The sequence below is a fragment of the Rubrobacter marinus genome (genome assembly GCF_011492965.1).
GTDB classification, from domain to species: domain Bacteria; phylum Actinomycetota; class Rubrobacteria; order Rubrobacterales; family Rubrobacteraceae; genus Rubrobacter_F; species Rubrobacter_F marinus.
Genome location: NZ_CP045121.1, coordinates 3212779 through 3326344 on the forward strand (window position 1 = coordinate 3212779; position 113566 = coordinate 3326344).

Sequence of the window (113566 nt, forward strand, 5' to 3'; positions counted from 1 at the left end):
CCCCGGGCTGCGACGTCCGGCTCCTCGACCCCGAGGGCCAGCCCTGCCCGCCCGGCGAGCCCGGCGACATCGCGCTCGTCCCGGACGTCCCCGTCCTCTTTAAGGAGTACTGGGAGCAGCCCGACGAGACCGAGGGCGTCTACAGGAACGGCTACTACCTCACCGGCGACCGGGCAACGAGGGACGAGGACGGGTACCTGTGGTTTATGGGCCGCTCCGACGACGTCATCCTCTCGGCCGGCTACCGCATCGGTCCCTTCGAGGTCGAGAGCGCCCTCATAGAGCACCCGGCGGTCGTGGAGAGCGCCGTCGTCCCCGCCCCCGACGAGGACCGCGGCTCCGTCGTCAAGGCCTTCGTGGTCCTGGGCTCGGGCTACGAGGCCTCCGACGAGCTTGCAAAGGAGATCCAGGACTTCTGCAAGGGGCAGACCGCCCCGTACAAGTACCCGCGCAAGATCGAGTTTATCGGCGAGCTCCCCAAGACGACGAGCGGCAAGATCCGCCGCGTCGAGCTCCGCCAGCGGGAGATCGCCCGGGCGACGGGGTGACCGACCCCGCCCGCCTCGCCGCCGAGGAGTACTGCTACCTCACCACGACGGGCAGGGTAACGGCCAGCCCGCACGAGATAGAGATCTGGTTCGCCCTCGTCCCCGAGCGCGACACCCTCTACATGCTCTCCGGCGGCGGGGACCGCGCCGACTGGGTCAAGAACCTCCGCCGCGACCCGCGCGTCACGGTCCGCATAGACGGCGTGACCTTCTCGGGCCGCGCCCGCGACCCCGCGGACGACGGGGAGGACGACCTCGCCCGCCGCCTCCTCGTCGAGAAGTACGAGAGGGTCCCGGGCCGCCTCGCGAACTGGCGCCGAAACGCCCTGCCGATCGCCGTGGACCTGGAGAGGGGATAAGCGCGCCGGCTCGCGTGTCAGGGCGTACGTCGAGACCCGCCGCCCCGACCTAGACTGGGTCACGTGCGAGGTACGAAGAAGCGAGACCTGCCGGAGAAGACCTGTCCCGTCTGCGGGCGGCCCTTCAGGTGGCGCAAAAAGTGGGAGAAGGACTGGGAAGCGGTCACCTACTGCAGCGAGCGCTGCCGCTCGCGGGCGAAGGCGGCGAGGCGAACAGGGGCCTCCTAGGATAGCCCCAGCAGCGCAGAGAGCTGGCGCAGGCTCCCCGCCATCCTCGGGCCGTACCAGGTGAGAAGCTTCCCGTCGACGAGGTGGATGCGGTCCTCGCGCGCGGCTGGGACGTCCAGCGCGTAGAACTCCGCGAGGTCCTCGGCCGAGAACGGGTAGGGCTCGTCCGGCAACAAGATGACCTCGGGCTGGGAGGCCTCGATCTCCTCGGGCGAGACGACGGGGTAGCGCGTGCGCCCCCCGCAAACGTTCTCGCCCCCCGAGACCTCGACGACGTCGTGAACGTAGGTGTCCGAACCGACGCCCATGTAAGGCCCTTTCCAGATGGGCACGAAGAGACGGGGCCTCCTCGGCGGTCTCGTCCCGCGCAACCCCTCGTACACCCGCTCTATCGGGGAGATCACCGCGTCGGCCCGGGGCGCCTCGACGAGCACGGCCAGCTCCCGCAGCATCTCCAGGGCCTCCTCGACGGTCTCCGGAGCCCCCACGAAGGTCGGGACCCCCGCCGTTTGTAGCGCCTCGACGCTCTCGCGCGCGTTCTCCTCCCTGACCGCGACCACGAGGTCCGGCTCCAGCTCCAACACGCGCTCGACGTCGACCTTCTTCGTCCCCCCGACTCTCTCCACCCCGCCGACGCGGCGCGGAGGCTGCGTGCAGTACCGCGTCCTCCCCACCACCTTCTCGCCCACCCGAAGGCGAAGAGCGCCTCCGTGAGGCTGGGCACCAGGCTGATTATGCGTCGCGGAACCACGCGCAGAGCATACCCCGGCACAACCCGAAGCGTCACCGAACAGGCCCCGTCCCGTAATCTCGTTGTTACGCAAGCCCACCACCCTTCGTCCCACGCTCGGGGCCGGCCCGAGCGGACCGGCCCCCTCTCGCCTGCGCATGCATCGGTCGAGCCGCCCCTTCGGCGTTACCGTAACGTCTGCTCCGTGTAACCTTTTTGTTATTCTGATCCTCTAACATGCCTCGGCGTCGGACCACCGAAGTCGAAGGAGCTTGCTTCCATGCGAAGCGGGCACTCCTGGCCCGGGGCGGCGTCGCGATCGGTGTGAAGGAGACGGTGATGGCGAAGAGGTTGGCGGTCTTGGCGGGGACGCTGGCGTTGCTGATCCTTGGGATGGGTCTCCCACCGGCGCTGGCGCAGGGGAACCAGTACGGCGGAGGGGAGGTCTCGGCGACGGGGTACCTCTCGCCGGTCTCCCCGCCGGGCTCCTACAGCCATCTTCTGAGCGACGAGGCGACCGGCCAGCAGTACCTCGTCAGGAGCGGTGCGGTAGACCTCGGGGCCTACGACGACGGCCAGAAGGTTACCGTACGCGGCACGCTCGTCTCCGGCGGGGGCGCGGAGAGCGTCCTGGAGGTGACGGGCATCGGGGAGCCCGTCGAGACCCCGCAGCCGGGCGAGGCCGCCACGCTCTCGTTCGAGCTCCTGGTCGAGGGGACGCCCCCCGCCGGCGCCACCTTCTTCGGCAACATCCAGACCGGCGAGGGCGGGCCGGGCATCTTCGTGCCGCTCACCGACCCGGACGGAGACGGCGTCTACGCCGGCTCCACGACCATACCCGACAGGTTCCCGCCGGGGCTCAGGCCGCTGCCTCCGGACGCCGAGCCGCTGGCGTTCCCGATCCGGATCGTGCAAGGCACGGGGACGAACCCGAACGCCGAGGGCGAGCTTCCCGGCGAACCGACGACCGTCTTGCAGGACTTCGGCGTGACGCCGCTGCAGGAGAGCAACTCGTTCCCGGCCAGCGTCTCCTTCGGCCCGGCGACGGGCGATGAGCACGAGGACGGCGGCGACCCCGAGGGCGGCGTCGACCTGAACGAGGACGGCGCCGTGGACGAGGCCGACGCCGAGCTCGCCGCCGAGACCAGCGACGCGGCGGCCGAGGAAGCCCCGGAGGAGGCCACCCTCCCCAACACCGGCGGCGCGGTCCTGCCGCTCCTGGCCGGTGCGCTGCTCGTGGGCGGAGGCTGCCTCATCCGCCGCGCGTACCGCTGAACACCCCCTTCGGTAGTCTGGTCGGCCCAGCATGAGCCGACCTTTTCGTCCGCGGCGGGGCACGATTTAGGGTGAATGCCATAAAATATGCTGACCGTGGCCGGCTCGCGCACGACGTTTGCAGCGCGTGGCGGGAGCCTTAGGGTTCGGAAGGAGGTGCTGCTATGAAGAGGTTGTTTCTGCTCGTCGCTGCGATGACGCTTGCCCTTGCGGTCCCGGGCTTCGCCCAATCCGAGACCACGCAGCAGGAGCCCGTCACGCTCGAGTTCGAGCTGACGATCGAGGGGCTCCCCCCCGCGGACGCGACGTTCTTCGGGCAGGTGGGGTCGGGCATGCGCGACGTGCGGGAACAGCTCACCGACGCCGACGGCGACGGCGTCTACACCGGCAGCGTGGAGTACACCCCGGACGAGCGGGACGTGGTCGTGATCCTGCAGGGCAAGGGCGTGCGTTACGGCGACGACGGGGCGCCCTCCCCCGGGGCGCCGGAGACCGTCATAAGGGACTTCGGCAGCACGGCCGTCGAGGGGGATCGGACGTTCTCGGCCACCGCCTCGTTCGGCGACGAGGGGGCGGCCTCGAGCGGCCCCGTCTCCGCCACGGGCGTCGTCGAGAAGCCCCAGATGACGACGTACATGTACGGCACCCACGCCATAACGGACGAGGAGACCGGCACGCCCTACGCCCTCACGAGCGAGGACGTCGACCTGGACGCCTACGTCGGCGAGGAGGTCACGGTCTACGGCGCGCCGGTGCCCGGCTACGAGGGCGGCGAGATCGAGGGCGGGCCCGCGCTCCTCGAGGTGGGCGAGGTAGAGCCCGTGGCGGGCGTCTCCGAAGAGGAGGCGACCGTCGTCTTCGAGCTCTCGATCGAGGGCGAGGTGCCCGAGGACTACTCCTTCTACGTGGAGAGCTCGGTGGGCGACGGCGGGGTGATCTGCACCACGGACGCGACCGTCGTGGAGGAGGCCGGCTACCCCGAGTGCCGCCCCGACGCCGTCAACACGGCCGAGGTCCCCTTCCCCGCCGGGGAGCCGTTCGACTACAGGGTCTTGAGGAGCCGCGGCACGGAGCTCTCCAGCTTCGTGCTGGACGAGGGCTCGGAGGTATCCGAGGACGGGCTGGTGATAGAAGCTTCCTACTCCGCCGCCAACGACCCCGCCAACGGCGAGGACATAAACGAGGACGGCGTCATAAACGAGGCCGACGGCGAGCTCGCCTCCCAGACCAGCGAGGCCGCCGACGCCGCGACGCGCCCCGACGAGGCCGTCCTCCCCGACACCGGCGGTCCGCCCCTCTCCTGGAGCATCGGCGGCGCTGCGTCCTGCGCCGCGCTGCTCGCCGCCCTGGTCCACCGCTCCCGTCGAAGCAAGGGACTGTAAGAGCCTTCATTTTGGCTTCCGCCCGTTCGGGTAAGATCCCGCGGAAACGCCCGATCTCGGGCGCAACCAGCGACGGTAGGAGGCGCGGTGGCCGACGATTTCAAGCCGGGCGACAAGGTCGAGTGGAACACGCCGCAGGGCAAGACGCAGGGCAAGGTGGTCGAGAAGCTGACCTCCCGCACGGAGGTGGAGGGCCAGACCGTGGCCGCCTCCGACGACGATCCCCGTTACGTCGTCGAGAGCGAGAAGAGCGGCAAGCGCGCCGCCCACAAGCCCGATTCACTGAAGAAGGCCTAGGAGGAGACCGCTAGCGTGGCCAAGAGCAACGAGCAGGTAGTAGAGGAGTTCAACGAGGCGGTCAACATGGGCGCCAAGGAGCTCGAAGAGTGGCTCCAAACCGACGAATCCAAGTCCGTCGGCCAGTCCGACGACGGGGGCGAGTCGAAGGGCCACGAGTCGGGGCGCAGGATCGTGGAGATCCTCGAGAAGAACAAGGGCGACTACACCGAGGACGACATCGACCACATGCGGCGCGTCGTGAGCTACGTTCACCGCCATCAGGCGCAGGGGCCGAGCAAGGACGTCGAGGACTCGAACTGGCGTTACAGCCTGCTCAACTGGGGACACGACCCCCTGAAGTAGCGACCGGGGCGGCCCTCGCCCCGCGTGCAGTGCCCGATCCGCGGCGTGTGTCCGTCCCGGACGGGGTACTATGAGGCCATGACACACGACACGTATCAGAAGTGAATATTCGTCAGGCCAACGGCATCGGCAGGGTGCACGTGGCCAAGCCCCAGCTGAGGGAGACGTACTGCGGCAGGCCGATCGACGACGAGGATTGGCTCACCACCCGCAAGGAGGCCAACTGCACCGCTTGCGCCCGGGCCGGGGCACCTATCGACCCGGAGCAAGCCAAGTAGGGAGCTCTAGCCTCCCCGGTACTTCCGCACCCGAGCTATGAGAGCGCTTCGGAGGGCCGGCTTCCGGTCCGTGCGGGCGCCGGGGCGATCGGGTGTTTTCAACCGCCGGGGGGATGGTCCGCCGTAGAGGGGCGTTCGTTTCCGCGGCTCTCCAGCGGGCGCACGACGTACTGTGCGTAGCCGCGCGGGTTTCTCTCCGCGTGTTCGTTCATCTCGGATGCTCGTTGCTCGGCCGTTTCGAGGGTCGAGAAGCGGGCGACCTCCTTCTGCCCGAAGAACGTCACAGCCACGAGCTTAAAACGCGCCTCCTCCACGCCGCCCATTCTACGGGCGTCCGGGGGAGCGCGGACGCGGGGTGTCTCGCGCTCTCGCTATCTTGACCCTCTCGCGATCGTGCTGCTACCATCAACCCTCACGATGCCTTCGGGGGAAGGGACTGCGTGCTCCGATACAACAAGATGCCGCTGGCTCTCCGGACCGCGCTGCGGCGCGGGTACGCCGCGTGATCGAGCCATCCGGCGTCGCCTCGGGGCCGCTCTCGGGGTTGCGGATCGTCACGCTGGCCGTGAACGTCCCCGGTCCCGCGGCGGCGGCCCGGCTCAGGGGCTTCGGCGCCTCGGTGGTCAAGGTGGAGCCGCCGTCGGGGGATCCCCTGATGCACCAGAACACGGCCTGGTACCGGGCGCTCTCGACGGGCCAGGAGGTCGTGCGGCTGAACCTCAAGGAGGCCGGGGACTTCGCGCTGCTCGAGGGCTACCTCGCGGGGGCGGACCTCTTCCTCACCTCCAGCCGGACCGGGGCCCTCGAGAGGCTCGGGCTCGACCCCGACGGTCTGCGCCGGAAGCACCCGCGCCTGTGCGGCGTCGCGATCACCGGCTACCCCTCGCCCCGCGGAGACGAGCCCGGCCACGACCTGACGTACCTCGCGGACCACGGGCTGCTCACGCCGCCGGAGATGCCGCGCTCGCTGCTCGCGGACCTCGCGGGGGCGGAGCGGGCCGTCTCGGAGGCGCTCGCGCTCTTGATCGGGCGCGAGCGCGGCATCGGAGAGGCGGGCGCGCACGTGGAGGTGCCGCTCTCGGAGGCCGCGGCGTACCTCGCCGAGCCGTTGCGCTACGGGATCACGGCGCCCGGGGCGCACCTCGGGGGCGGGTTCGCGGGCTACGGCCTCTACGAGGCCTCGGACGGCTGGATCGCCGTCGCGGCCCTCGAGCCGCACTTCTGGGAGAAGCTCCGCGCGGAGCTCGGGCTGGGCGACGCCGGGAGGGAGGACCTGGAGGGGATCTTCAGGCGGGAGACGGCGGCGCACTGGGAGGACTGGGCGTCCGCGCGAGACCTGCCCGTGGCCGCGCTGAAGGGGACGCCCCCCGACGGCAGGCCGGGCACGGAACATCGAACCACGACGATGACGGAGGAGAGATGACGCTTCAAGGGCTCACGATGGACTACAAGCTCAACCTGCCCGCGATCCTGCGCCGCGCGGACCAGTTGTACTCCAGAAAGGAGATCGTGACGCGCAGGCCGGACAAGTCGTTCCACCGCTACACCTACGCCGACTTCGTCTCGCGCGCCAAGAAGCTCTCGGTGGCCCTGAAGGGCCTCGGGGTCGGGGAGGGCGACAGGGTGGGGACGCTCGCCTGGAACACCTACGGGCACCTCGAGGCGTACTTCGGCATCCCCTGCGCCGGCGCCGTCCTGCACACCCTCAACCCCCGCCTGCACGAGGACGACCTCGCCTTTATCGCGAACCACGCCGAGGACAAGGTAATGATGGTGGACGAGCCGCTCGTCCCGGTCTTCGAGAAGTTCAGGGAGAAGGCCGAATCCATCCAGCACGTCGTCGTTTTCAACTACGGCGACGGCGCCGACCTGCCCGACTGGGCCATCCCGTACGAGGAGCTTCTGGCGGGGGCGGACGAGGGCGAGTTCGAGTACCCGGACCCCGACGAGACCGACGCCGCGGCGCTCTGCTACACCTCCGGCACGACGGGGCGTCCCAAGGGGGCGCTCTACTCGCACCGGAGCATCGTGCTCCACTCGATGATGAGCGCGATGGGGAACGCCTTCTCGCTCGGCCCGGACGACTGCGTGCTGCCGGTCGTCCCGATGTTCCACGTCAACGCCTGGGGGCTCCCGTTCACCTCGGCGCTCGTGGGGGCGAAGCAGGTGATGCCTGGGCCGCACCTCGATCCCGCCAGCCTCATCGAGGACTACGAGCAGGAGGGGGTGACGTTCACCGCCGGGGTGCCGACGGTGTACCTCGCCATGCTGCGGGCGCTCGACGCCGAGCAGGGAGAGCACGACCTCTCGGCGCTCAGGCAGCTCGTCATCGGTGGGGCGGCCGTGCCCAAGAGCGTCATAAAGGCGTACGACGAGCGGCACGGCATAGAGGTGATCCACGCCTGGGGGATGACGGAGATGGACCCGATAGGCTCCGTCGCCAAGCTCACGCTGGAGATGAAGGAGCTCCCGGAAGACGAGCAGCTCGAGTACAGGGCCAAGCAGGGCTACCCGACGTCGTTCGTCGAGGTCAGGGCGCGCGGCGACGAGGGGATCATCCCGTGGGACGGCCAGGCGATGGGCGAGCTCGAGGTCCGGGGCCACTCGGTCATAAAGAAGTACTTCAACACCGACGAGGGCGACGACAAGTTCACCGAGGACGGCTGGTTCAAGACCGGGGACGTCGTCACCATCGACGAGTACGGGTTCATCAAGATCACGGACCGCTCCAAGGACCTCATAAAGAGCGGCGGAGAGTGGATCTCCTCGGTCGAGCTGGAGAACGCCTTGATGGCCCACCCCGCCGTCGCCGAGGCCGCCGTGATCGCCATGCCCCACGAGAGGTGGGACGAGCGCCCGCTGGCCGCCATCGTCCTCAATGAGGGCGAGACGGTCACCGACGAGGACCTGAGAAAACACCTCGAGAGCGACTTCGCGAAGTTCTGGCTCCCCGACGCCTACGAGTTCGTCGAGGAGATCCCGAAGACCGCGACCGGCAAGTTCTTGAAGATGGCCCTGCGCGAGCAGTTCAAGGACTACACCCCGAGCACCGGCAGCCCCGCCGCGAAGAGCTAGGGGGAGGAGCAAAGTAGATTCTCGGGGGCCTCCCCGGGGAGGAGGTCGGCGATGCAGGAGGAGATGAGCCGGACGGTGGCCCGTGCGCGCCGGGACACGATCGGGGACGCCCTCGGGCGCTCCGTCGTCCGCAACCCCGAGAAGGACGCCGTCGTCTTCGGGGAGCGCCGCTGGAGCTACGCCGAGCTCGACGCCGGGGCAAACCGCGTTGCGAACGCCCTGCTGGAACGGGGGCTCGGGAAGGGGGATCGGGTCGCGGCGTACGGCATGAACTCCGACGCCTACGTCCTGTTGTGGCTGGGCTGCGCGAGGGCCGGCCTGATCCACGTCCCCGTCAACTTCGCCCTCGCCGGCGACGAGCTCCTGTACATCCTCGACCAGTCCGGAGCCAGAGCGCTCTTTCACGACCCGGCGCTCGGGGGGAACGTGGACGCCGTGCGTGGCAGGACCGAAGCCTCGATCCACGGCACCCTGCTGGACGGGGACGGCTTCGACGTCCTGGGCGTGGCGCGGGGCGGGGGCGACGCGACGGAGCCCGGCGTCGAGCTCGCGGGGGAGGATGCGGCGCAGATCCTGTACACCTCCGGGACCACCGCCGCCCCGAAGGGGGCCGTGCTCTCGCACCGGGCGTGCCTCGCCCACTACACGAGCTGCATCGAGGCCCTGGAGTTCCGCCACGAAGACCGCGCGCTCCACTCGCTCCCCCTCTACCACTCCGCGCAGATGCACGTCTTCCTCATGCCCGCCCTCCTGCTGGGCTCCACGAACTTCGTGGTCGGGAAGCCCGACCCGGAGCTCTGTTGCGGGCTCGTGGAGGACGAGGGGATCGGCTCGATGTTCGCGCCGCCGACCGTCTGGATCTCCCTGCTTCGGCACCCGGCGTTCGACGCGCGCGACCTTTCCAGCCTCAGGAGCATCTACTACGGCGCCTCGATCATGCCCGTCCCCGTGCTCCGGGAGCTCAGAGAGAGGCTCCCCTCCCCCCGGTTCTACAACTGCTACGGGCAGAGCGAGATCGGCCCGCTCGCCACGGCCTTGCGTCCCGACGAGATCACCGAGGAGCGGCTCGCCTCCGTCGGGCGCCCCGTCCTGAACGTCGAGACGCGCGTCGTGGACCCGGAGATGAACGACGTTCCCGTGGGCGAGCACGGGGAGATCGTGCACCGCTCCCCGCAGCTTCTTTCGGGCTACTGGGAGAAGCCCGAGGAGACGGAGGAGGCCTTTCGCGGCGGCTGGTTCCACTCCGGCGACCTCGGCTACCTCGACGAGGAGGGCTATCTGTACGTCGTCGACCGCGTGAAGGACGTGATCAACACCGGAGGCATCACGGTCTCGGGGAGGGAGGTCGAGGACGTCCTCTACGGGCACGAGGCGGTCTCCGAGGTCGCCGTCGTTGCGCTCCCGGACGAGAAGTGGATCGAGGCCGTCACCGCCGTCGTCGCCCCGAAGGCGGGGGTGGAGCCCGACGACGCCCTCGCCGAGGGCCTGAAGGCGCACGCCGGCCGGAGCCTCGCCCCGTTCAAGGTCCCCAAGCACGTCTTCTTCGTCGAGGACCTGCCGCGCAACACGGCCGGCAAGATCCTGAAACGCGAGCTCCGCTCCCGCTTCGCGGGCGAGGTCTCGAGGATATCCGCCGGCCCCAGCGAGCCCTAGGAGCGCGGGCCGCGCGCGAGCCCCATCCAACCGAAAGGAAGTGCATGACCCGGATCCAAGAGGTCGTGGTCCAGAAGAACGTGCCGGCCGAGATGCGCGACGGCGTGACCCTCATGGCGGACGTCTACCGGCCCGCGGGGAGCGACGCTGCCCACTCGTACCCGGTTCTCCTGACCCGCCAGCCGTACGGCAAGGACCTGCCGGTCGCGACCACCTACCTGAACCCCATAAAGGCCGCTCAAGCCGGGTATATCGTGGTGGTGCAGGACGTCCGGGGCCGTTATGCCTCCGGGGGCGAGTGGGAGCCTTCGGTGAACGAGTTCGAGGACGGCTACGACTCGGTCGAGTGGGCCGCGCGCCTCCCGGGCTCGGACGGGAGCGTCGGGATGTACGGGGCGTCGTACTTCGGGATGACGCAGTGGCAGGCCGCCGTGACGCAGCCGCCCTCCCTCAAGAGCATGGCCCCGGGCATCACCTACGGCAACTACCTGAACGGCGCCCACATGCGCGGCGGCGCCCGCGAGCTCGGGCTGCGGCTGTACTGGTCCGAGGGCATCCTGGCCCCCGAGACGCTCTTCCGGCTCTACGGCGGGGACCCCGAGGAGCTCGTCAGGCGTCTTCCGGCCCTCGTCGACGTGGTGGACAACTTTCCGAGGGAGTTCGACACGCTGCCGCTCAAAGACTTTCCGGACCCCGCCGGCGTCGTCCCGTACATGTTCGACGCCCTGGAGCAGGGGGTCACCTCGAAGCTCTGGCGCTACCTGAACGTCGACGACCGGTACGAGAACGTCGCGGCCCCGACCTTCCATATCGGGGGCTGGTACGACATCTTTCTCGGGGAGACGCTCGCGCAGTACCGGGCGATGAAGGAGAAGGCGGAACGCTGGGGGACGCGGCCCCCACGCATGCTCATCGGGCCCTGGCACCACGCCGTCGCCTTCCCGAGCCTCGTCGGCGACCTCGACTTCGGCTTCGCCGCCTCCGGGCTCTTCCTGAACTACCGCGGAGACGTCACGGAGTACCACACGAGGTGGTTCGACGCGACGCTCAAGGGGCGGGAGGAGGGGCTGGAGGGAACATCCCCCGTAGAGGTCTTCGTGATGGGCGAGAACCGCTGGCGCGGCTATGAGGAGTGGCCCGTCCCCGGATCCAGGGAGGAGAAGTGGTTTCTCCATCCCGGCGGGGTCCTCTCGCGCGAGAAACCCCGCGAGGCCGGCGGCCCCCCCGACGAGTACGACTACGACCCGCGGGATCCGGTCCCCACGATAGGCGGCGCCCTCCTGATGCCGGCGGTCTACCGGCCCGGCGCCCGCGACCAGCGCCCGAACGAGGAGAGAGGGGACGTGCTCGTGTACACGAGCGAGGAGCTCTCCGGGGGCTACACGGCGATCGGGGACGTCTACGCGACCCTCTTCGCGGCCTCCTCGGCGCCGGACACCGACTTCGTGGCGCGGCTCGTGGACGTGCACCCGGACGGGCGCGCGATGGCCGTGACGGACGGGATCATTCGGGCGAGCGCCCGCGAGAGCTACGCGAAGCCGGGGGAGATCACCCCTGTCGAGCCCACGCCGATAGAGCCCGGTCGCGTCTACGAATACGCGATCGACCTGTGGGCGACCGGGATCACCTTCGGCCCGGGCCACCGCATTCGCGTCGAGATCACCTCCAGCTCCTTCCCCCGCTGGGACCGCAACCTGAACACCGGGGAGGACGGCCTGAACAGCTCGCGCACGGAGGTTGCCCACCAGAAGGTCTTCCACGACCCCGAACGCCCGAGCAGCATCACCCTGACCGTCGTGGACGGATAGAGCCGAGCCGCCGGGAGGACCTTCTGCGAGGACCCGAACAGCGGCCTCAGAACAGCGGCCGTTCCCCGAGCGAGGTCCTCGTGGGCCCCCTCATGCGCCCGAGCAGCCAGGCGGGGACCTCTGCGAGCGGCGACCGCTCCGTCCACCGGTACGGCCCTCCCGTGCGGCTCGGCGGGACCACGACGTAGCCGCCCTCCCCCCGCACGTCCAGCCCCGGCCCCACCCAGGAGGCGCTGTTGCGTGCCCCGCCCTCGGGTAGCGGAAGAAGACGTGCTCTCCCCCGCCCCCCGTCCCCGCCCTCGTCGTCGCGGGCAACGGTCCGAAGGTCCCTTCGAGGTCTCCGAGGCTCCCGAGCCCCCCGTCCCTCGGGTCGACGTCGAGGACCAGCAGGGCGCTCCGCTCGCCGGTCGGCACGCCGATGTTGGCGCGGGGCCACCGGGACCACCAGCGCCCCACGACGAGGGCGTCGGCGCTCGCGTCCCGGAAGCCGTCGCGGGTGAGGGGCCTCTTGCCGAGGGGCTCGCAGGGGAAGACGGGCAGCCCCCGGCGGGCGTACGCGAGCGCCGCCCTCGCCAGCGGCGAAGCGTTCCGGATGCTCCCCTCGCCCTCCACGCCGCCCATTCTACGCACGCGCGGCCGATCGTTGGCGCACGCCGGGCACGGTCCGGGCCGCCCCCATCACCTGCCCCTCGGGCCGGGGGTGCGCCGCCGACCGGGGGTGAGAACCGCGAAACGGGCGGGGCGTACTCGGATACCATGGCCGGGGACACATCGGCGCCCGGCGAGGGGTGGCCGTCGTCCGGCACGGCGTCGAGCTTAAGAGGATGAGCGGTATGGCGGGAGGACGGGGGACGGTCCGCGCGGAACGGGCCAGCTAGGGGTGGAGGAGGTCGGCTACGCGGAGCTGAAGGGCCGGCTGCGGCTCTTGCGTGCGGCGGCGTTCCTGAGCACCTTCGACAGGTTCGCGGCGGCGCCGATGCTGGTCACGATCGCGGCGAGCCTCGGGGCTTCGCTGGAGGAAGTCGCCTGGGCGGCGAGCCTCTACTACCTGCTCTACGGGGCGATGCAGCCGGTCTGGGGGACGCTCTCGGACAAGCTCGGGCGGGTGCGGGTGATACGGCTGTCGCTCGTGGCGGTCCTCGTGCCGGGCCTCGTCTCGGCGTTCGCCCCGAACCTCACGGCGCTCGTGGTCGGCCGGGCGCTCTCGGGCGGGCTGTTCGCCGCGATCATCCCGGCCTCCCTCGTGTACATAGGGGATACGGTCCCCATAAACGCTCGCCAGAGGGCCCTGGCCGACCAGCTCGCGACGAGCGCGGTCGCCACGGCGCTCGCGACGGCGGCGGCGGGGCTGGCAGCGTACCTGGGGTACTGGAGGGTGGCGTTCGCGGCCCCCGTCCTCGTCTCGGCGGCGCTCGGCCTCTTCCTGCTCTCGCGCCTGCCGGAGCCGGAGAGGGAGGTCGGGGCGGGGCCGTTGGCCCGGCTGGGCCTCGCGGTACGCAAGCCCTGGGCCGGGCTCGTCGTGGGGCTGGCGCTGGTCGAGGGCGGGGTCATCCTGGGCTTTCTGACCTACCTCGCCCCCGCGCTGGAGTACGCGGGCTACAGCGCCGCCGTCTCGGGGCTCGTCGTCGGGCTCTTCGGGGTCGCGACGCTCGGGTGGACGCGGCTCGTCAGGGGGGTCTCGGAGAGGTTCGGCAAGCACATCCTGCTGCTCGCGGGCGGCGGCCTGCTCGCGCTCGGGTACGCGGCGGGGGCCGCGGGGCAGAACCTCGTCGGCATCTCGCTCGCGGCCTGCCTCGTGGGCGGCGGCTTCGCGTTCATGCACTCGACGCTCCAGACGTGGGCCACCGAGGTCGTGCCGGAGGCGAGGGCGACGGTGATCTCGTTTTTCGCCGCGGCCCTGTTCGTGGGCAGCGCCATCGCGACGTTCGCCGCCGCCCCGCTCGCTGAGGCCGGCTCCTTCGGCACGCTCTTCGCCCTCGCCGCGCTCGTGGCCGTCCCCCTGACCTTGTCGGCGGGCTTCGCCCGCCTCCGCTATGACGCTCGCGAGAAGTCCTAACCTGCCGCCCGCCCGGTGTTAAGCTCCCCGGAATGACCGCCGACCCGCAGGCAGGGCGCAGCTCCCTGAGGACCGTCAACACGACGCGCTACGTGACGCCCCTGCGCGAGGGCGGCTCGCTGCCGGCGATCGTCGAGGCCGACGACCTCGGCACGTACGTCCTGAAGTTCCGGGGCGCGGGGCAGGGACGGAAGACGCTCGTGGCGGAGGTAGTCGCGGGCGAGATCGCGCGGCTCCTCGGGCTGAACGTGCCGGAGATCGTCTACGCGGAGCTCGACCCGGACCTCGCCCGCACGGAGCCCGACCCCGAGATACAGGACCTGCTCCGGGCGAGCGGCGGCCTGAACGTGGCCCTGGACTACCTGCCGGGCTCCCTGGGCTTCGACCCGCTCGTCTCGCCGCCGGGTCCGGAGCTCGCGTCGAGCATCGTTTGGTTCGACGCCCTCGTCCAGAACGTCGACCGCTCCCCGCGCAACACCAACCTCCTCGTCTGGCACGGGAACCTCTGGCTTATAGACCACGGGGCCGCGCTCTACTTCCACCACAACTGGCCGGGCCTCGGGGACCGGGTCTCGCCGCCGCGAGCCAGCGCCCCTACGTCGCCACGCGCGAGCACGTCCTGCTCCCCTTCGCGAGCAGCCTGCGGGAGGCGGACGGGGCCCTCGCCCCCTGCTCACGGGGGACGTCCTGCGCGAGGTGGTGGGCCTCGTCCCGACGAGTGGCTCGCCGGCGAGCCCGGCTTCGCGGGCGTGGGGCCCGTCCGGGAGGCCTACGTGGCGTACCTCTCGGCCCGGCTGAAGGGCCGCGGACGTGGGTGGGCGCGCTGGAAGAGGCGCGCGGAGGCGCGTGAGCGACCTGTTCGAGTACGCGGTGCTCCGGGTGGTCCCCAGGGTCGAGCGCGGCGAGTTCCTGAACGCGGGCGTCGTGCTCCACTGCGCCTTGAGGGGCTTTCTCGACGCCCGCGTCCACCTCGACCCCACCCGCCTCTCGGCCCTGGATCCGGGGGCGGACCACGAGGCCGTGCTCTCCCACCTGGAGGTCGCCCGGCTCGTCTGCGAGGGCGGGCCGGGGGCGGGCTACGTGGGCCTCATGCCCCGGAGCCAGCGCTTCGGGTGGCTCACGGCGCCGCGCAGCGCCGTGGTCCAGCCCTCCCCCGTCCACACGGGCTTCTCCGAGGACCCGGAGGCGTCCCTCGAGCACCTGTTGCGCGTCATGGTTCTGCCGCCGGGCTGAGGTTTAAACGACTCCGGCCCCTGTGGTAGCCTCTCGGCTTGGTGGAGACGCTGGCGAAACCGGGCAAGAAGGCCAGGGCGAGGGGCGCGGCCCGCCGCCTGGGCTCTCCGGCGTGGATCGTGGGCGTGGGCGTCGGGCTCGCCGCCCTCTTCCTGTACCTCCTGACCCTCGCCCCGACCGTCCTCTACTACACGGACGAGATGAAAGACTCGGCGGTCCTGCCGTCGATCGCCTACGTCCTCGGGATCAGCCACCCGACCGGCTACCCGACCTACACGATCCTCACGCACCTCTTCACCTACCTGCCCGTCGGGGAGGTCGCTTACAGGGTGAACCTCGCCTCGGCCGTCTTCGGGGCTTTGGCGGTCGCGGGGCTCTACGCCGTGGGGCTACGCCTCGGGGGGAGCGTCGTGGCGGCGGCCTTCGGCGCCCTGGCGTTCGGGACGAGCCCTTTGTTCTGGAGCCAGGCCGTGATCGCCGAGGTCTACACCCTGCACGTCCTGTTTCTGGCGCTCGCGTTCGTGGTCCTGCTCATGTGGCGGGAGAAGCGGGAGGATGGGTACCTCCTGCTCGCGGCCGTCGTCCTCGGCCTCTCCATGACGCACCACCTGACCAGCGGCCTGCTGCTGCCGACCGCCGCCGCCTTCGTGCTCCTCGTCGAGCCCAGGAAGATCCTGGACTGGAAGATCATCGTCAAGGGCGTGGCGCTCTTCCTCGTGGCCCTCGTCCCCTACGCCTACCTGCCGCTTAGGGCACGCATGAACCCTCCGATGAACGTGGAGGACCCGTCAAACTGGGAGCGGTTCAAGGACCTCCTCACGGGCGGCGAGTTCAAGGACAAGATGTGGGTCTTCGGCCCCGAGGAGCTGCCAGGAAGGCTCCAGATGTACCTGGACCACCTCTCCGGCCAGCTCCCCCTGGCCGTCGTGGCGGCGGCGCTGGTCGGCGTCGCGTACACCCTCCTTCGCGACCGGGCGGCGTTCGTCCTGCTCGCCCTCCCCTACGGCGGCTTCCTCTTCTACGCTCTGGAGTACGACATCGAGGACGTCCACTACTACTTTATCCCAACGTACGCGATCCTCGCCGTGTGGGCGAGCGTCGGCCTCGCCGCGGCCCTGCGCGGAGCCGGACGCCTCTCGGGGGGGTCTCGGAGGGTCCAGACGGCGACCGTCGTCGCGCTCTCCGCGCTCGCGCTCGTCCTGGCGCTCCGGGGCCTGCCGCAGACCTACAGCGCGGTGGATATGAGCGAGGACTACGAGGGGCGCAGGATCCTGGAGGCCGTCGCCACCCGCACGGCCCCGAACTCCATCGTCATCCAGCACAGGGGCCCGCTGAGCTACATGCAGCTCGTCGAGGGGCGCCGCACGGACATACAGGTGTGGAACTTCGTCCAGCCCAACGGAGAGGAGGAGGGCGCCGAGGCCGCCGCTGCAATCCGGGAGGGCCGCTTCTACATCCTCTACCCCAACGAGGGCAAGACGCGCCAGTTCGAGGACGGAGGCTACGAGCTCGAACCCGTCGAGGGGAAGATGCTGTACAGGGTGGTGCCGGGAGAGGGAGCCTGACGGACCGGAGCCCGTCGGGACGCGTCAGCCCCCGGAGGGTTCGAGGACGAAGTAGCGATCCACGGGGACGAAGCCGAGGAGCGCCGCGAGGTTCATCGAGGCCGCGTTCGTCTCCAGGGCCCCCCAGACCGGCTCCTTGCCCCTCGTCTCGCGCATGTGCCGCACCATGAACGCGGCGCACGACGCGGCGTACCCGCGCCTCCGGTGCCCCTCCAGCGTGTCTATGGAGACGTCCCACAGCCCTTCCGTCTCCGAGGCCACGTAGCAGAACGAGACGGGGACGCCCCCGACGAACGTCGCCGCCAGCGGCGTGCCCCTGCCGAGGACGCCCTCCAGCTCGGCCCCGAGCCCCGCCCTGAGACCGGACGGCAGGGCGCGCAGCCCCTCCGGACCGGAGAGCATCCGGACGTCGCCCCGAGGAGTCCATAAGAGCCCGCCCTCCCCGAGGCGGTGAAGCACGGCGGTCTGCATCTCCCAGCCGGGAAGGGTCCGCGCGACGGACGCTGCGTTCTCCGGCATCGCTATGACCGCGCCCGAGCCCTCGTTGCGGGCCACGGCCTCTGCCACCCACTCGTCCGGCGGGCGCCCGACGACGGAGACGAGCTTCTCCTCCGGGTAGAGGCCGCGCGCGACGAAGCTCGGCCCACCTTCGCCTCCCTCGTCCGAGCCCAGGATCTCGCAGCACCCCTCGAGCAACATCCCGCGCGTCTCCAGAAAGCGCGGGGTATCCGGGAGGAGCGCGGCCAGGCGGCGCATCTCGGGCGTCGGTGCTACGGCGCGCTCCCCGAGAGGCGGGCGACGAACTCTTCGGGGACGCGGCTCGGGCGGCCGGTCCCTATCTCGATGCAGCCGTGGCGGGTGCGTCCGGTGGCGACGGTCTCCCCGTCGCGCAGGACCTCGTACTCGAACCAGAACGAGGCCCTGCCGAAGTCCGCGAGGCTGGTCTTCAGGACGAGGGCGTCGTCGAAGCGGGCGGCGCGCTTGTAGAAGGCGTGGGCCTCCACGACGACGAAGCCGTAGCCCGCCCGCTCCAGGTCCCGGTACGAGAGGCCCGCCGCGCGGAGCCACTCCACGCGGCCGACCTCGAAGTACGAGAGGTAGTTCGAGTTGTTGACGATGCCCTGCGCGTCGGTCTCGCCGTAGCGGACGCGGAACTTCGTCTCGTGCGTCGCGGGGGCGCTCAACTCCCCTTGAACTCGGCCTTGCGCTTCTCGACGAAGGCGCCCATGCCCTCCCTCGCGTCCTCGGTGGAGAAGAGCAGGCCGAACTGGTCGGCCTCGTACTCCAGGCCGCTGATCAGGTCGACGTCCAGCGAGCGGTTCGCCGACGCCTTGGCCATCCGGACGGCGAGGGGGCCGTTCGCGGCGATCTGGCCGGCGAGCTCCTTCGCGGCGTTCAGCGCCTCGCCCTCGGGGACGACGCGGTTGACGAGGTTGATCATGCGCGCCTCCTCGGCCTTGATGCGCCTCCCCGAGAAGATCAACTCCTTCGCGATGCCGGGGCCTACGAGCCGGGGAAGACGCTGCGTACCGCCCATGCCCGGGAGTATTCCGAGGGAGACCTCCGGGAAGCCAAGGGTCGCGTTCTCGGCCGCGATCCGGATGTCGCAGGCCAGGGCGACCTCGCAGCCGCCGCCGAGGGCGAACCCGTTGATCGCCGCGATCGTCGGCACCGGGCTCCGGTCGAGGAGCGCCGTGGCCGCGTGGCCGAGCTCGGCGAACCTCTTCGCCTCCATCGGGCTCATCCGGCTCATCACCGCGATGTCCGCCCCCGCGATAAACGCCCGGGTCCCGGCGCCGGTCACGACGATCGCGCGCGGCGGGTCCGCCTCCAGGTCGAGGAGCGCCTGCCCGATCTCCTCCACCACCTGCGGGTTCAGGGCGTTCAGCTTGTCCTGGCGATCGATGGTGAGCACGGCGATGGCGCCCTCACGCTCCACCTTCACGAAATCCAATGCGGTCTCCCTTTCACGACGGCCGAGATCCCGGCCACCCCTAGCGTCTCTACGCACCCCCGATAGTCTAGTGAACGAGGGCCGGCACCGCTCGGCGGAGATCTCCACACGCTCTCCCGGCGCGATGGACGTGTTCCGCGGTGGCGTCGAGCGCGTTGTGGCTCCACGCGAGCCCGCGCGTTCGGCGAACCGGGTTAGCCCACGAGTTGGCCCTGGAGGTACTCCACGGCCTTTCTCGTCGGCGTTCCGGGGGTGAAGACCTCGCCGACGCCCGCTTCTTTGAGCTTCGGGATGTCCTCCTTCGGGATGGTGCCGCCGCAGAAGACCAGCACGTCCTCGGCGTCGTTCTCCTTGAGGAGGTCGATGATGCGGGGCAAGAGCGTCATGTGGGCGCCGGAGAGTATGGAGACGCCTATCGCGTCGGCGTCCTCCTGGATGGTCGCCTCGACCACCTGCTCGGGGGTCTGGTGGAGGCCGGTGTAGATCACCTCCATCCCCGCGTCCCTCAGGGCGCGCGCGATGATCTTGGCCCCCCGGTCGTGCCCGTCGAGCCCGACCTTTGCCACCACAACCCGTATCGTATCGGCCACGAACGCCTCCCTCCGTCGGCAGAAACCAGCAACCAGCCCTCAGCCCCCGACCGGGCGCCCGGCGATCTCCCCTCCGGCCGCTTCCTCGGCGGTTAGGACCGCCTGTCGGCCGTCGGTCGATGGGCGGCTGGCTGACCGGCTGACCAGCCCTATATTACCGGCGTCTCGCGGTAGGTGCCGTAGACCTCCTGCATGGCCGAGGAGATCTCCCCGACCGTCGCGTAGGCCCGGACCGCCTCTATCGTCGGGTACATGACGTTCTCGCCCTCGCGGCAGGCCTTCTTCACGGCCTCCAGGCACTCCTCGACGCGTCCGTTGTCGCGCCTCTCCTTCAGCTCCTTGAGGCGCTTCACCTGGCCCTCGGAGACCGTCGGGTCCACGCGGTGGGTCTCGACGTCGGACTCGTCCTTTGGCTCGTAGATGTTGACGTTGACGATGTGGCGCTGGCCCGACTCTACCTCCCGCTGGTAGCGCGCGCTCGCCTCGGCGATCTCCTCCATCTGGAAGCCGTTCTCGATGGCGCGCACCACCCCGCCCATGTCCTCGATCTGCTTGAAGTAGTCGTAGGCCTGCCGCTCCAGCTCGTCGGTGAGCGCCTCGACGAAGTACGAGCCGCCGAGCGGGTCTATCGTGTTCGTGACGCCGGTCTCCAGGGCCGCTATCTGCTGCGTGCGGACGGCGACGCGGACCGCCTCCTCCGTGGGGAGCGCCAGCGCCTCGTCGAAGGAGTTGGTGTGCAGGCTCTGCGTCCCGCCGAGGATGGCGGCGAGGGCCTCGAAGGCGGTGCGCGCGACGTTGTTGTACGGCTCCTGGGCGGTGAGGGAGACGCCGGCGGTCTGGGTGTGGAAGCGCATGAGGAGGCTCCGCTCGTCCTTGGCGCCGTACTTCTCCTTCATCACCGTCGCCCAGATGCGCCGCGCCGCGCGGAACTTGGCGATCTCCTCGAAGAAGTCTATGTGCGAGTTGAAGAAGAACGAGAGGCGCGGGGCGAAGTCGTCGACGTCGAGGCCGGCCTCCATCCCGGCTTCCACGTAGGCGAAGCCGTCCGAGAGGGTGAAGGCGAGCTCCTGCGCCGCGGTCGAGCCGGCCTCGCGGATGTGGTAGCCGGAGATAGAGACCGTGTTCCAGCGGGGCATGTGCTCGGTGGCGTAGACGAGCATGTCCTTGAAGACCTGCATGGATGGTTCGGGCGGGAAGAGCCACTCCTTCTGGGCGATGTACTCCTTGAGGATGTCGTTCTGGTTCGTGCCGGCTAGCTTCTCCGGCGGGACGCCCTGCTTCTCGGCGGCGACGACGTACATGGCGAGAAGGACGTGGGCGGGGGCGTTTATCGTCATGGAGGTGGAGATCTCGCCCATGTCGATCCCCTCGAAGAGCTTCTCCATGTCCTCCAGGGAGTCGACGGCGACCCCCTCGGTGCCCACCTCTCCGAGGGAGAGCGGGGAGTCCGAGTCGAGGCCCATGAGGGTCGGCATGTCGAAGGCGACGGAGAGGCCGTTCTGGCCGTGGTCTATAAGGTAGCGGAACCGCTCGTTCGTCTCGGCGGCCGAGCCGTAGCCGGCAAACTGACGGACGGTCCACAGGCGGCCCCGGTACATGTTCGGGTAGACGCCGCGGGTGTAGGGGTACTGGCCCGGATACCCGAGCTTGTCGTCGTAGTCGCCCTCGACGTCGTCCGGGGTGTACAGGGGCTTGATGGGCACCCCGCTCATCGTCGAGAACTCGGCGTCGCGCTCGCCCCTGCCCTCGTACGCCTCCCGCCAGCGGTCCTTGGCCTTCTTCTCGGTATCCAAAGTGCCTCCCCTTAGGCCTCGAAGATCCCCTTATGCTTCAAGCACGAACTGTAGCACAGGGGGCCGGGACGCCAGCCACGACTTGTGCTATCGTCGCCCACCGTGACCGACGACGCGCACAAAATGGACCCCGCGATCGGGCGTCGCCGCATACCCTGGAACGAGATCGACTTCTTCCGCTGGCCGGGGCTCAAGCTTCTGGAGGCCGAGAACGGCGTCTCAAGGGTGGAGCTCGGGGTCGAGAACCACCACCGGGGCGGGGGTGGCTCGCCCCGGCACGTGAACGGCGGGATCGTCAGCTACATGTTCGACGCGCTCCTGGGAGCCGCCGTCGAGTCGACTTGGGACGAGGGCGTGATCGGCCAAGTCACCATCACGCTGAACGTGCAGTTCGTGGACGCCGTCGAGGCGGAGAGCAGGATCGAGGGTACCGCCCGCGTCCTGCGCCGCGGCGGGGGCCTGGTCTTCGGGGAGGGCCAGATCTTCGACGAGCGGGGCAGGCTCGGCGCGACGTGCACCGGCGTCTACAAGCTCTTCCGCAGCAAGCAGGAAGCCCGCCCGAGCTAGGCCCTAGTAAGACTCTCCGGAGAGCTCGCGCGCCCCTTCGGCGCTCGCGAAGATCTTGCCGGGGTTCATGATCCCGTTCGGGTCCGCGAGCCCCTTTATCCCGAGCATGAACGCCAGCGAGTCGCCGTGCTCCCTCTGGAGGTGGCGCATCTTCCCGGAGCCGATGCCGTGCTCGCCGGTCGAGGTGCCGCCGCGCGCCAGCGCGTAGTCCACGATCTCGGCGTTGACCTCCTCGGCCCTCCTCAGGTCCTCCTCGTCGTCGCGGTCCACGGGGAAGACGGCGTGGTAGTTGCCGTCGCCGACGTGGCCGAGGATCGCCCCGTCGAGGCCGCGGGAGGCTATCGCGTCGCGGGCGTGCCCGAGCGCCCCGGGGAGTTCGGAGATCGGGACGCACACGTCGGTGGACATCGGGCTCTTCTCGGGGTTCAGGTTCTGGATCGCGAGCCCGGCCTCGTGGCGGGCCTCCCAGAGCTTCTCCCGGGCCGCCTCGTCCTCCTCGAACTCGAAGGTGAGGGAGCCGTTGGACCGCGCGATCTCCCGCGCCTTCGCCACGTCCTCCTCGACGCCCCCCTCGCCCCCGCTGAACTCCAGAAACAGGGTCGGCTCGACGGCGTAGTCCGTGCCCTTGTACGCGTTGACGGCCTCGACCGTGCGGGCGTCGACGAGCTCGACGCGCCCGATCTTCATGCCGCTGCGGATGATGGCCACCGCCGCGCCAGCCGCTTCTTCTATGCCGCCGAAGACCGCACGCGCAGCGAGGATGCGCGTCGGGATCGGGTAGAGGCGGAGGATCAACTCCGTGAACACCCCGAGCGTCCCCTCGGAGCCGACGAAGAGGCCGGTGAGCCCGTAGCCAGCCGAGGACTTCATCGCCAGGCCCCCGGTCCTCATCACCGTCCCGCCCGGGAGTGCGACCTCCAGCCCGAGGACCTGATCCCGCATCACCCCGTACCTCACCGCGTTCGTCCCGCTGGCGTTCGTCCCGGCCATCCCGCCGATGGCCGCGTCCCAGCCGGGGTCGACCGGGAAGAGGAGCCCGTGCTCCGCGAGCGCCGCGTTCAACTTCCCGTGCGTCACCCCCGGCTGGACCCTCGCTAGGAAGTCGTCGGGGCGGATCTCGAGGATCTCGTCCATCCCGTTCATGTCCAGGCTGATGCCGCCCCGGACGGGGACGGTGTGCCCCTCCAGGCTGCTCCCCTGCCCGAACGGGACGACCGGGACGCCCCGCTCGTCCGCGAAGCGCAGCACCTCCAGGACCTCCTCCCGGTTGCGAGGGAAGACGACGGCGTCGGGCAGGTGCGGGGCGTGGTAGGTGAAGAAGCCCCCGCCGTGACGCTTCAGCTCGTCCTCCCCGGCCGAGACGCGGCCCTTGGGGAGGATCTTCCCGAGCTCCGAGACGAGGTTCACGGCGCTACCCGGCTTCGACCGGGTTCGTCAGGCTCCCGAGGCCCTCGACCTCGACCGTCACCTCGTCGCCGGGCTTCAGGAAGACCTGCGGGTCGCGAGCCGCCCCGACGCCGGGAGGGGTGCCGGTCGTGATGACGTCGCCCGGCAGGAGCGTCATGCCCTGGCTGAGGAACGAGATAAGCTGGGCGACGGAGAAGATCATCTTCGCGGTCGTCCCGTCCTGCATGACCTCGCCGTTGAGGGTGCAACGCAGGTTGAGGGCCTGCGGGTCGGGGACCTCGTCGCGCGTGGCGATGTACGGCCCCAAAGGGCAGAAGGTGTCGATGGACTTGCTCCGCGTCCACTGCCCGCCCTCGGAGAACTGGAGGTCGCGGCTGGAGATGTCGTTGCAGTTCGTGTACCCGAAGACGTAGTCGAGGGCTTCGGCCTCGGAGACGTTCTTCGCCGCGCGCCCCATGACCACCGCGAGCTCGACCTCGTAGTCCGCCTTCTGGGTGATGGGCGGGATGCGTATGGCGTCGCCCTGCCCCACCAGCGTGTTCGCGTACTTGGCGAAGACTATCGGCTTCTCGGGGATCTCGGCGCCCGTCTCTGCCGCGTGATCGGAGTAGTTGAGGCCGATCCCGATGATCTTCTGCGGGTTGAGGACCGGCGCGTGGATGCGTGCCGACTCCATCGACACCGGCCCGCCGCCAGGCACCCTCTCCGCGTCGCGCCCGTGCTCGATGATCTCCATCATCGTCGTCCCGGGGCCGCCGACCGGGTGGATCTGCCCGCCCTCGATCTCCCCCACCTGCGGCGCGCCGCCGTTCGTCGAGTACGTAACCAGCTTCATCGCATCTCCTCTCCCGCGAATAACACGACCCGAGCGCGGCCATCTTAGCAGGGGGAGAGGGCCCCCCGCCGCCCCTACGGCTGGAGCCGGACGACCTCCCAGCCGCCGGACGCGCGCCGGTATGCGAGCCGGTCGTGCAGCCGGTTCTCCCTTCCCTGCCAGAACTCCACGACCTCGGGCTCGACCCGGTAGCCGCCCCAGAACGGCGGCCGGGTAACCTCCCGCCCCTCGTACTCCCCTTCGAGCTCGCGCAGCCGCTCCTCCAGCGTGGCCCTCTCCCCCACCTCGCGGCTCTGGGCGCTCGCCCACGCCCCGAGCCGGCTCCCCAGCGGTCGGCTCTCGTAGTAGGCGTCGGACTCCTCGCCGGGGACGCGGCTCGCCCGACCCTCCACGCGTACCTGACGCTCGAGCTCGCCCCAGTAGAAGACCAGCGCGCAGCTCGGGTTTGCTTCGAGCTCGCGGCCCTTGCGGCCCTCGTAGTTCGTGTAGAAGACGAAGCCGCGCTCGTCGAAGCCCTTGAGGAGGACGACGCGCGCGGAGGGCCTGCCGTCCGGGGTCGCCGTGGCGACGGTCATGGCGTTCGGCTCGTGGAGGCTTGCTGCGAGGGCGTCGTCGAACCAGCGGCGGAACTGTTCCATCGGGTCGGGGGCGAGGTCTCCTTCCCGGAGGCCGGCCCTGGTGTACTCCTTGCGGAGGCTCCGGAGGTCGGTCAAACGCTCACCAGCCCCAGGTGCCCGCGGCACCCTTGAAGGGGCCGACGATCTCCGGGGTGATCCAACCGCCGTAGAAGTCCCCCTCCTGCGCCTCGACCTTCTCCCCGCCGACCCAGCAGGCGTCCATCCTCGACGGGTAGAACGCGACGTAATCCTTGAGGCTCCGGTAGGCCGGCACGGGGTTCGGGTAGAACCACGCGGCCCGCGCCTCCGTCTTTCCGTCCACCGAGACGTCGTAGTAGCGGGCGGCCCCCTTCCACTCGCAGAAGGAGGTCCCGTCCGCGAGCGTGAGGTGCTCCATGCGGATGTCCTCCGGCGGGATGTAGTAGACGGGCGGGTGGCTCGTCTCCAGCACCCTTTTGGCGCGCGTCGTGTACGCGAGCGTCACCTCGTTGAACACGACCTTGACCTTCTTCCCTACGTCCTCCAGCCTCGGGGGGCGCGGGTAGTCCCAGACGGACTCCTGCCCCGGGCCGGGCTCCACGCGCTGACGAGCCACGATACGGCCTCCTAGAAATCGTTCGGTGCGAGGGTGATTATACGAGGGAGTACCGGGGGCGACGGCGGCCGGCCGCGACGGGGGTCCGTTCGCCCGGCGAAGCACCGCCGGGCAGGGCCACGAGGGGGCACCGGGCGGTCCGGCGGGGACCGGAGGTACCCCGCGCTAAAGTCCTCCCCCGGCCCGTCCGATAATTCCTACATGGAACGCGCGGATGGGGTGCTCGGGGACGAGCACGAGGGAGACGATCGGAGGCTCTTCAAGATGGCCCTGGAGGCGAGCTCCAACGGCATCGTGCTGACCGACGCGACGCGCGACGACAACCCCATCATCTACGTCAACCCGGCGTTTGAGGCGATCACCGGCTACGGGGAGGACGAGGTGTTGGGGCGCAACTGCCGCTTCCTGCAGGGCGACGATTCGGATCAGCCCGCCCTCGGCGAGCTGCGGGACGCCATGAGGGAGGGGCGCGAGTGCCGGGTTGTCGTTCGAAACTACAGAAAGGACGGCACCCCCTTCTACAACGAGCTCCACCTCGCCCCGGTGCGCGACCGGGAGGGGAGGCTCACCAACTACGTCGGGGTGCAGAACGACGTCACCGAGTGCAGGGACGCGCAGGAGGCGAGGGTCAGGGTTTCGGCGGAGTACGAGGAGATCATCCGCATCCTGCCGAACGTCGTCTTCCGCTGGAAGATGGGCGAGGACGGGGAGATGTACCCCTCCTACGTGGAGGGCGCCCTGGCCGAGCAGTTCGGGGTGACGACGGAGCGCATCGCGGGGAAGAGGCTCGAAGAGGTCTTTCCGCCGGAGTTTCTCGGCACGGTACGGCCGGCCTACGAGCGAGCCTTCGCGGGGGAGACCGTCGAGTTCTCCTCCCGGATCGGCGACCGCTCGTTCGCGAACGTCGCCATGCCCTTCGAGCCCGAGGGGCGGACCCCCACGAAGGAGATCGTCGGCTACGTCACCGAGGTGACCGGGCGCGAGAAGGCCGAGGAGGCCCTCAGGAAGAGTAAGGAGCGCTACGAGGTCGCCATCCGCGGCTCGAACGACGGGATCTGGGACTGGGACCTCACGACCGGCGAGGTCTACCTCTCTCCCCGCTGGAAAGAGATGCTCGGCTACGGAGACCACGAGCTCGAGAGCGGCGTCGAGGCGTGGCGGGGGAGGATACACCCCGAGGACCTGGAGCGGGTGATGAGCGCCCTGCAAGAGTACCTGGACGGCCGCACGGAGCACTACGAGCTGGAGCATCGGCTCCTGCACAGGGACGGCTCTTACCGCTGGATCCTGACCAGGGGCGCCTCGTTGCGCGACGGGAGCGGCGCGCCGAACAGGATGTCCGGCTCTCACACCGACGTGACGGGCCGCAAGGAGCTCGAGGAGCAGCTCAAGCACCGGGCGTTCCACGACGGGCTCACGGGCCTGCCGAACCGGGCCCTGTTCATGGAGCGCCTCGAGCACGCCCTGGAGCGCGCCGGGGGCAAGGACAGCCACATCGCGGTCCTGTTCCTCGACCTGGACGGCTTCAAGGAGGTGAACGACTCCCTGGGCCACGAGGCAGGCGACGAGCTGCTCGTCGAGGTAGCGAGACGCCTCAAGCAGAGATCGAGGCCCGGCGACACGGTGGCGCGCCTCGGCGGCGACGAGTTTATCGTCCTGCTGGAGGAGGTCTCCGGGGCGGAGGACGCGGCGAGCCTAGCCGAACGCGTCTCGGAGGGGCTCCGGGCCCCGATCGAGCTGGCCGGACGCGAGGTCTCCGTCACCGCCAGCATCGGCGTCGCCCTCGGCGACCCGAAGGGCGTCAGGCCCCAGGACCTCGTGCGCGAGGCGGACAACGCGATGTACCGCTCCAAGCGACACGGCGAGGGCCTCTACGAGGTCCGCGGCGCCGGCGGCGCGGCCCCGAGACGCCCGGCGGGCGGGGTCGGGAGCACCGGCGGTAAGGGTGACCCGGGCGGCGAACGACCAAGATCCAGGCGGCGCGGGGAGCAGGTACAGAAGCCCGCCGGGGGCTGCGCTTCGGAGGGCCCCTCGAACGGGCGGTGCACGAAGTGCGAGACGCTGCCGGAGAAGCTCGCGGGCCCCGGCAGGCTCTACCTGTGGCTGCCGCTCGACCACACCCTGAGCAAGACCTACCGGCACCTGCGCGCCGGGGGCTGGACCGTCGAGACCGCCAGGGACTACTCCATGGTCGTCAGGCTCGACGACGGGCGCCTGACGGAGCTTCTCTCCGCGCTCTCGGCGGTCCTCACCGGCCAGGAGTCCGAGGACACCCGCGCCCTGTTCAAGCCGGGCGGGGACGAGCTCACGGTGAGCGACATACCCCGCGCGCAGTCCCTCACCCAGATCTCCTCCCTCGGCGGCTCGGGCTGGCTCCTGGACATGCTCTCCGAGGGGAGGCTGACGAGCTACTTCCAGCCCATCGTGCGCGTCGAGGACCCGTCCGAGGTCTTCGCGCAGGAGTGCCTGCTCAGAGGCGTGAGCCCCGAAGGGGATCTCGTACCGCCGACTACGATCTTCGAGGCCGCCAAGAGCTCCAGGATGCTCTTCCAGACCGACCTCGCCGCGAGGCGCACCGCCATCCGCGAAGCCGTGCGCAACGGGGTGGAGACGAACCTCTTCGTCAACTTCACACCGACCGCCGTATACGACCCCGCGTTCTGCCTGCGCTCGACGGTCGAGGCCGTGAAGAAGTCGGGGATCTCGCCCGAGAGGATCGTCTTCGAGGTGACCGAGACGGAGGAGACGAGGGACGTCGACCACCTGAAGAACATCGCCTCCTTCTACCGCGAGAAGGGCTTCAGGGTCGCCCTCGACGACGTCGGGAGCGGCTACTCGTCCCTCAACATGATCCACCGCCTCAGGCCCGACTTCATCAAGCTGGACATGCACCTCGTGCGCGGGGTGGACTCCGACCCGTACAAGGCCCTGGTCGCCGGGAAGGTCCTCGAGATGGCCCGGGGCCTCGGGGTGGACACCATCGTGGAGGGCGTCGAGACGGAGGGGGAGTTCGCCTGGGCGCGGGAGAACGGCGCGACGTTCGCCCAGGGCTACCTTATCGCGAGGCCAGCGAGCTCCCCGGCCGGCGGCCTGGCCCGCGCCTGACCCCGAGCTCCTCCTACCCCCGCGACGAGCCGTCGCGGCCGTTCTCGGCGACGAAGGCGTCGATCATGGCGCGCGCGATGCTGACCCTGGGCGGGAGGTCCGGCAGGGCGTCGATGTTGTACCAGCCGGCGTCCTCTATCTCACCGGCTTGCGGCTCGATCTCCCCCCCGGCGTAGTCCGCGGTGAAGCCGATCATGAGCGAGTGCGGGAAGGGCCAGGGCTGGCTCCCGAAGTACCGGACGTTCCGGACCTCGACCCCGACCTCCTCCAGGACCTCGCGGCTTATGGTCTCCTCGATGGACTCCCCGGGCTCGACGAAGCCCGCGAGCACGCTGTACATCCCCTTCGGGAAGCCGGGTGAGCGGGCGAGCAAGAGCTCGTCGTCCCCGCGCCTCACGAGCACGATCGACGCCGGGCTCAGCCGCGGATGGTAGACCGTCCCGCACCGCGTGCACCTCTTCGACAGCTCGTCCGGCCCCTGGACCGTTCTGGCTGAGCACCGGCCGCAGAACTGATGCGTCCGGTCGAACTCCAGAATCTGCACGGCGCGTCCGGCCAACCGGAACAGGCCCTCGTCGATCGTGGCGAACAGCCCGCGAAGGTCCCGGAAGACGGTCCCCTCGGGCGGCTCGGCGTCCGAGTCCAGGTCGACGGCGTAGCAGGGCCGCCCGTCCAGGCTGCCGACGGGCTTGTAGGGGTAGGGGTCGAGATCCAGCTCCTCAGGAGACGCCGCCTCCGGGACGCGGACCGGCCCCTCCTCGCGTACCAGCAGCGCGCTGCCCCGGAAGGCGAACCAGTAGGCCGCCCCGATGTTGTTCTGGGACATGCTCAGCCCCGCCCGTTGCTCTGGAGGCAGTTCGCCAGGTACTCGGCGGGGTGGATGGCGTGGCCGCCGGTGCCGCCCAGGATCTGCTCGCGGCAGGAGGTCCCCGGGGCGACGAGCACCTGCCCCCTGGCCTCCCGGACCGCCGGGAAGAGGCGCCTCTCCCCCATCTTCATCGAGACCTCGTAGTGGCCCTTCTCGTAGCCGAAGAGCCCCGCCATCCCGCAGCACCCGGAGTCGACGACCGTGACCTCGGTGCCCGGGACCATCCCCAGAACCTCCTCCGTGGGCTTCGTGCCCACCATCGCCTTCTGGTGGCAGTGGCCGTGCAGGAGGACCGGGTTGCCGCCCTCCAGGGGCAGCTCCGCGTCGAGCTCCAGAACGGCCTCCTCGAAGAGGCGCGTCGCCTTCGCCAACCCCTCCACCCGCTCGTCGCCGGGGAGGAGCTTCCGGTAGTCGTCGCGCATCGTGAGGATGCAGCTCGGCTCCAGCCCGATGAGCGGGACGCCGCGCTCGATGAGCGGCGTGAGGATGTCGAGGTTCTTCTTCGCGTTCTCGCGGGCCTCGTCCACGAGCCCCTCGGAGAGCATCGGACGGCCGCAGCAGACGACGTCCGGTAGGTGGACGCGGGCGCCCGCGGCGGCGAAGACGCGGACCATGCCCTCCCCGATCCCGGGCCGCTGGTACTCGTTCCAGGTGTCGTTGAAGAGCGCCACCTCGACCGGTCCTTCCCCCTGCGGCAGCTCCCCGAACCGCTGGGAGAACGTTCGCGTCGTCACCTTCGGCAGCGAGCGGCGCGGGTCGATGCCCGCGAGCCCGGCCGCGCGACGGGCGAGAACGGTCCCGGCGACGGCGTTGTACAGCCGGGGCACGCGGGAGGCGAGGGCGAGTTGTTCGCGGATGTGGCCGGCGGCCTTCTGGCGCAGGCTGAAGCCGTGCTTCTGGCCCATCTGGTTGAGGACCTCGGTCTTCATGCTGGCGACGTCGACCTGGGAGGGGCACTCGCTCTTGCACGCCTTGCAGGCGACGCAGAGGTCGAAGACCTCCTTCATCCCCTCGCCGGTCAGCTCCTCCGGGGAGAGGGTCCCGTCGAGGACGGATCTCAGGGCGTTCGCCCGCGCCCGCGTCGTGTCCTTCTCGTCCAGCGTGACCATGTACGACGGGCACATCGTCCCGGAGTTCTTTTTGCGGCAGAAGCCCGAGCCGTTGCAGAGCTCGACCGCCGGGGCGAAGCCGCCCTGGTCGGAGAAGTCGAAGTTGGTGGCGAGCGGCAGACGCCTGCGGCCGGGGGAGATGCGTAGCCCCTCGTCCATCTTCGGGGGGTCCACGATCACGCCGGGGTTCAGCATCCCCTTCGGGTCCCAGGCCCTCTTGACCTCGCCGAAGGCGCGCACGAGCTCTGGCCCGTACATCTTCGAAAGAAACTCCGAACGGGAGAGCCCGTCGCCGTGCTCGCCGGAGACGGAGCCGCCGCACTCCGCCACCAGGTCCGCGACCTCCTCGGCGATGCGACGCATGCGCGCGACGCCCTCGGGGTCGCCCGTGTCCAGGGCGGGGCGGACGTGGAGGGTGCCGACGCTCGCGTGGCCGTAGAAGCAAGCCCACGTCCCGGCCCTCTCCACGATCTCCTCGAACCGGACGACGAACTCCTCCAGGTTCTCCGGGGGCACCGCCGCGTCCTCGACGAACGCGACCGGCTTCTCCTTCTCGGCGGTCCCGAGGAGCAGCGGCAGCGTCGATTTCCTCAGCTTGACCGTCTGGGCCTGCGCCTCCTTGGAGCGCAAGGGCACCGCGACGGAGGCACCTACCTCGCGGGCGATCTCGTCGAGGCTCTCGAAGCGCTCGTCGATCTCCTCCTGCGTACCGCTCCACTCCACGAGCAACAGCGCCTTCGGGTCGCCCTCGACGAAGCCCGTCGAGCCCCTGTAGGCGTTCGAGGCGCGGGCGCGGTTGATCGCCACGTCGTCCAGAAGCTCGACGGCCGAGGGATCCATCGCTAGAAACGCGACTGTCGCCCGGGCCGAGGCCGCGAGAGAATCGAACTGGAAGGAGGCGAGGGCGCGCGCCGGGGGGAGTTGTTGCAGCCTGAAGTCCGCGCGGGTCATCACCGCCAGCGTGCCTTCGGAGCCGCAGACCAGGCGGGTGAGGTCCACGGTGTCGGGGTCGAGGAGGGAGTCGAGGCCGTAGCCGGAGACGCGCCGGATCAGCTTCGGGTAGCGGCGCCGGATCTCGTCGCCGTACCTCTCCCCGACCTCCAGCGCGTTGCGGAGGAGGCGGGCCGTGGCGTCCCCGCCGCGGGCGCGCCTCTCGGCCTCGGCCCTCGGCATCGGCCGGAGGTCTACGACCTCGCCGCTCGCGAGGACGCAGCGCAAGGAGAGGATCTGGTCGGCCGTCGTGCCGAAGACGAGGGAGCGCATCCCGGCCGAGTTGTTCCCGACCATGCCGCCGAGGGTAGCGACGTCGGAGGTCGACGTATCGGCCCCGAAGACGAGGCCGTGAGGCTCGACGCGGGCGTTGAGCTCGCCCTGTATGACGCCGGGCTCGACCGAGCACCACCGCCCGTCGAGGTCTATCTCCAGGATGTCTTGCATCTCGGAGGTATCCAGCATGAGCCCCGGCGCCGTCGCCTGGCCGGCGAGGCTCGTCCCCGTCCCGCGCGGCGTGACGGAGAGGCCCGTCTCGCGCGCCGCGTCGACGACCGCCTTCACGTCGCCCTCGCTCCTCGCGACCGCGACCGCGACGGGGTCGCGCTTGTAGATCGAGGCGTCCGTGGACCACAGGGCCCGGGAGACCGGGTCCGTCCTCAAGAAACCGTCGAGCTTGCCGCTCAGCGCCTCGCGCAACCCGTCGACGCCCGAGCCGGCGTCTTCCCTGATCTCTCTCTTTAGCATCCCCCGAGTATATTACCGGCGAAGGTCCGCCGGGTGTAAGGGACGACGTCGAGTGACCACGATCCTGCGGCGCGCTGAGCCCTACGCCTCCGCGGCGACGTCCGCGAGCCTCCGGGACAGGGAGTAGTCCGTGGCCGTGGCGGCGATCATGAAGCCAAACATGCCGGTCGCCCGTCGGCTACGACGGGACGGGTCGTAGAGGATCAGGACGTAGATCAGGGCGATCGCGGCGCTCAACAGGGCCCGGGCCTGCATCCACCGCGTCCTCCGGGCACGATCGAGGAGAAGCCCGGGACCGACGATCAGGTCGACCGCGCCGACGCCGCGCGCGAGCTTCGCCCGATCACCCCATCCCAGGAGCTCGGCACCAGGCGCCAGCGCGAGCAGGAGCCCCATCCCCAGGCTGACCCACCCGACGCCCACGGACAGCTCCTGCACTCGCCTGTCGGACACCCGCAGGTCCATCCCGTCCACCTCCCCGGACGAGGGTACCCGAGGCGAGCACCCCGCTCTGCCCTCTCGTCGTGCCGGGGCTCTCGGAGGTGCGCCACCTCCCCGAGATTACGCGACGGGTTCGAGGAGCGAGCCGCGCCTCTCCCCGGCAGCGTGTCCCCGAAGAGCCGCCGCCACCTCCCGGGGAGATCCCCGTCCACCAGGGCGACGCTCCTGTCGCCGAAGGCCTCCGAGACGCGCAACCCGTCGGGGCCGTACACGCCGCCGGGGGAGCCGAAGATCGCCCCGGGGTACCGGCCCATCTGGTTGGCGCTCGCGACGTAGATGCCGTTGTCGAGGACGCGGGCGGCGCAGGCGAGGTCGTACTGCGGCCCGAACGGGTCGCGCCATCCGGCGGGCGCCAGGACGAGATCCGCGCCCCGCGCCGCCGCCTCCCGGACGAACTCGGGGAAGCCGAGATCCCAGCACACCGCGAGCGCGACGCCGAGGCCACCCGCCTCCACGACGACCGGCCCGTCGCCCGGCACGAAGACGCGGTGCTCCCCCGTCTCCCGGACGAGGTGCTTCTTCGCGTAGGTGGCGAGCACGCCCTCCGGCCCGACGAAGTTCACGCTGTCGGCGGTGCCGTCGAGCCGTCTCTCCGGGAAGCCGTAGGCCACGTGGAGGTCAAGCTCGCGAGCGAGCCGGGCGAAGAAGCGGGCCGAGGGCCCGCCCCTGGCGTCCTCGGCGTGGCGGTGGACGGAGGCGAGGTCGGCGTAGGCGCAGGTGAAGAGCTCGGGGAGCACGGCGCAGCGGAGGTCCGGGTGGGCGTGCTTCGCGGCGCGCAACTCGCGCTCTGCCAGCCGGAGGTTGCCGCGCACGTCCCCGGGGACCGGCCCGAGGTTCAGGGCGGCGACGAGCGTCGTCGAAGAATTTCTCGCGGTCCCGACCGGCGTGATCCTGCTCAGCTCCCCCATCGTGCCCCCCTCTCCTTCCGCGGCCGTTCTCGACCGTCCCGAGGAAGCGTAACGGGGCGCCGTCGCCGTCCACAACGGCCGTGCGTATGAGGATCGGAGCACCGGAGACCACCAGAATTGTCCAGGCGTCCGATTGACGCGACCGTCCCCGGCGTCGAAGATGGTGCGTTAGATCCGAGCGGCGAGACGGAGGACGGTATCCGATGTGCGGCATCGTGGCCCAGCACGGCAGGCTCGACCCCGTGGAGGCGCAGCGCATGCTCTCCCGGCTTACCCACCGCGGCCCGGACGATGAGGGGACGGCCCGCGTCGGCGACGCCTGGCTCGGCCACCGGCGCCTCTCCATAGTGGACGTCTCTGGCGGCAAGCAGCCGCTTGAGACCTCCGGTGGCCTCTCCCTCGTCGGCAACGGCGAGGTCTACAACCACGCGGAGGTCCGGGGCACCCTCGCCGGGAACGACTTCCGCACGAGCTCGGACAACGAGGTAGCCCTGCACCTCGTCGCCGAGCGCGGCCCCGACGCCTTGAAGGACCTCCTCGGCATGTACGCCTTCGTCGTCGCAGGCAGGGACGGCTCCTTCGTCGCCGCCCGCGACCCGGTGGGCATCAAGCCGCTGTACTGGGCGCGCCGGGACGGCCGGACCGTCTTCGCCTCGGAGCTCGGGGCCTACGACGAGGACTGGCTCGGGGAGGTCGAGGCCTTCCCGCCGGGCTTCTACTGGACCCCCGAGGGCGGCCTGACGCGCTTCCGCGCCGCCGTGCCGGAGAAGGACGAGGCCCTGAACCGCTTCGACGGTCCTACCGAGCCCGGCGCCCCGATCCCGGAGGAGATGCTGGCGCTCGTGCGCGAGCGGCTCATAGAGACCGTCGAGCGGCAGATGATGGGGGACGTGCCGGTGGGCGTCTTCCTCTCGGGCGGCCTGGACTCCAGCCTCGTGGCCGCGATCGCCGCGCGCTGGTACGAGGGGCGGGGCGAGAAGCTCAAGACCTTCGCCGTCGGGCTGGAGGGCTCGTCGGACCTGCTGGCGGCGCGCGCGGTCGCCGAGCACCTCGGCACGGAGCACCACGAGAGCGTCTACACGGCCGGGGAGGCCCTGGACGTCCTCCCCGAGGTCGTGCGATGCATCGAGTCCTTCGACCCCTCGCTCGTCAGGAGCGCGGTGCCGAACTACATGCTCGCCCAGTTCACCGCCGAGAGCGTCAAGGTCGTCCTCACCGGGGAGGGGCCGACGAGATCTTCGCGGGCTACGAGTACCTCACCGGGTTCGCGACCGAAGAGGAGCTGCACGACGAGCTCGTCCGCACCATAGAAGGGCTCCACAACCTGAACCTCCAGCGCTGCGACCGCGTCACGATGGCCCACGGGCTGGAGGCCCGGGTGCCGTTCCTGGAGCTGGACATGATCGAGCTGGGGCTCTCCCTCCCCGCCGGCTGGAAGCTCGCGGGCCCCGACCAGCCCGAGAAGCGCCTCCTGCGCCGGGCCTTCGACGGCTGGCTCCCCGAGGAGTTCCTGTGGCGCAAAAAGGAGCAGTTCGGCGACGGCTCCGGCGCCTCCTCGGTCCTGAAGGAGAGGATGGAAGAGACCGTCACGCAGGAGGAGTTCGAGAGGGAGCACGAGGAGATCGAACCCGCCCTGCGCACCCGCGAGGAGGTCGCCTACTACCGCATCTTCCGCGAGCACCTCGGCCCGGTCCGTCCCCAACGGGTGATAGGCCGCTTCGCGACGGCGTAGGAGAGCGCCCTCCTACAAGACCGGGGCCAGAAGCTCCTCGACGGGCTTCCCGGCCTGCTCCGCGGGGCGGGAGAGGTAGAAGTCGGCGTGGTACCAGCCCTCGTCCTCCTTGCCGGCGGGGTCCACGCCCATGCCGGCGAGCTCGCCGAGGACGTAGTCGCGCTCCTCGTCGCCCGTGAAGCGCCGCTGGGTGAACGTGTGTCCCGGAAGCTTCTGGGTAACGAGACCGTGCTCCGCGAGTACGTCGGAGATCTCCCCGTAGGAGACCCAGCGGAGCGCGAAGGCGGCGACCCACGGCGCGCCGCCCTCGGCCCCGTCGGTCGCCCGGTCGAGCAGCTTGTCGAAGGTCCGCTGCGAGACGTAGCCGATGCCGCCCGTCACGGTGAGCAGGTCCGTGCCCGCCACGGCCCGGCCGAGGTCTTCGGTGGGCTCGCCCTCCTCCAGGTTCTCGGCGAAGCCCGCGTCGAGAAGCCCGGAGCGCACGCCGTAGGAGACGGCGTTGGGGGCGATGTCGACGCCGACGGTCTCCGGCGCCCCCTCCATCCGGCGCTCCCGGTAGAACGCGGCGTCGGCCTCGATCAGCTCCTCGCAGGAGAGACCCGCGACCTCGGCGGAGCCGTAGCGCGCGTAGAGGTCGTCGAGGGTGAGGTCGTGCTTGAGCAGGGCGGCGTTTATGCCGTAGGAGCAGCAGACGTCCACGACCGCGAGCTTCTTCGCGCGGGACCCGGTGCCGGCGCGCTCCTCCTGCAGGGCTCGCGCGAGCTGGCGGAAGACGCGCTGGCCGTGCCTCGGCACGCAGTAGTCGAACTCCCCGAGGGTGTTGTAGTACTCCCTCGGGTCCTCCAGGTCGTAGATCTGATCGAAGTTCGCCTTGCCGGATTTCTGGTGTACGGTGTCGCGGTCTTGCATGCTTACCGATCCCCCCTCCCCGGCACAAACGGGCTTCGCGTGGCTGCGACGGGACGCGAGACGCGTCCCGTGCGCCACGAAGCCCCACCTACCTCTTGTGTCTCACGATCGTGCGGGGCCGCTGGATGTCTACAACCGCGGTGCCCACAAGCAATGTACATTTTCCGCGCATGGAATGCAATCCCGATTACACTCTCTGATCAGGGACCGGTCAGCCGGGTCACCGTCAGCGAGCCGGACTCGGCGATCTCGCCGACGCCCCTGGCCTTCGCCCAGTCGACCCGCAGCCCGGGCTCGTCCGCCGGGCCGACGCTGATCCCCTCGTCCTCCTCGCCGGCGTCGTGGGCCGCGGTCTCTTCCCGCAGGGCCTCGCTCAGGGCGACGGCCAGCCCCTGGGAGGCGGCGATCTCCAGGGTCCCGCTCTCGCCCGGCGCGGGGAGCATTAACCCCTCGTACTCGCCGTGAGGGTCGAAGCCGTGCCGCCGCGCGAGGGCCAGCACACCGGCCCAGTCTTCGTCGGCGAGCACGCTGATGCGCGGGTCTTCACCCGTCCCCGCGGGGCTCGTCGGTCTGATCTCGAAGGGCAATGCCGGACCTCCTCGTGCGGACTCAAGGGTCGCGCAAGATTACCCATTCGCGCCCCGCCGGTTTTGTACCCGACGGCCGCCCGAGCGCCACCGCTCGCTCCCACGCCCGCACGGCCCCCCGTGCATCCCGGAGACCTCGGGCGGGTTTGCCGCAAGAATGTCGGCGGCTATAGAATTCGCCGCGTTCAGGGGAGAACGAGGAAAGGAGTTGCCCAAGCATGAAGCTGTACGTGTTGGATAACGGGGCGCTGGAGCTGGACCTTGCGTGGCTGGTCTTGAACCCCCACCCCGCCACCGTCGACGACAAGAACCCGACGAACGAGTGGGTCACCGTCCCGACCTACACCGTCCTCGTCGAGCACCCCCAGCTCGGCTACGTCCTCTTCGACGGCACCTGCCACCCCGAATGGGACGAACGCTGGCCGGAGGCCCTCAGGGGCGTCTTCCCGTACCGCGCCGACGAGAAGCAGTACCTCCCCCAGCAGCTCGAGGCGCTGAACCTCAAGATGAGCGACATAGACATCGTGGTCATCTCGCACCTCCACGTCGACCACTGCGGCTGCCTGGACTTCTTCCGCGGCACCAAGGCGGGCCAGCGCGGGATCATCGTCCACGACAAGGAGCTCGCCCACTCCCTCAAGATCACGCACACGGGCCCCGCGGACTTCGCCGGCGCCTGCGCCAAGGGCGAGTTCGACCTGCCGAACCTCAACTACGACCTGATGGTGGGCCCGCACCTCGAGCTCGCCCCCGACCTGCACCTCCACCACTGGCCCGGACACACCCCCGGCCTCATAGGCATGGTCGCCCACACCGAGCACTCGGGCACCTTCATCTTCACCTCCGACGCCGTCTACCTGGAGCGGAACATCAACGAGTGGGCGCTCTCGGGCATCGTCTACGACACCGTCGCCTACTTCGACTCGATGTACAAGATCAAGCAGCTCTCCCGCAAGCACGACGCCGTCATGGGCTACGGCCACGACGCCGAAGCCTTCAAGGCCCTCAAGAAAGCCCCCGAGTACTACGAGTAGGACGCGAGGGGGGCCGGGCTTCGAGCCCGGCCCCCCTCCCTCAACCTTCGCCTGCGCGGAGCCGGGCCGCGAACGCGACGAAGTCTCCTGACCGACTGTGGCCGGCCGAGCGCCCCCTTACCAGTTCTCCATCGACTCGCGCAGGATGTTCGCGAGGTCGTCTTCCGTCACGTCCTTCGGGGCGCCGACGAGGAGGCGCTGCTGCTTCATCGCGCCCTCTACCAGGTCGTCGATGTCGCCCTCGTCGTAGCCGAGCTCGCGCACGCCCCTGGGGGCGCCGACGTCCTTCATGAGCTGGATGATGATCTCCGGCAGCGTGTTCTCGTCGGCCCCCTCGATCTTTTCTCCGGCGAGGAGCTCCGCGACCTGGCGGTGGCGCTCGGGCATGGCGTCGTAGGTGAACCGGAAGGCGGCCGGGGCCGTCACGATGACGGACCAGCCGTGCGGCACGAACGGGTGGTCCTTCGGGTAGCCCTGCGGCTCGTAGACGTGCTTGAGGCCGGCGATGGGGTAGGCGCAGGCGTGCGGGATGTGGACCCCCGCCGAGCCGAAGCCGACGCCCGCGAGCGTCGCCCCGAGCATCATGTGGCCCCTCGCCTCGACGTCCTCGCCGTTCTCCACGGCGCGCCGGAGGTACTTGCCGCCGTACTCCAGCGCCTTCGCGCTCCACATGTCCGCGATCGGGTTCGCCCCCTGGTATGGCGGGCGCTCGTCCGGGTTGGGGACCTTCGGGCGCTGGTCGTACGGCTTCGTGAGGAACGATTCGGCGGCGTGGCAGACGACGTCGAGGCCGCAGGAGGAGGTCACCTCCGACGGCATCGTCATCGTCAGCAGCGGGTCGACGACCCCGCGGTCCGGGCGCATGTACTGGTGCGAGATCCCGGTCTTCACCCTCTGCTCCGGGATGTCCAGGATCGCGACGGTCGTCGCCTCGGCCCCCGTCCCCGCCGTCGTCGGCACGGCCAGCAAGGGCTTCAGCGGGCTCGGTGGCTTCTTGCCGCCGCCGACGGGGCGTTGACGTAGTCGATGATCTCGCCGCCGTGCGTGCTTATGAGGTCGGAGACTTTGGCGGTGTCGATGCTGGAGCCGCCCCGACGGCGACGAACCCGTCGAAGTTCCCCTCCCTCGCGAAGTCGGCCGCCGCCTGAAACGAGTCCGCGGTCGGCTCGACGCGGGAGCCGTCCCAGAGCTCGACCTCTATCCCTTCGGCCTCTATAAGCTCCCGTATGCGAGGCGTGATCCCCGAGGCAACCACCCCCGGGTCCGAGACGAGCATGACGCGCCCGACCCTCATCCGCTTGAGCTCCCAGCCGACCTCCTCGGAGGAGCCGGGCCCGTACTTCACGGGCGTCGCCTCCATGGTGAAGATGGTCTCGTGGCCGTTGCCGCGATTGGTGCCCATTCTCGCTCCTTCCCCAGGTTTCCCTCTCTCCCTACCCCGCGGGAGCGCCGCGCAATATATCGGCGGTCGGGACCAGCAGCAACCCCGAAGCCGCCCCTTCCGCCGTTGACACGGGGCACATCGAAAGAAAGAATACAAAGCTGGGAAAAGGGAAGACCGAGGAAGAGGAGCCGCATGTCGTTCTCCGCTTACGATCGCAAGCCGTGGTTGAAGGCGTACCCCGAGGGCGTGCCCGAGGAGCTGCCCCCGCCCGGGGGAAGCATGGTAGATCTCTTCGAGGCTTCGGCCCGCCGCGCCCCCGAGCGCGACGCGGTCCGCTACTTCGACGCGACCCTCTCCTACGGCGAGCTCGACGACCTCGCGAACCGCTTCGCCGCCCTGCTGGCCGCTCGCGGCGTCGGCGAGGGCGACCGGGTCGCGGTCTACATGCAGAACAACCCGCAGTTTCTCGTCGCCCAGTACGGCGCCTGGAAGCGCGGCTCGATCGTCGTCCCGATCAACCCCATGCTCAAGGCGCGGGAGCTGGAGTACCACCTGAACGACTCGGGGGCTCGTGCCCTCGTCGCCCTCGAGGGCCTCTACGAGGGCGTCGCCGCCTCCGTCGTGCGGGGGACCTCCGTCGAGCACGTTCTGACGACGAGCGAGCTGGACTTCCTCCCCGAGGGAGACCTCCCGGCCCCCTGCGGGCGCACAGAGGCAACGCCCCGGGGGACCGAGGACCTGATGGAGGCTCTGCGCGCCACGGAGCCCGACGGCGCCGCGCGCGTCCCCGTCTCCCCCGACGACACGGCCTACCTCGTCTACACCTCGGGGACGACGGGCAAGCCGAAGGGCGCCGTCGAGAAGCACCTCAACATCGCGTACAACGCCGAGGTCTACCGGACCTGGATGCAGATAGGCGACGAGGACTCCGTCTTCGGGGTCGCCCCGCTCTTCCACATAACCGGCCTCGTCGGGCACGCGGCGCTCGCCGGGGCGGCCGGCATCCCGCTCGTCCTCCTCCACCGCTTCGAAGCCTCCGAGGCCCTACGCCTCATCGAGAAGTGGCGCCCGACCTTCACCGTCGGCGCCATAACGGCGTTCATCGCCCTGATGAACTCTCCTGAGTCCGAGGGGCGCGACCTCTCCTCGCTGGAGAAGTGCTACAGCGGCGGCGCCCCGATAGCCCCGTCCATCACCGAGCAGTTCGAGGAGAAGTTCGGCGTCTACATCCACAACATCTACGGCCTCACCGAGTCCAACTCGCCGACCCACGCCACGCCTCTGGGCGCCCGCGCCCCGGTCGACGAGGGGACGGGCGCGCTCTCCATCGGCGTCCCCGTCCCGGGCTGCGAGGCCCGGCTCGTCAGCGTCGAGGATGCGTCGGAGGCCGTGCCCGTCGGCGAGTCCGGGGAGTTCGCCGCGCGCGGGCCCATGATCTTCTCGGGCTACTGGAACAAGCCCGAGGAGACGGAGAGGGCGTTCCACGACGGCTACTTTCTCACCGGGGACGTCGCCGTCATGGACGAGGACGGATGGTTCTACATCGTGGACCGCAAAAAGGACATGATCAACGTCTCCGGCTACAAGGTCTGGCCGCGCGAGGTCGAGGACGTCCTCTACACCCACCCCGACGTAAAGGAAGCCGCCGTCGTCGGCGTCCCGGACGAGTACCGCGGCGAGTCGGTGAGGGCCTTCGTCGCGCTCAAGGAGGGCGACGGCGTCACCGAGGACGACCTGATCTCCTACGCCAAGGAGCGCATGGCCGACTACAAGTACCCCCGCAGCATCAGGTTCCTCGACGAGGTCCCCAAGACCGCGACCGGAAAGTTCCTCCGCCGCGAGCTACGGGACGAGGCCAGGTAAAACGCGTAGAAAGGAGCGCACCATGCTGTTCTTCGTTGACTTCAGGGTCAACCCCAAGGGGTGGTCGTTCGACGAGATGTGGGACGAGTGGGAGAAGGAGACCGAGGCCGCCCTCGGGGCCGTGGAGGCCGGCAAGATCGTGGCGATCTACAAGGTCTCCGGCCAGCGGCGCGTCCTCGCCGTCGCCGACGTAGACTCCCCCGACGAGCTCGACCAGATCATCATGGGCGGGCTCCCCATAGCCCACAACCTGGAGATCGCCGAGGTCCTCCCGGTGCGCGAGTACGCCGCCTTCGCCGAAGACGTCCGCAACCGCTGGGGCGCGCAAGCGTAACCAGCGCAACAACAGACATATCCTCTTGCATGGGGCGCGGCTCCGCAATCGGAGCCGCGCCCGCAAACGTGCTGCCGCCCGGACCGGGAGGACCCCGCCGCGGGTACCTCACCCCGTCCAAGGTGTAGGACGGGCCCGTTCCGGGCAGGTATGTGCATATGAACTATATGTGTGTAGAAGATTAAAAATAGGTTTCCTAGTATAATTACCGCAGGATCTGATCGAGTGTTACGCGGTTTTGGGTTTGAAATGCTTTGCAGACGGCTTACGCTAGGGAGGTTTGAGTAGTATGGAGAGGAGCAACGGGGCGTTCGCGGACCCGGTAAAGCTCTGGGGGCAGTGGTACGAGAACACCTCCAGGGTCTGGACCGACGCGATGAAGAGCGCGCAAGATGGGGGCTTCGCGGACCCTTACGGGCTCTACCGGCAGTGGATCTCCGCGGTCTCCCCGAACGGGGCCGTCGCTATAAACGGGAGCGAGCCGGCCGGCGCCGTCTCCCCTGGCAGCATGCCGGGGATGGGCGGGATGCCGCAGATGGATCAGAAGAGCATCCAGGAGAACACGCAGCGGTGGCTCGCCATGACGGCGGAGACCTTCCGCAAGACGGCGGAGATAAGCACCGGCCTTCTGGAGCTCGGTCCCCGCTGGCTCACCATGCTCGAGGAGGTTCGGGATAACCTCCTCAACGGTGACGCCCTCCCGACCGACCCGCTCTCCTTCGGGGTGCGCTGGTACAACGCGACGTCCGAGCCCCTCAGCCGCTTCGTCGGCGAGATCCTCGAGAGCGACGAGTTCCTCGAGAGCTCCAGCCGCTTCTTCGAGAACTACGCGGTCCTCTACAAGGTCTTCTCCAAGAACTCCGAGGAGTTTCTCCGCACCGTGCAGCTCCCGACCCGCTCGGACATGTCCCGGGTGGCGGGCCTCGTGGTCGCCCTCGAGAACAAGGTCGACGGCGTCGAGGAAGTCCTCGAGGACGTCGTAGACGACTTCGGGGCGGGGCTCGCGAGCGAGGACGGCCTCGGCGCCGTCGAGGGGCGCGTCGGCAGCGTCGAGGACCGTCTCGGCGCCGTCGAGGGCAAGCTCGACCGGCTGCTCGCCGCCGTCGAGGCCCTGGGCGACGCGCAGCAGCAGGCCCCCGCGCAAGAGGCGCCGTCCGCGAGCCAGAACGGGTCCGCCCCGGCCTCGCAGGAAGAGCAGCCTTCCTCCCAGATAAGGGCCACGTCCGCCGCGCGCCGCAGGGCCGAGGAGATGGGCATCGACCTCGCCAGCGTAGAAGGCACCGGGCCCAACGGCCAGATCACGGTAGGCGACGTACGCAAGAAGGGTGATAGCTAGTGATAGACCAGCAGAGACGGGTCGTCCCCTCCGACGTCGAGAACTTCTTCGACAAGTACTCCAGGGGGGCCAGGATCGTCGCCGAGGGCGCCCAAGCCGACACCGGCCAGACGCCCAAAGAGGTGGTCTGGACCAAGAACAAGGCCAAGCTCTACCGCTACGAGCCGAGCCAGGAGAAGCAGTACAGGGTGCCGATCCTCATCGTCTACGCCCTGATCAACCGCCCCTACATCCTCGACCTGATGCCGGGCAACTCGTTTATCGAGTACCTCGTCGGGCAGGGCTTCGACGTGTACATGCTCGACTGGGGCGTCCCGGGCGACGAGGACAAGGACATGACGTTCGAGGATTACGTCCTCGACTACATCCCGCGCGCCGCCAAGAAGGTCATGAAGACCTCCGGCACGGACGAGTTCAGCCTGATCGGCTACTGCATGGGCGGGACGATGAGCGCGATGTACGCCTCCCTCTTCCCGGAGAAGCTCAAGAACCTCATCCTCATGACCGCCCCGGTAGACTTCTCTAAGGAGCACCTCGGCCTCTACGGGATGTTCACCAACGAGAAGTACCTCTCGGCCTCGTCGATCGCGGACGCCTACGGCAACATCCCCGGCAACCTGATCGACACCGGCAACAGAATGCTCAAGCCGATCACCAACTACGTCGGCACCTACGTCAACATGTGGGAGCGCCTCTTCCAGGACAAGCCGATGGAGACCTGGCTCGCCATGAACAAGTGGGTCAACGACGGCCCGCCGTTCCCCGGCGCCACGTTCAAGCAGTGGATCGGCGACTTCTACCAGCAGAACAAGCTGGTGAAGGGCGAGATCAAGCTGCGCGGCCGCCGCGTGGACCTCTCGAGCATCAAGGCGCCCTTCCTCTCCATCGCGGGGAAGAAGGACCACATCTGCGCCGTGCCGCAGGCCGAGGCGGTCATGGACCTGATCGGCAGCGAGGACAAGGAGTTCTTCGTCCTCGACGCCGGCCACGTCGGCCTGATGACCGGCCGCGGCGCCAAGAAGGGCCTCTGGCCCAAGGTCTCCGGCTGGCTCGCCGAGCGCTCCGAGAAGGTCTGACCCGAGGAACACCCAACGAAGAGGGGGCGGGGATCGCATCGACGATCCCCGCCCCCTCTTCTCGTTTGCTCGCCACCGCGACCCCGAGTATGCGCCGTCCCACCCAGCGGCAAACGAACGGCTGCGAAGGGCCGAACGTACCGCGTCTTCCGCCTCGACTCGAGCGGTAGCCAATGGTCCCCACGTACCACCAACGCCTATCAACCTTACCTTTTGAGCCCAGGGGATGTCCCGGCCCGTGCGCAGACCGCCCAATGAGGCGTGCGACGCATGGCGTAGCAACGCGAGAGAATCCTGAAGGCTCCCACGATCCCACTCGAAGAGCCGCAAAGAGCATCCTCTTGACCTAAATCTTACCGGTCAGTATAGTTACGGCATGACCGGAGCACGAGCGACCGATGGGGACCCCGGGGGGAGGAGCAAGAGGGCGGAGGCGACGCGCCGGAGGCTTCTGGACGCCGCGGACGGGCTCTTCTACGCCGGGGGCATCCGGGCGACGGGGGTCGAGGCGATCGCGGAAGGGGCGGGGGTCACGAAGATGACCCTCTACTCGCACTTCTCCTCCAAGGACGAGCTGGTCGCCCACTACCTCTCCGAGCGCGACGCGCGCTGGCGGGAGGCGTTGGAGGGGAGGTTGGCGAAACACGAGGCGCCCGATGAGAAGCTTCTGGCCGTCTTCGACGCCTACCGGGAGTACGTAGTCTCCGGGGAGCTGAGGGGCTGCGCCTTCGTCAACTGCGCCGCCGAGTTCCCGGACCGGGAGCACCCTGCCCGCCGGGTGGCGAGGGAGCACAAGGCGGGGCTGCGTCGGCGCCTCGCGGGTCTTTCCGCCGAGGCCGGGGCCGAAGAACCGGAGGTCCTGGCCGAGCGGTTGTTCGTGCTCCTCGAGGGGGCGTACGTAACCGCCGCCATGGAGGGCGACGAGGGGGTCGTGGACCGCGCCCGCCGCCTCGCCGAGGACCTCGTTTCGGCGGCGGCGGTGGCACGGGGAGAGCCGTCCCGAGGGTGAGCAGCCCGGCGAAGAACGCGGTGGCAGATCACGCCCGCGTCGTTCGCGAAGCCGGGAAACACGCCAAGAACCCGCCCTCGTTCCCGGAGGTGCCGTCTTCCGGGCGGGGGACCGCTCGCAAGAGGCCGGACGGGTGAAGGGCGGGCTCCGCGTGGGGCTGGCGGGCTTCGCCGCGACCGCGGTTGCCTACGGGCCGGCTCGCACCGGCTACGGCCTCTTCGCCCCGGACTTCAGGGAGGAGTTCGGGCTCTCGACCGGAACCGTGGGCGTCATAGGGAGCGGCATTCAGGCCGGGTTCTTGCTCGCGCTCTTGGCCACGGCGTTGCTCGTCGCGCGCCTCGGGCCGCGGCTGCTCGTCGCCGCGGGCGGCGTCTCGGCCACCGTCGGCATGCTCCTGGTGGCCTTCTCCCCGAACGCGGCGACGCTCGCAGCCGGGGTCCTCGTCGCGGGTATGGCCGCGGGCTTTTGCTGGTCCCCGTACAACGACCTGGCGCAGCGCACGGTGCGGGCTCACTCGCGGGCGCGCGTTCTTTCGGTGGTGAGCACGGGCACCACGCTCGGCATCGCGGCGTCGGGGCTGGTCGCGCTCGCCGCCGTCGCGGGCGGGCTGCCCTGGCGGGCCGCCTGGCTCGTGTTCGTCGTAGGGGCGGTTCTCTGCGCCGTCCTGAACGCGCTACTCCTGCCCCGGATGCCGGACGGAGCGACGACGCGCGAGAGCGGCGCGGTTCCCGGGCGCCGGCCGAGCGTCGGGTGGTTGTCGCGCGTCGGATCGGCCCCCTTGTTCGTCGTGGCCTCCTCGTTCGGGGCGGTCAACGCCTTCTACTGGTCGTTCAACGCAGACCTCGTCTCCTCCGCCGGCGCCCCCTTACCGAACGCCGGCCCGGTCCTCTACGCCGCCCTGGGGGTGGCGGGCTTCACGGGCTTGCTAACGGGCGACCTCGTGGACCGCGTGGGCCTGGGGCCAACCCTCAAGCTCACGCTCCTCTGCCTCGGGGCCGGCGCGGGCCTGCTCGGCGTGGCGCCGGGATCTTTGGCGGTCGTGGGCGCGTCGGCGGTTCTCTACGGCGCGGGGGTGATGCTCATGAGCGCGTTGCTCTCCGTGTGGAGCTCGGCGGTCTTCGACGAGCGGCCGTCCGAGGGCTTCACGGCGGCCCTCATCTTCTTCGGTGTCGGGGGCGTCGTGGGTCCTGCCGCCCTGGGGGCGCTCGGGGGCGCGTTCGGGCTCGGGACGGCATTCGTGGCGGCCGCGGCCCTGATCCTCCTGAACCTGCCCGTAACCGCACCGAAGGCTCGCCCGGCCGAGGATTCGCGCTGAGCGTATGCCCGCAGCCGCACCGCCCGGAGGACGGCGTCCGTGAGCCGGGGCGGCGTTCTTGGCCGGGGCCCTCGTGCCGCTCCTGCTGCTAGCTCACGGCTCCGGAACGGTCGTGGTGCTCAACGAGGAGATCTCCGCCGGGGTTTCTGCTCCGGCGTACCAAAACTCGCAGCTCGCTCCGAGCTTCGTTGCGGCGTTCAGCTGGGTCAGCCGGGACATCCGTGCTTTACGGTTGCTGGCTAGGCGATCTCTCTCAGCGTTGCTACGGCCTTGCGTCGCACGCGTCATGAGTCGGTCCGCCGCGTGCCGAGTGGCACCCGGCACCAGTACCCCGGAAAACAAAAAACGGGGCGCGCCCGAAGGCGCGCCCCGCATCCAAGCTCTGGTTCTGGTCGCTACTGGGAGTTCTTGGCGGCCTGGGCGTTGGCCTTGGCGGCCTGCCCGGCGGCCTGCGTGTTCTCCTGGGCGGCGCTGGTCCCGGCCTCGACGCTCTGCTGGGCGGCCTGCACGCCGCTCTGAACCATCTGGTTGGCGGCCTCGGTGTTCCTTTGGGCCATCTGACCGGCGGTCTGGATGTTGCCCTGAGCCACCTGCGCGGCCTGCTGGATCGTCTGCTGGTAGAACGACATCGCGGAGTTCAGGAACTCGGAGTAAGCGTTGGCGGACTCCTGCGCGAGCGTCTGGAAGGCCTCCTGCTGCTTCTGGCCCTGCTCCTGCAGCGTCTGCGTCACCTGCTGGTTGCCCTGGGTCTGGCTCTGCAGCTGCTGGACGAACTGCTGGAAGAAGTTCTGCGTCAGCCGGAGGTTGCTCTCCTGCAACGTAACGGTCCTATCGGCGAGCGTCTGGAACGACTGCCTGGCGGCCTCCGTCCACTCCTGCGCCGCCTGGTTTACTACCTGCTGCTGTCGCTGATCCATGCCAGGTTTCCTTTCTCCCGCGATAACAATGCTCTCTACTGAACTTGGGTTTGTACCCGATGGTGCACATCACCAAACTCATCAAGTATGTGCATTCTACATATATATACTGAGCTGTCAAGACCCCGTTTGAGAGTAATAGTCGGGGCTCGCAACAGGTCGCGCGAGCCGCCGCTTGGCATCACCCGTGCCTCGTGCCCCCGGAGCACGGGGCACGCGTGCCGGCGTATGCCGGGGTTTGTTGGGTACGTGGACGGGAGCGGTTAGGGGTACGAAAATGGGGCTCGGGTACGTAGGCGTGGGCCGTGGTGGCGGGGCTCGTCGTTCCTGCGGGGCGTGAGCGTTCGGGCTGGCGTCCTGCACGAAGGCGGGGCCGCGAAGGGGCCTGTGGCCCAGCGCGAGACGAGGAGGCGAGAGGTGGCTGACGAGTTCGAGGCTCGCGACAAGGGGGGGTCACGGTCGGGCGAGGGTGCGACCTACGCGGACCCTTACGGGCTCTACCGGCGCTGGTTCGAGGCCTGGGAGGGCGCCCGGGAAGGGGACGCGGGCGGCTTTATCGGGCCGACGAGATCGAGGAGATGTGGAGGCACTGGTTCCGGGGGACGGCGCGAGGTTTCCGGGGGGCTCGGGCGTCGGTCCTGAGGGGAGCCTGGGGCCGCTCTGGGACCAGATGGCGCAGAGCATGAGGGAGGAGACCGTCTCCCGCGGCGGGTTGCCCGAGGACCCCGTCGAGTTCTTTCTGCGGTGGTACGAGAAGTCGAGCGAGGAGTGGGCGAAGAAGGCCGACGAGCTCCTCGCGGAGGGCGAGACCGTGAGATCCAACGCGCGCCTGCAGGAAGGCGTCGCCCGCTCGTATCGGGAGCTCAAGAGGGCCTCCGAGGAGAGCCTGAAGCAACTCCAGATCCCCAGCCGCGCCGACGTGGCGAGGGTGGCGAAGCTCGTCGTCGGCCTCGAGAACAAGCTCGACCGGCTGGAAGAGGCGTTCGGCGACTTCGTCTACGGCGGCGCCGAGCCCGCCACCGCCGAGTCGGTGCGCGGCCTGCAGGAGCGCATGGACGCGTTGGAGGCGAAGATGGACCGCATCCTCGCGGCGCTGGAGAAGGACGAGGGGTAGGCGATGGACGCGGACGGCACGACGCCCCCGGAGGTAGCGGACAAGCTCGGCAAGTACGCCGTGGGAGCCAGGATCGTGCTGGGCGGGGCCCGGGCCGACACCGGCCAGACGCCGAAGACGACCGTCTGGACGAAGAACAAGGCCAGGCTCTACCGCTACGAACCGGAACAGCCGAAGGAGCACGCGGTCCCCATCCTCATGGTCTACGCGCTCATCAACAAGCCGTACATCCTGGACCTCATGCCGGGCAACAGCCTGATCGAACACCTCCTCGCGGAGGGCTTCGACGTGTACCTGCTCGACTGGGGCGTCCCCGGGGACGAGGACGAGGGCATGGCGTTCGAGGACTACGTCCTCGACTACATCCTACCGGCGACGAAGAGGGTCCTGTGGACGTCCGGCGCCGAGGGGTACACCCTCTTCGGCTACTGCATGGGCGGGACCATGGCGGCGATCTACGCCTCGCTCTTCCCCGGCGAGCCGCTGAGGAACCTCGTCCTGCTCACCACCCCGACAGATTTCGGCCCGGAGGGTACGGGGCTTCTCGGGACATGGACGCGGGAGGAGTACCTGGACCCCGACCTCCTCGCCGACGCCTTCGGGAACATCCCACACGAGATCGTCGATGCCGGCATGCAGATGCTAAGGCCCGTCCACAACTACGTCGGCACCCACGCCAGCATGTGGGAGCGCATCGTCGAAGAGAAGCCGATGGAGACCTGGCTCGCCATGAACAAGTGGGTCAACGACGGGACCCCGTTCCCCGGCGCCGCCTTCCGGCAGTGGATCCGAGACTTCTACCAGCAGAACAAGCTCGCGAGGGGCGAGTTGAAGCTGAGGGGACGGAAGGTGGACCTCGCCAACATAACCTGCCCGGTCCTGAACATCGCGGGGGAGAAGGACCACATCTGCACCCTCCCCCAAGCCAGGGCCACGACGGACCTCGTCTCCAGCGAGGACAAGGAGTTCCTCGTCCTGGACGCCGGCCACGTCGGCCTGATGACCGGCCGCGGCGCCAGACAAAGCCTCTGGCCCAAGGTCTCCGGCTGGCTCGCCGAGCGCTCCGCATAGGGCCGGACGGAGGGCCGGCTCGCAACACGCCAGGCCCTTTCAGAACACCCGGCGGGCAGAACTACGCGACTACTCCGGTCGTAGCGCGGCGGCGAGAATGCCCGATGGCTCCGCCGGTTACCGCCTCACCGTGAAGGACCAGGTCGTGGTTCGGGCGAGCGGGTTGCCGGCCAGGTCCTCTACCCCGGTCGAGAGCGTCGCCGTGTAGGTGGCGCCGCGCCGCAGATTGCGCGAGGGGTCGAGGATCGCCCTCTTTCGTGCCGCGTCGTAGCGCACGGTGGCAGCGACCTTCGCCGTGGTACCCCTTCTGACCAGCGTGAGCGTGTTGCCGTTCGGGGTGGCCGGCCCCATGGCCTCGGAGAAGGTCGCCGTTACGTTGGCCCCGGCCGGGACCGCCCTCGCCCCTCGCGAGGGCGAGACGGCCGTAGCCGTGGGCCTCGCCGTGTCGATCTTCACCAGCAACGTCCCCGAAGCCGCGGATACGTTACCCGCCTCGTCCGTGGCCGTCGCGTGCAACGCATGAGGCGCGTCGGGGAGGGCGGCGGCGGTCACGGACCAGCTACCGGAGGCGCCCGCGCTCGCCGTGCCCAGGACGGTCGCGCCCTCGTAGAGCGTCACCCGGCTACCGGGCTCGGCGGTTCCGGAGATCTTGGGCGTAGGGTCGTTCGTGAGGTCGTCCGTGCGGGAGGCCCCGGAGTCGCTCTCGGCGGCGAGGTCGAGCGTCGCGGCCTCCGGTCGGGCGTTGTCTACCACCACGGCGACGGTCGCGGATTCGGCGGCCGTGCCCCACTTGTCGAACGCGCGCGCCGAGACCGTGGTCGGGCCGTCCTCGGAGGAGGCGGTATCCCAGGCCAGGGCGTAGGGGGCCTCGAGGTCCTGCCCCACCACCACGCCGTTCGCCACAAACTCCACGCGCTCGACCCCCGAGGAGTCGCGGGCCTCGGCCGAGAGCTCGACGGAGCCGTTCACGCGCTGCCCGGCTGAGGGAGCGCCCGTCAGGGAGACCTCGGGTGGCACGGGCAGGACCGTGAGGTCGAAGGAGACCTCGCTCGACAGCCCGCCCTGGTCGCGCGCCGCCACGACCACGGTACTGGTCCCGGGCGGCGCCTCTCCGGCACCCAGACGCCAGTACCACTCATCGCGGTCGTAGGGGAAGCCGCGGTAGTAGCAGCGGGCGAACGGCACGTCGCACATCTCGCCGAGGCTCGGCGAGAACGCGATGGGCGTGTCGCGGGCGTCGCGGTCGAAGGCATCGTCGTAGGTGCCCCCGTTCCGGGCAGCCTGGTCCTCGCGCACGACGACCGACCCATTCTCCACGCCCAGCCTGGGCGGCAGCCGGTCGCAGCCCGTCGGGGCGGCGACGTCGGGCCACTCCTCGATCCGCGTGACGTCGAGCAGCGTCGGCCCGCCCTCGACCCGCCCGGCCTCGTAGCCGGGCACGATGCCTCCGGTGAGGGTGACCCTCTTGTCGACGTACGCGTCGAGGTCGAGCGCGGCGTCCGCTTCGAGCGCGTAAGGAGTACCCGAGGCTTCGTCGACCAGGTAGTAGATGCCGTACATGTAGGTGGTGATCTCGGGCCAGATCATGGTGCCCGTCACCGTGGCCTCGTCGCCTACCCGCGTGCAGCCCGAATACGGCTCCTCCTGAGCCGCAGCGCCCCGCGCCGAGAGTAACATCAGCGCGAGCAGGGCCCCGAAGATCATCAGCGCCCTGTCGCGCCGCCCAGAGAGTACGTCCCCCACTTCGCCCCCTTCGCGGTCCCTCGCACGCCCCGGTCGATTATGCCGCCGGCGGAGCCGTCACGCACCGGCGGAACGGCCAAACTTTATGGCCGCTCCGAAACCCGGCCCGCGCGGTCTCCGTCGCCAGCGAGAACGGGCGTTCGGAGAGGCGCCGGCGCGACCGCCCGGACCGGGTGCGGCGAGGTTGCCGAGGAGCAGGGCGAGGAGCAGCACCGGTCCCGGAAGATCAGGGACGCGCGGGAGGGGACAGCCCGATCTCGACGGCCAGGGAGGCCGCTTGCCTCCGGTTCTGGACGCCGAGCTTGGAGATTATGCGCTGGACGCAGAGCTTTACGGTGCCCAGGCTGTAGAGGAGGCTGCGCGAGATCTCCGGGTTGGTGCGTCCGGCCACGATGTGCCGCAGCACCTGCATCTCCCGTTGCGTCAGCCCGTCCGGCACGAGCTCCCGGAGCTTGCGCCCGGTGACGTCCTCGATGACGGAGACGAAGAAGCACGGGGCTCCGGAGCCGTCCCGTACGAGCGAGGCGCTGAGCTTGATCCAGACGCGCGAGCGGTCCTTGCGGACGTAGCGCTTCTCCACGGAGTACTCGCTTATCTCGCCCGCGAGCATCCTCTCGACGTACCCGAGGTCGACGTCGAGGTCGGCGGGGTGGGTGATGTCCTGGAAGGTCTTCCGGAGGAGCTCCTCGCGCTCGTAACCGACGATCTCCGAGAGCTTGGCGTTCACCCTGAGCCACCCCCCGTCGGGCGAGACGTGCGCCATGCCCACGGCGGCCGAGTCGAAGGTGATCCGGAAGCGCTCCTCGCTCTCCCCGAGCACCCGCTCGCGCTCCTCCAGCTCCGCCACCAGCGCCTTCAGGCGCGCGGTGCGCTCCTCGACGACCGCCTCGAGCCGCCGGTTGAGCTCCCGCGCCTCCGCCTCCGCCCGCACCCGTCTGGTGACGTCCTGGCTCACGAACACGATGCCGCCCACCGCCTGATCGCCGGAGAGATTATTTATGTGTCCCTCCAGGTAGCGCCAGGAGCCGTCCTTGTGCCTCGCCCTGACGGGCACGGGCCGGCGCGCGCCGCCGCTCGCCGCCTCGGCGAGCTCGCGCAGGGCGTACCCGCGGTCCTCGGGGTGGATTATCGCCTCGGCTAGCCCAACCAGGTCGGACGCCATGCCCAGGAGTTCCTCGGGGGCGTAGCCGAGCACCCGCTCGATCGCCGGGTTGACGTAGCGGAGCCCCCGTCGGGCTCGGCCACCATCACGACGTCCGGAGAGCCCTCCACGAGCTCGCCGAACCACACCCTCCCCGCGCGAGCGCCGAGGTCCCGGGGCCGGCCGTATTCTGCGCCTCCCCGGAGCAGCCGGCGTACGCGGCCACGCCCGTCGCGCCGGTCACGGCGCCCTCCCCGTCCTCGATCGGCTCGTAGCGGCAGTCGAAGACCGCGTCCCCGACCTCGACCGCGCAGGAGAAGGCCTCCCCCGAGAGCGCCCGTCTCAGGTTCTCCGTAACCGCCGGTGCCCCGCGGTAGACGTCGAAGGCGGATCTCCCGACGAGCTCCCCCGATCCGAGACCGAGGAGGCCGAGCCCCGCGCCCTCCGAGAAGGTGAAGATGCCATCGGCGTCGACCGCGAACAGGACCAGCGACCCCCGACCCACGGCCGTTTGCGCGATCACGCCGCGCCCGCCCGCCTCGGGAGACCGGGGTAGCCCTCGCGGAGATGGCGGCCGACCGGACCTTTCTCAGAGGCGCGCGGCCTGGCTTGCATCCCGTCGGGCTTCGGCAAGGATGGCCGCCGGCCTCGTGCAGGGATCAGGCATGGTACATGCGTGCGCCGGTTCGGTCCCGGTTCTCCGAGGTTTGATCCCATCGGCCCCTCCGCCACTTCGAGCCCTCATACGCTCGTGGGGAACACAGAATCCTGGTTCTCCCTCGCCCTCCACTCCAACCGCCGCTCAGTATATGAAGGGTATGCTTCCCGCGCAACAGGGGTTCGCCGGCGCAACGTTCCGCCCTCTCCGGCCTTCTGTGCCGTGCCGGAGCGCGGGGTCTCAAGGCCATCCTCGGGACCCTCCGCGGAGGCGCCTGGGGTCTGGTCGGCTGGACGTGCCTTCAGCAAACCGAGAGGGGCGCCCGCGTTGCGCGGGCGCCCCTCCGGGCTTCGATTTGCATGGTGCTCCGGGGCTCAGGTCTCCCGGACGTAGGAGCCGGGGGCGTCCTCTATCGGGGGTACTTCTCGCTGCCGATGCCGGGGGATCCACCATCTCACCGGAGCGCTCGGAGAGCCACGCCGTCCAGTCCTCCCACCAGGAGCCCTCGTGCTGCTTGGCCCCTTCCCTCCACTGCTCGGCCGACTCCGAGGAGACCGACTCCTCGTTCACCCAGTAGGTGCCCTTGCCCTTGGAGGGCGGGTTGATCATGCCGGCGATGTGGCCGGAGTTGGCGAGGGCGTAGCGCACCTTCGCGTCCTTGGCGATCTTGTTTATCTGCCAGGCGGAGTACCACGGCACGATGTGGTCCTTCTCGGCGCCGACGGCGTAGATGTCGCCGGAGATCTTCGTGAGGTCTATCGGGCGGTCCTTGATCGTGACCTTGCCGGGCTTCACGAAGTTGTTCTCCAGGTAGGTGTTTCTGAGGTAGAAGCTGTGGGCGTCGCGGGCCATGCGCGTGCCGTCCGCGTTCCAGTAGAGCAGGTCGAAGGCCGGAGGCTTCTGGCCGAGAAGGTAGTTGTTCACGACGTTCGACCAGATCAGGTCGTTCGCCCGCAGCGAGTTGAACATGTTGGCCATCTTGCGGTTATCCAGGTAACCGCGCTCCTTCATCTGCTGCTCCATGAACTCGATCTGGGGCTCGTCGATAAAGACCGACGTGTCCCCGACGTCCGAGAAGTCCTGCATCGCGACCATGAAGGTCGAGGCGTGGAACGGGTTCTCGTCGCCGCCGGCGGCGAGCCAGGCGTGTGTCACGGAGAGCAGCGTCCCCCCGACGCAGTAGCCGACCGGGTTGACCTTCTCGCTCCCGGTGATGTCGCGGATGACGTCGACGACGGAGAGGGGCCCGAGGGTCATGTAGTCCTCGAACTGGAGGTCCTCCAGGGAGGCGTCCGGGTTCTTCCAGGAGGTCATGAAGACCTGGTAGCCCTGGTCCAGGAGGTACTTGACCATGCTGTTCTTCGGCTGGAGATCGAGGATGTAGTACTTGTTGATCCAGGGCGGGAAGAAGACTACGGGGTCTCGTGGACTTTCTCGGCAGTCGGCTCGTACTGAATAAGCTGGACGAGCTTGTTCTGGTAGACGACCTTGCCCGGCGTGATCGCCAGGTTCTCCCCCGGCTTGAAGGCGTTGGCGTCCGTCATGCTCAAACGGCCTTCGCGCAGGTCGTTCAACAGGTTGCGCGTGCCTTCGGCGAGGCTGGTGCCGCCGGTCTCTGCGATGCGCCTGAGGGCGGCGGGGTTGGTGAGCAGGAAGTTGGCCGGGGCCATCGCGTCGAGAAACTGCCTGAGGTAGAACTTCAGGCGCTTCTGCTCCTCGTCGTCCTTGCCGTCCGTCGCCTCGGCCTCGTTCATAAGGTACTCGGAGGCGAGGAGGTACGACTCCTTGAGGGTCTGGTAGTAGGGGTTCCCCTCCCACTCGGGGGCGGAGAAGCGCTTGTCCGCGCGCTTCTCCTGCTCCCCTTCTTCCCTGGGCGGCAGGCCCCACATGCGCGACGCGGTCTCCTGCCAGACCTCGAAGGTCGAGCGCCACACCTTCGCGTTAAACTCGGCGGCCGATTCTATGGCCCTGTTGGGATCGGACATCTCGCGCAGCCACAGGGTCTGGAGCGCGCGCGTGATCTCCAGCCAGTTTATCGGCAGGACGTTCTGCATCGGGTTGGCGTCCCAGATCTTCTCCATCACGGAGAGGAGGGGGTCGTTGGCGACCACGCCCTTGGGCAGGGAGTCGAAATCTCCGCCGGTCGGGACGCCCGGCTTCGTCAGCCACGGTATGCTCCCCCCGGGGGTCGCCGCACCCATGTTGCTCGCGAACCAGCGCGACCACATGTCGAAGGGCGCCATGGGCATCCCCTGCGGCGCGGTCCCGCCCGTCCCGGCGCCCCGCTTCCAGCCGTAGAATCGGTCATCGACAGTACCTCCTTCTCCGGACACGCCCCTCCGCCCGGTCCTGTTGTGTCTCCGCGCACAGTCTACCCTGTCCTCCGCTCCGCCTCACAGCCCCGACGAACCGCCGATTGACCGCACCCATGCGAGATCATATGCTTGTGCGGGAGAGGGAGGCCCGGCCATCTCTGCCCGCGGCTCCCGGCACGTCCGACGAACGCAAGGGACCAGGATGACCATAACGCCCGAGGAGACCCGGCGGGGACGCGCCCCGTGGACTTCATCAACGTCGCGAGCCTCCTCTCGGAGGAGGAGAGGGAGGTCCAGGCCAGGGTCCGCGAGTTCGTGGACCGCGAGGTGGTCCCCATCGCCGCGGACTTCTGGGACCGGGCCGAGTTCCCCCGCCACCTCCTCCCCGCCCTCGGCGATCTCGGCGTGATGGGCGGCCCCTTCTCGCCCGAGTACGGCTGCGCGGGCTGGAACAACGTCGCCTACGGCCTCGCCATCGCCGAGATCGCGCGCGGCTCGGGCTCCGTCGCCACCTTCCTGCACGTCCAGAGCGGCCTCGCGATGGCGGCGATCCACGAGCTGGGGAGCGAGGAGCAGAAGCAGCGCTGGCTGCCGGCGATGGCGAGGTGCGAAGCCATCGGCTGCTTCGGCCTCACCGAGCCCGACGCCGGCTCCGACCCCGGCTCCATGCAGACGACCGCGAGAAAGGTTCCGGGCGGCTACGTCCTGGACGGCGAGAAGAAGTGGATCGGCAACGCCTCCTTCGCGGACGTCGCCGTGATCTGGGCGAAGACCGAGGACGGCAAGGTCTCGGGCTTCCTCGTCGAGGGCGACAACCCCGGCTTCAGGGCCGACGTCCTGCCGCGCAAGGCCTCCCAGCGCTCCGTCTGGCAGACGCACATCACCATGGAGGACTGCCGCGTCCCCGAGGACGCCCACCTCCCCGGCGCGACGGGCCTCGGCTCGACCCTCGCGGTCCTCACCCACTCGCGCTACGGCGTCGGCTGGGACGGCCTCGGGCAGGCGATGGACTGCTACGAGATCGCCCTCTCGTACGCGAAGGAGCGCGAGCAGTTCGGGGCGCCCATAGCCTCCCACCAGCTCGTGCAGGCCAAGCTCGTGAAGATGGTCAACGAGGTCTCGCTCGGCCAGCTTCTCTCGATCCACATGGGCCGCGTAAAAGACGCGGGCAACCTCGACCCCGCCACGGTCTCCATGTTCAAGATGAACAACGTCTCCAAGGCGCGCGAGATCTCCGCCCTCGCCCGCGACGTCCTCGGCGGCAACGGCGTCCTTCTGGACTACCGCGTGATGGAGCACATGGCGGACATCGAGGGCGTCTACTCCTACGAGGGCACGCACGACGTGAACACCCTGATCGTGGGCCAGGCGATCACCGGCCACCGCGCCTTCGCCCCGAAGCCGCAGGCCCCGGAGGCGCCGGAGCGGAACGGCCGGGCCGGGGAGCCCCGGGCCGAGGAGCAGGCGCGCTAGGGAGTAGGACCTAGCCCTTCGGGGGGAGCCCGAGCCGGCGGAGCAGGCCCGGCGTGTCGGACTCCCCCCAGTGCTCGACGAGCCGGCCGTCCTCGAAGCGGTCCGTGAAGACCCCGGAGAACGTCGCGGCCCTGCCCGTCGGCGGGTACCACAGCACCCCGCCCTCATCCGTCCCGCTCGCCGTCCAGCGGGTCGTCACCCTGTCCTCCTCCGCCTCCTGCTCTTCGAGGGAGAACCGGAGGTCGGGGAAGGAGGCGCGCAGGCCCGCCACGCTCCTCTTGAGGTTCTCGCGGCCCCGCTGCCCATGGTAGTGGTCGACGACGCCGGGGGCGGCGATCTCGTCGAGCACCCCGAGCTGGCCCCTGCCCCAGGCCTCCTCGTAGAGACGGCGCGCCAGCCGCTGGTTTCTCTGCACGACGGGCTCGGCGCCCTTCGCGCGGAGGAGCACGTAGCCCAGCAAGACCCAGCCGAGGTTCAGGAGCATCGGCTGCGCGTCGAGGAGGACGCGGGAGATGCCCCTCACCCCGCCCTCCGGGTTCCCGCTCGTCACGGCGTGGAGGAAGATCCTGTAGGCCAGGGGCGTGCTCAGGAGGCCGAGCGCGAGGGGCAGCGGGCGCCAGATCCCCAGCCCCCGCACGCCCAGGGTGCCTACGCCCAGGAGCACGGCGCCGGCCGGCCAGCCCCAGCCCGCCCAGAGCAGGACCGTCCGGGTCAAGGGGATGCCCTGGTCGGGGCTGTACGCGATGTAGCGCGGCGCCACGAGGGTCTCGTAGGCGTTCATCCCGACGAGCACCACGGCCGACGCGAGGACGAGGCCCAGCCCGACGCTCGCCCACCGCCCGAGCCGGCCCGGACGCCCCGCCGTCAGGGCGTAGAGGCCGACCAGACCGACCGCCAGGACGAGCGGCACCACGACGCCCCGCAGCAGGTAGACGATCTCGAGCATGTTGGAGGCGAGCGCGAAGCTAGAGAGGGGAAAGACGCCGAACAACAGCACGAAGAAGACCTGCGCCGCGACGCCCAGCAAGCCCCCGGCGACGAGCGCGCGCCCGCCCCACCGGAGCCACCGCGAAGAGGAGAGGGCGTACGACACCCCGGCGAACCACCGCTCGAGAACCTTGCGCATGCTTCTAGCGTACCTCACGAGGCACGCCCTGGTAGAAGACCCGTCGCCCGCCCGGTTCTTGGCGGCTCCGGCGCGCGACGTTTAAAATCCTTCCAACGTTCTCCGGGGAAGAGGTTGCTCGTGGCGGAAGAAGCACAGGACGGTCGCGCGGAGCTCAAGATCTCTGCCGAGCAGGCCCGCGCGATAGCAGAGCTCCTGCGGTACGTGATCAGCTTGAACACGACGGCGGGGCTCCTCTCCCCCACCGAGCGCCGCCTGACGACCCCGACCTACCGCGCCGTCGAGCTCGCCGCCCGCGCCCTGGAAGGCGAGACCCTGGAAGAGGCCCTGGAGGGCTGCGAATCCTCCTGGACGGGCTCCCTGGAGCACGACTACGAGCGCTCCCTCGAGATCCTCCTGGAGGCGAACCGCAACGCCCTCCGCGACGCCATGTCCGCCCTCTTGAGACCGGACCGCTTCGCCCAGTACCTGACCATCTCCCAGGAGCAGTTCTTGGAGCTCGTCAAGTCGGGCATGCAGCCCCTCCTGAAAAAACCCGAGAAGCCGGAGTAAACTCGCAGGCGCCGTCGCGGTGATCCACGACACCGGCCGACGTTGTGTCCCCGTACCACGCAGGTTAGTATCCACTATGTGGATACTGCATATAGATATGGCGAATGCGACGAGGACCCCGCCCCCATGACGGATCGCGGCCTTCTCACGCTAGCGGACGGCAGGCCCGTGCCGGTGCGGCAGATACGGCCCGGCGACGCGGAGGCGTTGCAGCGGCTCTTCGGGCGCTTGAGCGAGCGCACGATCGAGTTGCGCTACTTCGGCCCGATGAAGCAGCTCTCGGATGCGCAGGCGCGTCGCTTCGCGGAGGTGGACGGCGTGGACCGTTACGCTCTCGTCGCCCTCGACCCGGAGAACGAGGACGAGGTCGTCGCGGTCGTGCGCTACGACCGCAGCGAGAGCGCGGACGGGAACGCCGAGTACGCGGCGCTCGTCGAGGATCGGATGCAGGGTCTGGGCCTCGGCTTCGCCCTGACGCGCGCGCTCATCGAGGCCGCCCGCGAGAGGGGCGTGGAGAAGCTGCACGCCCTCGTCCTCCCCCACAACACCCCCATGCTCAAGCTGCTGCGCAGCCTCGGCCTCCCCGAGAAGGTGCGCTGGCAGGACGGCGCCGAGCGCGTCGACATAGAGCTCTCCCCGACGGACGGGGACCGGAACTAGCCGGGAGGCGGCCGGTCGGGCCGTCCCGGATCAGCGCGCGGGCGTCCGCGCCAGCACGTCCCCCATGCGCTCCAGCGCCCGGACGATGTTCTCCCGGGAGGCCGCGTAGGAGAGGCGGAGGTGTCCCTCGCCGTGGCGCCCGAACGCCGTGCCGGAGAGGCACGCGACGCCCGCCTCGTTCAGGAGCAGGTCGGCCAGATCGTCCGCGCCGCGGCCCGTCTCCCTTATGCGCGGGAAGGCGTAGAAGGCGCCCTGGGGGGCTATGCACTCGACGCCGGGCAGGTCGTTCAGGCCCGAGACGATCAGGTCGCGCCGGGCGCGGAACTCCTCCAGCATGCGCCCGACGTCGTCCTGGGGGCCTTCCAGGGCCGCGAGGGCGGCGTACTGGGAGGCGGCGGCCGTGCAGGAGTTCGAGTTCACCTGGAGCTTGGCCACCTGCTCCGCGAGGGGTTTGGGCATCACGCCGTAGCCGATGCGCCAGCCCGTCATCGCGTACGTCTTGGAGAAGCCGTCCAGGATGACCGTGCGCCCGTCCGGTCCCATCCCCGGCTCGCTCGCGATGCTGGCGAAGGGGGCGTCGTAGATGAGTCGGGAGTAGATCTCGTCGCTCAGCACCGCGACGTCGGGGCGCTCCCGAAGAATCCCGGCGAGCTCTCGCATGTCCTTCGGGGTCAGGACGCCGCCGGTCGGGTTGGCGGGGGAGTTGAGTATGACGAGCTTCGTCCTCTCGCTCAAGCCCGCGCGGAACTCGTCGAGGTCGAAGCGGAAGCCGTTCTCCTGGCGGAGCGGCAGCGGGACCGGACGGCCGCCGGCGAAGTCGACCATCGACTCGTAGATCGGGAAAGACGGGTTGGGGAGGAGCACCTCGTCGCCCTCGCCGACGAGCGCGAGGATGGCGAAGAACATGATCGGCTTCCCCCCCGGCGTGACCACGACCTGCTCGGGGTCCACGGGGACGCCGCGGCTCCTGGAGACGTCCCCGGCGATCGCGGCGCGCAGCTCCGGGATGCCGGCGGTCGGGGTGTAGCGCGTCTTGCCCTCCCGCAGGGCCCTACAGCCCGCCTCCACGACGTGCCCCGGCGTGTCGAAGTCCGGTTCGCCGATCTCGAGGTGGATGATCTCCTGCCCCCGGGCCTCCAGCGCCTTCGCCTTCTGGAGCACCGAGAAGGCCGTCTCCGTCCCCAAACGTCCCATCCGACCCGCAAGCTTCAAGCTCGCTCCTCCTCTTTCTCGATCGCCGCGATCGGGGGGCATGCTACCCCATCCCCCTGTCCCGCCGGGCAGAGCGAAGGGGGCCGCTTCTTCGCGGCCCCCTTCGGTGGAGAGACCGGTACGGACCGGTCCGTATCCGGCGCTTGACCTACGAGACGCGCTCGAAGATCGCGGCTATGCCCATGCCGCCACCGATGCAGAGGGTCACGAGGCCGTAGCGGCCGTTCGTGCGCTCGAGGTGGTGCAGGATCTTGGCGGTCAGGACCGCGCCGGTCGCGCCGATGGGGTGCCCGAGGGCGATGGCCCCGCCGATGGGGTTCATCTTCTCGTCCGGGACCTGGAGGTCGCGCTGGACGGCGATCGCGATGGAGGCGAACGCCTCGTTCGCCTCGACGGCGTCGAGGTCGTCGACCGTGATGCCGGCCTTCTTCAGCGCCAGGCGCGACGCCGGGATCATGCCGGTCCCCATCACGGACGGGTCGACGCCCGCGACCGCGGCGGAGACGAGCCTGCCGGCCACGGGGAGGCCGAGCTCACCGGCCTTCGCCTCGCTCGTCACGAGCATCATCGCGGCCCCGTCGTTGACGCCGCTCGCGTTGGCGGCGGTCACCGTGCCGCCGTCCTTCTTGAAGATCGGCTTGAGCCTCTGGAGCCCCTCGGCGGTCGCGCCCGGGCGGACGTGCTCGTCGGTGACGAACTCGACGGTCTCCTTCTTCTGCTTGACCTCGATCGGCACGATCTGGCCGCCGAAGATCTCCTCCTCGTTTGCCTTGGCGGCCCGCTGGTGGCTGCGCGCGGCGTACTCGTCGGACTCCTCGCGGGTGATCCCGTAGCGCTCCGCTACGTTCTCGGCGGTGATGCCCATGTGGTAGTCGTTGAAGACGTCCCAGAGACCGTCGTAGACCATGTGGTCGTACATGTCGACCTTGGGCATGCCCATCCTGTAGCCGTAGCGGGCCTTGTCCAGCAGGAACGGCGCCCGGTCCATGTTCTCGATGCCGCCGGCCATCACCACGTCGGCGTCGCCTAGAGCGATCTCCTGGGCCGCCGAGATTATCGCCTGGAGGCCCGAGCCGCACATCCTGTTCAGCGTCATCCCCGGGGTCTCGACCGGGAGCCCGGCCTTGATCCCGACCTGACGACCGGGGTTCATGCCCTGACCGGCCGAGAGGATGTTACCCACGATAACCTGATCGACCTGGTCGGGCGCTATACCGGAACGGCTAACGACCTCCTTGCCGACCGCCGCACCGAGATCGGTGGCCGGGACGTCCTTGAGGGAGCCGCCGAAGGTACCTATCGCGGTCCTGAGGGGCATCGAGATCACGATCTCACCGTTGCCATTGCCGAAGCTCACGTTCTCTTCTCCTCTTTCGCCTTCACCTGTGTCTCATCTTACCAAAGAGCTAACCGCACAAACGGCGCGCCTACTGGCCCTCGTTGTCCCGTCCCGCCGCCCTCTGGGCGCCGGCCTTGTAGAACTCCATCGGGGCGTTGAGGAGCCTCATGTACGCGTCGAGCCACTCCTGGGTGACGCTCTGGAAGAACTCCTGCTGCTTCGCCGCGGGCTCCAGCAGCAGGGTCCGGCTGCTCTCGATCTGGCCGCGCAGCGTATCGACGACGTCGTCGAAGAAGTTTTTGGCGAGCTCCATGTTCCGCTCCTGCGTCTGGCTCGCGTTCTCGATGGCGCCCTTGTACGCCTCGAGGCTCTGCCTCAGGGCCTTGTTGGTCTCCTCCTGGCTCTTGAGCGTCGTCTCCAGGGCCGCGATGGAGCTCCTCATCGCCTCCATCAGCGCCCTGTAGCTCTCGGCCTGGTTTTTGTAGGAGTCGATCACGCCCTGCGTCCAGTCCTGGGCCATGCTGACGCTCCGCTGCTGGGCCGCCACGGCCCCGCCGAGCATGTCCTGCATCGACTTCAGGCCCGCCTGCGCGGGGTTCCCGGACCCTTCCGTCATTTCGCAACCTCCTCCGCCGCGCCCGACGGGACCGCGGCCTCCTTTGATCCCCGGAAGGGGCCGACCTCCGCCCTTCCGTACCGTCCTGGTCGGCCTCCCTCGGGCCTGTGCTGCAGCCTAACATTCGGCGCCCCTTACCGCGACAGGACCCCGCGGGCAAGAGAAAGGGGACGCCTCTGGCGCCCCCGAAAGGTTGATGAGTACCGCCGGTCTCCCGGCCCTACTCTTCCTTCTTGTCGTTCTCCTCGGACCTGAGGGGACGGCCGGTGTACAGCCTGAAGAAGGTGTCCATGTTGCGCTGGTACTGCTCCAGCGCCTTCGCCCAGAAATCCAGGTACGCCTCGCCGGCGTCGGTGATGGTGTACATCCTCCGCGCCGGACCGCCCTTGGAGGTCTCCCAGGAAGATTCCACGATGCCTTCCTTCTCCATCTGGCGCAGCGTCCGGTACAACGTGCCCGGATTCATCGCCTCGAAGCCGAAAGCGGTGGCCCGCTCCATAAGCTCGTAACCGTAGGAGTTCCACTCCCGAAGCGTCAGCAGGATCACCGGCACGAGCCAGTTTCTCGGCTTCACCTCCGGTCCCCGCTTCGAATCTTGCTTGTCAGCCATAGTTCTCGCTTCCATCTTATGTGCATTCTACACATAGATAAGTGCTTGTCAAGCTTCCGTAGCTCCCTCTTCCCCGGAATTGTAGCGGTTCGGATGCGTATTTTTCGGGGCATCTGCCGGGCCTTGATGCCTGCGGCACATAGTTTGCCCCTGGTAGGAGGCGGCAATAGACTGCGCAGAAGGAAAGTTTGGGAAAGGGAGGTATGCATGGCCAGTTTGGAAGGAGCCGTCGCCGTAGTCACGGGGGCGGGACGCGGTCTGGGGCGGGCCATCGCCGAGGAGCTCGGTCGCGGCGGCGCGAAGGTCGTGATCAACTACGCCAACTCGAAGGGGCCGGCCGAGGAGCTGGTGCAGAAGCTGGGCGAGGATCAGGCCGTCGCGATGCAGGCCGACGTCTCGGACGCGGAGCAGGCGGCGAGGCTGATCGAGGGGGCCATCGAGCACTTCGGCCGCATAGACATCCTCGTCAACAACGCCGGGATCACGAGAGACAAGACGATGAAGAAGCTGACGACCGACGAGTGGGACCAGGTCGTCCAGACGAACCTCAACAGCAGCTACTACACCGTCAAGGCGGCGCTGCCCCACTTCACCGAGCAGTCGAGCGGCAAGATCATCAACATCTCGTCGTTTGTCGGGCAGGCCGGGAACTTCGGGCAGACAAACTACGCGGCGGCGAAGGCCGGCATGATCGGCTTCACCAAGTCCGCGGCCCAAGAGCTCGCCCGCTACAACGTCTGCGTGAACGCCATCTGCCCCGGCTTCATGGAGACGGACATGTTCAGCGACGTCCCGGAAGAGGTGCGCGAGAAGATCAAGGCGAGGATCCCCCTCGGCCGCATCGGAAGCGCCGACGAGGTCGCCAAGGCCGTCCGCTACCTCGTCGTCGACGGCGACTACATCACCGGCCAGACCTTGAACATCAACGGCGGCATCTACATGCAATAGGGGCCAACGCCCGCAGGGCGGGGTGCCCGGACCGTCCGTGCACCCCGCCGCGTGCCATACTTCGAGCGCCCCTACGCCGCCCCGGCCTCGACCGTGCCTCAGGGCACATACGCCACATCTATTCCCGTTGAACACATAGGTTCATTTTTAATATAATGGGTTCTAGTTGCAAGAGCGTTAACCCGGCATGGGCCGGAAGTATGCGAGAGGAAAGGTGTAGACATGGGCAGGCTAGATGATCGCGTGGCGATCGTAACCGGTGCCGGCAGGGGCATCGGTGCGGCGGAGGCCATAAGGCTGGCGCAGGACGGGGCGAACGTGGCCGTCCTCGACCTCACGGAGGAGGCCGGCCGGGAGACGGTCGAGGCCATCGAGGCCGCGGGCTCGGAGGGGATCGCGATCGCCTGCGACGTCTCGAAGACGGAGCAGGTTCAGGCCGCGTTCTCCAAGGTCAAGGAGCGCTTCGGCCGGATCGACATCCTCATCAACAACGCGGGGCTCTTGAGGGACAACCTCTCGTTCAAGATGACCGACGACGACTGGGACACCGTCCTCGACGTCCACCTCAAGGGCAGCTTCCTGTGCTCGCGCGAGGCCCAGAAGTACATGGTCGAGCAGGAGTACGGCAAGATCATCATGACCTCCTCGATCGTGGCGCTCGGCAACAAGGGCCAGCTCAACTACTCGGCGGCGAAGGCCGGCTTGCAGGCGATGGCGCGCACGCTCGCGCTGGAGCTCGGCAGGTTCAACGTCAACGTCAACGCGGTCGCGCCGGGTTGGATCGAGACGGAGATGACCAAGGAGGCCGCCGAGCGCGTCGGGATGACGATGGAGGAGATGAAGGAGCGCTTCGCCAAGAACATCCCCCTCAAGCGCTTCGGCCGCGTCGACGACATCGCCAACGTCGTCGCCTTCCTCGCCTCCGACGAGGCAGCCTATATCAGCGGCGAGACGATCTACGTCGCCGGCGGCCCCTCGAGCTCGGTGATCTAGAACCCGAACTCATGGCCGGTCGGCTCCGGCCGATCGCCCCGGGAGAGGCGGCGCGGGTTTCGCACCCGCGCCGCCTCTCCCTCTTTGTATTCGAGGTACGCGTTCGCTGTCGTATATCCCTGCGTGGTACCGGCGGGGACCTGGCCAGGCTACGTGCGGTCCGGGAGACGCAGGACCCGGCGGTCCCTAGGCGCTGACGGCGCGCAGGAGTTGCGAGAGGAGGTCGCGGACGAGGTTCGGGGCTTCGATCTGCGGGCTGTGTCCGATGGGGCCGAGGTTGGCGTAGGCGCCCATGGGGAAGGCGCGGGCGGAGGCTTCCGCGGAGTGCGTGGAGACGAGGCTGTCGCGCCCCCCGGAGGCGACGAGGACGGGGTTCGCGTAGCGGTAGAGCCTCGCGCCCGCGTTCCAGCCCGAGAGGAGGCGGGCGTTGCCGGAGAAGTTGGCCGGGTGCATCCGGGCCGCCTCGTCCACGAGCGCCTCGAAGTACGGGGGACGCGCCCGCCGACGGTCTGCCGGAGCGCCGCGCGGAGGCCGCGGCGGTCGTGGCGGTAGCTCTCCAGGAAGGGTAGAGGTACTCCGGGGTGTAGAGGCCGGTGTGAGGGGCCGGGGCGAGGAGGAAGAGGGCCGGGAAGCGGTCCGGGTCGGAGAGGGCGAGCTCCGTTGCGACCGCCGCGCCGAAGGAGTGCCCGAGGAGGAGGGCCCGGTCCACGGCCAGATCGTCCAGAAAGTCTCCGAGGTTCCGGGCGTAGGATGGGATGGAGGGGCGGAAGGCGCCGTTCGCGTAGCTCGCGCCGAAGCCCGGCAGGTCGGGGGCGATCAGGCGCGCGCCGGGGACGGGCTCGGCGAGCATCTCGCTCCACCACAGCTTCCCGGCGAAGTTGCCGTGGATCAGCAGGACCGGGGCGGGCCCGTCCCCGGCCTCGAAGTAGCTCAGGCGACCGTAGTCCTCGTCCGTTACGCGCAGGGCCAATTCTTTACGATCCCCTCTACCGCTCTTACGGGTTGAGAACGAGCTTGCCGGTGGTCTTGCGGCCCTGGAGGTCTTCGTGGGCCTGCCGCGCCTCCGAGAGCCCGTAGCGGCCCCCTATGTTCAGCTTGACCTGGCCCGAGGAGATCCAGCCGAGCAGCTCCTTCATGCTCGGGCCGAAGAGCTCGGGGCGGCGCATGATCTGGGGCAGGTAGAACCCCGCGACGACGTGGTTCTTCTTCATGAGCGCGGCCGGGACGAGGCTCCCCCGGTCCCCGCTCGCCGCCCCGAAGACGACCATCCGCCCGAAGGCGTTGAGGCAGGAGAGGTTCTTCTGCGGGAAGTCCCCGCCGACCATCTCCATGATGACGTCGGCCCCCTTGCCGTCCGTGGCCTCCTTGACCTTCTGGGGCCAGTCCTCCTCCGTGTAGTTGATGAGGACGTCGGCCCCGAGCTCGCGGGCGAGGTCGAGCTTCTCCTGCGTGCTCGCCGTGGCGATCACGGTCCCCGCGCCGAGGAGCTTCGCCATCTGGACGGCGAGGTAGCCGACGCCGCCGGCCGCCGCGTGGACGAGCAGCGACTCGCCCTCCTGGAGCGCCCCGGAGGTCTTTATGACGTGGTAAGCCGTCATCCCCTGCAGAGGTATCGCCGCCGCCTCGTCGAAGCCCATGCCTTCTGGGATGGGGATGAGGTTGCGGGCCGGGGCCACGGCGTACTCCGCGTAGCCGTCCGTCCCGAGGAGCGTGACCACGCGATCCCCCTCGGAGACGTCCTCCGCGCCCGAACCGAGCGCCGAGACGACGCCCGCGACCTCGGAGCCGGGGATGAACGGCAGCTCCTGGCGGACGACGTACTGGTTCTGGCGGCGCATGGTGTCGGCGTAGTTCACGCCGGCGGACTTCACCTCGATCAGGACCTCGCCCTCGCCCGGCTTTGGCCGCTCGACCTCGGTGAGCTGCATAACGCTCGGGTCCCCGAACTCCTCGACCCGGATCGCCTTCATCTGAGGCATGTCCCCTCCACTCTCTCCTCGTACGCCCGCGCGCGGGTCGCGACTCGCCGCGGCAAACTATACCCCAGCCTGGAAACCTCGCCAGTAACCGCGCAACGCGGGGGGCACGGTCGAACCTGGCAGGGGTAGTGGGATCACAGGACCTCGCCGCTCAAGCAGGCTACGTAAGGGACGAGCATGCGACCATGAGACGGCCGCATGCTCGTGCCTATCCGGCGACCCCGATGCTCCGGGCAAGCCGGTCAGCAATCGAACACGGACCAGCACACCTCGTTGCGCAGCCTCTGGTCGTCCAGCACGAGTTCTCGGATCTCGCCGGGAAGCCGTGCCCGCTGCCACCGGCACTCCAGGCGACCGGCCTCCTCTTTCTCCCCTTCGGGAGCCGCCGCGCGTGCGGCCCTGATCGCGTAGGCCGCCGCACCCAACTCGTGAGCTGGAACGTGAGATACCACCACGGCTTGAGCCGCTGAACGAGCCACTAGCTTCGCAGCCCCCGACACATCCCTGGCCGCCGCGTTCGCGAAAGCGTCTCTGCGGGCCTGCGTCATCGTGATCTCACCCCGCGCCCAGGCGCGCGCCAGTTCGATGGCGCGGCGCGGCCGGTCGTCGCCGGGTCGCTCCCGCTCGAAGAGGCGCAGAACGTGCTCGGCACAATCGGCCGCCCAGAACGCGAGGCGGTGATGATCGGCGTCCCGCAGGGTGCCGCCCCGACGCACGGTCACGAGCCGAAGGTTCCGCTGCTTACCGAAAATCATTCATCTGCTCCGCTATCGGGTCGTATGGGCGTGCGTTCTTCCTCCGGCCGGTCGAGGGTGTAGCGGGCATGAGCGTCCCTCCTTGTCCTTGACCACAACCCCACCAATCTTATCTTTGTACCTCCCGTGCTAGATCCGACGGTATTGTGGCCGGATACTTTGTGCGTCGGCCAGCTCGCGCGGCGGCTAGGGGGCGTCCCGGCGACCCTGCGCGAGCGGGAGAGGGCCGGCGTGCTCGACCCCCGGTGAGACCCGGAAGCCGGCTATCGCGTCTACTCCCCTCACGGACGTCCGGGACGCGCGCCCGGCGACCCAGATAAAGCAGGTCAAGCACGTTAAAGGGGTGGAGCTGCTGTGGAACCGGCCCTCGGCGGGTAGACGGGCTCGCTCCGCAGAGAGCCCGTGGCCTTCTCAGCCCGTGACGCGCTCCGTTTCGGCGTCGGCCGTCCCTTTCACGAGCTCGCGCTTGAGGATCTTGCCGGTCGCGGTCTTCGGGAGCTCGTCGACGAAGGTGACGCGGCGGGGGTACTTGTAGGCGGCGACGCGCTCCCTGGCGAAGGCGACGATCTCCTCCGCGGTCGTGCTCTCGCCCTCCTTCATGGCGACGACGGCGGCCACCTCCTCGCCGAGCTCCTCGTGCGGGACGCCTATGACGGCGACCTCGGCGACGCCAGGGTGCTCGTAGAGCGCCTCCTCGACCTCGCGCGGGTAGACGTTGTAGCCGCCGCGGATGATCATGTCCTTCACGCGGTCGACGATGTAGAAGTAGCCGTCCTCGTCCATCGTCGCGATGTCCCCGGTGTGGAACCAGCCGTTCTTTATGGCTTCGGCGGTGGCCTCGGGCCTGTTCAGGTAGCCCTTCATGACGTGGTGGCCGCGCAGGGCGAGCTCGCCGCGCTCGCCGGGGGGCACCTCCCGGTCGTCCCCGTCGACGACCTTCGCCTCGGTGCCCCAGATCGGCAGCCCTACGGAGCCGACCTTGCGCTCCTCGACCGAGCGGTTGAAGGTCGCGGTCGGGCTCGTCTCCGAGAGGCCGTAGCCCTCCAGGATCACGATCCCGAACCGCTCCTCGACGGCCTTCATCACCTCGACCGGCATCGAGGCCCCGCCGGAGACGCCCACCCTTAACGACGAGATATCGTAATCGTCGAGATCGGGGTGGCGGAGGAGGTACTGGTACATCGTCGGGACGCCGCTGAAGACCGTCACGCCCGCGCCCTCTATGGTCTTCAGGGCCGCCTCGGGCTCGAAGCGCGGCACGAGGGCCATGGTGCCGCCCCGGTAGATCGTGGCGTTCATCACGCAGGTCTGGCCGAAGATGTGGAAGAGCGGCAACACCGCGATGGTGACGTCGTCCTCGTCCATCGCGAGCAGCTTGTCCGCGTTGCACATCGCGTTCATGAACATGTTGGCGTGCGTCAGCTCGGCGCCCTTGGGGCGGCCGGTCGTGCCGCTCGTGTAGATCACGACCGCCGTGTCGTCCGGCATGGTCTGGTACGTGTCGAACTCGGGCGCGTGCTCCCTGAGGAGAGCCCCGAAGCCCTTCTCGTCCCCGCTCGCCCCGGAGCCGTCCGGCGACTCGACGACCACGAGGCTCTCGCAGGTCCCGCCGGAGCCCTCGAGGCCCGCCCTCGCCTCCCCCAGGAAGCCCTCCCAGGCGACGAGGACCTTCGCGTCGGAGTCGTCGAGGTGGTAGGCGATCTCCGCCCCCCGGAGGAGCACGTTCAGCGGCACCACCGAGGCCCCCGTGCTCAGGATGCCGTAGTACGCGACGACGAACTGCGGCACGTTCGGGACGAGAAGGGCGACCTTGTCCCCGGGCCCCACGCCCATCGACGACAGCGCCCCCGCGAAGCTCTTGGCCGCGTCCCGCAGGGCCGAGTAGGTCATCTCGCGTTCCCCGATGACCAGCGCGGTCTTCTCCGGCCGCGTCTTCGCGCTCTCCTCCAGCAGCACAGCAAGGTTCAGCGTCATGCTTCTCCTCCCGCCTTTTTCCCTGAAGGGATTATAACGGCGCTTTCTATATACTCGTGCGGCGGGAGAGACAGGGGAGGAGAGGCCGCATGGAAGAGCCGCGCAAGGTGCCGTTCGGCGAGATCGAGTGGGCGGACGACGCGCCGGGCATCCGGGCGCGGGAGGCCGAGGTGGACGAAGCCCGCTGGGCGATCGTCGAGTACGGGGAGGGCGCCGGCCGCGACGAGTGGTGCGAGGAAGGACACCGCGGCTTCGTGCTCTCGGGCGGGATCGAGTACGAGTTCGACGACGGCCGCCCGCCCTTGAGGGCCGCCGAGGGCGAAGCTTTCCTGCTCCCGCCGGCCCCCTTGGGCGGCGGCGCCCACCGGGGCCGCAACCTCGCACGGGGGGCGACCCGGCTCTTCCTCATCGACGACCCGCTGGAGGGCTAGGGCGATGCTGCCGCTGGAGGGCGTGCGGGTCCTGGACCTCTCGCGGGTGCTGGCCGGGCCGTACGCGACGATGGTCCTCGGGGACCTCGGGGCGGACGTCCTGAAGGTCGAGCACCCCGGGCGCGGCGACGACACCCGCCACTGGGGTCCGCCCTTCGCCGGGAAGGGCGAGAAGCGCGAGTCGGCCTACTTCCTCTCCATCAACCGCAACAAGCGCTCGATCGCGGCGGACCTCAAGACGCCGGAGGGGCTGGAGGGGGTGAAGGGGCTCGCGGCAGGGGCGGACGTCGTGATCGAAAACATGCGAAGGGGCGCCCTCTCGAAGCTGGGCCTGGGCTACGAGGTCCTCAAGGAGCTCAACCCGGGGGTCGTCTACTGCTCCATCACCGGCTTCGGTCCCGGCCCGGACGAGACCCGGCCCGGCTACGACTTCCTCGTGCAGGCTCGCGGCGGGATCATGGGCATCACCGGCTTCCCGGACGGCGACCCGGTAAAGGTCGGCGTCGCGATCGCGGATATGGTCTGCGGCCTGCACGCCTCGACCGCGATCCTGGCGGCCCTGCACAGGCGTTCGGAGACGGGCGAGGGCACCCGCATCGAGGTCCCGCTCTTCGAGACGCAGCTCGGCTGGCTCGCCAACCGAGCCCAGGAGTTTCTCGTCTCCGGCGAGGACAAGGGCCGCATGGGCAACGCCCACCCCTCCATCGTCCCCTACCAGACCTTTGGAGCCTCGGACAAACCTATAGCCGTCGCCGTCGGCAACGACGCCCAGTTCGCCAACCTCTGCCGGGCCCTCGGCCGGGAGGACCTGGCAGGGGACGAACGCTACGCCACCAACCCCGACCGCGTCGCGAACCGCGAAGAGCTCGTGGCGGCGTTGCAGGAGGAGTTCTCGAAGAAGCCGGCCGACGAGTGGGTCGAGGAGGTCCGGGGGGCCGGCGTGCCGTGCGGGCCCGTCAACTCTCTGGCAGACGTCTTCTCGGACGAGCACGTGCTGGCCTCAGGCATGCTGCAGGACGTCGAACACCCGACGGCCGGGGCGTTGAAGATGCTCGCCTCACCGATCCTCGTGGACGGCGAGCGGCTCCCGATCAGGCGTCCCCCGCCCACCCTCGGCCAGCACACGCACGAGACGGAGGGCTGGACGCCCGGAGGCTGAGGGCTCCGGGCGTCCGGGTTCTCGGCGCCGTTACTCCGAGGAGTGGACGAGGATCTTTACGTGGCGGTCCTTGTGGTCCACGAGCTCCTCGAAGCCGCCCTCGACGACGTTGGAGAGGGGGATGCGTTCGGTGATGATCCCCTCGGTCTCGATGCTGCCGTTCTTGAGCATGTCGATGGTGTCGGCGAAGTCCTGCGGGGTGTAGCAGATGATGCCGCCGACGTTCAGCTCGCTTAGGACGATGTCGTTCGGGTTGATCTGGACGGGGCCTTCCCAGATGGAGACGATCGTGACGTGCCCGCCCTTGCGCGTGGCGTGGAGCGCGGTCTGGAGCGTCTGCTGGATGCCGGCGCAGTCGAACGAGTGCTCCGCCCCCTCGCCGTCCGTCATCTCGCGGACCCTCTCGACGACGTCCTCCTCAGTGGGGTCGATGACCGCGTCGGCCCCTATCTCCAGGGCCTTCGACTTCCGGGCCTCGGAGACCTCGGCGACCAGGATCCGGCCGGCCCCCAGAGCCTTCAAGCACTGCACGGTGACGGCGCCTATGGGACCGACCCCGAAGACGACGGCGCTCTGTCCCTCCTTAAAGCCCGCCCGGCGCACGGCGCGCAGGCCGACGGCGATGGGCTCGACGAGCGCGCCCTGCTCGGTCGTGAGGCCCTCGGGGAGCTTGTGGATCATGTACGAGGGCACCACGGCGTACTCGGACATGCCGCCGCCCCCGCCCATGAGGCCGTAGAAGCCGAGCTTCTCGCAGAGGTTGGTGGCGCCCCTCCGGCACGCCGCGCACTCGCCGCAGCGGAAGACAGGCTCTATCGCCACCTTGTCGCCCTGGCTCACCCCGTCCGAGCCGTCCCCCACGTCGACGACCTCTCCCGCGAACTCGTGCCCCAGGGTGAGGGGCAGCGTCTCGCCGGTGATGGGGTGCGGGCTGCCCTCGGGGGGGACGAAGATCGGTCCGGCAAGGTACTCGTGCAGGTCGGTGCCGCAGATGCCGCACCAGTCGACCTTCACCTTGACGTTGCCGGGACGGATCTCCGGCTCCCGGACGTCCTCAAGCCTGATGTCGCGCTGACCGTAAAACACCGCTGCCTTCATCCGGCACTCCTTTCCTGAACGGCCCCGACGCTCGTAACTAAATTAACTATACAGAAGTCTCCATCAGACGCGAGCGTGGCGGCGCGACCATGACGCCGAGCCGCCCCGGCCCGGCCCGGGAAAAGTTTGCGGGGCCGGGCAGCGTACGCTGCCCGGCCCCGCGATCTTGCCCACTTCACGAGGCCGAAGCACCCGATGACGACCGGTTCGTGCCGGCCGTGGAGCTTGCGGGAGAGGAAGGGTTCTAGGTCACGCTCTGGTCTCTTCCCGGTTGGCGAAGGCGAACCCTTCGTAGGCGTTTTTCGCGACCTCATCGCACTTCTCCCGGTAGGGTCCGAGCCCGCCGAGGTAGGGCAGGAACACTTGCGGCTTGCCCGGGATGTTCGCACCCATGTACCAGGTGGCGGACTCGGGGAGCAACGTGGCGTGCGCCACCTCCTGCGAGTGGTCGACCCACTCGTCCTCCGCATCAAGGGTGGGCTCGACGACGTCGAGGCCGTTGTCGAGCATGTGCCGGACGATCCCCGAGATCCACTCGACGTGCTGCTCGATCGCGACCGGCATGTTCGTGAGCACCGAGGGGCTCTGCGGCCCGGTAATGGCGAACATGTTGGGGAAGCCCGCGCTCATGATCCCGAGGTAGGTGCGCGGCCCCTCCGCCCATTTGTCGCGCAGGAGCCGCCCTCCACGACCGCGGATGTCGATCTTGTTGTACGGGCCGGTCATGGCGTCGAAGCCGGTCGCGAACACGAGGGCGTCGAACTCGTACTCGCCGTCCTGCGTGCGCACCCCGGTCGCGGTGATCTCCTCGATCGGCGTCTTCTTCACGTCGACGAGCCCGACGTTGTCGCGGTTGAAGATCTCGTAGTAGCCGTTCTCCAGCGGGACCCGCTTGGTGCCGAACGCGTGGTCGCTGGGGGTGAGCTTCTCGGCGGTCTCGGGGTCCCGTACCCGCTCCCGGATCCTCTCGCGCACCCACTCGGAGACGACGGCGTTGGCCTCCCTGTTCTCGAGGAGGTCGTCGTAGTTGGCCAGCCACAGGCCGAAGCCGCCGCGGTCGTACCGCTCCTGGAACGCTCGCTCGCGCTCCTCCGGCGCGGCCTCCTGGAGGGTTTTTCCGATCGGCTCGTAGTCGTGGCCCGAGAAATTGTGACGGACCTGCTCCCAGATCTCGTCGTAGTTCTCCTTGTACTCCCGCCGTAACTCGGCGTCCAGCGGGTGGTTGCCGAGCGGGACGGCGTAGTTGGGCGTGCGCTGGAAGACGGTGAGGTGCTCCGCCTCTTCGGCGATCTCCGTGGCGACCTGGATGCCGGTGGCACCCGTGCCGATGAGCCCGACCTTCTTGCCGGTGAAGTCCACGCCTTCGTGGGGCCACTCGGCGGTGTGGTACCGATCGCCGGCGAAGCTCTCCAGACCGGGGACGTCCGGCAGGTTCGCCGCCGACAGAGCGCCCAGGGCGGCGATGACGAAGCGCGCCGAGACGACGTCGCCGGTGTCCGTGCGCACCTCCCAACGCTCCGTCTCCTCGTCGAAGATCGCCGACGTCACGCGCGTTTGTAGCTGGATGTCCCGGTTCAGGTCGAACCGTTCGGCCACGTGCTCGAGGTAGTTCAGCACCTCCTGCTGCTGGGGATAGCGTTCGCTCCACTGCCACTCCTGGAGGAGCTCCTCGTCGAACGAGTAGCAGTAGATCCAACTAGACGTGTCGCTGCGCGCGCCCGGATAGCGGTTCCAGTACCACGTCCCGCCGATGCCGCCCCCCGCCTCGTACACCCGTGCCGACAGCCCCATCTCGTCGCGCAGCTTGTGGAGCGCGTACAACCCCGCGAACCCGGCGCCGACGACGACCGCGTCGAAGCTTTCGGTTGCGTCCGTGCCTGCTTGCGGATGGTTCTGTTGCGCGCTAGACATGCCTTCCTCCTCCTGATCGTGATCCCCCAGGCGCTATGCCTAAACAATTCATACCCCGGCGCGAACGTTACCATGGTCATCGCGCCAACGCGACCCCGTGCATGACCGGATGCATCTTTGTATACCTATTGGCGAATGTAAGCGACGGGCCTTTCAGACCTCGTCTACTCTGCCGGGTAGGTCTTCTCGGGCGGGGGCATCTCCTGCGGCAGCTCTATGGCCTCGATGATGTGCCCCAGGGCGCCCCCGGTCTCGAAGTACGCGTAGCCGCCCTCGCCCCGGGTGCCGATGCCCCGTCCGCTTTGTAGCAGCCGGTAGCCCTTCGACTCCATGTCCCTTATGGCGGCGTCGAGGTCGTCGACGAAGTAGCCGAGGTGGTGAAGGCCCTCGCCGTGCTCGTCCAGAAACTCCTGGTAGGAGTTGGGGCCCCGGACCGGCTCTATAAGCTCGTACATCATCCCGCCGAGGTCGGCGAGGGCGAGCTTCATGCTGTAGCCCTGCTCCTCGCCGCGGAAGGTCATGCCTTTGATCCAGTCCGGGCTGAAGGTATAGACCCTCCACGGCCCGATCCCGAACTCCTCCACGTACCTCTTCATCGAAGCGTCGAGGTCGCGCACGACGACGGCGACCTGATCCACCGACGCGAACCCACCAGCTGACCCGACCATGCCGATCTCCCCTCTCCCGAAAACCCCTATTCTCGCAACCCGCCTCACTATACCGGGGCCGTCTTCCGAGGCAAGCATCTGCGGGGCCCCGACAGGGCTCTCGTACCGCTCCGTGCCCTCGCCTTTCTCCTTGACGCGGGGCCCGGTGGCCGCGCATCATGTATCCGGAGTCACAAGGAAAGGAGACTTCGTGGTGGAGAGGAACGGTTCGGCCAGGGTCGCGCTGGTCACGGGGGCGGCGAGGGGCATCGGGCGGGGGATCGCGCTGCGGCTCGCCGAGGACGGTCTCGACGTCGCGGTCAACGACGTCGGGGCGAACGAGGAGGGTCTGAACGAGGTCGCGGAGGAGATCCGGGGCGTGGGGAGGCGAACGGCGACGATCGTCGCGGACGTCTCGCGGGCCGACGAGGTCGAGGGGATGGTCGGGCGCGTGGCCGAGGAGCTCGGCAGGCTCGACGTGATGGTCGCGAACGCCGGGGTCGCGCAGGTCGCGCCGCTTCTGGAGGTAACGCCGGAAGACTTCGACCGGCTGATGGCCGTCAACCTCAAGGGCGTCTTCCTCTGCTACACGGCGGCGGCGCGGCAGATGATCCGGCAGGGCGGGGGCGGCAAGATCATCGGCGCCGCTTCTATAGCCGCCCACAAGGGCTTCGCGATGCTCGGGCACTACTCGGCCTCGAAGTGGGGCGTGCGCGGGCTCACACAGGCGGCGGCGCAGGAGTGGGCCGAGCACGGCATCACCGTCAACGCCTACTGCCCCGGGATCGTCGGCACGGCGATGTGGGACCTTATAGACGAGAAGCTCTCGGAGCACATGGGCATCGAGAAGGGCGGGGCCATAAAGCAGTACTCCGAGCTTATCGCCCTCGGGCGCGTGGAGACGCCGGAGGACGTGGCGTCGTTCGTCTCGTACCTGGCGTCGGGGGATTCCGACTACATGACCGGCCAGTCCGTGATGATCGACGGCGGCATCATCTTCTCCTGAGCGGGGGTTTCGTAGGTCCGAAGCGGTTCTTGACGCTGATACCGGCACGATTTATCGTGCTGCCACAAACGTTCCTTGGGGAAGGAAGGAGGCTCCATGACCGAAGCCGAGGTTGCTGGCGCGAGAGAGCGTCACGGAGAGCTCGACAAGGCGGCCCTGCTCGACGCCTACCGGACCATGCGTACGATCCGGGACTTCGAGGAGCGGCTGCACACGGAGTTCGCGACGGGTGAGATCCCGGGCTTCGTCCACCTCTACGCCGGCGAGGAGGCGATCGCGGCGGGCTTCATGGCCCACCTCGACGGCGACGACTACGTAGCCTCGACGCACCGCGGCCACGGGCACTCCATCGCCAAGGGCTGCGACGTCAAGGGGATGATGCTCGAGATCTACGGCAAGGACGGCGGCATCTGCCGGGGCAAGGGCGGCTCGATGCACATCGCCGACCTCGACAAGGGGATGCTCGGGGCGAACGGGATCGTCGGCGGCGGGCCGCCGCTGGTCTGCGGCGTCGGTCTCTCCGCAAAGGTGCGCGGCACCGATCAGGTCGCCATCTCCTTTACCGGCGACGGCGGCGCGAACCAGGGCACGGTCTTCGAGAGCATGAACCTCGCGAGCGCGTGGGACCTTCCGGTCATCTTCGTGATCGAGAACAACGGCTACGCCGAGGCGACCGCCCAGGCGTTCTCCTCGAAGGGCATCGACATCGCCAAGAGGGCGGACGGCTTCAGCATGCCCGGTGTCGTCGTGGACGGCCACGACTTCTTCGCCGTCCACGAGGCCGCGGGCGAGGCCATCAGGCGGGCGCGCGAGGGCGGCGGGCCGTCGCTCATCGAGTGCAAGGTCAACCGCTACTACGGCCACTTCGAGGGCGACGCGCAGACGTATCGCGCCGACAACGAGGTAGAGAACATCCGCAAGGAGAAGGACTGCCTGATGCTCTTCCGCCAGCGCGTCACGAGCGCGGGGCTCATCGAGGAGAGCGAGCTCGACAAGATCGACGAAGAGGTCAAGAACCTCATAGACGAGGCCGTCAAGGAGGCCAAGGAGGCCCCCGAGCCCACCCCGGACAAGCTGCTCACCGACGTCTACGTCTCTTACTAGAGCCTTCCGGCCTGCCAGCGCTCGGGCTCGTCGGAGGCGGCGCGCTGGCAGGTTGAGGGCTCTCCGATATCAAGGAGGAACATCTTGGCGCGCAGGATCAGCTACATGAACGCGATCAACGAGGCGATGGCGCAGGAGATGGAGCGCGACTCGACCGTCGTCGTCTTCGGCGAGGACAACGTCGGCGGGACGGGGAGCCCGGGCGAGATGGACGCCTGGGGCGGCGTCATGGGCGTCACCAAGGGCTCTACGGGAAGTTCCCGAACCAGATCCTCGACACCCCGATCAGCGAGTCGGCCTTTATCGGGGCGGCGGCGGGGGCAGCGGCTTCCGGCTTGAGGCCGATCGCGGAGCTTATGTTCGTGGACTTTATGGGCGTCTGCTTCGACCAGATCTACAACCAGGCCGCGAAGTTCCGCTACATGTTCGGCGGCAAGGCCGTCACGCCGATGGTCATACGGACGATGTACGGCGCGGGCATCCGGGCGGCGGCCCAGCACTCGCAGGCCCTCTACCCGATCTTCACGCACATCCCCGGCCTCAAGGTCGTCATCCCGTCCAACCCGTACGACGCCAAGGGGCTCATGATCGCCGCGATCCGCGACGACGACCCCGTGATCTTCTTCGAGAACAAGGTCCTCTACGCGGTCGAGGGCGACGTGCCGGAGGAGCCCTACACGATTCCGCTGGGCGAGGCCGAGATCGTGCGCGAGGGCGAGGACGTCACGATCGTCGCCATAGGCCGGATGGTCTCGATGGCCGAGCAGGCGGCGGCCTCTCTAGCCGACGACGGGATAGAGGTCGAGATCGTGGACCCCAGGACGACCTCGCCGCTGGACACGGACACGATCTACGAGAGCATCGAGAACACGGGCCGCCTCGTGGTCGTGGACGAGTCCAACCCCAGGTGCAGCCTGGCCTCGGACATCGTCTCGCTCGTTACCCAGAACTGCTTCGAGCACCTGAAGTCCGCCCCGCAGATGGTGACGGCCCCGCACACCCCGCCGCCGTTCTCCGGCTCCCTCGAGGACCTGTACGTCCCCGACCCCGAGAAGGTCGCGAACGCCGTCAGGCAGACGGTCGGCCAGGGAGTGGCTTCTTGAGCGAAACGAAAGGGCTCACCAAGCTCGGCATGCCCAAATGGGGCCTCTCGATGACGGAGGGGACCGTCGTCCAGTGGCTCGTCGAGGAGGGCGCAGAGCTGAACAACGGCGACGAGGTCGTCGAGGTGGAGAGCGAGAAGATAAACAACGCCGTCGAGACGCCCAGCCCCGGCGTCTTGCGGCGCCGGGTCGCGAAGGAGGGCGACGTCCTCCCCGTCGGGGGGCTCCTCGGCGTGATCGCCGACGCCTCCGTCACGGACGAAGAGATAGATGCGTACGTAGAAGAGTTCCAGGCGACCTTCGTCCCCGAAGAGGAGGAGGCGGGCGGCCCCGAGCCCCAGACGGTCGAGATCGGCGGCAGGAACATACAGTACCTCGCGGTCGGCGAGGGCGAGGGCACGCCCCTGGTCCTCCTGCACGGCTTCGGCGGCGACATCAACATCTGGGTCTTCAACCAGGAGGCGCTGGCCGAGGGCGGACGGACCGTCTACGCGGTCGACCTCCCCGGCCACGGCGGCTCCACCAAGGACGTCGGCGAGGGCGACCTCGCCTCGCTCGTGAACGTCGTCGCGGGCTTCATGGACGAGATGGGGGTGGAGAAGGCGCACCTCTTCGGGCACTCGATGGGCGGGGCGGTCGCGGCCTCGTTCGCCATCGGGCACCCCGAGAGGGTCCGGTCGCTCTCGCTTATCGCGAGCGCGGGGCTTGGGGAGGAGATCAACGGCGAGTACATCGAGGGCTTTATCGCGGCGAACCGGCGCAAGGAGATGAAGAGCACGCTCGGGCTCCTCTTCGCCAACCCCGACCTCGTGAACCGCCAGCTTGTAAACGACGTCATCCGGTTCAAGCGGCTCGACGGGGTGGACGAGGCGCTCCGCAGGCTCGCCGACAACCTCTTCCCGGACGGGAAGCAGGCCGACGTCCCCGACCTCTCCGGGGTCGAGGTGCCGATGCTCGTCGTGTGGGGCCGGGAGGACAGGATCCTGCCGGTCTCCCACTCCGAGAACGCGCCCCAGAACGCCCGCGTCGAGGTCCTCGACGAGACGGGCCACATGCCCCAGATGGAGGCCGCGGGGCAGACGAACCGCATAATCGGGGAGTTTCTAGATAGCCAGGAGGGATAGCGGCGTGGCGGACGCCGGCACTGTGACGGTCGGCGTCATAGCTAACCCCGCCTCGGGCCGGGACATACGGAGGCTCGTCTCGGGGGCCTCCGTCTTCGACAACGGCGAGAAGGGCAACATGGTCTACCGCTTCATGGTCGGCCTCGCCGCCGTGGGCGTCGGCCGCGTCCTTATGATGCCCGCAGCCTCCGGCCTCTACGACAGCCTGGAGCGGACCTTGAGGGCGGCCGGGCGGAGCTCCGTGGAGGAGAAGCGCCCGATGCCGGAGCTGGAGCTCGTGGAGATGACCGTCCGCCACACCGCCCGCGACACGATCGACGCCCTCGCCGAGATGGGCCGGAGGAGCGTCGCCGCGATCGTGGTCCTCGGCGGCGACGGCACGAGCCGCGTCGTCGCGCGCCACTGCTCCGCCGACACGCCGCTGTGTACCCTCTCCACGGGCACCAACAACGCCTTCCCGGAGATGCGCGAGGCGACCGTGGCCGGCATGGCGACGGGCCTCGTGGCGACGGGGCGCGTCGGGGAAGAGGCTCTGCGGCGAGAGAAGATCCTGCGCGTCGGCCTCAACGGCGACGACCGCCACGACTGCGCCCTCGTGGACGTGGCGGTGAACTCGGAGCGCTTCGTCGGGGCCCGCGCGCTCTGGCGCCCGCGCAACATCTCGGAGATCGTGGTCTCCTCCGCCCGCCCCGACGCCGTCGGCCTCTCCTCCATCGCCGGCCTCCTGGAGCCCACGGGCCGCGACGCCCCGCACGGCCTCCACATCCGGCTCGCCCCGCCGGCCACGGCCGAGACCGTCCTCACCGTCCCCTCGCCCCGGCCTCGTCGTCCCGGTCGGGTGGAGGAGGTCAGCCGGGTAGAGCCGGGCGAGACCGTCGCGCTCTCCCCGGCGCCGGGAGCATCGCCCTGGACGGGGAGCGGGAGATAGAGGTCGGCCCTCCGACGGGGTCGAGGTCCGCCTCGACCCGAAGGTCCCCTCACGATCGACGTCGGGGAGGCGATGCGCCAGGCCGCCCGGCGCGGCCTGTTGAACGGCGCGCTGGCGTAGGGGTCTCCCTACCGGGGGTCGAGGAAGGAGGCGACCTCGTGGTTGACCTCCCAGGCCCGCTCGATAAACACGAGGTGCCCGGCGTCGCGCAGGACTACGAGTCGGGAGTCGGGGATGGCACCCGCGAGGGCGGCGGCGTTCCCGACGGGGACGTAGCGGTCGCCGGCGCCGTGGATCACGAGCGTCGGCGCCTTGATCTGCCCGAGGTCGCGCGACGAGTCGAAGCGGGCCCCGGCCAGGGCTTGCTCGTAGTAGCCCGAGAAGGACGGCGAGTTCGCCATGCGCCAGCGGACGAGGTGCTCGAACTCCTCGGGGTGCTCGGCCCGGTAGGAGTGCGAGGTGGCCGTCTCGAGGCCCCTGCGCATCGCGTCCCTGGCCCCGAACGAGCCCCACCCCAGCATCCTGCCGAGGGCGCCCATGGACATGTGCTCGGGCTCCCGCGCCCCGTAGCTCGTGCAGACCAGGACCAGCCCGTCCACGAGCTCCGGCCTCCCGAGCGCGAGCTTCTGGGCGACGAAGCCGCCGAGGGAGGTGCCCAGGACGTGGGCCTTCTCGACGCCGAGGTGGTCCAGGAGCGCAGACGCCTCCTCGGCGAGGTCGGCGACGCCGTGCCTCGGGTCGAGGTCCCTGTGGACGTCGAAGGTGATGGTGCGGAAGCGGCGCGAGAGCTCGGGGACCTGCTTGAACCAGCCCCAGCGCCCGAAACCGAGCCCGCTGATGAGCAGGAGATCCGGCCCCTCGCCCTGCACGTCGTAATCTATGCTGGCCTCCCGCGAGAGCATTACCGGCACGGCGTTGCCCCTTCCCCCACGGCACGAACCGCCCGAGCCGAACACGGCTTCGACCCCTCGTAAGACGACACGCCCCTACCGGAGCCAGACCTCAACAAACCCTGCACAGCGCGACGCTCGGGCCTCTGCGCGAGACCACCTTCGGCGCTGTATGTGTAAATCGCACATAGCATTCCCAGATGCTACCCCGGCCCGCGGGTGTTTCAAGACGGGGTCGTACACACAACAGGCCATTTTGCGGGTAGTTTGGGCGCTAGTTCACGCGTGCGTTGGGGCACGAGCGCGGGCAGAGTAGGCTCGGACCCCACCCGCGAAAGCCGATCTCGGGCCGGGTCGCGCCCCTTCCGCGCCCCTACCCGGCGGTGGTCGCGCCGGACGTATGTCGGAGGGCCGACGCTGTGGGGCAGCCCCTGGGCTCAGCCTCCCGCGGATGCCATGCCGCCTGCGTCGCGGCGGCTGCGGTTGCGCTCTTTCTCGATCTCCAGCTCCAGCTCCTCAGGGGAGAGCCGTCCGGCCTCGCGCCTGCGTCCTTCGAGCCTTCGGAGGTACTCGTCGTTGGCGTTGAGACGTTCGATCAGGGCGCGCCTGCGCTCCCGCCGCAGCCGGACCCCTTCTCCCCCGCGTCCATCGACCATCGTGCCGTCCCTTCGTCCGACGCCTCACCCTTCCGGAGACATACACGGGAGGGCGTCCGTCCGCAACGGACGCCCTCCCGGCTCGTCTACTCCAGAAGCTACGGGCGAGACCGTTCAGCCTACGCTCGGGGAGCCGCCGCCGAACTGCTGGCGTAGCTCGTCGGGGCTGATGCCGTACTTCTGGAGAAGCCCGGCGTCGTTGTCGGCGTCGAGCTTGTCGGGGAGTTCCTTGTCCGCCTCGCTGGCCTTTTCGGCGCCGCTGCGGCTCCGGATCTGCTCCACGACCATGGCCTTCGGGATCTCCACCATGTCCCTTCCTCCCTTCCGCTTGCTCCTTATGTCATAAGAGTAAGGGCTCCCCCACGCTCACGCTACCCGGGGACGACGGCCAGGGGCCTCACGGGCGACCCGGTCGCCCCGACGAGCTTGAGGGGGGCGCAGACGAAGGTAAAACGGTGCGCCCCCGCCGCCGCGAGCTCGTCCGTCTTGAGGTTCTCGACGATGTGGATGCCGTGTCGGACCAGCAGGATCAGGTGCCCCGGCAGCAGGCAGCCGAGGTCGGGGTCCACGAGACCGGGGACGTCCCAGGCCATGTTGTCCGCCCCGACGGCTAGGACCCCCTTCTCCGCGAGCCAGCGCGAGGCGCCAGAGGACATGCCGGGACCGGCGAGGTAGCGCTCGGGGTCGTCCCAGAAACGGGTGTTGCCGGTGTGGACGAGCGCGACGCTCCCGGGCTCCACGCTCACGCCCTGCCCCTCGCAGCAGGCCTCGAGGTCGCGTTCGGTGACGACGCGGCCGGGTTCGAGGGCCTCGACGCCCTCCAGGGCCGCGACGTCGAGGAGGACGCCGGGGCGAGGATCGGGGGTATCTCCTCAACCCCGTGGCGGAGAAGCCGCGCGGGGACTGTGCCTCGCCAACGGGGACGTCGCCGTGGAGGGTGAGGTCCTCGGCCTGGTGGCAGAGGGCGTCGATGTGGGTGCCGGAGTGCTCCCGCAGATCACGACGCCGGCCGCCCCCGTGCGCGGGCCCGCCTCGCCGGGGCGGTACTCGTCCTCGTGGTGGCGGTGGAGGAGGTAGGAGTAGCCCGCCTGCTTGTGGGCCTCGTGGATCGGCATCTCCGCCGTGCGCGGCTGCTCCAGGTCGAAGACGCGGGAGGAGGGGCCGGGGGCCGGTGCGGGAGCACGGATCTCCATCGACGCGCCTTCCCGCTCGACGTCGGGCGCTTCTGACGCCGGAGCTTCCGCCGGGGCGTCCCCCGGGGGCTCGCGCTCCGATAGCAATTCTCCGCCGCTGCCGTAGTTCCCGGGCGGGACGTCGTGCAGGATGACCTTGATGCTCTCCCGTGGCGAGCCGGCGACCTCCTGGAGGGCGTCGGTGATCCTGCGCACCAGCTCCCTCCTCGCTTGCGTGCTGCGGCCCGCGAGCCACTCGACCCTCACGATCGGCATGCCCCTCCTCCGGTTCCTCTCGGTAGTGTTACCGGGGCAAGTCTGCCAAACCCGCGGCCAGGGTCAACGTCGACGCAGGCGCGGGTTCTATCCGGCGGGCCGAGGGGGCGAGACGCCGCTTCATCTATAATTCCGTGCGAGGTGGGCAGGGGTTCCGCGAGGTCTGGGGGAAGCTCTTGGAGAGGACGGACGGGGCAGGGGAGATACCGAACTCCGTGCGCAAGGTCGTGGTCGCCAGCTTTATCGGGACGACGATCGAGTGGTACGACTACTTTATCTACGGGACCGCGGCGGCGCTCGTCTTCCCCGCGCTCTTCTTCCCGGGCTTCGGCGAGACCACCGGGACGATCCTCTCGTACACGACGTTCGCGGTGGGGTTTCTGGCGCGGCCGCTGGGCGGGCTCGTCTTCGGGCACTACGGGGACAAGATCGGGCGCAAGTCCATGCTCGTCCTTACGCTCCTGATCATGGGCGTCGCGACCTTCCTCGTCGGGTGCCTCCCGACCTACGCGGCGATCGGGGTGGCGGCGCCGGTCCTACTCGTCGTGCTCCGCCTGCTGCAGGGGATCGGGCTCGGCGGCGAGTGGGCGGGGCCGTCTTGATGGCCGTCGAGCACTCGCCCGAGGGGAGGCGCGGCCTGAACGGGAGCTGGCCGCAGGTCGGGGTCCCGGCAGGGCTCGTGCTCGGGACGGGGTCTTCGCCCTCGCCTCGGCGCTGCCGGAGGTGACTTTCATGAGCTGGGGCTGGCGCGTGCCGTTCCTGTTGAGCGCCGTCCTGATCGCGGTCGGTTTCTTTGTGCGGCTCTCGGTGAGCGAGAGCCCGGCCTTCGGGCGGGTGCGGGAGTCGGGGACGGAGGCGCGGATGCCGATCGTCGACGTCCTCAGGACCTACCCGAGGAACGTCGCCCTCGGCGTGGGCTCCAGGATCGGTATAGACGCGGCGTTCTACGTCCTCGCCGTGTACACGCTCACCCACGTCGCGTCGAACCTGGGGCTGCCGCAGGGGCTCGGGCTCGTGGCCGTCTCCGTCGCGGCGCTCGTCGAGATCTTTACGATCCCGGCCTTCGCCTCGCTCTCGGACAGGGTGGGGCGGCGCCCGCTCCTGATCTTCGGGGCCGCCTTTATGGGGCTGTGGACCTTCGCGCTCTTCGGGCTCCTGAACACGAGGGCCCCGGTCCTCGTGATAGTGGCGATCGTCGTGGGGCTCGCCGTTGGGCACGCCGCCGTCTACGGGGTGCAGGGCAGCTTCTACGCCGAGCTCTTCGGGACGAGGGTGCGCTACTCGGGGGCCTCATTCAGCTACCAGATCTCCGGCATCTTCGGCGGCGCCCTCGCCCCCATCGTCGCGACCGCCCTCTACCCCGTGGGCGGGACCGCCCTGATCTCCGCCTACATCGCGGCCCTGTGCCTCCTGAGCGTGGTCTGCTACGCCCTCGCGGAGGAGACGTTCCGCAAGGACATAGACGCCGACGAGGAAGAGGAGCGCCGGCTCGTCGCCGAACAGGGCGGGCGGGCTTGAGGGGCGACGCCGTGCGGCTCGGGGTGGACGTCGGCGGGACTTTCACGGACCTCGTCGCCCTCTCGGAGGGCCGCCTCGTGACCGCTAAGGTGCCCTCGACGCCGCGCGACCAGTCCCAGGGCGTGATGAACGCCGTGGGCGCCTCCGGGGTGGAGGCCCCGGCGGTCGTCGCCCTCGCCCACGGGATGACGGTCGCCACCAACGCCCTCCTGGAGCGGCGCGGGGCCCGCACGGCGCTCGTGACGACGGAGGGGTTCAGGGACGTGCTGGAGATCGCGCGCCAGAACCGGCCCTCCCTCTACGACCTGGCCCGGGATCGGCCCCCCACCCTCGTCCCGCGCGATCTCCGCTTCACCGTGAGGGAGCGGATGGGGCCGGAGGGCGAGATCGAGCCGCTCGACGAAGAGAGCCTTGGGGAGGCCGTCGCCGCCGTCCGCGGGGCGGAGGTCGAAGCGGTGGCGGTCTGTCTCCTGTTCGCGTTCGCGCACCCGGAGCACGAGAGGCGCGTCGGGGAGGTGTTGAGGGAGGCGCTCCCGGAGATCCACGTCTCCCTCTCGAGCGAGGTGCTGCCGGAGTTTCGCGAGTACGAGCGGTTCTCGACGACCGCGGCCGACGCGTACCTGGGCCCGCGGCTCGCCGCCTACCTGAGGAACCTCGCGGGGAAGGCGAAGGAGGCGGGGGTCCCCGCGCCCCTGATCATGCAGTCCTCCGGCGGCGTCGTCCCGATAAACGATGCGATCTCCGACGCGGCGGGCTGCGTCCTCTCGGGACCGGCGGGCGGGGTCGTGGGGGCCGCGTACGTGGGAGCTCTCGGCGGCTATGGGGACCTGCTGAGCTTCGACATGGGCGGGACGAGCACGGACGTCGCGGCGATCATAGACGGCGAGGCCCAGACGACGACCGAGACGGTGGTCGCCGGCGTCCCCATAAAGCTGCCGATGGTCGACGTCCACACGGTGAGCGCGGGCGGCGGCTCGATCGCCTGGGCGGACGCCGGCGGAGCCCTGCGCGTCGGCCCCCACTCGGCCGGGGCCGAGCCGGGCCCCGCCGCCTACGGCAAGGGCGGCACGGAGCCGACCGTCACGGACGCGAACCTCTACCTCGGCTACCTGCCCGACGGCGCGAAGCTCGGCGGCGAGGTGGTCCTGAGCCGCGAGCGCTCGGAGGAGGCGCTCCGGAAGCTCGGCGAGGGAGTGGGGCTGGACGCCTCGGAGGTGGCCCTGGGGATCGTGCGGGTCGCCAACGCCGAGATGGTGCGGGCGCTCCGGGTCATCAGCGTCGAGCGCGGCCTCGACCCGCGCGAGTTCGCCCTCCTCGCCTTCGGCGGCGCCGGGGGCATGCACGCCTGCTCCCTGGCCGAGGAGCTCGGCATGGAGACGGTCCTCATCCCGCGCGCGGGCGGCGTCCTGAGCGCCCTGGGGCTCGCCATCTCCGACCTCCGGCGCGACTACGTGCGGCCGTACCTCACGGGCCTCGCCGACGCGGAGGCCGGGGAGGTGGAGCGCCGGTTCGGGGAGATGGAGGGGGCCGCCGCGAAGGACCTCGACGGGCCGCAGTTCACGCGCCGGGCGGACCTGCGCTACGGGGGGCAGTCCTTCGAGCTTACGGTGGAGGCCGGCGCCTTCGACGGCCTGGAGGCTCGTTTCCACGACGCCCACGAGAGGCGCTACGGCTACCGGATGGACGGCGAGCGCGTGGAGCTCGTGAACCTGAGGCTCGTAGCGACGGTGCCCGTCGAGAAGCCGGCCCTGGAAGAGGGGCCGCAGGAAAGGGACGCGGAGGCGGGGCGCCGGGGGGCGAGCTTCGACGAGGGCGGCGCGTCCCTCGTGGAGGTCCCCGTGCTGGACCGGGAGGGGATGGGCAGGGGATCGGAGGTCTCGGGGCCGGCGATAGTGGAGTTCGGGGAGGCGACCTGCGTGGTGAGACCCGGGTGGCGGGGAACGGTGGACGGGGTCGGGACGCTCGTCCTGGAGAGGGGGCGGTAATTTGGACCCCGTAACCCTCTCCGTACTCGCGAGCGCTCTGGGCGGGATCGCCGAGGAGATGGGGGCGGTCCTGATCCGGGGCGCCTACTCGTCGAACATAAAGGAGCGGCGCGACTGCTCGACGGCCCTCTTCGACGCGAAGGGGCGGATGGTCGCCCAGGCCGAGCACATCCCGGTCCACCTCGGCGCGATGCCCGAGGCGGTCGCCGCGGTGATGGGCAGGAGCCCCGAGCCCGGCGACGTCTTCGCCATAAACGACCCGTACTCCGGCGGGACCCACCTGCCGGACATCACGCTCGTCTCCCCCGTGGCCCACGAGGGCGGGATCGTCGGCTACGCCGTCACCAGGGCGCACCACTCGGACGTCGGCGGGATGCGGCCCGGGAGCATGCCGAGCGACTCGCGCGAGATCTACGGGGAGGGCATCATCATCCCCCCGGTCCGCCTCGTGCGCCGCGGGGAGTACGTCGACGACGTGCTGGACCTCCTCCTGGCGAACGTCCGCACCCCGGCGCTCAGGCGCGGGGACCTGCGCGCTCAGATCGCCGCGAACAACATCGCGGGGGTCCGCGTCGGCGAGCTGATCCAGCGTCGCGGCGAGGACGTGGTCCTGGAGGCGTTCGACGAGGTGATCTCCTACACCGAGAAGCGCACCCGCGAGGCGATAAGGGACCTCCCGGACGGCGAGTTCTCGGCCGAGGACTTTCTCGAAGGGGACGGCACGACGGACGAGGACATCCCGGTGAGGGCGACCGTGAGGGTGGACGGCGACGGGATGACGGTGGACTTCGCCGGCACCTCGGGCGCCGTCCGGGGCAACGTCAACTGCCCGCTGCCGGTGACCCGCTCGGCGTGCTACTTCGCCCTGCGCGTCCTCCTCCCCAAGGACGTCCCGGCGAACGCGGGGACCTACGCCCCGCTGGAGATCAGGGCCCCCGAGGGGAGCCTCGTCAACGCGAAGAGGCCCTCGGCGGTCGTCGCCGGCAACGTAGAGACGAGCAACAGGATCGCCGACACCGTCCTCGCGGCCCTCTCCGGCTTCGCCCCGGACGATCTGCCGGCCCAGGGGCAGGGGACGATGAACAACGTGATCATCGGCGGCTCCGGGGCCGGGGGCTGGACGTACTACGAGACGATCGGGGGCGGCCAGGGGGCGAGCCGCAGGGGCCCCGGGCCCTCGGGCGTGCACGTCGGGATGAGCAACACCCTGAACACCCCCGTCGAGGCCTTCGAGCTCGAGTACCCGATGCGCGTGCGGCGCTACGAGCTCCTCTACGGCTCCGGCGGCGCGGGCGAGCACCGCGGCGGCGACGGCATCGTCCGCTCGATCGAGGTGCTCGAAGGGGGGGCGAGCTTGTCGCTCTTGACGGACCGGCGCCGCTACGGGCCGCGCGGGACGAACGGCGGCGAGCCCGGCGCGGTCGGCGAGAACCTCCTGAACGGCGAGGGGCTGCCGGCGAAGACGAGCCGGGAGCTGGAGGCCGGCGACGTCGTCACGGTGAAGACGCCGGGCGGCGGCGGGTACGGGCGGGAGGAGCCCGGGTAGCGTCTTCCAGATCTAGGGGGATCGTTTACCATTGAAGGCATGACGAACGTCGCGCGAAGCTTTGGTACCATGCCGCCCCTCCCGCCCGGTCCGAGGGGCAGCTTTCTGACCGGGAACCTCCCGGAGTACGTGCCGGACCAGCTCGGGTTTCTGGAGCGGTGCGCGAGGGAGTACGGGGACGTGACCCGGCTCAGGTTTCTGAACGTGCCGCTCTACCTCCTGAGCCACCCCGACCACGTCGAGTACGTGCTGGTCCGGAACAACCGCAACTTCATCAAGGACCGGGCGGAGCGCTCGGGGCTGCGGTTTCTGGGGCAGGGCCTCCTGACGAGCGAGGGGGACTACTGGCGGCGCCAGCGCAGGCTCGCCCAGCCGGCGTTCCACCGGCAGAGGATCTCGGCCTACGGCCGGACGATGGTCGAGAGCGCCGAAGGGTTGCTCGACGCCTCGTGGCGGGACGGCGCGACGCGCGGCATCCAGGAGGACATGTCTCGCCTCACCCTGGAGATCGTCTCGGCGACCCTCTTCGGCGCCTCCATGACGGAGGAGCTCGAGGAGGAGGTCGGGGAGGCGTTGGAGGTGGTGATGGGGCGCTTCACGGGCGGCGTCCTGTTCAAGGTGCCGGAGCGGATACCTACCCCCGCGAACCTCCGCTTCCGACGCGCCGTCCGGCGTCTGGAGGAGATCATCTACGGCATCATCCGCGAGCGCAGGCGCTCTCCAGGCGGGGACGGGGGCGACCTCCTCTCGATGCTCCTCGCGGCGCGCGACGAGGCGACGGGCGAGGGCATGACGGACCGCCAGCTTCGCGACGAGGTGCTGACCGTGTTTCTGGCCGGGCACGAGACCACCGCCCTGAACCTCTCGTGGACCTGGCACCTGCTCGCCGGGCACCCGGAGGTGGAGGAGAAGCTGCACGAGGAGCTCAGGGAGGTCCTGGCCGGCCGCGCCCCGGAGACCTCCGACCTCCCCAGCCTGCGCTACGCCGACGCGGTGATAAAGGAGTCCACGCGGCTCTACCCGCCCGTCTGGGGCTTCGGCCGCGAGGCGCTCGCGGACTGCGAGATCGGGGGCTACCGGGTCCCTAAAGGGACGCAGGTGGTCGTCAGCCAGTGGGTGATGCACCGCGATGAGCGCTACTTCGGGGAGCCGGAGACCTTTCGCCCGGAGCGCTGGCTGGATGGCTCGACGGACGGCCTCCCGAAATACGCGTACTTCCCCTTCGGCGGCGGACCGAGGCTGTGCATCGGCAGCGGCTTCGCGAAGATGGAGGCGGTCCTCCTGCTCGCGACGGTCGCCCGGAGGTTCCGGCTGCGGCACGCGTCGGGGCAGGAGTCGGTCAGGCCCCTGCCCTCCCTCACCCTCCGCCCGGACAACGGCCTCCGCATGGTCCTCGAAGAGCGGCGCTAGCGCGCCGCGGGGGTCCGCCCGCTCGCGGGTAGCCGTAGTCTCGTGCCTCGGTCCGCCGGGGTGTTGTTCTGGCGCGGTGGGGTAGACTCGCACGGTGCCGACGACCACCGCCACAGACGGGTCCACCGTGGTGTACGAGTCCCACGGGGAGGGACCGCCGCTGCTGCTCATCCCCGGGCTCGGGTTCGGGCCCTGGGCCTGGTTCAAGCAGGTCCCCGCGCTCTCGCGCCGCTTCCGCGTCCTGACCTTCGACCTTCGGAGCCCGCGGGACCCCGAGCACGGCGTCGCGGAGCTCGCCCGGGACGCGGCCGTGTTGCTCGAACGCTCCGGCGTGGGGAGGGCTCACGTTCTGGGCACCTCGCTGGGCGGCTTCGTGGCCCAGGAGCTCGCGCTCCGGAGGCCGGATCTCGTGGACGGTCTGGTGCTCGTCAGCACGAGCTACGGCGGCCGCGGGGACGCGCGGATGTCCCCGCGGACGCTCGCGGCGATGTTCGGGGTGGGCTCCTTCAGCCCCAGGGGTGCTGCGCGCAAGGGCTTGAAGGCCGCGACCTCCGGCGCCTACAGGTCCCGCTTCCCCGGGGAGTTCGAGGAGATCGTGAGCACGCGCCTGGCCCGCTCGCCGTCGCCCTTCTCCTACCTCCAGCAGGCGAGGGCCGGAGCGGCCTTCGACGCCTCCCCGAGGGTCCGGAACATCTCCGCGCCGACGCTCGTGATCCACGGCGCCGAGGACCGCTACGTGCCCGTCGCCAACGCCGTCGCCCTGGCCCGCGCCATCCCGAACGCGAAGCTGCGCATCCTCGACGACGCCGGCCACCTCGTCTTTATCGAGCGCGCCGAGGAGTTCAACGAGGAGGTCGCCTCCTTCCTGCTGGGCTACGAGGAGCCGGCGGCTTCCGGCGACCGGGGGCGCTCCGCCCAAGGGGGGACGCTGCCGGGCTGGGTCCGCAGCCTGCGGCGGGTCCCCGGGCGCGTGGCCCGGAAGCTGCGCGACCGCCTCTCCGGCTAGCCCGCAAGCTCCGCGGGCGCTTGCATGCAAATTACCGCACAAACAGCGGCAGAGGCCGTTCTCCGGTAGCATACGCCCATGCGAGAGATCGAGGTGGCGCGGCGGCCGGTGGAGGAAGAAGGGCTGGTCGGCACGCTGTTTCGCCCCTCCACCTCCGCCCCGTGCCCCGCCGTGATAGCGCTCGGCGGGGCCGGGGGAGGGCTCAGCGAGGGCGGGGCCGAGACGCTCGCCTCGGAGGGCTTCGCGGCGCTGTCGCTCGCCTACTTCGGGGCCGGGGGGCTGCCCCAGGAGCTCGTGGAGATCCCGCTGGAGTACTTCGAGCGGGCGCTCGCGTGGCTGAGGGCGCAGCCCGGGGTCGACGCCGAGCGCGTGGCCGTCGTGGGTAACTCGAAGGGCGGCGAGCTGGCGCTGCTCCTGGGGGCGACCTACCCGGAGGACGTCGGGGTGGTCGTCGGGTACGCGCCGAGCCCGATCGTCTGGCAGGGGATACCCTTCGACCGCGAGGTCTACTACGGCGGTCCCAGGTCGCCGTGGTCCCTCCGGGGGAGCCCCGTGGCGTTTCTTCCGCTGCCGAGGCCGCTCCCCTCCGAGCTTATCCGGATCACCGGCTCCTTTCTCGACGGCCGGCCGGTCAGCGGCCGCCCCTTCTACGAGCGGGCCCTCGCCAACGAGGCGGCCGTGGAGGCCGCGACGATCGCGGTCGAGAGGATAAACGGCCCCGTGTTGCTGGTCTCCGGGACGGGCGACGAGCTGTGGCCCTCGACCCGTTTCTCCGAGATGGTGGTGGAGAAGCTGAGGGACCACGAGCATCCCTACCCCTACGATCACCTGCGCTACGAGGGGGCGGGGCACCTGATCACGCTGCCAGGGTACGAGCCGGACTCCGGCTGGGTCAGGCGCGTCGAGCTGGGCGGGAGCCGGGAGGCGAACGAGTTCGCCAACACCGACTCCTGGCCGAAGGTTCTGGCTTTTCTGAAGGAGCATCTCGAACAAGGGGCCGGATAGGGTCCACGGCGGTCGCCGACGAGCCTGCCCCTACTGCGCAGCGACGAACTCCTCATAAGGCGTGCCGGGCATGAAGATGTCGATCTCCTCCTGCGAGAAGCGGTGCTTCCAATCCCCTTCCTCGAAAACGAAGTAGGTATCCCTGTCGATCGAGGTCCCGTCCGTGAACGTCCTGTAGACCGTTACGCCGACCACGGGGTCGGAGGCGGAACCATTGACTACGACATCGACGGAGGCTAGGTCCAACCCCTCGGAGTCGGCGAACCACTGGTTCTTGAGGTACCACTCATCCTCCGCGAACAGGGCCCGCGTCTGGGAGTCGAGGCTCTCGTAGGTGTAGCCCCAGTCTTCGCGGTCGACGGCCTCGTAGTAGGCCTCCGTAGCCTCCACGATCTCCGCTTCCGATCCGGCGTCCACCGAGATCGTTGCGCTCGGCACCTCGACCATGGACGACAGCACCTGCCTGGCGGTGTCCCCGGAAGGGTCTGGCAACGGGAGCCTCAAGGTGTAGGAGTAACCGGACTTTTGAAACTCGCCCTCCCAGAACGGTCCTTCGTTGTACCCTTCGGCCGAGGGATCCGAGTACTTCAAGTTGGCCTCGGTGCCGTCGGGCAGCGTTACGCTCTCTTCTCTCGACGGCTCGACGTCGAAAGCGGGCACCGCTCCCGGCGCAGGCTCGACCATCAAGGTCCCGACGTCGTTGGCGCCGACGTAAGAATCGAGTACGCCGCCGCCGGGTCGGTACTGGAACAGGATGCCGTACTCTTCGCCACTACGGTCGGCGTCCACCGCGACGTTGGACAGGTCCGGCGGAAGATCGGCGGGCAGCATGATGGGGGCGGTGGTCCTCGCAGCGAGGGTCGGAAGTATCTCTCCGAAGACGGGATCAGGAGCCTCGTCGGGCGTCGTGGGGGCGGCAGGCGACTCTTCGCCGGTGCTGGCCGGGGGATCTTCTGCGGGCGCTGCTTCCGGTATTGCCTGGGGAAGTGGCGCCGTAAGGTCGGCGCCGGTAGGTGCGAAGCCTGCCAACGGGTTTCCCGCGGGAGGCGAGGTCGCGAGGGCGACGGGCAGGCTTGCGGCCAGCACCGCCGATCCGGAGACCAGGGCGACGAGGAACGCGCGGCGAGGACGAGCGATGGGGAAGGCGTCGGTCCTGGAGAGGAGACCGCCGATAGCCCCTAGAACAGCACCAGCAGGGAGCAAGAGCAAGAACAACCAGGCTATAGACGCACGCAGCGTTACCTCGAGAGAGGCCGCTCCGGCCAGGGTCAAGTCAGCGCTAGCACCGGCCAGGAAGGCGGCCAGCAGCGCGATGGTCGTGTAGGGGACCGTGACGGCGGCACCCCACCACGGGCGATGCTCCGGCGCGGCTCCGCGGGCGCCGACGGCGCCGCCTATGAGAAGCCCGATGATCGGGGCAACCAGGAGGAGGCGCCACTCGTCCCCCGGAGGCCAAGCCCCGAGTAGGCCGACGCGCAGGGGCACGTCGGAGAGGGCCTCGCCCACAAGCGGCACGCCTCCGAGATCCGGCGCGTTCTGAAGGCCTGCCGGGACACCGTGCGCCAGGAGCCACAGCGTCGCCAGGGCCACGGGAAGCAACGTGAAGAACGTCCCGAGAGTTCCCAGCGTCCCGCCGCCCGGCGCCGCTGACGGGACGGCTGGCGACGATGCCTCGGTGCCCTGCGGCGACCCGCCAGTACCCAGCTCCAGGAGCGAGAGCCCGACGCTCAGCGCGAGCGCTACGGTGAGGGACACCCCCAACGCCCACAGGGCGCCGCGCACGACCTGACGGTACATGGCCGGGAGAAGCGGCTGCCCGGCGGCGGCCACCCCGAGCATCGTGCCGAGGCCGACCCAGAGGAAGCCCCGAAGGGCGGCGGAGAGCGGGCCCGGAGCGAACCGGATCGTCGCGTCACCTGCGCCGAGGGAGGCGGTACCTGAAGCGGCGAACACCGCGACCAGAAGGGCATAGGCCAGGGCCGCCGCCAGGACGAACAGGCCCGCCGTGCGAGCACGCCTACCCAGGAGCCTGCCCGCGAGGAGGGAAGCGACAAACGGGAGCAGCGCGAAGGAGGTTACGGGGAGCCCGAGGCTCAACGAGCCTCCCAGGCCGAGAAGCGCCGGGGTCGGCGGTACTTCGACGGAGACCCCGCCCCCGTGGATCAGGACGAAGAGCGCCAGCCCGACCGTACCGGGCACTGCAGGATCCGAAAACACCCCGCGTGCGGCGAGCAGAGCGTAGAGCGCCGCCAAGATCGGCAGGGCGCAGGCCAGCGCGAGCAGGACCCGAGCACGACGTCGCGGATGGGAGCCGGGAACCTCGGGCGCCGCGAGGGGTAAGGTGCGGGCGGCGCATCCCTGTCCTCGCGCAGCGGCCCGGTCATCCTGCGCGTCGGGGCGACGTAACCGGCCTCGGAGGTCAGACGCGCCCGCAGTTACCACAGAAGGCGTTTGTTGGGCTTGCCTGGGCCCACAACTCGGGCAGTACCTCAGCGTCCTGTCGCCACCGCCATGCATATTCTTCTCCCCCACCTCTGATGCTTTCGACCCGAATCGAATTCTACACAGGAGTGGTACTCGGCAAGATAAAGTTCGACTCGGCACGCAACCGAGTCGGCGGCTACAACCTCGTTACGGTCAAGAAGGCACCCGTGCAAGGTCCGCGTTGCCGCCGCAGACGAGGACGCCCACGCGCTCCCCCCCCTTGCGGGCGGTAGCGCCCCGAGAGGAGGGCGGCCAGCGCGATGGCCCCGCCGGGCTCGGCCACGATCCGCAAGGTCCTCCAGAGCGCTCGCTGGGCTTCTCGTATGGCGTCGTCCTCGACGAGGACGACGCCGTCCACGTACCGCTGGGCGATGGAGAAGGCGAGGTTCCCGGCCCGCTTCGCGCCGAGGGAATCCGCGGCGAGGCCGCCGGTCTCGACGTCTACCGGCTCCCCGGCCCGGAGGGCTTCGTGCAGGGTCGGGGCGAGCTCGGGCTCGACGCCGACGACGCGGGCTTCGCCGCGGTAGTAGGCGGCCGTGCCCCCCATGAGGCCTCCCCCGCCGACCGCGACGAGCACGGTGTCGAGGTCCGGGGCCTGGCGGTGGAGCTGGCGCCCCAGGGTGCCCTGGCCCGCCACGACCTCGGGCTGGTCGTAGGCGTGGACCACGAGGGCCCCGGTCTCGGCGGCGCGCTTCGCGCTCGCCGCGTACGCGTCGGCGTAGAAGGCGCCGCCGACTGTAACCTCGGCGCCGTAGCGACGGATCAGATCTACCTTGAACGGCGAGGAGACCTCGGGCACGAAGACCTCGGCCCGGTGCCCGAGGGCGCGGGCGGCGTATGCGACGGCCGCGCCGTGGTTGCCCCCGGAGGCGGCGACGACGCCCGCGGGCGGCACGGAGGACGAGAGGATGCGGTTGAAGGCGCCGCGCGCCTTGAAGGACCCGCTGTGCTGCAGGAGCTCGAGCTTGAGGGTCAGCCGCGCGTCGAGGCCGAAGGCGCCCTCCTCCAGGACGGCGACCGGGGTCTCCCTCACGCGGCCCCCGATGCGGGCCGCGGCGTCCTCCACGTCCGCCCCCGTGACCGCGGCCTCCCTACCGTCCCGGGGTCCCGTCCTCGCCACCCTAGCCCTCCGGTCCCTCGCGGCGGCGGAGGAGCAGGCGCCGGCCGGCGAGGATGGCCGCCGCGGAGAGGAGGGCGACGGCGGCCGTCGCGATCCAGGCCGTGCCGAAGGAGGTCGCCTCGACGGTGTAGCCGAACAGGAGCGGGCCGAGGGCCGCCCCGCCGGAGGCGCCGGTCTGGGTGATGCCGGTCGCGGCGGCCGGGGCCTTGGGGCTGCTCTTGACGATGGCGAAGTTGAAGAGCCCGGGCCAGCCCCACCCCGCCCCGAAGGCGAGCACCACCCCGACGACCAGGAGGCCCGGCGCCCCGCTCGCGAGCATCGCGAACCCGGCCGTCCCGAGGACGAGCATGCCGGCGACGAGGCGGAGGCGCCCGCCCGTCATGCCGTCCGCGAGGTGCCCGGCGACGACGCGCACGACGATGCCCACCCCGCTCCCGAGCGCGAGGAGGAGGCCCGCGGTGCCGACCTCGACCCCGGTGCTGACCGCCGACTCGACGACAAAGGCCCCCAGAGGCGTGGCCGCCGTGGAGCCGAGCCCTATCCCGACGGCCAGCAGGATCAGGGGCGCGAGCGGCGCGTCCCCCGCGCGGGCCTCCTTGAGGCGGCCCGGCGGCTCGCCGTCGTTCTCCCGGGGGACGAGAAGGGCCACGACCAGCGCGAGGAGGGCACCGCCCGCGAAGGCCCAGCGCCAGCCGAGCGTCACGGCGATCACCGGCACGGCGAGGCCGGCCAGCAGGGTGGCGACCGGGATGGCGGCCTGCTTCACGCCGAAGGCGAGCCCGTGGCGCCCGACGGGGACCTCGCGAGCGATCAGGAGGTTCGTGGAGGGCTGGGCGATGGCGTTCCCCGCTCCGCCGAGGACGAGGCAGGCCACGAGCCCCCACCACGAGCCGGCGAGGAGGGCGACCGCGAGCAACGCGAGCGCGCCGACCAGGGAAGAGGTGCGCATCGCGGCGTGCGATCCTATCCTCTCGGCCACGCGCCCGGCGAGGGCCGAGGAGAGGGACGAGACCACGAAGAAAACCGCCACCGCGAGCCCCAGAGCGCCCGCGCCGAAGCCGAACTCGCCCCGGATCTGGACCGCCAGCCCGCCCGTCAGGAAGGACGGCAAGACCCCGACGGTCGCGACCGAGACGGCGATGAGCATGGGGCGCAGGTTGCGTTTCTCGGACGGCTCGAACGGCGCGGAGGCGGTACTCACCCGTCGATATTAGCATGGTCGGTCTCGCGCACCGGAGCTCCGCCGCGCGTGCCCCCCCTACTCGAAGAGCGGGGCGAACTCGCTCGGAAACTGGAGCCGGAGGTCTTCTGCCTCGTCGGGAGCCACGGCCTCCAGGACGACGCTCATCACGGCGCGGGCCCGGGGCAGGGCCTCGGTCGGGTCCGCGTCGTCGTCCGGGTCCGTGCCCTCTTCCTCCCCCACGCGGAAGAGGAAGTCGTTGAGGGAGATAATCTGGGGCCGGTCCGGCGGCTCCCGCCGCAGGGTAGTCGCCAGGCCCTCGGGGAGCCGGGAGGCGAGGTCGAGGCCCTCGTAGCCGACCAGGTACTCCCCCAGCGCCGTCAGGGTGGCCCCGGTCGTCGCTTCGGCCTCGCGGACCGAGGCGAGGCCCGCCCGCCGCTGCACCTCTCCGAGAAATTCTTGCTCGTCCACCGGGCCTCCTCCCGACGCCTCCGTACCCCTCTTGCGGGCGGTATGCCCCGCCCCGAGCGCGACGAAACGGGCGCGCCGCCCTTCCCGGATCGGGGCCCTCTGCTAGACTCGTTGCTCGTGGACCCCGTAGCGGAATACGCGGAACTCATCCTCCGGGCCGGCCTGGCCGGGACGAGCACCTCCCACGGCGGCGACAACAACGTCCGAAAGATCAAGCTGCTCCTCGAAGGGGACGAGAGCACCACCTTCGGGATGGAGGCGCTCCTGGGGGAGGTGGGCTTCGACGAGGCCTACCGGGCGGTGGAACGCACGCTCGGCTACGGGCCGGACCACGAGGAGACGCCGGGCCGCGGCTGCATCGACCCGGCCCGAACGGCGGCGGGGCTCCTGGAGGCGGGCGGGCGCATCCGGGAGGTCGCGGCCGAGGGCGGGCGGGTCGTGATCGGCACCGGCCACCCCGGTGCCCTGCTCCTGTACTACCTCGGGGTCGCGCGGTGGGTCGAGGATCTGGGCGGGAGGCTCGTGCGGACGGAGCCGCGCATCCGGGGCGCCGAGGTGCCCCTGGACTGGGCGGGGGCGGTGGCGATCCTGGGCAACGGGGCGAGCATGAAGCACACCCACGATCCCGCGCCCATGAGGAGCGTCCTGGGAGAGGCCGGGACGGTGGACCTCGTGGTGGCGGACCACGGCTTCGCGGGCGCCGCGGTCGCGGCGGGCATCCCCGCGGTGGCGATCATGGACACGAACGACCCCGCGTGGGCCGTCGTCTCGGCGCGCGGGCGGACGTGACGGTGATCCCCATGGACGACAACCGCCCCCTCAACTCCTACGCCGCCGCGCTGGAGACGCTCCGCTCCGGAGGCTGAACCTCGGCGACGGGGGTTCGGCTAGCCGACGGGGCGACGGGCTCGGCGGTCTCGTCCATGCGGAGGTGCCAGGGGGTCAGGATCTCGCACCCCGTCTTCGTCACGGCGATCGTGTGCTCGTACTGGGCGGAGAGCTTCCCGTCGCCGGTCACGACCGTCCAGCCGTCGCGCAGAAGCTCGATCTCCGGCGTCCCCTCGTTGACCATCGGCTCGAGGGTGAAGGTCATCCCCTCCCTGAGCCGCATCCCGTGGCCGCGCTTGCCGAAGTGGTTGACGTGGGGGTCCTCGTGCAGGTTGCGCCCGACGCCGTGCCCGCCCAGCTCCCTCACCACCCCGTACCCGGCCCCTTCGGCGACCTCCTGGATCGCGGCGCCCGCGTCCCCGAGCCGCTTGCCCGGCCCGACCTCGGCGATCCCCGCCTCCAGGGACTCCCTGGTGACGTCGAGCAGCCTCCTCGCCCGCGGGGGGACGCCGCCGACGGCGTAGGTGTAGCAGGCGTCCCCGACCCAGCCCCCCAGAGTGGCGCCGATGTCGATGCCCACGATGTCCCCCTCGCGCAGCTTGCGGGGGCCGGGGATGCCGTGGACCACCTGCTCGTTCACCGAGGCGCAGACGGTCCCCGGGAAGGGCGGCACCGAGGGCGAGGGACGGTAGCCCTTGTACGGGGCCCCGGCGCCCTCGGAGCGCAGAAGCTCCGCGACGAGGCGGTCGAGCTCGTCGAGGCGGGTCCCGGCGCGGACGTGGGGATCGAGCAGGGCGAACGCCCGGGCGACGAGGTCGCCCGCCCGCCTCATGGCCTCGATCTCGGATGGGCTGCGCAGCACTATCATGCGAATCTCGGTAGACCGTAGCACACCACGCCCGGCCAACGCGAAAGCATCTGCCGGAAGCGCCCGTTTTTCGGGGGTCGACGCGGGGTAGGCAGCGTCTTTCACGGTGGCGACGGGAGGAATGCTTTGGCCGACGGGCGAAGAGAGCTGGAGGTCGTGTACAACGTCGATAGGATCCTGGACGCCCACACCCACCTGACCGGTGGGGAGAGCGCGGGTCAGATCCTTGCTTGTCTGGACGCCGTTGGGGTGGAGAAAGCCTTCGTCTTCGCCCCGATGCTGAACGTGCAAGCCCACGAGATCACCTCGGACAGCATGCAAGACATCCGTACCCACAACGACTACTGCGCCGACATATGCAGCAACGCCCCCGAGCGCCTGCTCGGCTTCTGCACCCTCAACCCCATGCCCGCCCTCGCCGGCGGCGATCTCGACCGCGCGGTGGACCTCAACATCGAGGAGGCAGAGCGCTGCTACGAGGAGCTGGGGTTGAGGGGCGCCGGAGAGCTCGTCGCGACGGGATGGTACGCGGACGATCCGGCCCTCGAGCGCCTGTGGAAGAAGCTCGCCGAGCTCGGGATGTACACGGTCTTTCACACCGGCGTCTTCTACGACGGCCGCCAGAGCACCTACTGTCGTCCGGCCTCCTTCGAGGGGGTGCGCGCCGCCCCCGGCTTCAAGGGGCACCTGGCCCACGTCGGGTACCCGTGGTACGACGAGTGCATAGCGATGATGAAGGTCACGACCGGCGTCTTCGGCCAGGACCCCTCCGCCTGGGACTTGAAGGTCGACGTCTCGTTCGGGCCGGCCGCCGACTACCAGCTCGAGGTCTGGCAGCGGTCCATCGACACCCTGCCGCCCGCCATGATCCTCTACGGGACCGACACCTTCTGGCCGATAGAGCCCGAGGAGTACCGCGAGCAGTACCTCCAGCCCCAGCTCGGGCTCTTCGAGACGGCGACGACGCTGGGGCACATCGTCGGGGAGGGGAGCCCGGCACGGGAGGAGTACCGCAACATGATCTTCTTTCGGAATGCCTACGAGCACTGGCAGAACGCCATAAAGGAGCCCCAGAGGCCACGGCCCTCCCCAGGCCCATCTCGACCCCGAACGCCCATCGGGGCCACGCACATTGACTTGTAAGTTTGGCCACAGAGCGAGCAGGGTAAACGATGCCGCACGATTACATCGTCCTTACGCCAGGTCCGGCGTCCGGCAGACGCGCTGTTCAGCGTAGCTTCCCGCTCCCACGCGCGGCGGGAAGGGTACCGAAGGGAGAAAAAGATGACCGAGGCGAGGCAGATAACGGAGCCGAACGGCAAGCTGGGCGTCTTGATGCCGGGGATGGGGCCGTCGCCACCACCCTCGTCGCGGGGGTCGAGATCATGAAGAAGGGCCTCGCCGAGCCGGTCGGCTCGCTCTCCCAGATGGGCACCATACGCCTCGGGAAGCGGACGGAGGACAGGGTCCCGCACATAAAGGACTTCGTCCCGCTCTCCCCGATGGACGGGCTCGTCTTCGGCGGCTGGGACGCCTTCCCCGACGACGCCTACGATGCCGCCGCCCACGCCGGCGTCCTGGAGAAGGAGCACCTCAACGCCGTCCACGACGAGCTCCGGGCGGTCAAGCCGTTCCCGGCTGTCTTCGACCCCGCCTACGTGGCCCGCTTGAACGCCACCCACAAAAAGGAGTACGGCTCCTTGCGCGAGGCCGCCGAGCAGGTCCGGGAGGACATCCGCTCGTTCAAGTCCCAGCACGGCCTGGAGCGGGCGGTGATGGTCAACTGCGCCTCGACCGAGGCCTACGCCCAGCCCCAGAAGGCCCACTTCGACCTCGACGAGTTCGAGAAGGCCCTGGACCGCTCGGACGCCTCGATCTCCCCGGCGATGGTCTACGCCTACGCCGCCCTGAAGGAGGGCGTCCCCTACGCCAACGGCGCCCCTTCCCTGGCGGCGGACATCCCCGCCCTCGTGGACCTCGCCGACGACGCGGGCGTTCCGGTGGCGGGCAAGGACTTCAAGACCGGCCAGACCCTCATGAAGACGATGGTCGCGCCGGGGCTCAAGGCCCGGATGCTCGGGATGGCGGGCTGGTACTCGACCAACATCCTCGGCAACCGCGACGGCGAGGTCCTCGACGACGCCCAGAGCCTCAAGAGCAAGGAGGTCTCCAAGCTCTCGGTGCTGGAGGCGATCCTCGACCCCGAGAAGAACCCCGAGCTCTACGGCGACATCTCGCACGTCGTCAAGATCAACTACTACCCCCCGCGCGGCGACGCGAAGGAGGGCTGGGACAACATCGACATCTTCGGGTGGCTCAACTACCCGATGCAGATCAAGATTAATTTCCTCGCCCGGGACTCGATCCTGGCCGCCCCCATCGTCCTCGACCTCGCCCTCTTCATGGACCTCGCCCAAAGAGCGGGGCAGGGCGGCATCCAGGAGTGGCTCTCCTTCTTCTTCAAGAGCCCGATGACCCTCCCCGAGCTCTACCCCGAGCACGACCTCTTCGTCCAGCAGATGAAGCTCAAGAACACCCTCAGGGCGTTTATGGGCGAGGACCTCATCACCCACCTCGGCCTCGACTACTACGAGTAGGAAGAGATAAAGGCGCAATGGACTCGTGGGAACCACAGGCCAGGAGCGTAAACACGCGGTAGCGTCCGCTGGGCGAGGCGGCGGGCCGCTCAGGCCGCTCGTGGTCGTCGACTCGCTGGAGGTGGGCGGCGCCGAGCGGCACGTCGTCGACCTGGTGCTGGCCCTCCACCGCGAGGGCCACGCCGTCACGGTGGCGTGCTCCGTCTCGGGCTCGCTCGCCGAACCGCTGGAGGCGGCGCGCATCCCCGTGCGGCCCCTCGTGGGGAGGATGGTCAAGCGCCGGGTGAGCCTGGCCTACGCGCGGGAGCTCAGGATGCTCCTGCGCAGGGAGCGCTTCGACCTCGTACACGCGCACGTCTACTCCAGCGCCGCCGCCTCGGCGCTCGCGACAGCCGGAACCGCGGTGCCCCTGGTGGTCACGGAGCACACCGAGGCGCTCTGGCAGGGCAGGGGCGGCCGGCTCTTCAGCTTGTGGATGTACCGCGGGGTGGCGCGCGTGATCGCGGTCTCGAACGCGATCCGCCGCCGCCTCGTCGAGCGCGACGGCGTCCCGCCGCACAAAATCTGCGTGGTGCCGAACTCCGTCCCCCCGTCCGTGAGGCGCACGGAGACGACCTGCCGATCCCGAAGGAGCTCGCGGACGAGGGGGTCCCGTGGTCGGGATGATCGCCCGGCTCCAGCCCGAGAAGGGGGTGGCGAGCTTCCTGAAGGCGGCGGCCAGCGTGGCGGAGGAGCTCCCGGCGGCCCGTTTCGTCGTCGTGGGCGACGGGCCCATGAGGGAGGAGCTGCACGCGCTCGCCGGGCGGCTCGGGGTGCGCGACCGCGTCCTGTTCCTGGGCTTTCGCCCGGACGCCCAGGCGCTCCTGGGGCTGCTGGACGTCGTCGCGGTCCCCTCCGTGAGCGAGGGCACCCCGCTCGTCGTCCTCGAAGCGATGGCCGCCGGGGTGCCCGTCGTCGCGAGCTCCGTCGGCGGCATACCGGACCAGATCCGACCGGGAAGCGAGGGCATCCTGGTGCCGCCCGGCGACCCCCGCGCCCTCGGCGACGGCCTCCTCGAGGTGCTCCGCGACCCCGAGCTCGCCCGAAGGATGGGCGAGGCGGGACGCCTGAGGGCGAGCACCGAGTTCGGCCACGAGAAGATGGTCCGCAGGGTCGAGGCCATCTACCGCGACGCCCTCAGGGACGTGAAGGCCGCGGAGTAGGGAGGGCTCCGGCCCTACCCCACGCCCTCCGCCCAGGTCCGGTCACCTTCGTAGCCGAGCATGACGAGCTCCTCGCCGGCGTGCCGGTCGAAGACGCGGCGGGCCTCGGGGCTGAAGCGCTCCCTCCACTCCCCCACGACGCCCTTGCGCAGGAAGCTCCCCGTGTTCTCCTCGCCGGTCTTCCTCCCTGCCTGCCGCTCGAAGGAGAACTCGTCGACGATCCCCTGCGCCCTCTCTGGGCTCATGGGGTTGCCGGTGAGCTCCTTGACCATGCGGTAGAGCTCCCCGGCGGGGTCGCGCCTGAGGTCCTCGTAGCGGACGTGGACGGCGTCGTCGCGGTCGTGCCAGCGGCGGACGAAGTCCGACCAGGTGAAGCGCGGGGCGCGCGGCCGGGTGAAGGCCCACTCGATAAACGCCGGCAGGTTCCCGTAGACGTCGTCGTAGTCCTCGAAGGAGAGCTCCCTCCTCGCCGCCCTCACCTGCTCGTCGTTGTACTCGTGGGGGGAGAGGCACTGGTGGTACCAGGAGACCATCACGTCCCGCCCGTCGCGCCAGGGGACGACGGCGTTCATCATCCCGAACGGGCTGAGGTAGTGGCCGTGCATGATCGAGGGCCGCAAGACGGGCAGCCGGTTTCGGGGGAAGGGGACGTCGAGGGCGCGCCCGAGCATCTGCCCCACCCAGGTGCCGCCGGACTTGGGGAACTCGTTGACGACGTAGAGCGGGACCACGCCAGGCAGGAGGTGGACCATGCCGAGGCGGATCCACTCGTTCGGACGCCCCGCGAGAAACCCCGCCACCCCGTCTTGCGCAGATCTCAGCACCCCACGGCCCTCCACCCCCATCTCTCGTTCGTTCCCGCGCCCACCCGGCGGCGGCTCCGCCGGCGCGGCCAAGACTACTCCCGCCGTTCTTACCCTCGCGAGGCCGAAAAACCACCAGGCGCGGGGTACAGGCACGCGCCCCACCCCCCGTGTGAGCGTCGCCCGCGGTACTCGTAGTCCCCGGCGCGGAGATTAGCTCGCGGCCCAGCGGGGGAAGGAACGGCCCAGATGATCACCATCGCCCTCCAGATAGCGGTCGTCGTCCTGCTCACGGTCCTCAACGGCGTGTTCGCCATGTCGGAGACCGCCCTCGTCTCCTCGCGAAAGTCGCGCCTCAAGCAGCGCGCGGAGGGCGGGGACCGCGGGGCGTCGACCGCGCTCGGGCTCTCCGAGGAGCCCACCCGCTTCCTCTCGACCGTGCAGATAGGGATCTCGCTGATCGGGGTCCTCGCCGGCGCCTTCGGCGGGGCTACCCTCGCCGAGCCCCTCGCGGGCGCGCTGGGCACGGTGCCGCTCCTTGCCCCCTACGCCACACCCATCGCGTTCGTCGTAGTGGTCACGGCCATCACCTACCTCTCCCTGATCATCGGGGAGCTCGTGCCGAAACGCCTCGCCCTGAACGATCCCGAGTCGGTCGCCTCCCGGATGTCCCGTCCGATGCGGTTCCTGTCGGTCCTCTCCGCCCCGGCCGTGTGGCTGCTCGCCGCCTCGACGGAGGCGGTGCTGAGGTTGCTCGGGGCGCGCCGCTCGGACGAGCCGCCGGTGACGGAAGTGGAGGTCGAGGGCCTCCTGGAGGAGGGCGCCCGGGCCGGGGTCTTCGAGGAGGCCGAGCGGGACCTCGTGGGCAGGGCCCTACGGCTCGACGACCGCCCGGTGCGCGAGCTGATGACGCCGCGGCCCAAGATCATCTGGCTGGACCTCGACGATTCGCCCGAGGAGCACCGCAGGATCATCGCCGAGAGCCGCCACGCCTACTACCCGGTGGCGCGCGGGGACCTGGACGAGATCTCCGGCCTCGCGTCGGCGAAGGAGGCCGGCGCCCGGGCCCTGGGCGGGGAGCCCGCGGACCTGCTCGGGGAGCTGCGAAAGCCGCCGCTCGTCCCCGAGGGCGCGCCCGCGACCGCCGCCCTGCAGGCGTTCAAGCGCTTCGGCCTCCCCCTGGCGATCGTCGTCGACGAGCGCGGCAACGTCGAGGGGCTCGTCACCACCTCCGACGTGCTCGAGGCCCTCGTCGGTGACATGGAGGGGGAGGACGGGACCGGGGACGACCCCACGATGGTGCGGCGCGCGGACGGCTCGTGGCTCGTGGACGGCCTCTTGTCCGCGGACGAGCTGCAGGGCCGCCTCGGGCTGCGGGACCTGCCCGGCGGGGAGGGCGAGTACCGGACCGTCGGCGGCCTCGCGATGTCCCTGCTCGAACGCGTGCCGGCGACGGGGGACCGCTTCGAGTGGGAGGGCTTCTCGTTCGAGGTCGTGGACATGGACGGACGCCGCGTCGACAAGGTGCTCGTCACGGGGGATCGCGAAGCCAGGTCCTCGCCCCCCTAGCGCCGACCGGTCCGAAGGAGCGGCGCACGCGTCTTCGGGACGGTGCAGACCACCGCGTACGGCCGCAGGACATGGTACGTCCTGCGTTCCAGGGCCGTATGCCGGTAGTCTTGCCCAAGGGAGCGGGTGTGCCGGGCACGGGACGGTGGGCTCCCGCTCGTGCAAAGCACGGAGGTCGAGGAAGGGGTGGGCGAAGCCGTTGATCGGGGGAACGAAGAGCCGCTGGGTCGTGGTCGACGGCCTGCGGATGCACGCCCGCGTCCCGGCGGACCCGGCTCCAGGCGGCCCGGCCGTGGTCCTGGTCCACGGGCTGGTGGTTTCGAGCCGGTACATGACCCCGACCCTCTCGCGCCTCGCCCCGCGGCGCAGGGTCTACGCCCCCGACCTGCCCGGCTTCGGCAGGAGCGAGAAGCCTCCGCGCGCGCTCGACGTCCCCGGGCTCGCGCGGGCGCTCGACGGCTGGATGGAGGCGACGGGGCTCGGGAGCGCCGTGCTGGTCGGCAACTCGATGGGCTGCCAGGTCATAGCCGAGCTCGCCCTACGGCGCCCCGCGCGCGTGGAGCGGGCCGTGCTCCAGGGCCCCACGATGGACCCGGAGGCGAGGACCCTGCCCCGCCAGGCCGCGCGGCTCGCCCTCGATTGCCTCCGCGAGCCCCCGTCACTGATCCTCGTGGAGCTGCTCGACCTCCTCGCGGCGGGCCCGCTCAGGAGCCTGCGCACCTTCTTCCACGCCGCCGACGACAGGATCGAGAAGAAGCTGCCCGCGCTCGCGGCACCGGTGCTCGTCGTGCACGGCGAGCGGGACCCGATCGTCCCGGAGCGCTGGGCCAGGGAGGCGTGCGGCCTCCTCCCCGACGGCAGGTTCGTCGTCGTACGGGGCGCGGCCCACGCGGTGAACTACAACGCCCCCTCGGCGCTCGCCCGTCACGTCGAGGCGTTCATCGGGGCGCGCCCCTAGCGCCGCGTCGCGGGACCTCGGAGCCACGGCCCTCCGGCGCGTTCACGCGGAGAGCGTGGGCGTGAGCCTCGCCGGCGTTGCCCGGTCTCCCGCGCTCCTGCTACCGTGCGGGGTATGTTGGTGGCGCGCTCGCGGCTGGTTCGGGACCTCGGGGAGCTCGGGCTGGGTCCGGGCGGGGCGGCGATGGTCCACTGCCGCATGTCCGCGCTCGGCCGCGTGCTCGGCGGCGCCGAGACCGTCGTGCGCGCCCTGCTCGACGCCCTGGGGCCCGACGGGACGCTCATGGCCTACACCGGCTGGGAGGACGAGCCGCCCGAAGACCTCGGGGGTCTGGACGAGGAGACCAGGCGGATCTACCTTGAAGAGCACCCGGCGTACGACCCGCGCGTCGCGCTCTCCCGCCGGGACCACGGGCGCATCCCCGAGGCCCTGAGGACGTGGCCCGGGGCGCGCCACAGCGGGCACCCGGAGGCGGGCGTCGCGGCCGTGGGCCCGCTCGCCGGCACCCTCACCGCCGCCCACCCCCTCGACGACGCCTACGGCGCCGGAACCCCCTACGCCCGGCTGGTCGAGCTCGGCGGGCGGGTCGTGGTCCTCGGCGCCCCGCTCGGGACCGTGACGCTCGTGCATCACGCGGAGGCCGTGGCGGAGGTCCCGGCAAACGCCGCGTGAGCTACGGCATGCCCGTGATCCTGGGGGCCCCGGCCGGCGCGTCTGGCGGACCTTCTCGGACATCGATACCTCCGAGGGGCGCTGCCCTACGAACGCCTCGTCGGCGAGGAAGACTACATCGAGCACATCGCCCGCTCGGCGCTCGCGGCGGGCGCCGGGAGGAGCGGGCCGGCCGGCGCGGGCACGGCCCACCTCTTCGACGCGCGGGCGCTCGTCGAGCACGCGGTCGGCTGGATCGAGCGAAACTTCGCCCCCGGCGACCCGGCGGGACCCGGGTAAGCCAGACCCTCGCAACACCGGCGCGGGGACGGCCCGCTCCTCCCTACTCCCCACCTCGTCCCGGCGAGGAATGCGAGGAGGGCCTCGTTCATCCGGGCCGGTCGCTCGAACATGGGGACGTGCCCGGCCCCTTCGAGGACGAGGAGGCGGGAGTCCGGGATCTCCTCGCGCATGACGTCGCCCGCGGAGGGCGGGATCAGGGTATCCCGACGCCCCAGACCAGGAGCGTCGGGGCCCTGATCCCGCGGAGGTGCCCCCGCACGTCCTCCGCCAGAATCTCCCGCGCCGCCCCGAGCAGCGTCACGGGCCCCGTCCTCAGGGCGTCGCGCGCGAGCACGGGGAGGAAGCCGGGAGTCATGTAACGTCCCGCCCGGAGGAGGGGCAGCAGGTGCCCGTGCATGGAGCGGCCCGTCGGCACCCCCGCGGGCGCCACGAGCACGAGGCGGCGCATGATCTCGGGCCGCCGCGCCGCCAGCACGGCGGCGATGTACCCGCCCATCGAGTGGCCCACGAGGTGCGCCCGCTCCAGCCCCACGGCCTCCATCCACGAGGAGAGCCAGCCCGCGGCCTCGACGAGGACGAAGCCCCCTCGGCGCGTCTCATGGAGCCGAAGCCCGGCAGGTCCACGAGGTAGACGCGGTGGCGCGCCGCGAGCGCCGGGACCGTCCTGTCCCACCACCGCGTGGAGCCCGAGAGACCGTGCACCAGCACGACCGGCTCCCCCTCCCCGCGACCTCGTAGCGGACCCTTCGCCCCGACACCACCGCCTCCCGCCCGAAGACCTCGACCCCGGCCAGCCCCCGGCGAGCTCCCGGGGGCGCGGGACGCACGCCTCCGGGACGGACGCTCGCGGGACGCCGTGCGGCGCCCCCACGCTCCCCGCGCGGCGCTCTCCCGATGCTCTCGTTCGGTGGCAGGTTCGTGCGCTCCCCTCCTGTCTCTCGCCGTACTATTGCCCCGGAGCCCTGCCCTTACACCTCGCCGCCCGTTTGCGTGCCGTAGTGGCCGGGGGCAAAATGGTGCGGACCAGAGAGGAGACAGCACATGGCACGGCAACCAACGCTCAAGCTGGACAGGGAGAGGGGCGTAATCACAAACCTCAAGGGGGAGGTGATCTACGTCCGCAGGATGCGCGACGGCGAGCAGATCTACGTGGCCCCCTCTACGGAGACGGCGATCTGCGTCCAGAAGCAGAAGATGACGGAGAGGGTGGGCGTGGACTGGGACGGCGACCGCTGCACGGCCGCCGAGGACATGGCGGTCGAGATCTGCGTGGACTTCGCCGTCGAGAGGCCGAAGACGGCCCCAGGGCGGACGAGATAAGGAGCGCGGTGGGCGACCTCTAGGGAGCCACCGCCACAGCGGGGCCGGGGAGGACGCCCTCCCCGGCCCCGCTCGCGCCTGACGCCCCGGCGCCTCACCCCCGCTTGCGGACGCGCAGCATCTCGTCGCCGCCCTTCTGAAACTCGTACGGCACCCGCTCCACCCGGGCCTCGTACCCCCTCTCCTCCAGCCCGTCAACCACCGGCCCGAGGTGGGGCGAAGCCTCCCCCTCCCCCCCGACCGCGTGCACCGTGCTCGCCAGCAGCGGAAACACGCGCGCCTCCTCCGCCACCCGGCACATCTCGAGGATCGAGTCCAGGTGGAAACCCTCCGAGAGCTGGGCGGAGTACGTGAACAGGAAGTGCGAGCAGAGCGCCAGGCCGAACGCCCCGTCGTCGAAGGGCAGCTCGGGCAGCCCGCCCTCCACGTACCGGCCTTCGTCGAGGCCCCGGGGGAAGTCCTCCAGAAACGTCTCCATGGCCGACCTCCGGAGCTTGCCGAGGCGCTCCGGGGAGCCCATCTTTCGCCACGAGAAACGTCCCCTGTTGGCCCGCACGCCGTCCATCACGGGCTCGAAGACCACCTCGATGCGCCCGTGGATCTCCCCGGCCGAGAAGCGGTAGATGGGGTCGCAGGAGACGACCGCGTGTCCCTCGCGGGACATCTCGGCGTTGAAGCTCGAAGGCCCCCCGGCGCAGTCCAGGATGCGCGTCCTCAGGTCCCGCGGGGTCAGCGCGAACATCCCCGCGTACTCGGCCTTCGAGCGCCCCCAGGGGACCACGTCTTCGAGCTTCAAGCCCTACTCCGCGCCCCGTTCCGGCTCGCGGGGGTTTCTCTCGGCGTTGAGCCTCGCCACCCGCTCGCGCAGGGCGGAGACGATGCGGTCCTTCGGCTCCTCCCCCTCGCCCTCCCGCTCCAGGTCTCCCGGGTCGAGGGGGGCGCCGAAGGCGACGGAGATGCCGGCGGGACGCGGCAGCAGCCTGCCCGGGGGCATCGCCTCGTACGAGCCGCGGATGGAGACCGGCACCACCGGGACGCGATGCTTGTCGAGCAGCATGCCGATGCCGGGCTTGAACGGCTGGAGCTCGCCGTCGGCGGAGCGCTGGCCCTCGGGGAACCAGACCAGGCCCCTCCCCTCCTTCAGCACCATCGCGCCGAAGGCGAGGCTCGAGGCGCCGGCGCGCTCGGGTCCACGGGGAAGGCCTGCGCGAGGCGGCTGACGGCGCGGGTGAGGGGGTTGCCAAAGGCCGCCCCGTCCAGCCGGCCCAGTGCGTCCTCGAGAGGACCCTCCGGTCGAGCGCCGCCGCAACGACGAACGAGTCGAGGTAGCTCAGGTGGTTGGGCGCGAGGACGAACGGCCCCTCCTTCGGCAGGTGCTCCGCCCCCTCGACCCTGAGCCGGAAAAACGCCTTCATCAGCCCCCGGTCGAGGGCGAAGAGGGCCCGGGCGCCCGCGCTCTGGGCGGGGCTCAACGGCTCCAGGTAGCGCTTCTGCTCGTCGCTCAGGGCCTCCTCGGGCTGCTCCAGCGGCGAGACGGGCCGGGCGGTGCCGTCCCCGGCGGCCTCGGCGACCTCGCGCAGCAGGTCGCGGACCGTGTCTATGCGGGCGACGGCCTCCTCCCCGAGCTCCACGCCGGTCCTCTCCCCGATCTCCATCGTCAGGTTGATCCAGCCCAGGGAGTCCACCCGAGGTCGAGCTGGGGCTGGTATCGGGGAGAGCGGCTTCTCCTCGTAGCGGCGGGCGAGAAGCTCCCAGACCTCGCGGGCCCCCTCGTCCTCCAGAAGCTCGCGGTCCTCCGCCGCCATCTCCTCGACGGGGACGGGACCGGGGCCGCGTCCGCGCCCTCGTCGCCCGCCTTCGCCCGGTCGTAGCGCTCGGGGAGGAGGTGGCGGCGGAGCTTGCCGAGCTGGGTGTACTCCAGCGGCTCGCGGGTGACGGCGTAGTCGGAGACGCGCTGGTACGACGGGAGTCGTTTGGACCCCTCTTCTACCGCCGCGCGGATAGCCTGGCCCGCGTCGTCGCCGACCTCGTCCCTCTCCGGTACGACGACGGCGACGAGCCTGCCGTCCTTCTGGAGCACCCCGACCTCGGCGATAGCGGGACTCCTGGCGTAGGCCTCCTCGACCGGCTCGGGCTGGACGTTCTTGCCGCCCTCGGTGACGATGAGGGTGGAGGCGCGGCCGGTGACGTAGAGGTAGCCGTCGTCGTCGAAGTAGCCGAGGTCGCCGGTGCGGAACCAGCCGTCCTCGTCGAGGACCCCCTCAGTCTCCTCGGGGCGGTTGCGGTAGCCGGAGAAGACGCCGGGGCCGCGGGCCAGGATCTCGCCCTCCCCGTTGGGCCTCTCCGTGCGCTCCGCGCCGTCCTCCTCGTCGGGCATCGCCGAGGGGTCGACGCGGACGGTGATGCCGGGGACCGGGCGCCCAACGCTCGCGAGCTTCCCCCCGTCGGGGAGCTTGAGCGAGAGGATCGGGGAGGTCTCCGTGAGCCCGTAGCCGACCGCCACCCGCCAGCCCATCCCCTCCAGCTTCTCGGCGAGGGCGGGATCGAGCGGCGCCCCGCCCGAGGCGAGCACGCGCAGCCTCGGCCCGATGCGCTTCCGCAGCGGGGCCATCAGGAGCTTACCGGCGTCGAGCCCCGTCCGGCGCCTTACATCCATCGAGAGGCGCATGGCCCTATCGAACAGCGAGGCGGCGACCCTGCCGCCGCCCTTCGCCCGCTCCTCTATCCCGGAGAAGAGGGCGTCGTAGAGGCGGGGGACGCCCACGATCAGGGAGACCTCCCCCTCCTTCAGGGCGCGGACGAGCTGCGGGCCGGTGAGCGAGCGAGGCAAGACGATCGGGAGCCCGGCCGAGAGCGGCGTGAGCAGCCCGATCACGAACGGGTAGACGTGGTGCAGCGGGAGCGGCAGCAGGATGCGGTCGCTCTCCTCCAGAAGATCCGCGCCGAGGATCGTGCTCGTCTGAAACCGGAGGTTGCCGTGCGTCAGCGGCACCCCCTTCGGCGTCCCCGTCGTGCCGGAGGTGTAGAAGAGCGCCGCCGGGTCCTCCGGCCCCACCTCGGGCATCCCGACCTCCCCGTCGGAGAGCAGGCGCAGCCAGCTCCCCTCGTCGTCCTCCCCCCCGTCGAGCCGCACGAGCCTCGGCGCGTCGCCGAGGCCCTCCAGCTTCCCGGCCTGGGCCCCGCCGTGAAGATGAGCTTCGCCCCGAGTCCGCGAGGATGGCCCCGAGGGCGTCCTCCTCCAGCCCGGCGTCGAGGGGGACAACGACGGCGCCGCGCGAGAGCACGGCGAGGCAGGCCGCGATCCACGCGGGGCTCCCGCAGCGTACAGGGCCACGTGGTCCCCTTGGAGACGCCGGCCTCGGCCAGCCCCGAGGCGAGACGCCCGACGCGCTCGGCCAGCTCGGCGTAGGTCCAGCGCTCGGCCCCCTCCTTCAGCATCGCGATCAGGGCCTCCCGGCCGCCCCTCTCCGGGAGGTTCTCGATGAGCGGCAGCAACGTGCGCGCCGCCCCTGCAACTTCGGTGTTCTGCTCGCGAAGGTCCTCGCCCAACATCTCCCGCGCCTCCTCCTGAGGGTTCACGGGGGCATTCTGCCCGTGGGCCTCACGGGGCGCATGGCTCCGGGGAACTATTTCTTCCAGCTTTGGGAACGTCCGGCCCGAGATCGAGAGGACGCGACGAGGGGCGGGACCTTCGGTAAGGTTACCCTCGTCCGCCCTCCGGATCCGCCTACGTGAAGAAGCGGGAGTAGCCGTCGGGGAGCGCGTTGCGGAGGCTCTGCAGCCTGTCGGGGCCGGCGGCCTCGCCGAGCACGGCCACGACCGCCCGGACGTGGGCCTCGACCTCGGGCGCGCGCTCCCCTCGCCCTGCCCCACCCGGTGCAGGAACTCGTCCGGGCTGGAGAGCTTCTCGGGCTCCGAGGGCTGGCTGCGCAGCCCATCCGCCAGCCCCTCGGGGAGCTGCTCGGAGAGCTGCGTGGCCTCGGCCTCGGGGAGGGCCTTGCCAGCGCCGACAGGGTCGACCGCGTCGCCCTCTCCGCCTCCTCGTAAGACCCGAGCCCGCCCCGCTGCCGGACGCCCTCCACAAACTTTTCGTACCGCAAACTCGCTCCTCTCGCTCTGCGCCGTTAGTCTCGCGGCGGCCGCATGCCGTCCGGTCCCCACCACTTACCCGCTCGCCCGGTCCGGGACTCTTGCGCGGCGCTCCGGAGCGCCGCAAGGCCATCGGGCGGGGCAAGGACCGGGCAACGACGCGGTCCCGGCCGTAGCGAGGCCAGCGCAGCGGGCAGAAGGTTCAGGGCGCGCGAACGTCCCGATGGCCGCGGGCTCCGTATCTCGTGCGAAAGCGCACCGGGATAGTCTCGCGACGGGCGACGGAAGCGAACCCCGTCACACGATCGTCCCCAAGATGTGAGCGGAGCCGCTACCCGGCGGGGCATACCTTGATAACTTACGTGTACCAAGATGGATCAGGCGCTTCACGAGAGTTTGGAGGCTCGCCAGCTTGCTGAGTAGGGATTACGCGGGGGCCATATTCGAGAGGACCGACGCCCGGCGCGCGCTGGCCGAGGAGGTGGGCCGGGTCCTGGAGGGCAACGCCGGCCTGACGGCCGAGGAGCGGATCGTGCGCCTCGAGGTGCCCGCCGGCGACCTGGACCCGCTGCGCTGGCTCGGTTCGCAGGTTATGAGGCCGCGCTCTTTCTGGTCGGGCCGCGAGGACGGGACGGCCGTGGCCGCCGTCGGGGTCGCGGACGTCGTGGAGGGGGACGGGACGGCGCCGGACGCCTCGCTGCGCGAGCGGCTCGCGCTGTTGTCCTCGGGGGCGCGCTACTACGGCGGCCTGCGCTTCGATCCCGAGCGCGGCGCGGACGAGGAGTGGGGCGCGTTCGGGGCGCACCGCTTCGTCCTGCCGCGCTTCGAGCTGCTCCGCCGGGGCGACGAGGCGACGCTGGCCTGCAACCTTGTCCTGCCGCGCGACGCGGAGAGGGCCGGGGAGCTGTTGGACGAGCTCGAAGGTCTGACGGTGCCCGAGGGATGGCCCGGCTCCGACGGTCCTCTGCCCACGCCCGTATCGCGCGTGGACCGTCCGGATCGGGCGGGGTGGGGCGAGAACGTACGCTCGGCGCTGGAGGCCTTCGAGGCGGGGAGGATGGACAAGGTCGTCCTCGCGCGCCGGGTCGACCTCGGGTTCGGGGAGGACCTCGACGCGGTCTCGCTGATGGAGACCTTGCGCGAGGCCACCCCCGGCTGCTTCCACTTCCTCGTGGAGCCCGAGGACGGGGCGGCGTTCCTCGGGGCGTCGCCGGAGAGGCTCTTCCGGCGCGAGGGGCGCGGGATCTCGAGCGAGGCCGTCGCCGGTACGCGTCCCCGGGGCGCCTCCGAGGTCGACGACGCGGAGCTGCGCGAGGAACTCCTGGGGAGCGCGAAGGACCAGGCCGAGCACTCCATCGTCCGGGTGAGCATCGAGGAGAGCCTCGGGGCGTTGTGCCGGGAGCTGAAGGTCGAGGACAGGGCCTCCGAGATGAAGCTGGCGCGGGGCCGGCACCTCGTGTCGAGGATACGCGGGATCCTCCGCGAGGGCGTCTCGGACGCCGACGTGCTCGCCGCGCTGCACCCGACGCCGGCCGTGGGGGGCTATCCGAAGGGCGAGGCGATCGGGGAGATACGGGCTCTGGAGCCCTTCGACCGCGGTTGGTACGCCGGACCCATCGGGTGGATCGGGGCCGACGGGGCCGAGTTCGCCGTCGGGATACGCTCCGGGCTCGTGAGGGGCGGCAGGCTCTCGCTGTACTCCGGGGCCGGGATCGTCGTCGGCTCGACCCCCGATGGGGAGTGGGCGGAGATAGAGCAGAAGATCTCGGACTTCACCAGGGTGTTCGGGCTTGACCCCGAAGAGCGCGACGCCCGCGCTTAACCGCCTCTGGGCGGACCTGATCGTCGAGGAGCTCGTGCGCTCGGGCGTCGGGCTCTTCTGCGTGGCGCCCGGCTCCCGCTCCACCCCGATGGTCGCGGCGCTCGCCCGCAACCCCAAGGCCCGCTCCCTCGTC

The 113566-nt window shown here is 69.9% G+C and carries 103 protein-coding genes and 10 pseudogenes (2 of these 113 running past the window's edge); 59 read left to right on the forward strand and 54 right to left on the reverse strand.

All coding sequences use genetic code 11. The features are described from left to right. The 3 genes from GBA65_RS16660 to GBA65_RS26690 all read left to right on the forward strand — a co-directional run. Positions 1-548: the end of an acyl-CoA synthetase gene (locus GBA65_RS16660; protein ID WP_166397519.1), read on the forward strand. The gene continues 1063 nt to the left of window position 1, outside the view; only the last 548 of its 1611 coding nucleotides appear in the window; its start codon lies off the left edge, out of view; the stop codon is at positions 546-548. Then, positions 545-907, forward strand: a complete 363-nt coding sequence (locus GBA65_RS16665) for a nitroreductase/quinone reductase family protein (protein WP_166397520.1) — start codon at positions 545-547, stop codon at positions 905-907. Before GBA65_RS16660 ends, GBA65_RS16665 begins: the two co-directional genes overlap by 4 nt. A gap of 63 nt (positions 908-970) precedes the next feature. Next, positions 971-1135, forward strand: coding sequence for a DUF2256 domain-containing protein (locus GBA65_RS26690; RefSeq protein ID WP_166397521.1), 165 nt, complete (start codon positions 971-973; stop codon positions 1133-1135). On the opposite strand, the gene GBA65_RS16675 is transcribed toward GBA65_RS26690, so the two are convergent. Then, positions 1132-1824 (reverse strand): helical backbone metal receptor, encoded by a 693-nt coding sequence (locus GBA65_RS16675; protein ID WP_166397522.1) that lies wholly within the window; start codon positions 1822-1824, stop codon positions 1132-1134. The genes GBA65_RS26690 and GBA65_RS16675 overlap by 4 nt on opposite strands. Positions 1825-2204: 380 nt before the next feature. On the opposite strand from GBA65_RS16675, the gene GBA65_RS16680 reads away from it, so the two are divergent. The 5 genes from GBA65_RS16680 (at position 2205) to GBA65_RS16700 (ending at position 5442) form a co-directional block, all read left to right on the forward strand. After that, complete coding sequence (locus tag GBA65_RS16680) at positions 2205-3140, forward strand: hypothetical protein (RefSeq protein ID WP_166397523.1); 936 nt, start codon at positions 2205-2207, stop codon at positions 3138-3140. Between the two features lie 164 nt (positions 3141-3304). Next, complete coding sequence (locus GBA65_RS16685; protein ID WP_166397524.1) at positions 3305-4522, forward strand: hypothetical protein; 1218 nt, start codon at positions 3305-3307, stop codon at positions 4520-4522. An 87-nt stretch (positions 4523-4609) separates the two neighbouring features. Then, positions 4610-4819 carry a hypervirulence associated TUDOR domain-containing protein gene (locus GBA65_RS16690; protein ID WP_166397525.1) on the forward strand — a complete coding sequence of 70 codons (210 nt, stop codon included), beginning with the start codon at positions 4610-4612 and terminating at the stop codon, positions 4817-4819. Positions 4820-4834: 15 nt separating this feature from the next. Continuing rightward, on the forward strand, positions 4835-5164 hold the full coding sequence (locus GBA65_RS16695) for a DUF3140 domain-containing protein (protein WP_166397526.1): 330 nt from the start codon (positions 4835-4837) through the stop codon (positions 5162-5164). 101 nt (positions 5165-5265) lie between these two features. Then, positions 5266-5442 (forward strand): hypothetical protein, encoded by a 177-nt coding sequence (locus GBA65_RS16700; protein ID WP_166397527.1) that lies wholly within the window; start codon positions 5266-5268, stop codon positions 5440-5442. A 98-nt stretch (positions 5443-5540) separates the two neighbouring features. Here the strand turns inward: GBA65_RS16700 and GBA65_RS16705 are convergent, their stop codons facing one another. Next, positions 5541-5756: a hypothetical protein gene (locus tag GBA65_RS16705; protein ID WP_166397528.1), complete on the reverse strand. Its 216-nt coding sequence runs from the start codon at positions 5754-5756 to the stop codon at positions 5541-5543. 188 nt (positions 5757-5944) lie between these two features. Between GBA65_RS16705 and GBA65_RS16710 the strand changes: the two genes are divergently transcribed. From GBA65_RS16710 to GBA65_RS16725, 4 genes are read left to right on the forward strand one after another with little or no spacing between them, the layout of a single operon-like run. Further along, entirely contained in the window at positions 5945-6865 is a 921-nt protein-coding gene (locus tag GBA65_RS16710) for a CoA transferase (protein ID WP_228281414.1), read from the forward strand. Continuing rightward, on the forward strand, positions 6862-8517 hold the full coding sequence (locus GBA65_RS16715) for a long-chain fatty acid--CoA ligase (RefSeq protein WP_166397529.1): 1656 nt from the start codon (positions 6862-6864) through the stop codon (positions 8515-8517). Before GBA65_RS16710 ends, GBA65_RS16715 begins: the two co-directional genes overlap by 4 nt. A gap of 51 nt (positions 8518-8568) precedes the next feature. Further along, positions 8569-10170, forward strand: a complete 1602-nt coding sequence (locus tag GBA65_RS16720) for a fatty acyl-CoA synthetase (protein WP_166397530.1) — start codon at positions 8569-8571, stop codon at positions 10168-10170. A gap of 44 nt (positions 10171-10214) precedes the next feature. Then, positions 10215-11978, forward strand: a complete 1764-nt coding sequence (locus tag GBA65_RS16725; protein ID WP_166397531.1) for a CocE/NonD family hydrolase — start codon at positions 10215-10217, stop codon at positions 11976-11978. 46 nt (positions 11979-12024) lie between these two features. On the opposite strand, the pseudogene GBA65_RS16730 reads toward GBA65_RS16725, so the two are convergent. Then, positions 12025-12599: pseudogene (locus GBA65_RS16730) on the reverse strand (bifunctional DNA primase/polymerase). A gap of 259 nt (positions 12600-12858) precedes the next feature. Here GBA65_RS16730 and GBA65_RS16735 point away from each other — a divergent pair. From GBA65_RS16735 to GBA65_RS16745, 4 genes and pseudogenes are all read left to right on the forward strand, one after another. Then, a complete protein-coding gene (locus GBA65_RS16735) occupies positions 12859-14034 on the forward strand; it encodes an MFS transporter (protein ID WP_207955846.1) in 1176 nt (391 codons plus the stop codon). A 32-nt stretch (positions 14035-14066) separates the two neighbouring features. After that, a pseudogene (locus GBA65_RS26695) lies at positions 14067-14507 on the forward strand (HipA family kinase); the annotation flags it as partial. A 373-nt stretch (positions 14508-14880) separates the two neighbouring features. Beyond that, positions 14881-15267, forward strand: coding sequence for a DUF3037 domain-containing protein (locus GBA65_RS16740; protein WP_166397532.1), 387 nt, complete (start codon positions 14881-14883; stop codon positions 15265-15267). 41 nt (positions 15268-15308) lie between these two features. Further along, positions 15309-16832, forward strand: a complete 1524-nt coding sequence (locus tag GBA65_RS16745; protein WP_228281992.1) for a glycosyltransferase family 117 protein — start codon at positions 15309-15311, stop codon at positions 16830-16832. 24 nt (positions 16833-16856) lie between these two features. Here GBA65_RS16745 and GBA65_RS16750 read toward each other — a convergent pair whose 3' ends face one another. The 5 genes from GBA65_RS16750 to GBA65_RS16770 form a co-directional block, all read right to left on the reverse strand. Beyond that, on the reverse strand, positions 16857-17588 hold the full coding sequence (locus GBA65_RS16750; RefSeq protein ID WP_166397533.1) for a GNAT family N-acetyltransferase: 732 nt from the start codon (positions 17586-17588) through the stop codon (positions 16857-16859). 14 nt (positions 17589-17602) lie between these two features. Beyond that, positions 17603-18016, reverse strand: a complete 414-nt coding sequence (locus GBA65_RS16755; RefSeq protein ID WP_166397534.1) for an acyl-CoA thioesterase — start codon at positions 18014-18016, stop codon at positions 17603-17605. Then, positions 18013-18786: an enoyl-CoA hydratase/isomerase family protein gene (locus GBA65_RS16760; protein ID WP_166397535.1), complete on the reverse strand. Its 774-nt coding sequence runs from the start codon at positions 18784-18786 to the stop codon at positions 18013-18015. Before GBA65_RS16760 ends, GBA65_RS16755 begins: the two co-directional genes overlap by 4 nt. A 194-nt stretch (positions 18787-18980) precedes the next feature. Further along, complete coding sequence (locus GBA65_RS16765) at positions 18981-19376, reverse strand: cobalamin B12-binding domain-containing protein (RefSeq protein ID WP_166397536.1); 396 nt, start codon at positions 19374-19376, stop codon at positions 18981-18983. 149 nt (positions 19377-19525) lie between these two features. Next, positions 19526-21169, reverse strand: coding sequence for an acyl-CoA mutase large subunit family protein (locus tag GBA65_RS16770; RefSeq protein ID WP_228281416.1), 1644 nt, complete (start codon positions 21167-21169; stop codon positions 19526-19528). Between the two features lie 123 nt (positions 21170-21292). Between GBA65_RS16770 and GBA65_RS16775 the strand changes: the two genes are divergently transcribed. After that, on the forward strand, positions 21293-21736 hold the full coding sequence (locus GBA65_RS16775; protein WP_166397537.1) for a PaaI family thioesterase: 444 nt from the start codon (positions 21293-21295) through the stop codon (positions 21734-21736). A 3-nt stretch (positions 21737-21739) separates the two neighbouring features. On the opposite strand, the gene GBA65_RS16780 is transcribed toward GBA65_RS16775, so the two are convergent. The 4 genes from GBA65_RS16780 to GBA65_RS16795 form a co-directional block, all read right to left on the reverse strand. Next, positions 21740-23143: an FAD-binding oxidoreductase gene (locus tag GBA65_RS16780; protein ID WP_166397538.1), complete on the reverse strand. Its 1404-nt coding sequence runs from the start codon at positions 23141-23143 to the stop codon at positions 21740-21742. Between the two features lie 4 nt (positions 23144-23147). Further along, the gene (locus GBA65_RS16785; RefSeq protein WP_166397539.1) at positions 23148-23978 is read right to left on the reverse strand and encodes a fumarylacetoacetate hydrolase family protein; all 831 of its coding nucleotides are present in this window, start codon (positions 23976-23978) and stop codon (positions 23148-23150) included. Positions 23979-24052: 74 nt separating this feature from the next. Next, positions 24053-24691 carry a pyridoxamine 5'-phosphate oxidase gene (gene pdxH / locus GBA65_RS16790; RefSeq protein WP_166397540.1) on the reverse strand — a complete coding sequence of 213 codons (639 nt, stop codon included), beginning with the start codon at positions 24689-24691 and terminating at the stop codon, positions 24053-24055. A gap of 4 nt (positions 24692-24695) precedes the next feature. After that, positions 24696-25193 (reverse strand): DUF427 domain-containing protein, encoded by a 498-nt coding sequence (locus tag GBA65_RS16795; RefSeq protein ID WP_407691108.1) that lies wholly within the window; start codon positions 25191-25193, stop codon positions 24696-24698. A 198-nt stretch (positions 25194-25391) separates the two neighbouring features. Between GBA65_RS16795 and GBA65_RS16800 the strand changes: the two genes are divergently transcribed. Further along, complete coding sequence (locus GBA65_RS16800; RefSeq protein ID WP_166397542.1) at positions 25392-28295, forward strand: EAL domain-containing protein; 2904 nt, start codon at positions 25392-25394, stop codon at positions 28293-28295. Positions 28296-28308: 13 nt separating this feature from the next. Here GBA65_RS16800 and nudC read toward each other — a convergent pair whose 3' ends face one another. The 4 genes from nudC to GBA65_RS16820 all read right to left on the reverse strand — a co-directional run bounded on the left by nudC (position 28309) and on the right by GBA65_RS16820 (position 33418). Then, entirely contained in the window at positions 28309-29121 is an 813-nt protein-coding gene (nudC, locus tag GBA65_RS16805; protein ID WP_166397543.1) for an NAD(+) diphosphatase, read from the reverse strand. Between the two features lie 2 nt (positions 29122-29123). Next, on the reverse strand, positions 29124-32009 hold the full coding sequence (locus tag GBA65_RS16810) for an FAD-binding and (Fe-S)-binding domain-containing protein (RefSeq protein WP_166397544.1): 2886 nt from the start codon (positions 32007-32009) through the stop codon (positions 29124-29126). An 81-nt stretch (positions 32010-32090) separates the two neighbouring features. Next, the gene (locus GBA65_RS16815) at positions 32091-32264 is read right to left on the reverse strand and encodes a hypothetical protein (protein WP_166397545.1); all 174 of its coding nucleotides are present in this window, start codon (positions 32262-32264) and stop codon (positions 32091-32093) included. Between the two features lie 47 nt (positions 32265-32311). After that, a complete protein-coding gene (locus tag GBA65_RS16820; RefSeq protein WP_166397546.1) occupies positions 32312-33418 on the reverse strand; it encodes a carbon-nitrogen hydrolase family protein in 1107 nt (368 codons plus the stop codon). Positions 33419-33621: 203 nt separating this feature from the next. Between GBA65_RS16820 and asnB the strand changes: the two genes are divergently transcribed. Both asnB and GBA65_RS23435 read left to right on the forward strand, forming a co-directional pair. Next, positions 33622-34728, forward strand: coding sequence for an asparagine synthase (glutamine-hydrolyzing) (asnB, locus tag GBA65_RS16825; RefSeq protein ID WP_207955847.1), 1107 nt, complete (start codon positions 33622-33624; stop codon positions 34726-34728). Further along, complete coding sequence (locus GBA65_RS23435; protein ID WP_323127100.1) at positions 34653-35150, forward strand: asparagine synthase-related protein; 498 nt, start codon at positions 34653-34655, stop codon at positions 35148-35150. The genes asnB and GBA65_RS23435 overlap by 76 nt, the downstream gene beginning before the upstream one ends. Positions 35151-35162: 12 nt before the next feature. Here GBA65_RS23435 and GBA65_RS16830 read toward each other — a convergent pair whose 3' ends face one another. Both GBA65_RS16830 and GBA65_RS16835 read right to left on the reverse strand, forming a co-directional pair. After that, on the reverse strand, positions 35163-36059 hold the full coding sequence (locus GBA65_RS16830; protein ID WP_166397547.1) for a hypothetical protein: 897 nt from the start codon (positions 36057-36059) through the stop codon (positions 35163-35165). A gap of 200 nt (positions 36060-36259) precedes the next feature. Next, a complete protein-coding gene (locus tag GBA65_RS16835; RefSeq protein ID WP_166397548.1) occupies positions 36260-36646 on the reverse strand; it encodes a hypothetical protein in 387 nt (128 codons plus the stop codon). 218 nt (positions 36647-36864) lie between these two features. Between GBA65_RS16835 and GBA65_RS16840 the strand changes: the two genes are divergently transcribed. Continuing rightward, the gene (locus GBA65_RS16840) at positions 36865-37680 is read left to right on the forward strand and encodes an N-acyl homoserine lactonase family protein (RefSeq protein WP_166397549.1); all 816 of its coding nucleotides are present in this window, start codon (positions 36865-36867) and stop codon (positions 37678-37680) included. Positions 37681-37797: 117 nt separating this feature from the next. Here GBA65_RS16840 and GBA65_RS16845 read toward each other — a convergent pair. Further along, positions 37798-39082 (reverse strand): annotated as a pseudogene (locus tag GBA65_RS16845) (hydroxyacid-oxoacid transhydrogenase). Positions 39083-39256: 174 nt separating this feature from the next. Here GBA65_RS16845 and GBA65_RS16850 point away from each other — a divergent pair. From GBA65_RS16850 to GBA65_RS16875, 6 genes are all read left to right on the forward strand, one after another. After that, on the forward strand, positions 39257-40927 hold the full coding sequence (locus GBA65_RS16850; protein ID WP_166397550.1) for a long-chain-fatty-acid--CoA ligase: 1671 nt from the start codon (positions 39257-39259) through the stop codon (positions 40925-40927). A gap of 22 nt (positions 40928-40949) precedes the next feature. Continuing rightward, positions 40950-41261, forward strand: coding sequence for a muconolactone Delta-isomerase family protein (locus GBA65_RS16855; protein ID WP_166397551.1), 312 nt, complete (start codon positions 40950-40952; stop codon positions 41259-41261). Positions 41262-41550: 289 nt separating this feature from the next. Further along, entirely contained in the window at positions 41551-42597 is a 1047-nt protein-coding gene (locus GBA65_RS23445) for an E3 binding domain-containing protein (protein ID WP_207955850.1), read from the forward strand. Continuing rightward, positions 42597-43673, forward strand: a complete 1077-nt coding sequence (phaC, locus tag GBA65_RS16865; RefSeq protein WP_166397552.1) for a class III poly(R)-hydroxyalkanoic acid synthase subunit PhaC — start codon at positions 42597-42599, stop codon at positions 43671-43673. The genes GBA65_RS23445 and phaC (GBA65_RS16865) overlap by 1 nt, the downstream gene beginning before the upstream one ends. Positions 43674-44049: 376 nt before the next feature. After that, positions 44050-44682, forward strand: coding sequence for a TetR/AcrR family transcriptional regulator (locus tag GBA65_RS16870; RefSeq protein ID WP_166397553.1), 633 nt, complete (start codon positions 44050-44052; stop codon positions 44680-44682). 133 nt (positions 44683-44815) lie between these two features. Then, the gene (locus GBA65_RS16875; RefSeq protein ID WP_166397554.1) at positions 44816-45997 is read left to right on the forward strand and encodes an MFS transporter; all 1182 of its coding nucleotides are present in this window, start codon (positions 44816-44818) and stop codon (positions 45995-45997) included. 395 nt (positions 45998-46392) lie between these two features. Here the strand turns inward: GBA65_RS16875 and GBA65_RS16880 are convergent, their stop codons facing one another. Beyond that, complete coding sequence (locus GBA65_RS16880; protein ID WP_166397555.1) at positions 46393-46914, reverse strand: hypothetical protein; 522 nt, start codon at positions 46912-46914, stop codon at positions 46393-46395. 580 nt (positions 46915-47494) lie between these two features. On the opposite strand from GBA65_RS16880, the gene GBA65_RS16885 reads away from it, so the two are divergent. Together GBA65_RS16885 and phaC (GBA65_RS16890) are read left to right on the forward strand one after the other, a co-directional pair. Beyond that, entirely contained in the window at positions 47495-48028 is a 534-nt protein-coding gene (locus GBA65_RS16885; RefSeq protein WP_166397556.1) for a hypothetical protein, read from the forward strand. A gap of 3 nt (positions 48029-48031) precedes the next feature. After that, positions 48032-49099, forward strand: a complete 1068-nt coding sequence (gene phaC, locus GBA65_RS16890; RefSeq protein WP_166397557.1) for a class III poly(R)-hydroxyalkanoic acid synthase subunit PhaC — start codon at positions 48032-48034, stop codon at positions 49097-49099. 117 nt (positions 49100-49216) lie between these two features. Here the strand turns inward: phaC (GBA65_RS16890) and GBA65_RS16895 are convergent, their stop codons facing one another. From GBA65_RS16895 to GBA65_RS25450, 5 genes and pseudogenes are all read right to left on the reverse strand, one after another. Continuing rightward, complete coding sequence (locus tag GBA65_RS16895) at positions 49217-50842, reverse strand: Ig-like domain-containing protein (protein ID WP_166397558.1); 1626 nt, start codon at positions 50840-50842, stop codon at positions 49217-49219. 226 nt (positions 50843-51068) lie between these two features. Further along, entirely contained in the window at positions 51069-52130 is a 1062-nt protein-coding gene (locus GBA65_RS16900; RefSeq protein WP_166397559.1) for a PAS domain S-box protein, read from the reverse strand. Beyond that, positions 52090-52506: a PAS domain-containing protein gene (locus tag GBA65_RS16905; protein WP_166397560.1), complete on the reverse strand. Its 417-nt coding sequence runs from the start codon at positions 52504-52506 to the stop codon at positions 52090-52092. The genes GBA65_RS16900 and GBA65_RS16905 overlap by 41 nt, the downstream gene beginning before the upstream one ends. Before the next feature lie 375 nt (positions 52507-52881). After that, positions 52882-54036, reverse strand: coding sequence for a PHA/PHB synthase family protein (locus GBA65_RS16910; protein ID WP_266096606.1), 1155 nt, complete (start codon positions 54034-54036; stop codon positions 52882-52884). Between the two features lie 3 nt (positions 54037-54039). Next, positions 54040-54890, reverse strand: a pseudogene (locus GBA65_RS25450) (class I poly(R)-hydroxyalkanoic acid synthase); the annotation flags it as partial. 309 nt (positions 54891-55199) lie between these two features. On the opposite strand from GBA65_RS25450, the gene GBA65_RS16915 reads away from it, so the two are divergent. Next, entirely contained in the window at positions 55200-56429 is a 1230-nt protein-coding gene (locus tag GBA65_RS16915; RefSeq protein ID WP_166397561.1) for an acyl-CoA dehydrogenase family protein, read from the forward strand. Between the two features lie 10 nt (positions 56430-56439). Here GBA65_RS16915 and GBA65_RS16920 read toward each other — a convergent pair whose 3' ends face one another. Next, a complete protein-coding gene (locus GBA65_RS16920) occupies positions 56440-57555 on the reverse strand; it encodes an ester cyclase (protein ID WP_166397562.1) in 1116 nt (371 codons plus the stop codon). A 120-nt stretch (positions 57556-57675) separates the two neighbouring features. On the opposite strand from GBA65_RS16920, the gene GBA65_RS16925 reads away from it, so the two are divergent. Then, complete coding sequence (locus GBA65_RS16925; protein ID WP_166397563.1) at positions 57676-58107, forward strand: hypothetical protein; 432 nt, start codon at positions 57676-57678, stop codon at positions 58105-58107. 126 nt (positions 58108-58233) lie between these two features. After that, a complete protein-coding gene (locus GBA65_RS16930; RefSeq protein WP_166397564.1) occupies positions 58234-58767 on the forward strand; it encodes a GNAT family N-acetyltransferase in 534 nt (177 codons plus the stop codon). A 30-nt stretch (positions 58768-58797) separates the two neighbouring features. Here the strand turns inward: GBA65_RS16930 and GBA65_RS16935 are convergent, their stop codons facing one another. From GBA65_RS16935 to GBA65_RS16950, 4 genes are all read right to left on the reverse strand, one after another. Continuing rightward, positions 58798-59979, reverse strand: a complete 1182-nt coding sequence (locus tag GBA65_RS16935) for a pyridoxal phosphate-dependent aminotransferase (protein ID WP_207955852.1) — start codon at positions 59977-59979, stop codon at positions 58798-58800. Between the two features lie 148 nt (positions 59980-60127). Continuing rightward, the gene (locus GBA65_RS16940; RefSeq protein ID WP_228281425.1) at positions 60128-61336 is read right to left on the reverse strand and encodes a thiolase family protein; all 1209 of its coding nucleotides are present in this window, start codon (positions 61334-61336) and stop codon (positions 60128-60130) included. A 70-nt stretch (positions 61337-61406) separates the two neighbouring features. Beyond that, positions 61407-61934 carry a DUF3450 domain-containing protein gene (locus GBA65_RS16945; RefSeq protein ID WP_166397566.1) on the reverse strand — a complete coding sequence of 176 codons (528 nt, stop codon included), beginning with the start codon at positions 61932-61934 and terminating at the stop codon, positions 61407-61409. 220 nt (positions 61935-62154) lie between these two features. Then, on the reverse strand, positions 62155-62544 hold the full coding sequence (locus tag GBA65_RS16950) for a helix-turn-helix transcriptional regulator (RefSeq protein ID WP_166397567.1): 390 nt from the start codon (positions 62542-62544) through the stop codon (positions 62155-62157). A gap of 207 nt (positions 62545-62751) precedes the next feature. Here GBA65_RS16950 and GBA65_RS16955 point away from each other — a divergent pair, with 207 nt between their 5' ends. Then, complete coding sequence (locus GBA65_RS16955; protein ID WP_166397568.1) at positions 62752-63492, forward strand: 3-oxoacyl-ACP reductase family protein; 741 nt, start codon at positions 62752-62754, stop codon at positions 63490-63492. A gap of 222 nt (positions 63493-63714) precedes the next feature. Beyond that, on the forward strand, positions 63715-64485 hold the full coding sequence (locus GBA65_RS16960) for an SDR family NAD(P)-dependent oxidoreductase (RefSeq protein WP_166397569.1): 771 nt from the start codon (positions 63715-63717) through the stop codon (positions 64483-64485). Here the strand turns inward: GBA65_RS16960 and GBA65_RS26700 are convergent. From GBA65_RS26700 to GBA65_RS16980, 4 genes are all read right to left on the reverse strand, one after another. Then, positions 64433-65335 carry an alpha/beta hydrolase gene (locus GBA65_RS26700; protein WP_407691109.1) on the reverse strand — a complete coding sequence of 301 codons (903 nt, stop codon included), beginning with the start codon at positions 65333-65335 and terminating at the stop codon, positions 64433-64435. The two genes, GBA65_RS16960 and GBA65_RS26700, sit on opposite strands and share 53 nt — an antisense overlap. Positions 65336-65480: 145 nt before the next feature. Continuing rightward, positions 65481-66464, reverse strand: a complete 984-nt coding sequence (locus GBA65_RS16970) for a quinone oxidoreductase family protein (protein WP_228281429.1) — start codon at positions 66462-66464, stop codon at positions 65481-65483. A gap of 242 nt (positions 66465-66706) precedes the next feature. After that, positions 66707-67219, reverse strand: a complete 513-nt coding sequence (locus GBA65_RS16975; protein ID WP_166397570.1) for a putative immunity protein — start codon at positions 67217-67219, stop codon at positions 66707-66709. 411 nt (positions 67220-67630) lie between these two features. Further along, the gene (locus GBA65_RS16980) at positions 67631-69193 is read right to left on the reverse strand and encodes a long-chain-fatty-acid--CoA ligase (protein ID WP_166397571.1); all 1563 of its coding nucleotides are present in this window, start codon (positions 69191-69193) and stop codon (positions 67631-67633) included. 89 nt (positions 69194-69282) lie between these two features. Here GBA65_RS16980 and GBA65_RS16985 point away from each other — a divergent pair, with 89 nt between their 5' ends. Both GBA65_RS16985 and GBA65_RS16990 read left to right on the forward strand, forming a co-directional pair. Beyond that, entirely contained in the window at positions 69283-69624 is a 342-nt protein-coding gene (locus tag GBA65_RS16985) for a hypothetical protein (protein ID WP_166397572.1), read from the forward strand. Positions 69625-69628: 4 nt separating this feature from the next. Beyond that, entirely contained in the window at positions 69629-70783 is a 1155-nt protein-coding gene (locus GBA65_RS16990) for a CaiB/BaiF CoA transferase family protein (RefSeq protein WP_166397573.1), read from the forward strand. A gap of 30 nt (positions 70784-70813) precedes the next feature. Here the strand turns inward: GBA65_RS16990 and GBA65_RS16995 are convergent, their stop codons facing one another. The 3 genes from GBA65_RS16995 to GBA65_RS17005 form a co-directional block, all read right to left on the reverse strand. Continuing rightward, a complete protein-coding gene (locus GBA65_RS16995; RefSeq protein ID WP_166397574.1) occupies positions 70814-71881 on the reverse strand; it encodes a 2,3-butanediol dehydrogenase in 1068 nt (355 codons plus the stop codon). Positions 71882-72130: 249 nt separating this feature from the next. Continuing rightward, entirely contained in the window at positions 72131-73792 is a 1662-nt protein-coding gene (locus GBA65_RS17000; RefSeq protein ID WP_166397575.1) for a flavin-containing monooxygenase, read from the reverse strand. A gap of 164 nt (positions 73793-73956) precedes the next feature. After that, positions 73957-74460, reverse strand: a complete 504-nt coding sequence (locus tag GBA65_RS17005) for a VOC family protein (protein ID WP_166397576.1) — start codon at positions 74458-74460, stop codon at positions 73957-73959. A 190-nt stretch (positions 74461-74650) separates the two neighbouring features. Between GBA65_RS17005 and GBA65_RS17010 the strand changes: the two genes are divergently transcribed. The 5 genes and pseudogenes from GBA65_RS17010 (at position 74651) to GBA65_RS17030 (ending at position 79704) form a co-directional block, all read left to right on the forward strand. Beyond that, positions 74651-75445 (forward strand): acetoin reductase, encoded by a 795-nt coding sequence (locus GBA65_RS17010; protein WP_207955854.1) that lies wholly within the window; start codon positions 74651-74653, stop codon positions 75443-75445. A gap of 96 nt (positions 75446-75541) precedes the next feature. Next, complete coding sequence (locus GBA65_RS17015) at positions 75542-76549, forward strand: thiamine pyrophosphate-dependent dehydrogenase E1 component subunit alpha (RefSeq protein WP_166397578.1); 1008 nt, start codon at positions 75542-75544, stop codon at positions 76547-76549. Positions 76550-76633: 84 nt separating this feature from the next. Further along, a pseudogene (locus GBA65_RS17020) lies at positions 76634-77652 on the forward strand (alpha-ketoacid dehydrogenase subunit beta). 29 nt (positions 77653-77681) lie between these two features. Beyond that, positions 77682-78776 carry an acetoin dehydrogenase dihydrolipoyllysine-residue acetyltransferase subunit gene (locus tag GBA65_RS17025; RefSeq protein WP_166398575.1) on the forward strand — a complete coding sequence of 365 codons (1095 nt, stop codon included), beginning with the start codon at positions 77682-77684 and terminating at the stop codon, positions 78774-78776. 4 nt (positions 78777-78780) lie between these two features. Next, positions 78781-79704: an NAD(+)/NADH kinase gene (locus GBA65_RS17030; protein ID WP_166397579.1), complete on the forward strand. Its 924-nt coding sequence runs from the start codon at positions 78781-78783 to the stop codon at positions 79702-79704. Positions 79705-79832: 128 nt separating this feature from the next. Here the strand turns inward: GBA65_RS17030 and GBA65_RS17035 are convergent, their stop codons facing one another. From GBA65_RS17035 to GBA65_RS23455, 5 genes are all read right to left on the reverse strand, one after another. Beyond that, the gene (locus GBA65_RS17035) at positions 79833-80606 is read right to left on the reverse strand and encodes an alpha/beta fold hydrolase (protein ID WP_228281995.1); all 774 of its coding nucleotides are present in this window, start codon (positions 80604-80606) and stop codon (positions 79833-79835) included. Positions 80607-81031: 425 nt separating this feature from the next. Next, the gene (locus GBA65_RS17040; RefSeq protein ID WP_166397581.1) at positions 81032-81250 is read right to left on the reverse strand and encodes a hypothetical protein; all 219 of its coding nucleotides are present in this window, start codon (positions 81248-81250) and stop codon (positions 81032-81034) included. A gap of 114 nt (positions 81251-81364) precedes the next feature. Beyond that, positions 81365-81559 carry a hypothetical protein gene (locus GBA65_RS17045; RefSeq protein ID WP_166397582.1) on the reverse strand — a complete coding sequence of 65 codons (195 nt, stop codon included), beginning with the start codon at positions 81557-81559 and terminating at the stop codon, positions 81365-81367. 62 nt (positions 81560-81621) lie between these two features. After that, on the reverse strand, positions 81622-82074 hold the full coding sequence (locus GBA65_RS23450) for a cyclase family protein (protein ID WP_207956368.1): 453 nt from the start codon (positions 82072-82074) through the stop codon (positions 81622-81624). Positions 82075-82122: 48 nt separating this feature from the next. After that, entirely contained in the window at positions 82123-82698 is a 576-nt protein-coding gene (locus GBA65_RS23455) for a tautomerase family protein (protein ID WP_207955856.1), read from the reverse strand. A 176-nt stretch (positions 82699-82874) separates the two neighbouring features. On the opposite strand from GBA65_RS23455, the gene GBA65_RS24565 reads away from it, so the two are divergent. The 7 genes from GBA65_RS24565 to GBA65_RS17085 all read left to right on the forward strand — a co-directional run bounded on the left by GBA65_RS24565 (position 82875) and on the right by GBA65_RS17085 (position 91168). Next, positions 82875-83300, forward strand: coding sequence for an MFS transporter (locus GBA65_RS24565; RefSeq protein WP_228281434.1), 426 nt, complete (start codon positions 82875-82877; stop codon positions 83298-83300). A 130-nt stretch (positions 83301-83430) separates the two neighbouring features. Beyond that, positions 83431-84216 carry an MFS transporter gene (locus tag GBA65_RS24570; protein ID WP_266096504.1) on the forward strand — a complete coding sequence of 262 codons (786 nt, stop codon included), beginning with the start codon at positions 83431-83433 and terminating at the stop codon, positions 84214-84216. Next, positions 84213-86201 (forward strand): hydantoinase/oxoprolinase family protein, encoded by a 1989-nt coding sequence (locus GBA65_RS17065; RefSeq protein ID WP_166397583.1) that lies wholly within the window; start codon positions 84213-84215, stop codon positions 86199-86201. Before GBA65_RS24570 ends, GBA65_RS17065 begins: the two co-directional genes overlap by 4 nt. Before the next feature lies 1 nt (position 86202). After that, positions 86203-87747 (forward strand): hydantoinase B/oxoprolinase family protein, encoded by a 1545-nt coding sequence (locus GBA65_RS17070; protein ID WP_166397584.1) that lies wholly within the window; start codon positions 86203-86205, stop codon positions 87745-87747. A 69-nt stretch (positions 87748-87816) separates the two neighbouring features. Beyond that, complete coding sequence (locus GBA65_RS17075; protein WP_207955857.1) at positions 87817-89157, forward strand: cytochrome P450; 1341 nt, start codon at positions 87817-87819, stop codon at positions 89155-89157. Positions 89158-89251: 94 nt separating this feature from the next. Beyond that, positions 89252-90163 (forward strand): alpha/beta fold hydrolase, encoded by a 912-nt coding sequence (locus GBA65_RS17080; RefSeq protein ID WP_166397586.1) that lies wholly within the window; start codon positions 89252-89254, stop codon positions 90161-90163. 78 nt (positions 90164-90241) lie between these two features. Further along, on the forward strand, positions 90242-91168 hold the full coding sequence (locus GBA65_RS17085; protein WP_166397587.1) for an acyl-CoA thioester hydrolase/BAAT C-terminal domain-containing protein: 927 nt from the start codon (positions 90242-90244) through the stop codon (positions 91166-91168). Positions 91169-91198: 30 nt separating this feature from the next. On the opposite strand, the gene GBA65_RS17090 is transcribed toward GBA65_RS17085, so the two are convergent. From GBA65_RS17090 to GBA65_RS17105, 4 genes are all read right to left on the reverse strand, one after another. After that, complete coding sequence (locus GBA65_RS17090; RefSeq protein WP_166397588.1) at positions 91199-93367, reverse strand: hypothetical protein; 2169 nt, start codon at positions 93365-93367, stop codon at positions 91199-91201. 421 nt (positions 93368-93788) lie between these two features. Continuing rightward, positions 93789-94772, reverse strand: coding sequence for a threonine/serine dehydratase (locus GBA65_RS17095; RefSeq protein WP_207955858.1), 984 nt, complete (start codon positions 94770-94772; stop codon positions 93789-93791). A gap of 1 nt (position 94773) precedes the next feature. Further along, on the reverse strand, positions 94774-95973 hold the full coding sequence (locus tag GBA65_RS17100; protein ID WP_166397589.1) for an MFS transporter: 1200 nt from the start codon (positions 95971-95973) through the stop codon (positions 94774-94776). A gap of 57 nt (positions 95974-96030) precedes the next feature. Next, positions 96031-96423 (reverse strand): DUF2267 domain-containing protein, encoded by a 393-nt coding sequence (locus GBA65_RS17105; RefSeq protein ID WP_166397590.1) that lies wholly within the window; start codon positions 96421-96423, stop codon positions 96031-96033. Positions 96424-96540: 117 nt separating this feature from the next. On the opposite strand from GBA65_RS17105, the gene GBA65_RS17110 reads away from it, so the two are divergent. Continuing rightward, the gene (locus GBA65_RS17110; protein WP_166397591.1) at positions 96541-97212 is read left to right on the forward strand and encodes a phosphatase; all 672 of its coding nucleotides are present in this window, start codon (positions 96541-96543) and stop codon (positions 97210-97212) included. 37 nt (positions 97213-97249) lie between these two features. On the opposite strand, the gene map is transcribed toward GBA65_RS17110, so the two are convergent. After that, positions 97250-98119, reverse strand: a complete 870-nt coding sequence (map, locus tag GBA65_RS17115) for a type I methionyl aminopeptidase (RefSeq protein ID WP_207955859.1) — start codon at positions 98117-98119, stop codon at positions 97250-97252. A 126-nt stretch (positions 98120-98245) separates the two neighbouring features. Here map and GBA65_RS17120 point away from each other — a divergent pair, with 126 nt between their 5' ends. The 4 genes and pseudogenes from GBA65_RS17120 to GBA65_RS17135 all read left to right on the forward strand — a co-directional run bounded on the left by GBA65_RS17120 (position 98246) and on the right by GBA65_RS17135 (position 101918). Continuing rightward, positions 98246-99262 (forward strand): amidohydrolase family protein, encoded by a 1017-nt coding sequence (locus tag GBA65_RS17120; protein ID WP_166397592.1) that lies wholly within the window; start codon positions 98246-98248, stop codon positions 99260-99262. A 141-nt stretch (positions 99263-99403) separates the two neighbouring features. Further along, a pseudogene (locus GBA65_RS17125) lies at positions 99404-100716 on the forward strand (inositol-3-phosphate synthase). A gap of 154 nt (positions 100717-100870) precedes the next feature. After that, a pseudogene (locus GBA65_RS26705) lies at positions 100871-101248 on the forward strand (glycosyltransferase family 4 protein); the annotation flags it as partial. 130 nt (positions 101249-101378) lie between these two features. Further along, the gene (locus tag GBA65_RS17135) at positions 101379-101918 is read left to right on the forward strand and encodes a glycosyltransferase (protein ID WP_407691110.1); all 540 of its coding nucleotides are present in this window, start codon (positions 101379-101381) and stop codon (positions 101916-101918) included. Between the two features lie 14 nt (positions 101919-101932). On the opposite strand, the gene GBA65_RS17140 is transcribed toward GBA65_RS17135, so the two are convergent. After that, positions 101933-102742, reverse strand: coding sequence for a sulfotransferase domain-containing protein (locus tag GBA65_RS17140; RefSeq protein WP_166397595.1), 810 nt, complete (start codon positions 102740-102742; stop codon positions 101933-101935). A 228-nt stretch (positions 102743-102970) separates the two neighbouring features. Here GBA65_RS17140 and GBA65_RS17145 point away from each other — a divergent pair, with 228 nt between their 5' ends. The 3 genes and pseudogenes from GBA65_RS17145 (at position 102971) to aac(3) (ending at position 106199) form a co-directional block, all read left to right on the forward strand. Continuing rightward, a complete protein-coding gene (locus GBA65_RS17145; RefSeq protein ID WP_166397596.1) occupies positions 102971-104290 on the forward strand; it encodes a hemolysin family protein in 1320 nt (439 codons plus the stop codon). A gap of 199 nt (positions 104291-104489) precedes the next feature. Then, positions 104490-105248: an alpha/beta fold hydrolase gene (locus tag GBA65_RS17150; protein ID WP_207955860.1), complete on the forward strand. Its 759-nt coding sequence runs from the start codon at positions 104490-104492 to the stop codon at positions 105246-105248. Positions 105249-105362: 114 nt separating this feature from the next. Further along, positions 105363-106199: pseudogene (gene aac(3) / locus GBA65_RS17155) on the forward strand (aminoglycoside 3-N-acetyltransferase). Positions 106200-106395: 196 nt separating this feature from the next. Here the strand turns inward: aac(3) and GBA65_RS26710 are convergent. Next, a complete protein-coding gene (locus tag GBA65_RS26710) occupies positions 106396-106743 on the reverse strand; it encodes an alpha/beta fold hydrolase (RefSeq protein WP_166397597.1) in 348 nt (115 codons plus the stop codon). A 113-nt stretch (positions 106744-106856) separates the two neighbouring features. After that, positions 106857-107243, reverse strand: a pseudogene (locus tag GBA65_RS26715) (hypothetical protein); the annotation flags it as partial. Between GBA65_RS26715 and GBA65_RS17165 the strand changes: the two are divergent. Then, the gene (locus GBA65_RS17165; protein ID WP_166397598.1) at positions 107244-107522 is read left to right on the forward strand and encodes a hypothetical protein; all 279 of its coding nucleotides are present in this window, start codon (positions 107244-107246) and stop codon (positions 107520-107522) included. A 94-nt stretch (positions 107523-107616) separates the two neighbouring features. Here the strand turns inward: GBA65_RS17165 and GBA65_RS17170 are convergent, their stop codons facing one another. The 4 genes and pseudogenes from GBA65_RS17170 to GBA65_RS17180 form a co-directional block, all read right to left on the reverse strand. Next, positions 107617-108318: a hypothetical protein gene (locus GBA65_RS17170; RefSeq protein ID WP_207955863.1), complete on the reverse strand. Its 702-nt coding sequence runs from the start codon at positions 108316-108318 to the stop codon at positions 107617-107619. 3 nt (positions 108319-108321) lie between these two features. Beyond that, positions 108322-108672 carry a lysophospholipid acyltransferase family protein gene (locus GBA65_RS24580; RefSeq protein ID WP_166397599.1) on the reverse strand — a complete coding sequence of 117 codons (351 nt, stop codon included), beginning with the start codon at positions 108670-108672 and terminating at the stop codon, positions 108322-108324. Positions 108673-108862: 190 nt separating this feature from the next. Next, positions 108863-109177: pseudogene (locus GBA65_RS26720) on the reverse strand (AMP-binding protein); the annotation flags it as partial. 2 nt (positions 109178-109179) lie between these two features. Next, entirely contained in the window at positions 109180-110655 is a 1476-nt protein-coding gene (locus tag GBA65_RS17180; protein ID WP_166397600.1) for an AMP-binding protein, read from the reverse strand. Positions 110656-112023: 1368 nt separating this feature from the next. Here GBA65_RS17180 and GBA65_RS17185 point away from each other — a divergent pair. Beyond that, complete coding sequence (locus tag GBA65_RS17185; RefSeq protein ID WP_166397601.1) at positions 112024-113433, forward strand: isochorismate synthase; 1410 nt, start codon at positions 112024-112026, stop codon at positions 113431-113433. Next, positions 113402-113566, forward strand: partial view of a 2-succinyl-5-enolpyruvyl-6-hydroxy-3-cyclohexene-1-carboxylic-acid synthase gene (menD, locus tag GBA65_RS17190; RefSeq protein ID WP_166397602.1) — the start only. The gene runs 1578 nt beyond the window's last position; the window shows 165 of its 1743 coding nt (coding positions 1-165); it begins with the start codon at positions 113402-113404; the stop codon falls past the right edge of the window. Before GBA65_RS17185 ends, menD begins: the two co-directional genes overlap by 32 nt.

Bases quoted from the DNA above. Each gene is read 5' to 3' on its own strand.
- GBA65_RS16680 (WP_166397523.1), top strand. From the start codon at position 2,205: ATGGCGAAGAGGTTGGCGGTCTTGGCGGGGACGCTGGCGTTGCTGATC.
- GBA65_RS16685 (WP_166397524.1), top strand. From the start codon at position 3,305: ATGAAGAGGTTGTTTCTGCTCGTCGCTGCGATGACGCTTGCCCTTGCG.
- GBA65_RS16715 (WP_166397529.1), top strand. From the start codon at position 6,862: ATGACGCTTCAAGGGCTCACGATGGACTACAAGCTCAACCTGCCCGCG.
- GBA65_RS16720 (WP_166397530.1), top strand. From the start codon at position 8,569: ATGCAGGAGGAGATGAGCCGGACGGTGGCCCGTGCGCGCCGGGACACG.
- GBA65_RS16725 (WP_166397531.1), top strand. From the start codon at position 10,215: ATGACCCGGATCCAAGAGGTCGTGGTCCAGAAGAACGTGCCGGCCGAG.
- GBA65_RS16750 (WP_166397533.1), bottom strand. From the start codon at position 17,588: ATGCGCCGCCTGGCCGCGCTCCTCCCGGATACCCCGCGCTTTCTGGAG.
- GBA65_RS16775 (WP_166397537.1), top strand. From the start codon at position 21,293: ATGGACCCCGCGATCGGGCGTCGCCGCATACCCTGGAACGAGATCGAC.
- GBA65_RS16785 (WP_166397539.1), bottom strand. From the start codon at position 23,978: ATGAAGCTGGTTACGTACTCGACGAACGGCGGCGCGCCGCAGGTGGGG.
- GBA65_RS16800 (WP_166397542.1), top strand. From the start codon at position 25,392: ATGGAACGCGCGGATGGGGTGCTCGGGGACGAGCACGAGGGAGACGAT.
- nudC (WP_166397543.1), bottom strand. From the start codon at position 29,121: ATGTCCCAGAACAACATCGGGGCGGCCTACTGGTTCGCCTTCCGGGGC.
- GBA65_RS16810 (WP_166397544.1), bottom strand. From the start codon at position 32,009: ATGCTAAAGAGAGAGATCAGGGAAGACGCCGGCTCGGGCGTCGACGGG.
- GBA65_RS16815 (WP_166397545.1), bottom strand. From the start codon at position 32,264: ATGCAGGCCCGGGCCCTGTTGAGCGCCGCGATCGCCCTGATCTACGTC.
- GBA65_RS16820 (WP_166397546.1), bottom strand. From the start codon at position 33,418: ATGGGGGAGCTGAGCAGGATCACGCCGGTCGGGACCGCGAGAAATTCT.
- asnB (WP_207955847.1), top strand. From the start codon at position 33,622: ATGTGCGGCATCGTGGCCCAGCACGGCAGGCTCGACCCCGTGGAGGCG.
- GBA65_RS16830 (WP_166397547.1), bottom strand. From the start codon at position 36,059: ATGCAAGACCGCGACACCGTACACCAGAAATCCGGCAAGGCGAACTTC.
- GBA65_RS16840 (WP_166397549.1), top strand. From the start codon at position 36,865: ATGAAGCTGTACGTGTTGGATAACGGGGCGCTGGAGCTGGACCTTGCG.
- GBA65_RS16850 (WP_166397550.1), top strand. From the start codon at position 39,257: ATGTCGTTCTCCGCTTACGATCGCAAGCCGTGGTTGAAGGCGTACCCC.
- GBA65_RS16855 (WP_166397551.1), top strand. From the start codon at position 40,950: ATGCTGTTCTTCGTTGACTTCAGGGTCAACCCCAAGGGGTGGTCGTTC.
- GBA65_RS23445 (WP_207955850.1), top strand. From the start codon at position 41,551: ATGGAGAGGAGCAACGGGGCGTTCGCGGACCCGGTAAAGCTCTGGGGG.
- GBA65_RS16870 (WP_166397553.1), top strand. From the start codon at position 44,050: ATGACCGGAGCACGAGCGACCGATGGGGACCCCGGGGGGAGGAGCAAG.
- GBA65_RS16880 (WP_166397555.1), bottom strand. From the start codon at position 46,914: ATGGATCAGCGACAGCAGCAGGTAGTAAACCAGGCGGCGCAGGAGTGG.
- phaC (WP_166397557.1), top strand. From the start codon at position 48,032: ATGGACGCGGACGGCACGACGCCCCCGGAGGTAGCGGACAAGCTCGGC.
- GBA65_RS16920 (WP_166397562.1), bottom strand. From the start codon at position 57,555: ATGCGCAAGGTTCTCGAGCGGTGGTTCGCCGGGGTGTCGTACGCCCTC.
- GBA65_RS16930 (WP_166397564.1), top strand. From the start codon at position 58,234: ATGACGGATCGCGGCCTTCTCACGCTAGCGGACGGCAGGCCCGTGCCG.
- GBA65_RS16945 (WP_166397566.1), bottom strand. From the start codon at position 61,934: ATGACGGAAGGGTCCGGGAACCCCGCGCAGGCGGGCCTGAAGTCGATG.
- GBA65_RS16950 (WP_166397567.1), bottom strand. From the start codon at position 62,544: ATGGCTGACAAGCAAGATTCGAAGCGGGGACCGGAGGTGAAGCCGAGA.
- GBA65_RS16955 (WP_166397568.1), top strand. From the start codon at position 62,752: ATGGCCAGTTTGGAAGGAGCCGTCGCCGTAGTCACGGGGGCGGGACGC.
- GBA65_RS16960 (WP_166397569.1), top strand. From the start codon at position 63,715: ATGGGCAGGCTAGATGATCGCGTGGCGATCGTAACCGGTGCCGGCAGG.
- GBA65_RS26700 (WP_407691109.1), bottom strand. From the start codon at position 65,335: ATGCTCGCCGAGCCCGTCCCCGGCGCGCGCCTGATCGCCCCCGACCTG.
- GBA65_RS16970 (WP_228281429.1), bottom strand. From the start codon at position 66,464: ATGCCTCAGATGAAGGCGATCCGGGTCGAGGAGTTCGGGGACCCGAGC.
- GBA65_RS16975 (WP_166397570.1), bottom strand. From the start codon at position 67,219: ATGATTTTCGGTAAGCAGCGGAACCTTCGGCTCGTGACCGTGCGTCGG.
- GBA65_RS16980 (WP_166397571.1), bottom strand. From the start codon at position 69,193: ATGACGCTGAACCTTGCTGTGCTGCTGGAGGAGAGCGCGAAGACGCGG.
- GBA65_RS16985 (WP_166397572.1), top strand. From the start codon at position 69,283: ATGGAAGAGCCGCGCAAGGTGCCGTTCGGCGAGATCGAGTGGGCGGAC.
- GBA65_RS16990 (WP_166397573.1), top strand. From the start codon at position 69,629: ATGCTGCCGCTGGAGGGCGTGCGGGTCCTGGACCTCTCGCGGGTGCTG.
- GBA65_RS16995 (WP_166397574.1), bottom strand. From the start codon at position 71,881: ATGAAGGCAGCGGTGTTTTACGGTCAGCGCGACATCAGGCTTGAGGAC.
- GBA65_RS17000 (WP_166397575.1), bottom strand. From the start codon at position 73,792: ATGTCTAGCGCGCAACAGAACCATCCGCAAGCAGGCACGGACGCAACC.
- GBA65_RS17005 (WP_166397576.1), bottom strand. From the start codon at position 74,460: ATGGTCGGGTCAGCTGGTGGGTTCGCGTCGGTGGATCAGGTCGCCGTC.
- GBA65_RS17015 (WP_166397578.1), top strand. From the start codon at position 75,542: ATGACCGAAGCCGAGGTTGCTGGCGCGAGAGAGCGTCACGGAGAGCTC.
- GBA65_RS17025 (WP_166398575.1), top strand. From the start codon at position 77,682: ATGCCCAAATGGGGCCTCTCGATGACGGAGGGGACCGTCGTCCAGTGG.
- GBA65_RS17035 (WP_228281995.1), bottom strand. From the start codon at position 80,606: ATGCTCTCGCGGGAGGCCAGCATAGATTACGACGTGCAGGGCGAGGGG.
- GBA65_RS17040 (WP_166397581.1), bottom strand. From the start codon at position 81,250: ATGGTCGATGGACGCGGGGGAGAAGGGGTCCGGCTGCGGCGGGAGCGC.
- GBA65_RS17045 (WP_166397582.1), bottom strand. From the start codon at position 81,559: ATGGTGGAGATCCCGAAGGCCATGGTCGTGGAGCAGATCCGGAGCCGC.
- GBA65_RS23455 (WP_207955856.1), bottom strand. From the start codon at position 82,698: ATGCCGATCGTGAGGGTCGAGTGGCTCGCGGGCCGCAGCACGCAAGCG.
- GBA65_RS24570 (WP_266096504.1), top strand. From the start codon at position 83,431: ATGAGCTGGGGCTGGCGCGTGCCGTTCCTGTTGAGCGCCGTCCTGATC.
- GBA65_RS17075 (WP_207955857.1), top strand. From the start codon at position 87,817: ATGCCGCCCCTCCCGCCCGGTCCGAGGGGCAGCTTTCTGACCGGGAAC.
- GBA65_RS17085 (WP_166397587.1), top strand. From the start codon at position 90,242: ATGCGAGAGATCGAGGTGGCGCGGCGGCCGGTGGAGGAAGAAGGGCTG.
- map (WP_207955859.1), bottom strand. From the start codon at position 98,119: ATGATAGTGCTGCGCAGCCCATCCGAGATCGAGGCCATGAGGCGGGCG.
- GBA65_RS17135 (WP_407691110.1), top strand. From the start codon at position 101,379: ATGATCGCCCGGCTCCAGCCCGAGAAGGGGGTGGCGAGCTTCCTGAAG.
- GBA65_RS17145 (WP_166397596.1), top strand. From the start codon at position 102,971: ATGATCACCATCGCCCTCCAGATAGCGGTCGTCGTCCTGCTCACGGTC.
- GBA65_RS26710 (WP_166397597.1), bottom strand. From the start codon at position 106,743: ATGGAGGCCGTGGGGCTGGAGCGGGCGCACCTCGTGGGCCACTCGATG.
- GBA65_RS17165 (WP_166397598.1), top strand. From the start codon at position 107,244: ATGGCACGGCAACCAACGCTCAAGCTGGACAGGGAGAGGGGCGTAATC.
- GBA65_RS24580 (WP_166397599.1), bottom strand. From the start codon at position 108,672: ATGGTGCTGAAGGAGGGGAGGGGCCTGGTCTGGTTCCCCGAGGGCCAG.